Source organism: Pedobacter sp. Leaf176, from assembly GCF_001424305.1.
Classification (GTDB): Bacteria; Bacteroidota; Bacteroidia; order Sphingobacteriales; family Sphingobacteriaceae; genus Pedobacter.
In genome coordinates this window covers 1-115,343 of sequence record NZ_LMPD01000006.1, presented here as the reverse complement: position 1 = coordinate 115,343, position 115,343 = coordinate 1, and the positions used below count along the sequence as shown (strand labels likewise).

The 115,343-nt window shown below is 39.4% G+C and carries 100 protein-coding genes and 1 riboswitch (1 of these 101 running past the window's edge); of the genes, 29 read left to right on the top strand and 71 right to left on the bottom strand.

The genetic code is table 11. The annotated features are described in order from the left end of the window. The 5 genes from ASF92_RS16575 to ASF92_RS16555 all read right to left on the bottom strand — a co-directional run. Positions 1-705, bottom strand: partial view of a bestrophin family protein gene (locus ASF92_RS16575; protein WP_056095756.1) — the 5' portion only. Its footprint begins 156 nt before the window's first position; the window shows 705 of its 861 coding nt (coding positions 1-705); the start codon lies at positions 703-705; the stop codon falls past the left edge of the window. Between the two features lie 5 nt (positions 706-710). Then, a complete protein-coding gene (gene kynU / locus ASF92_RS16570) occupies positions 711-2,000 on the bottom strand; it encodes a kynureninase (protein WP_056095753.1) in 1,290 nt (429 codons plus the stop codon). A 65-nt stretch (positions 2,001-2,065) separates the two neighbouring features. Beyond that, positions 2,066-2,554, bottom strand: a complete 489-nt coding sequence (locus ASF92_RS16565; protein WP_056095750.1) for a pyridoxamine 5'-phosphate oxidase family protein — start codon at positions 2,552-2,554, stop codon at positions 2,066-2,068. A 52-nt stretch (positions 2,555-2,606) separates the two neighbouring features. Then, a complete protein-coding gene (locus ASF92_RS16560) occupies positions 2,607-3,212 on the bottom strand; it encodes a DNA-3-methyladenine glycosylase (protein ID WP_056095747.1) in 606 nt (201 codons plus the stop codon). 16 nt (positions 3,213-3,228) lie between these two features. Further along, positions 3,229-3,705, bottom strand: coding sequence for a GAF domain-containing protein (locus ASF92_RS16555; RefSeq protein ID WP_056095745.1), 477 nt, complete (start codon positions 3,703-3,705; stop codon positions 3,229-3,231). A gap of 228 nt (positions 3,706-3,933) precedes the next feature. On the opposite strand from ASF92_RS16555, the gene ASF92_RS16550 reads away from it, so the two are divergent. Together ASF92_RS16550 and ASF92_RS16545 are read left to right on the top strand one after the other, a co-directional pair. Then, positions 3,934-4,650 carry a DUF3291 domain-containing protein gene (locus ASF92_RS16550; RefSeq protein ID WP_231729847.1) on the top strand — a complete coding sequence of 239 codons (717 nt, stop codon included), beginning with the start codon at positions 3,934-3,936 and terminating at the stop codon, positions 4,648-4,650. 35 nt (positions 4,651-4,685) lie between these two features. After that, a complete protein-coding gene (locus tag ASF92_RS16545; protein ID WP_056095739.1) occupies positions 4,686-4,937 on the top strand; it encodes a hypothetical protein in 252 nt (83 codons plus the stop codon). 710 nt (positions 4,938-5,647) lie between these two features. Here ASF92_RS16545 and ASF92_RS16535 read toward each other — a convergent pair. From ASF92_RS16535 to ASF92_RS16505, 7 genes are all read right to left on the bottom strand, one after another. After that, positions 5,648-5,995 (bottom strand): Dabb family protein, encoded by a 348-nt coding sequence (locus ASF92_RS16535; RefSeq protein ID WP_056095735.1) that lies wholly within the window; start codon positions 5,993-5,995, stop codon positions 5,648-5,650. Between the two features lie 92 nt (positions 5,996-6,087). Beyond that, positions 6,088-6,585, bottom strand: coding sequence for a YMGG-like glycine zipper-containing protein (locus ASF92_RS16530; RefSeq protein ID WP_056095731.1), 498 nt, complete (start codon positions 6,583-6,585; stop codon positions 6,088-6,090). Between the two features lie 133 nt (positions 6,586-6,718). Continuing rightward, positions 6,719-7,441 carry a diphthine--ammonia ligase gene (locus ASF92_RS16525; protein ID WP_056095728.1) on the bottom strand — a complete coding sequence of 241 codons (723 nt, stop codon included), beginning with the start codon at positions 7,439-7,441 and terminating at the stop codon, positions 6,719-6,721. Then, positions 7,431-8,117, bottom strand: a complete 687-nt coding sequence (locus tag ASF92_RS16520; RefSeq protein WP_056095726.1) for a Sir2 family NAD-dependent protein deacetylase — start codon at positions 8,115-8,117, stop codon at positions 7,431-7,433. Before ASF92_RS16520 ends, ASF92_RS16525 begins: the two co-directional genes overlap by 11 nt. Positions 8,118-8,128: 11 nt before the next feature. After that, a complete protein-coding gene (locus ASF92_RS16515) occupies positions 8,129-9,061 on the bottom strand; it encodes an ABC transporter substrate-binding protein (RefSeq protein ID WP_056095723.1) in 933 nt (310 codons plus the stop codon). A gap of 143 nt (positions 9,062-9,204) precedes the next feature. Further along, positions 9,205-9,795 carry a DUF6580 family putative transport protein gene (locus ASF92_RS16510; RefSeq protein ID WP_056095720.1) on the bottom strand — a complete coding sequence of 197 codons (591 nt, stop codon included), beginning with the start codon at positions 9,793-9,795 and terminating at the stop codon, positions 9,205-9,207. A 118-nt stretch (positions 9,796-9,913) separates the two neighbouring features. Further along, positions 9,914-11,776: a TonB-dependent siderophore receptor gene (locus ASF92_RS16505; protein ID WP_056095717.1), complete on the bottom strand. Its 1,863-nt coding sequence runs from the start codon at positions 11,774-11,776 to the stop codon at positions 9,914-9,916. A gap of 96 nt (positions 11,777-11,872) precedes the next feature. Next, a riboswitch (cobalamin riboswitch) is annotated at positions 11,873-12,066 on the bottom strand. A 115-nt stretch (positions 12,067-12,181) separates the two neighbouring features. Between ASF92_RS16505 and ASF92_RS16500 the strand changes: the two genes are divergently transcribed. Continuing rightward, positions 12,182-13,432, top strand: a complete 1,251-nt coding sequence (locus tag ASF92_RS16500; protein WP_056095714.1) for a serine hydrolase — start codon at positions 12,182-12,184, stop codon at positions 13,430-13,432. A gap of 1,083 nt (positions 13,433-14,515) precedes the next feature. Here ASF92_RS16500 and rplT read toward each other — a convergent pair. The 9 genes from rplT to ASF92_RS16455 form a co-directional block, all read right to left on the bottom strand. Then, positions 14,516-14,860, bottom strand: coding sequence for a 50S ribosomal protein L20 (rplT, locus tag ASF92_RS16495; RefSeq protein WP_025144714.1), 345 nt, complete (start codon positions 14,858-14,860; stop codon positions 14,516-14,518). A 73-nt stretch (positions 14,861-14,933) separates the two neighbouring features. After that, positions 14,934-15,134: a 50S ribosomal protein L35 gene (rpmI, locus tag ASF92_RS16490; RefSeq protein WP_056095711.1), complete on the bottom strand. Its 201-nt coding sequence runs from the start codon at positions 15,132-15,134 to the stop codon at positions 14,934-14,936. Positions 15,135-15,163: 29 nt separating this feature from the next. Continuing rightward, positions 15,164-15,733, bottom strand: a complete 570-nt coding sequence (infC, locus tag ASF92_RS16485; protein ID WP_056095708.1) for a translation initiation factor IF-3 — start codon at positions 15,731-15,733, stop codon at positions 15,164-15,166. A gap of 23 nt (positions 15,734-15,756) precedes the next feature. Further along, the gene (thrS, locus tag ASF92_RS16480) at positions 15,757-17,682 is read right to left on the bottom strand and encodes a threonine--tRNA ligase (protein WP_056095705.1); all 1,926 of its coding nucleotides are present in this window, start codon (positions 17,680-17,682) and stop codon (positions 15,757-15,759) included. Between the two features lie 176 nt (positions 17,683-17,858). After that, a complete protein-coding gene (locus ASF92_RS16475) occupies positions 17,859-18,953 on the bottom strand; it encodes an acyltransferase (protein WP_056095703.1) in 1,095 nt (364 codons plus the stop codon). Positions 18,954-19,089: 136 nt separating this feature from the next. After that, a complete protein-coding gene (locus ASF92_RS16470; RefSeq protein WP_056095700.1) occupies positions 19,090-19,992 on the bottom strand; it encodes a hypothetical protein in 903 nt (300 codons plus the stop codon). Positions 19,993-20,298: 306 nt separating this feature from the next. Then, a complete protein-coding gene (locus ASF92_RS16465; protein WP_056095697.1) occupies positions 20,299-21,036 on the bottom strand; it encodes a (Fe-S)-binding protein in 738 nt (245 codons plus the stop codon). Positions 21,037-21,060: 24 nt separating this feature from the next. Beyond that, the gene (locus ASF92_RS16460) at positions 21,061-22,368 is read right to left on the bottom strand and encodes an MFS transporter (protein ID WP_056095695.1); all 1,308 of its coding nucleotides are present in this window, start codon (positions 22,366-22,368) and stop codon (positions 21,061-21,063) included. Between the two features lie 66 nt (positions 22,369-22,434). After that, on the bottom strand, positions 22,435-24,327 hold the full coding sequence (locus ASF92_RS16455) for an ATP-dependent DNA helicase RecQ (protein ID WP_056095692.1): 1,893 nt from the start codon (positions 24,325-24,327) through the stop codon (positions 22,435-22,437). Between the two features lie 111 nt (positions 24,328-24,438). Here ASF92_RS16455 and ASF92_RS16450 point away from each other — a divergent pair, with 111 nt between their 5' ends. Both ASF92_RS16450 and ASF92_RS16445 read left to right on the top strand, forming a co-directional pair. Next, complete coding sequence (locus ASF92_RS16450; RefSeq protein ID WP_056095687.1) at positions 24,439-25,407, top strand: YhcG family protein; 969 nt, start codon at positions 24,439-24,441, stop codon at positions 25,405-25,407. A gap of 15 nt (positions 25,408-25,422) precedes the next feature. Continuing rightward, a complete protein-coding gene (locus tag ASF92_RS16445) occupies positions 25,423-28,650 on the top strand; it encodes an amidohydrolase family protein (protein WP_056095685.1) in 3,228 nt (1,075 codons plus the stop codon). A gap of 222 nt (positions 28,651-28,872) precedes the next feature. Here the strand turns inward: ASF92_RS16445 and ASF92_RS16440 are convergent, their stop codons facing one another. Continuing rightward, positions 28,873-31,068, bottom strand: coding sequence for a radical SAM protein (locus ASF92_RS16440; protein ID WP_056097087.1), 2,196 nt, complete (start codon positions 31,066-31,068; stop codon positions 28,873-28,875). A 219-nt stretch (positions 31,069-31,287) separates the two neighbouring features. Between ASF92_RS16440 and topA the strand changes: the two genes are divergently transcribed. Beyond that, positions 31,288-33,849: a type I DNA topoisomerase gene (topA, locus tag ASF92_RS16435; RefSeq protein ID WP_056095682.1), complete on the top strand. Its 2,562-nt coding sequence runs from the start codon at positions 31,288-31,290 to the stop codon at positions 33,847-33,849. 152 nt (positions 33,850-34,001) lie between these two features. Further along, complete coding sequence (locus tag ASF92_RS16430; protein ID WP_056095678.1) at positions 34,002-34,406, top strand: hypothetical protein; 405 nt, start codon at positions 34,002-34,004, stop codon at positions 34,404-34,406. A gap of 146 nt (positions 34,407-34,552) precedes the next feature. On the opposite strand, the gene ASF92_RS16425 is transcribed toward ASF92_RS16430, so the two are convergent. From ASF92_RS16425 to ASF92_RS16410, 4 genes are all read right to left on the bottom strand, one after another. After that, on the bottom strand, positions 34,553-34,975 hold the full coding sequence (locus ASF92_RS16425; protein ID WP_056095675.1) for a nuclear transport factor 2 family protein: 423 nt from the start codon (positions 34,973-34,975) through the stop codon (positions 34,553-34,555). A 226-nt stretch (positions 34,976-35,201) separates the two neighbouring features. Next, on the bottom strand, positions 35,202-37,193 hold the full coding sequence (locus ASF92_RS16420) for an OmpA family protein (RefSeq protein ID WP_056095672.1): 1,992 nt from the start codon (positions 37,191-37,193) through the stop codon (positions 35,202-35,204). Between the two features lie 9 nt (positions 37,194-37,202). Continuing rightward, positions 37,203-38,201, bottom strand: a complete 999-nt coding sequence (locus tag ASF92_RS16415; RefSeq protein ID WP_056095669.1) for a PorP/SprF family type IX secretion system membrane protein — start codon at positions 38,199-38,201, stop codon at positions 37,203-37,205. A gap of 34 nt (positions 38,202-38,235) precedes the next feature. Continuing rightward, positions 38,236-47,550 (bottom strand): putative Ig domain-containing protein, encoded by a 9,315-nt coding sequence (locus tag ASF92_RS16410; RefSeq protein ID WP_082489596.1) that lies wholly within the window; start codon positions 47,548-47,550, stop codon positions 38,236-38,238. A 223-nt stretch (positions 47,551-47,773) separates the two neighbouring features. On the opposite strand from ASF92_RS16410, the gene ASF92_RS16405 reads away from it, so the two are divergent. Continuing rightward, positions 47,774-50,350 (top strand): hypothetical protein, encoded by a 2,577-nt coding sequence (locus ASF92_RS16405; protein WP_056095660.1) that lies wholly within the window; start codon positions 47,774-47,776, stop codon positions 50,348-50,350. A gap of 5 nt (positions 50,351-50,355) precedes the next feature. Here ASF92_RS16405 and ASF92_RS16400 read toward each other — a convergent pair whose 3' ends face one another. Continuing rightward, positions 50,356-50,556: a hypothetical protein gene (locus ASF92_RS16400; RefSeq protein WP_056095657.1), complete on the bottom strand. Its 201-nt coding sequence runs from the start codon at positions 50,554-50,556 to the stop codon at positions 50,356-50,358. 466 nt (positions 50,557-51,022) lie between these two features. Here ASF92_RS16400 and ASF92_RS16395 point away from each other — a divergent pair, with 466 nt between their 5' ends. Next, positions 51,023-51,664 carry a hypothetical protein gene (locus tag ASF92_RS16395; protein WP_056095655.1) on the top strand — a complete coding sequence of 214 codons (642 nt, stop codon included), beginning with the start codon at positions 51,023-51,025 and terminating at the stop codon, positions 51,662-51,664. Here the strand turns inward: ASF92_RS16395 and ASF92_RS16390 are convergent. Further along, positions 51,656-52,657, bottom strand: coding sequence for an LLM class flavin-dependent oxidoreductase (locus ASF92_RS16390; protein ID WP_056095652.1), 1,002 nt, complete (start codon positions 52,655-52,657; stop codon positions 51,656-51,658). The two genes, ASF92_RS16395 and ASF92_RS16390, sit on opposite strands and share 9 nt — an antisense overlap. A gap of 129 nt (positions 52,658-52,786) precedes the next feature. On the opposite strand from ASF92_RS16390, the gene ASF92_RS16385 reads away from it, so the two are divergent. After that, a complete protein-coding gene (locus ASF92_RS16385) occupies positions 52,787-53,506 on the top strand; it encodes a DUF481 domain-containing protein (protein WP_056095649.1) in 720 nt (239 codons plus the stop codon). A 9-nt stretch (positions 53,507-53,515) separates the two neighbouring features. On the opposite strand, the gene ASF92_RS16380 is transcribed toward ASF92_RS16385, so the two are convergent. The 4 genes from ASF92_RS16380 to ASF92_RS16365 all read right to left on the bottom strand — a co-directional run bounded on the left by ASF92_RS16380 (position 53,516) and on the right by ASF92_RS16365 (position 56,158). After that, positions 53,516-54,286 carry an SDR family NAD(P)-dependent oxidoreductase gene (locus tag ASF92_RS16380; RefSeq protein WP_056095646.1) on the bottom strand — a complete coding sequence of 257 codons (771 nt, stop codon included), beginning with the start codon at positions 54,284-54,286 and terminating at the stop codon, positions 53,516-53,518. 266 nt (positions 54,287-54,552) lie between these two features. Next, a complete protein-coding gene (locus ASF92_RS16375; protein WP_056095643.1) occupies positions 54,553-55,233 on the bottom strand; it encodes a hypothetical protein in 681 nt (226 codons plus the stop codon). Continuing rightward, the gene (locus ASF92_RS16370) at positions 55,226-55,540 is read right to left on the bottom strand and encodes a hypothetical protein (protein ID WP_056095640.1); all 315 of its coding nucleotides are present in this window, start codon (positions 55,538-55,540) and stop codon (positions 55,226-55,228) included. Before ASF92_RS16370 ends, ASF92_RS16375 begins: the two co-directional genes overlap by 8 nt. Positions 55,541-55,735: 195 nt before the next feature. Continuing rightward, a complete protein-coding gene (locus tag ASF92_RS16365) occupies positions 55,736-56,158 on the bottom strand; it encodes a DUF805 domain-containing protein (protein WP_082489595.1) in 423 nt (140 codons plus the stop codon). A gap of 193 nt (positions 56,159-56,351) precedes the next feature. Between ASF92_RS16365 and pxpB the strand changes: the two genes are divergently transcribed. Genes pxpB through ASF92_RS16340 form a run of 5 tightly spaced genes read left to right on the top strand, consistent with a single transcriptional unit; the run spans position 56,352 to position 62,604 of the window. Then, positions 56,352-57,077, top strand: a complete 726-nt coding sequence (pxpB, locus tag ASF92_RS16360; protein ID WP_056095637.1) for a 5-oxoprolinase subunit PxpB — start codon at positions 56,352-56,354, stop codon at positions 57,075-57,077. Then, entirely contained in the window at positions 57,074-58,066 is a 993-nt protein-coding gene (locus ASF92_RS16355; RefSeq protein ID WP_231729846.1) for a biotin-dependent carboxyltransferase family protein, read from the top strand. Before pxpB ends, ASF92_RS16355 begins: the two co-directional genes overlap by 4 nt. A 17-nt stretch (positions 58,067-58,083) precedes the next feature. Further along, positions 58,084-58,845, top strand: coding sequence for a LamB/YcsF family protein (locus ASF92_RS16350; protein WP_056095634.1), 762 nt, complete (start codon positions 58,084-58,086; stop codon positions 58,843-58,845). Continuing rightward, positions 58,842-60,023 carry an NRAMP family divalent metal transporter gene (locus tag ASF92_RS16345; protein ID WP_056095631.1) on the top strand — a complete coding sequence of 394 codons (1,182 nt, stop codon included), beginning with the start codon at positions 58,842-58,844 and terminating at the stop codon, positions 60,021-60,023. The genes ASF92_RS16350 and ASF92_RS16345 overlap by 4 nt, the downstream gene beginning before the upstream one ends. A gap of 16 nt (positions 60,024-60,039) precedes the next feature. Continuing rightward, positions 60,040-62,604: a M1 family aminopeptidase gene (locus ASF92_RS16340; RefSeq protein ID WP_056095629.1), complete on the top strand. Its 2,565-nt coding sequence runs from the start codon at positions 60,040-60,042 to the stop codon at positions 62,602-62,604. A gap of 2 nt (positions 62,605-62,606) precedes the next feature. Here ASF92_RS16340 and ASF92_RS16335 read toward each other — a convergent pair whose 3' ends face one another. Further along, positions 62,607-64,430 (bottom strand): M61 family metallopeptidase, encoded by a 1,824-nt coding sequence (locus ASF92_RS16335; RefSeq protein ID WP_056095626.1) that lies wholly within the window; start codon positions 64,428-64,430, stop codon positions 62,607-62,609. 554 nt (positions 64,431-64,984) lie between these two features. Further along, the gene (locus ASF92_RS21085; RefSeq protein WP_157263948.1) at positions 64,985-65,152 is read right to left on the bottom strand and encodes a hypothetical protein; all 168 of its coding nucleotides are present in this window, start codon (positions 65,150-65,152) and stop codon (positions 64,985-64,987) included. A 174-nt stretch (positions 65,153-65,326) separates the two neighbouring features. Here ASF92_RS21085 and ASF92_RS16330 point away from each other — a divergent pair, with 174 nt between their 5' ends. After that, positions 65,327-65,527 (top strand): hypothetical protein, encoded by a 201-nt coding sequence (locus ASF92_RS16330; RefSeq protein ID WP_056095623.1) that lies wholly within the window; start codon positions 65,327-65,329, stop codon positions 65,525-65,527. A 6-nt stretch (positions 65,528-65,533) separates the two neighbouring features. Here ASF92_RS16330 and ASF92_RS16325 read toward each other — a convergent pair whose 3' ends face one another. After that, positions 65,534-66,358, bottom strand: a complete 825-nt coding sequence (locus ASF92_RS16325) for an ion transporter (protein ID WP_056095620.1) — start codon at positions 66,356-66,358, stop codon at positions 65,534-65,536. A gap of 231 nt (positions 66,359-66,589) precedes the next feature. On the opposite strand from ASF92_RS16325, the gene ASF92_RS16320 reads away from it, so the two are divergent. Then, complete coding sequence (locus tag ASF92_RS16320) at positions 66,590-67,096, top strand: hypothetical protein (RefSeq protein WP_056095617.1); 507 nt, start codon at positions 66,590-66,592, stop codon at positions 67,094-67,096. Positions 67,097-67,709: 613 nt separating this feature from the next. On the opposite strand, the gene msrA is transcribed toward ASF92_RS16320, so the two are convergent. Then, positions 67,710-68,198 (bottom strand): peptide-methionine (S)-S-oxide reductase MsrA, encoded by a 489-nt coding sequence (gene msrA, locus ASF92_RS16315; protein ID WP_056095614.1) that lies wholly within the window; start codon positions 68,196-68,198, stop codon positions 67,710-67,712. A 227-nt stretch (positions 68,199-68,425) separates the two neighbouring features. Between msrA and ASF92_RS16310 the strand changes: the two genes are divergently transcribed. Next, positions 68,426-68,650, top strand: coding sequence for a hypothetical protein (locus tag ASF92_RS16310; protein ID WP_157263946.1), 225 nt, complete (start codon positions 68,426-68,428; stop codon positions 68,648-68,650). Positions 68,651-68,854: 204 nt separating this feature from the next. On the opposite strand, the gene ASF92_RS16305 is transcribed toward ASF92_RS16310, so the two are convergent. From ASF92_RS16305 to ASF92_RS16280, 6 genes are all read right to left on the bottom strand, one after another. Continuing rightward, complete coding sequence (locus tag ASF92_RS16305; protein WP_056095608.1) at positions 68,855-70,288, bottom strand: TolC family protein; 1,434 nt, start codon at positions 70,286-70,288, stop codon at positions 68,855-68,857. Next, on the bottom strand, positions 70,281-73,451 hold the full coding sequence (locus ASF92_RS16300) for an efflux RND transporter permease subunit (RefSeq protein WP_056095603.1): 3,171 nt from the start codon (positions 73,449-73,451) through the stop codon (positions 70,281-70,283). Before ASF92_RS16300 ends, ASF92_RS16305 begins: the two co-directional genes overlap by 8 nt. A 22-nt stretch (positions 73,452-73,473) precedes the next feature. Next, on the bottom strand, positions 73,474-74,556 hold the full coding sequence (locus tag ASF92_RS16295; protein WP_056095599.1) for an efflux RND transporter periplasmic adaptor subunit: 1,083 nt from the start codon (positions 74,554-74,556) through the stop codon (positions 73,474-73,476). A gap of 248 nt (positions 74,557-74,804) precedes the next feature. Further along, on the bottom strand, positions 74,805-75,194 hold the full coding sequence (locus ASF92_RS16290; protein ID WP_056095594.1) for a LytTR family DNA-binding domain-containing protein: 390 nt from the start codon (positions 75,192-75,194) through the stop codon (positions 74,805-74,807). Positions 75,195-75,219: 25 nt separating this feature from the next. Continuing rightward, positions 75,220-75,624 carry a response regulator gene (locus tag ASF92_RS16285; RefSeq protein ID WP_056095591.1) on the bottom strand — a complete coding sequence of 135 codons (405 nt, stop codon included), beginning with the start codon at positions 75,622-75,624 and terminating at the stop codon, positions 75,220-75,222. 4 nt (positions 75,625-75,628) lie between these two features. Further along, positions 75,629-79,009 carry a PAS domain S-box protein gene (locus tag ASF92_RS16280; protein ID WP_056095588.1) on the bottom strand — a complete coding sequence of 1,127 codons (3,381 nt, stop codon included), beginning with the start codon at positions 79,007-79,009 and terminating at the stop codon, positions 75,629-75,631. Between the two features lie 572 nt (positions 79,010-79,581). Here ASF92_RS16280 and ASF92_RS16275 point away from each other — a divergent pair. Then, positions 79,582-80,136 carry a hypothetical protein gene (locus tag ASF92_RS16275; RefSeq protein ID WP_056095583.1) on the top strand — a complete coding sequence of 185 codons (555 nt, stop codon included), beginning with the start codon at positions 79,582-79,584 and terminating at the stop codon, positions 80,134-80,136. 124 nt (positions 80,137-80,260) lie between these two features. Here the strand turns inward: ASF92_RS16275 and tatA are convergent, their stop codons facing one another. Further along, positions 80,261-80,449, bottom strand: coding sequence for a twin-arginine translocase TatA/TatE family subunit (tatA, locus tag ASF92_RS16270; protein ID WP_056095581.1), 189 nt, complete (start codon positions 80,447-80,449; stop codon positions 80,261-80,263). Positions 80,450-80,719: 270 nt separating this feature from the next. Here tatA and ASF92_RS16265 point away from each other — a divergent pair, with 270 nt between their 5' ends. Both ASF92_RS16265 and ASF92_RS16260 read left to right on the top strand, forming a co-directional pair. Then, positions 80,720-81,250, top strand: coding sequence for a DinB family protein (locus tag ASF92_RS16265; protein WP_056095578.1), 531 nt, complete (start codon positions 80,720-80,722; stop codon positions 81,248-81,250). Positions 81,251-81,398: 148 nt separating this feature from the next. Continuing rightward, a complete protein-coding gene (locus tag ASF92_RS16260; RefSeq protein ID WP_056095573.1) occupies positions 81,399-81,902 on the top strand; it encodes a GNAT family N-acetyltransferase in 504 nt (167 codons plus the stop codon). Positions 81,903-82,050: 148 nt separating this feature from the next. Here the strand turns inward: ASF92_RS16260 and ASF92_RS16255 are convergent, their stop codons facing one another. Next, entirely contained in the window at positions 82,051-82,257 is a 207-nt protein-coding gene (locus tag ASF92_RS16255) for a hypothetical protein (protein WP_157263944.1), read from the bottom strand. Positions 82,258-82,508: 251 nt separating this feature from the next. Between ASF92_RS16255 and ASF92_RS16250 the strand changes: the two genes are divergently transcribed. The 3 genes from ASF92_RS16250 to ASF92_RS16245 all read left to right on the top strand — a co-directional run bounded on the left by ASF92_RS16250 (position 82,509) and on the right by ASF92_RS16245 (position 84,492). Next, positions 82,509-83,012, top strand: a complete 504-nt coding sequence (locus tag ASF92_RS16250) for a 2'-5' RNA ligase family protein (RefSeq protein ID WP_056095568.1) — start codon at positions 82,509-82,511, stop codon at positions 83,010-83,012. Next, positions 82,949-83,161: a DUF2256 domain-containing protein gene (locus ASF92_RS21625; RefSeq protein WP_369817108.1), complete on the top strand. Its 213-nt coding sequence runs from the start codon at positions 82,949-82,951 to the stop codon at positions 83,159-83,161. Before ASF92_RS16250 ends, ASF92_RS21625 begins: the two co-directional genes overlap by 64 nt. Positions 83,162-83,304: 143 nt before the next feature. Continuing rightward, positions 83,305-84,492 (top strand): DUF1624 domain-containing protein, encoded by a 1,188-nt coding sequence (locus tag ASF92_RS16245; RefSeq protein WP_056095565.1) that lies wholly within the window; start codon positions 83,305-83,307, stop codon positions 84,490-84,492. Between the two features lie 277 nt (positions 84,493-84,769). Here ASF92_RS16245 and ASF92_RS16240 read toward each other — a convergent pair whose 3' ends face one another. From ASF92_RS16240 to ASF92_RS16230, 3 genes are all read right to left on the bottom strand, one after another. Continuing rightward, positions 84,770-86,281, bottom strand: coding sequence for a choice-of-anchor I family protein (locus ASF92_RS16240; protein ID WP_056097080.1), 1,512 nt, complete (start codon positions 86,279-86,281; stop codon positions 84,770-84,772). A gap of 364 nt (positions 86,282-86,645) precedes the next feature. Continuing rightward, positions 86,646-86,834, bottom strand: a complete 189-nt coding sequence (locus tag ASF92_RS16235) for a cold-shock protein (RefSeq protein WP_056095562.1) — start codon at positions 86,832-86,834, stop codon at positions 86,646-86,648. Positions 86,835-86,955: 121 nt separating this feature from the next. Continuing rightward, positions 86,956-87,717, bottom strand: coding sequence for a DUF72 domain-containing protein (locus ASF92_RS16230; protein WP_056095560.1), 762 nt, complete (start codon positions 87,715-87,717; stop codon positions 86,956-86,958). Positions 87,718-87,936: 219 nt separating this feature from the next. Between ASF92_RS16230 and ASF92_RS16225 the strand changes: the two genes are divergently transcribed. Beyond that, positions 87,937-88,956: an SDR family oxidoreductase gene (locus tag ASF92_RS16225; protein WP_231729845.1), complete on the top strand. Its 1,020-nt coding sequence runs from the start codon at positions 87,937-87,939 to the stop codon at positions 88,954-88,956. Positions 88,957-89,013: 57 nt separating this feature from the next. Here ASF92_RS16225 and ASF92_RS16220 read toward each other — a convergent pair whose 3' ends face one another. Next, complete coding sequence (locus ASF92_RS16220; protein ID WP_056095556.1) at positions 89,014-89,202, bottom strand: hypothetical protein; 189 nt, start codon at positions 89,200-89,202, stop codon at positions 89,014-89,016. Between the two features lie 28 nt (positions 89,203-89,230). On the opposite strand from ASF92_RS16220, the gene ASF92_RS16215 reads away from it, so the two are divergent. Next, positions 89,231-89,425 (top strand): hypothetical protein, encoded by a 195-nt coding sequence (locus ASF92_RS16215; protein WP_056095553.1) that lies wholly within the window; start codon positions 89,231-89,233, stop codon positions 89,423-89,425. 105 nt (positions 89,426-89,530) lie between these two features. Continuing rightward, positions 89,531-89,758: a LuxR C-terminal-related transcriptional regulator gene (locus tag ASF92_RS21620; protein ID WP_056095552.1), complete on the top strand. Its 228-nt coding sequence runs from the start codon at positions 89,531-89,533 to the stop codon at positions 89,756-89,758. Here the strand turns inward: ASF92_RS21620 and ASF92_RS21265 are convergent. The 5 genes from ASF92_RS21265 to ASF92_RS16190 all read right to left on the bottom strand — a co-directional run bounded on the left by ASF92_RS21265 (position 89,755) and on the right by ASF92_RS16190 (position 94,918). Next, positions 89,755-89,910: a hypothetical protein gene (locus ASF92_RS21265; RefSeq protein WP_197413315.1), complete on the bottom strand. Its 156-nt coding sequence runs from the start codon at positions 89,908-89,910 to the stop codon at positions 89,755-89,757. The two genes, ASF92_RS21620 and ASF92_RS21265, sit on opposite strands and share 4 nt — an antisense overlap. A 221-nt stretch (positions 89,911-90,131) precedes the next feature. Beyond that, complete coding sequence (locus ASF92_RS16205) at positions 90,132-91,448, bottom strand: PfkB family carbohydrate kinase (protein ID WP_056095549.1); 1,317 nt, start codon at positions 91,446-91,448, stop codon at positions 90,132-90,134. Next, a complete protein-coding gene (locus tag ASF92_RS16200) occupies positions 91,417-92,025 on the bottom strand; it encodes an HAD-IIIA family hydrolase (RefSeq protein ID WP_056095547.1) in 609 nt (202 codons plus the stop codon). Before ASF92_RS16200 ends, ASF92_RS16205 begins: the two co-directional genes overlap by 32 nt. Beyond that, positions 92,015-93,937, bottom strand: a complete 1,923-nt coding sequence (locus ASF92_RS21260) for a glycosyltransferase (protein WP_056095544.1) — start codon at positions 93,935-93,937, stop codon at positions 92,015-92,017. Before ASF92_RS21260 ends, ASF92_RS16200 begins: the two co-directional genes overlap by 11 nt. 114 nt (positions 93,938-94,051) lie before the next feature. Then, complete coding sequence (locus ASF92_RS16190) at positions 94,052-94,918, bottom strand: glycosyltransferase family 1 protein (RefSeq protein WP_231729844.1); 867 nt, start codon at positions 94,916-94,918, stop codon at positions 94,052-94,054. A gap of 350 nt (positions 94,919-95,268) precedes the next feature. On the opposite strand from ASF92_RS16190, the gene ASF92_RS16185 reads away from it, so the two are divergent. Continuing rightward, positions 95,269-95,772: a hypothetical protein gene (locus tag ASF92_RS16185; protein ID WP_056095541.1), complete on the top strand. Its 504-nt coding sequence runs from the start codon at positions 95,269-95,271 to the stop codon at positions 95,770-95,772. Between the two features lie 1,058 nt (positions 95,773-96,830). On the opposite strand, the gene ASF92_RS16180 is transcribed toward ASF92_RS16185, so the two are convergent. The 13 genes from ASF92_RS16180 to ASF92_RS21070 form a co-directional block, all read right to left on the bottom strand. Then, positions 96,831-97,118: a hypothetical protein gene (locus ASF92_RS16180; RefSeq protein ID WP_056095538.1), complete on the bottom strand. Its 288-nt coding sequence runs from the start codon at positions 97,116-97,118 to the stop codon at positions 96,831-96,833. A gap of 5 nt (positions 97,119-97,123) precedes the next feature. Continuing rightward, entirely contained in the window at positions 97,124-99,148 is a 2,025-nt protein-coding gene (locus ASF92_RS16175; protein WP_056095535.1) for an RHS repeat domain-containing protein, read from the bottom strand. Between the two features lie 225 nt (positions 99,149-99,373). Beyond that, a complete protein-coding gene (locus ASF92_RS16170) occupies positions 99,374-99,853 on the bottom strand; it encodes a hypothetical protein (RefSeq protein ID WP_056095532.1) in 480 nt (159 codons plus the stop codon). Positions 99,854-99,990: 137 nt separating this feature from the next. Continuing rightward, complete coding sequence (locus tag ASF92_RS21075) at positions 99,991-100,161, bottom strand: hypothetical protein (RefSeq protein WP_157263940.1); 171 nt, start codon at positions 100,159-100,161, stop codon at positions 99,991-99,993. A 98-nt stretch (positions 100,162-100,259) separates the two neighbouring features. Then, a complete protein-coding gene (locus ASF92_RS16165) occupies positions 100,260-100,553 on the bottom strand; it encodes a DUF416 family protein (protein ID WP_056095530.1) in 294 nt (97 codons plus the stop codon). Positions 100,554-100,655: 102 nt separating this feature from the next. After that, positions 100,656-101,117, bottom strand: coding sequence for a hypothetical protein (locus ASF92_RS16160; protein WP_056095527.1), 462 nt, complete (start codon positions 101,115-101,117; stop codon positions 100,656-100,658). An 8-nt stretch (positions 101,118-101,125) separates the two neighbouring features. Next, positions 101,126-104,557 (bottom strand): DUF6443 domain-containing protein, encoded by a 3,432-nt coding sequence (locus tag ASF92_RS16155; RefSeq protein WP_056095524.1) that lies wholly within the window; start codon positions 104,555-104,557, stop codon positions 101,126-101,128. Between the two features lies 1 nt (position 104,558). After that, positions 104,559-108,503 carry a DUF5977 domain-containing protein gene (locus tag ASF92_RS16150; RefSeq protein WP_056095521.1) on the bottom strand — a complete coding sequence of 1,315 codons (3,945 nt, stop codon included), beginning with the start codon at positions 108,501-108,503 and terminating at the stop codon, positions 104,559-104,561. A 61-nt stretch (positions 108,504-108,564) separates the two neighbouring features. Beyond that, the gene (locus ASF92_RS16145) at positions 108,565-109,542 is read right to left on the bottom strand and encodes a hypothetical protein (protein WP_056095517.1); all 978 of its coding nucleotides are present in this window, start codon (positions 109,540-109,542) and stop codon (positions 108,565-108,567) included. 137 nt (positions 109,543-109,679) lie between these two features. Then, positions 109,680-110,156: a hypothetical protein gene (locus ASF92_RS16140; protein ID WP_056095515.1), complete on the bottom strand. Its 477-nt coding sequence runs from the start codon at positions 110,154-110,156 to the stop codon at positions 109,680-109,682. Positions 110,157-110,158: 2 nt separating this feature from the next. Further along, a complete protein-coding gene (locus tag ASF92_RS16135; RefSeq protein WP_056095512.1) occupies positions 110,159-110,341 on the bottom strand; it encodes a hypothetical protein in 183 nt (60 codons plus the stop codon). A 13-nt stretch (positions 110,342-110,354) separates the two neighbouring features. After that, positions 110,355-111,032, bottom strand: a complete 678-nt coding sequence (locus tag ASF92_RS16130; protein WP_056095508.1) for a hypothetical protein — start codon at positions 111,030-111,032, stop codon at positions 110,355-110,357. Positions 111,033-111,351: 319 nt separating this feature from the next. Continuing rightward, complete coding sequence (locus tag ASF92_RS21070; protein WP_157263938.1) at positions 111,352-111,495, bottom strand: hypothetical protein; 144 nt, start codon at positions 111,493-111,495, stop codon at positions 111,352-111,354. Between the two features lie 77 nt (positions 111,496-111,572). Here ASF92_RS21070 and ASF92_RS16125 point away from each other — a divergent pair, with 77 nt between their 5' ends. Then, complete coding sequence (locus ASF92_RS16125) at positions 111,573-111,818, top strand: hypothetical protein (protein ID WP_056095504.1); 246 nt, start codon at positions 111,573-111,575, stop codon at positions 111,816-111,818. A 212-nt stretch (positions 111,819-112,030) separates the two neighbouring features. Here the strand turns inward: ASF92_RS16125 and ASF92_RS16120 are convergent, their stop codons facing one another. The 5 genes from ASF92_RS16120 to ASF92_RS16100 all read right to left on the bottom strand — a co-directional run bounded on the left by ASF92_RS16120 (position 112,031) and on the right by ASF92_RS16100 (position 115,296). Next, the gene (locus ASF92_RS16120) at positions 112,031-112,417 is read right to left on the bottom strand and encodes a hypothetical protein (protein WP_056095501.1); all 387 of its coding nucleotides are present in this window, start codon (positions 112,415-112,417) and stop codon (positions 112,031-112,033) included. A 4-nt stretch (positions 112,418-112,421) separates the two neighbouring features. Continuing rightward, a complete protein-coding gene (locus tag ASF92_RS16115; protein WP_056095498.1) occupies positions 112,422-113,588 on the bottom strand; it encodes an RHS repeat domain-containing protein in 1,167 nt (388 codons plus the stop codon). Further along, positions 113,585-113,890, bottom strand: coding sequence for a hypothetical protein (locus tag ASF92_RS21065; protein WP_157263936.1), 306 nt, complete (start codon positions 113,888-113,890; stop codon positions 113,585-113,587). Before ASF92_RS21065 ends, ASF92_RS16115 begins: the two co-directional genes overlap by 4 nt. Positions 113,891-114,118: 228 nt before the next feature. After that, positions 114,119-114,367, bottom strand: coding sequence for a hypothetical protein (locus tag ASF92_RS16105; protein ID WP_056095492.1), 249 nt, complete (start codon positions 114,365-114,367; stop codon positions 114,119-114,121). Continuing rightward, the gene (locus tag ASF92_RS16100; protein WP_255353152.1) at positions 114,367-115,296 is read right to left on the bottom strand and encodes an RHS repeat-associated core domain-containing protein; all 930 of its coding nucleotides are present in this window, start codon (positions 115,294-115,296) and stop codon (positions 114,367-114,369) included. The genes ASF92_RS16105 and ASF92_RS16100 overlap by 1 nt, the downstream gene beginning before the upstream one ends. Positions 115,297-115,343: the final 47 nt, after the last annotated feature.

Below are 115,343 nucleotides of genomic sequence, written 5' to 3'. Positions count from 1 at the left end.
AAAATAACCCAAACTGAAAACCCATCCTATTGGAATGGTAAGTACATAAACGAAAAGAAATTTCTTAATAAAGACACTGTAAGAAAACGGAATTGGTGTGTTCTTAATTCTTTCACAGCCACCGCAAATGTCCGTAAACTGGTTTACATCGTTCGTTAAAATGATGAGTTGCTCATTTGAAATCAGTCCTTTAGACGTGAGGGCATATAACCTTGTGATCATGCTGCTTGCAATCTGATTCGGTATGTGTTTTCCGGCTTCCACCTCGATTAAAAAACTATTTTTTCCGAAGTAAAGCTTTTCACGTAAATGTTCTTTTAACGCAAATGCGTATTTTGGAATGCCATATTCAAAGAAACGCACATCTTCTTCTGGCAGGTTCAAGGCCTTTATTTTCATTGCAAAGTTGCGTGACACATTTGTGAGTGCACCTAAGAGTTTACGCCCATCCCACCACCGGTCATAAGATGTATTTGTTCTGAAAACCAGGAGCATAGAAATCACAAAGCCGAGCAGGCTATGCATTAAACCGATGTTGGTAACATAATCACTTTTGGAAAGTTTGAAAACATTAAGCTCTAAAAATGCGACAATACCGGAATAAATCGAAACACTGATCATCAACGGCCATAACTTCCTAAATGTATCCGCTTTATGAACGTTGAATATAAACGTGAACCAATCTTTGGGGTTGTAATTAATCATTAAGTTTAATTTAAAATGTTTTTGCTCAGCGCCAGCAATATTTGGCCGGTTTGGTAAATATCCTCGAATGAATTGTAAAGCGGTATGGGACACAACCGAATTACGTCAGGTTCGCGCCAATCGCCGAGCACATGTTTCTTGACTAAGCCATCGAAAATCCGCTTTCCTTTTTCTTTAGCAATAATGGATAATTGTGCGCCTCGATTTATACTATCGCTTGGCGTAATGATTTTATACTGCTCGAATCCTAAATCTACATTAACTTGTTTTACAATGAATTCAAGATAATTAGTTAAAGCAATACTTTTATTTCTTAACGGATCGATGAAACCCGCTTTTTCAAAAATTTGAAGTGAGGCATGATACAATGCCATTGGCATAACCTGTGTACAGCTTACCTGCCATCCGTCTGCTCCAGGCTCGGGAACAAATCCCTTTTCCATTTTAAAACGGTTGTTTTCCTGGTAACCCCACCAGCCAGCAAATCGGTTCAGGTTTTTATTATCAAAATGCTTTTGATGAACAAATATACCGCTTATCCCTCCTGGGCCAGAGTTTTGATACTTATAGGAACACCAGCAGGCAAAATCAACTTCCCAATCATGAAGTCTAACAGGCACATTTCCGGCAGCGTGTGCCAAATCCCAGCCTACAATTGCACCAATTGAATGGCCAGCTTTGGTTATTTTCTCCATATCGTACCACTGTCCGGTATAGTAATTAATACCACCGAAAAGTACCAAGGCAATCTCATCGGCATTTTCTGCGATTTTAGCAATTATATCATCTGTATGGAGTAGTTCTTCGCCTTCACGGGGAAAAACCTCTATAATCGATTCATTTGGGTCGAACCCATGAAACCTAACCTGGCTTTCAATTGCGTATTGGTCGGACGGAAAAGCCCCGCCTTCCATGAGGATTTTAAAGCGTTTATTTGTTGGCTGATAAAAACTGACCATGAGTAAGTGGAGGTTGACCGTTAGAGTATTCATCGGGCAAACCTCTGCCGGCAAAGCACCAACAATAGGCGCCATCAATTTCTTAAGTTCTTTATGGTAGTACATCCAAGGCGCCTGTCCATCGAACCAGCCCTCAACTGCATAATTAGCCCAGTTATCCAACTGGCCTTCCAGAGCCGACTTTGCAGCTTTAGGTTGCAAACCTAAAGAATTGCCACACAGGTATATAAATTCTTTATCATTATGCTTAGGAAACAAGAATTGACTTCTGAATTCCTTCAGTTTATCGGCCGCATCCTGCGCCTTTGCAAAGGCCAGATTATTTTCTAAATTCATAGCCCCAATATTACAAAAAAGCAGGTATTGTTTCCAATCCTGCTTTCAAAGAAGTTATTCTTTAATTAGAACTTCATGGTATCATGTTTACCTATATCAGGTGTATCACCTGTTACCACGGCTTTTAATATACTGAAAAGCACCACTATCTTGGATGAGGATGAATCCCAATACTCCGCTTCTTCAGGTGTAACCTTGATTAAAATCAGTCTTGGATCTTCAACGCCATCAGGAAACCAGGCTTTAACAAAAGGAGAAAAATAAGCTTCCTTCCTAACTTTATCGTCAACGAGTTCTGCTTTTCCCTTGACCGTTAGATAGGTATTCTTTGAAGGTTCGCTATAAGCCAGAAGTACATTGCCATCTCTGGAAATTTCTTTTGACTTTAGTGAATATTCATTGGTATAAAACCAAATGCTGCCATCATCTTCTATTTTAGCGGTACCCATTGGCCTGCTCCCGAATTCTTCATCTGCAGAAAAGGTAGTGAACATACAGGTACGAACACTTTCTGCCATCTCTTTTAAAATTGCGATATTTTTTTCGTTTTTCATTTTCTTACGTATTTGAATGAAAAACAGGATTTCAATGGAAATGTTTGGGTTCTTAAACCTTATTCGGTTTGCTGACGTATTTATTGCCTTTTACAAAAAAACGCCATGGCAATAAGGCATGCTCCTTCGCATAAGCGATTCCAACACGGGGCCCTGCCGCAATTTCTTCATCCCGGTAACGGATTTGATGGTCCTCTATCCATATTTCATCCCCTGATAAATCTTTTGCGTTAAAATCCCGGTTGATACCTAGTGCTTTTGCAGCAGAGCCGGGACCTGAAGATATTGCAGGTTTTGAGACAAGCATCCCTCTGCGCTCCTCAATTATCTCTTTACCCAATAAAGGTTCAACAGCCCTAACCAGCACCGCATGTGGATCACCTGCTTTTGAACTTACGACATTAAAGAGATGATGCATTCCATAACAGAGATAAACATAGGCCAGGCCGCCCGATGCATACATCGTTTCCGTACGATTCGTTCTTCGACCGCCATAGGCGTGAGAAGCCTTATCTTCAACTCCGAAGTAGGCTTCTGTTTCTACAATTATACCGGCGGAAATTATGCCGTCTATGTTAGTATAAAGTACCTTGCCCAGCAGGTCTTTTGCCAGCGCTACGGCATCTTCATTCAGATAATAATCGACAGGTAATTTCAATCGCTTATATAATGTTTTATTTTAACAAAAATGATATAACCTGTTCTAAATTAAATTGATCTGTTTCATCAAAATGATTTAGAAACTCACTATCCACATCAAGCACACCTATCACCTCACCGTTTTTGATCAAGGGTAATACGATTTCAGATTTAGATGCAGTTGCACAGGCTATATGCCCCGGAAATTCATCGACATCCGGAACAATTAATGTTTTCACTTGTGCCCAGGATGAACCACAAACTCCCTTACCTTTTCTAATCCGGGTACAGGCTACCGGTCCCTGGAATGGCCCTAATACAAGATCATCATTCTTCACCAAGTAAAATCCAACCCAAAACCAGTTGAATTGTTCTTTTAGTGCAGCAGCAACATTAGCCATGTTTGCCACAAAATCTGTTTCACCGGATAGTAAAGCCTCTATCTGAGGTAGTAAGGATTTATACTGTTCTGCTTTAGTCGCAGTACGGTTTATCATTAAGTCTTCTGCCATAATTGACCAGGATTAAAAGATTTTAAGATTAATAGGATTATAATTTAATAAATTAAAAGCATAAACCATTAAACAAGATTGGACGGATTTTAAGATTAATAGGATTATAGTAATACAAATCAATCTCTCCTTCACATCAACAAAGTTAAACAGGATTGTTGTAATTTAAAGTCTACAGAATTATAATTACAAAATTGTGAAAAGATAGTAAACGTAAAATCATTAGTTTTGACAACATTAACCCTATTGAGCATGATAGTCGCTTTAACCATAACAAAGTTTCGTACCCACAACATTTTATTTGCTTTTTTAGGAATGGCACTTTTGCGTGTACCCATGTGGCTGAATAAAAATTGCAGGTTCTGGAAATTAATGGGAAGTGGCAAGGATGCGCAAGTTGATTTAAAGCCTGATTTTAAGCACTGGGCAATCTTGACTACATGGGATGAAAAAGATAGTTGTGATGAATTCTACAAACATTCCTTCGTAATTAATTGGTTTAGGTTTTTTGCAATTGAAGAGTTTACCATATTACTTAAACCTTTATCATCTCATGGTTTATGGTCACGCATACAGCCGTTTAAATATAATAAAGATTATAGTGTCAAGAGCACAAGGGTAGCTGTTATAACCCGGGCAGCAATTAATTATGGAAAAGTAAAAGAATTCCGTAGTAACATAAAAAGGGCTGCAGAAGCCATGCGCAAGGCAGAAGGCTTCATACTATCTGCAGGTGTTGGTGAGAATCCCTTTTTTGACCAGGCAACATTTTCCATATGGGAAAGCCTGGATCACATGAAAAATTATGCCTATAAATCAGTTGACCATTCAGATGTTATTAAGCTTACCAGGGAACGCAAATGGTATTCAGAAGAGTTGTTTGCACGTTTCGAAATAATTGAGACCCAGGGAAGCCTTAATGGACAATCAGTTTATACCAATTAAAATTTTACTTAATCAACCAAGCCCGTAAATAGTACATGAGAGTTATCGCAGAACTTCCACATCCGGAATGCAAAATTTCCATCTTCTCTATGAACCAGAAGTACATCATTAAATTTGAACAAGGAACATTTGAACAAAGTTATAAACTTTCCGAATTGGACTTAAGCGGAGGGGGTGTTAATGATGTATTTGAAATCCTTGACGAAGAATTTATTACTACAGTTATTGAACGTTTTAAACTGATGCGCGGTGATTTTAACTTAGCCTATAAAAGGCATCAGTATTAGTATTTAATCTGAGTATTATTTTGATATACAGTAAGTTAAAGTATCATTCAGAATTTAATTTTGATTTTACAGCTGTTCAAGTTGCTAAAATTAGGCTTTATATAATACATTAATTAATATAAATTATGTTAACCAACTGATTTATAAATAATTAAATATATACACAAAATTATATTTCGCAGTCGATTTTTGCCAAATAAATGGGAGGTTTGGGATTCCAAAAACATTTTTAACTAAAATTGTCAATTGAAATGACCATATATAATTCGTGGCATTTAACTGCTATTATTGAAAGGCAATCCTTATTTGAATGAAGCGCAGCGCAATTGACAAATCTATGAAGCCAGCTATTTTATTAAAAGGATTTCTCCACTACGGTCGAAATGACGACTTTATGTATCTTCCTCTCGACGGAGCTCGCTATGCCGCCCCCTCTACTGAAGCGCAGCTGAACGGAGACATCTTTATAAATACTCTATCAAGTGTTAAGTTTAAAAGATTTTGCTTCGCTGAGCCTTCGGGTTCTCCGCTACAATCGAAACGACGAAGTATAAAACAAAAAAGTCGTAGCTTTTCACTATAACTGTTGCAGGGTAATCGTCATTTCAAATGAAGCGCAGCGTAACATAGAAATCTTTTAAGGCTAACTTTATTAAGATTTCTCCACTGCGGTCGAATAAGTATTAAATATTGCGAGCGATTATTAGCCTTTAACTTTTAACAGATGAAATCACGATATCGTGAACCACCACCCGATACCAGTTTTTAGAAAATTTCTCAACAGCATCTAAATGTGTTTTATCATCCTGGTAAGCGTTGTGGTCCTCAATACTATTAAAAGTAATGGTAAGCGCATAAGTGAAAGAATTATCTGTTACAGGACGAACCGGCGTATTTGCAGCCAATCCATAGTTCAACGTCTTAACGTACTTGATAGGCTTTAAGGCCTCAAAGAATTCTGTGAAACCTTCAATTTCGGCTTTCGTTAACTGGGGCTTTAACCAAAACATTACAAAATGTTGTACTTGTCCTTTATCTGCAGTTTTAATTTCTGTCATGGATTTTAAATTTATTTAAATATAGACTGATTTTTTGAGACACAAAAAAAGCGGTCATTAAAATGACCGCTTCTAATACGCTAATTAATATACTAGTTTTTCGGTTGTACGCGACCAGATTTTCTGTCTTCGCCTCTACCGATTAAGTAACCACCTCCAGCACCGGCTAAACCACCGATAATGGCACCACGACCTTTTTTCTTATCAATTAATGCGCCACCTACTGCACCTGCAGCGGCACCAATTACAGTACCTTTTGCTGCATCACTCCAACCCTGTTTTTTCGCAGTTGGTTGTGTACCTCCATATGAACTAGTGGTACTGCTACCTGAACTTGCGTAAGACCTTGACGACCTTGCACCTGCTCTTCTTGCAGCTGCTAATTCAGCTTGTCGTTGTGCTTCTTCAGCCTGTTCCTTTTTTACAAGTTCTGCTTTCTTAAAGCTGTCTAATCGTAAACTATCTTTAACCGCTTTTACGGCTAACTCTTTCTCTGCCTGTTGCTGTTTAAGTGCTGCCTCTTCTTTTGCTTTGTTGTTACAAGCAAACATTACTGAACTAAGTGCTAACACTACGAATATCTTTTTCATAACTTTTAATTTTTTCACTACTCTTTCTTAGCTACCTAACCTCACTAAGAATTTTCATTTGGGATGTATGATTTAGTTAATTACAGGTACTAAAGAAAAAATGATGCCAAAATGTTTTAGATATCTGAAAATATCAGAATAAATCAATGTACCAGAAGCCAGTCTCTATCTCTTTTCCGAAATTTGAGTTGTCTGTATCGCCTTCAATAGAAGGCTTTTTATAAGTCCTGAATACAGTCTCTCCCTGTTGGAACACAACTTTTACTTTAAAAACCGGACCTTCAAAAGCGAAAGTATGAAATTCTCCGTTTTCGCCACAAGGATCTATTTCAGCTGGCAATTCATTAATCAAATCATTATCAATAATTTTTCCACAGATGGATTTTAAGCTTTGTTGTGCGCAAACAATGATTGTTTTATAGTTCAGGTTAATAAATTCATCTATAAGTTGGCGCGTATCTTTTTTCCAGAGCGGAAAAATTGCTTTTAGACCAACTTCTTCAAGTTTATTTTCACGATAGGTCCTTAAGTCTTCAAGAAAGATATCACCAAAAATAGAATGTGTTATGCCTTCAGCCTTAAATTTTGCCAGATGCTGGCGCATAACTTCGTCGTAGGTATCCATGTCGGGCATTTCAGGAAGCCTGATTTGATACAATTCAATACCAATACTTTCAGCTTGTTTAATCAGCAGCGCCTCCCTTACACCATGCATTGAAACGCGATTGTATTTTTCTGTTACCGTTGTGACAAGGTATTTAATTTCTATAGAGGGATCTTCTAAAGCATAATGAAGCGCGAGGGTGCTGTCTTTACCTCCGCTCCAATTAAATATGCAACGCTTTCTAATGGCCATTTAACAGAATTTCTTTCAGTTCAGCAACACCATCTACTGCCCTTTTTTCTATGTTAATAGTATTTTTATAACGCCGAATGTCTGGTGTTTTAGGATCAATTATATACTTGGGGGTTGATGGTAGAACAAAATCAATCAATCCGGCTGCCGGATACACCGCTAATGAGGTCCCGATTAAGACAAAAACATCTGCTTTGCTGCAAATTTTTGATGCGACTTCGATCATGGGTACTGATTCTCCAAACCAAACAACATGAGGTCTTAATTGGGAGCCCAGCTCACAAAGCTCACCCATTTTAATTTCCGTTCCTTCAATTGGATAGGTTAAATCTGCTTTTATGTCGGATTGCGACTTTGTGATGACGCCGTGTAAGTGTGTAACCTTCGTAGAACCCGCCCGTTCGTGCAGGTCATCTATATTTTGTGTAATAATTTCAACATCAAAATACTTTTCAAGCTCAGCTAATATTTCATGCCCACGATTGGGTTTTGCTGCCAGAACCTGAGATCGACGTTCGTTGTAAAACTCTTGTACCAACATAGGATTTCTTTCCCAGGCTTCCGGGGTTGCTACGTCGTATACATTATAACCCTCCCAAAGACCATCAGAATCGCGAAATGTTTTTAAGCCACTTTCGGCACTAATCCCTGCTCCTGTTAAAACAACTAACTTCATAAAATTAAAAATTACACTGGTTGTAGAGATTGAGCGTAATTGATAAACTTCTTAGCAATATTTCCATCAGCTTTAAAAATTTCCGGGTGAAACATACAGGCTAAAGATTCAATGCCATCGATCAAAGTGCCCACGCTTGGTTGGGTAAACATATCAAAATCGGCCAGGTAAACCTGATTAGTTTTAACAGCTTCCAGGTTATCCCATCCATTTTTTGAAGTCAACAAGTTCATTTCTTCAATGCTTCTTTTTATGTCGAATCCGCAAGGTGCAATGACCAGAACTTCAGGATTGTATTTTAAGATCTTATCCCATTGGGTAACAATCGAATCCCCTGCCGGGTTAGATAGCATATCCACGCCACCAGCGGCAGCAATTTGAAATGGAATCCAATGGCCGCAATTGTAAACCGGCTCTATCCATTCCATGAGCATTACCCGTTTTAATGGTGCCTTATTAGCCCTGAGTGTATCAAGAATCGCATCTGATCTTTTTTGAATATTAGCCAAATAGTTTAGTGAAATCTCCTCCTTACCCATCGCTCGTGCAATGGTTATGGCACAATAATAAACATCATGAAGGTTATTTGGAGATAAAGGTACGAGTATTGGTTGCTTGCTCAGTTTCATAACGGCCGTTTCAGTACAAACAGTATCAATATTACACACTTCGCATAGGTCCTGGGTAAACACGATATCAGGCGAAATGCTTTCCAATAGAACATCATCAACCCAATACAAACTTTTACCCTGCGCTTTTGATGCTGAAAAAATCCTGTCGATTTCGACGCTGGAGTAATTTTTACCTTCCAGGATGCAGCGAACAATTTTAGGCATGTCTGCTGCTTCTTTTGGGCATTCGAAGGTTACGCCATATAGATATTCCTGCAGGCCCATGTCATAAATCATCTTGGTAGCGGCTGGCAAAAAGGAAACAACTTTCATGTATTGATTTTTTTAATGTCGTTCGGAATTTCAGTTAACTGCATAGACTACTGAACCAAATTCATAGCAACGACGGATTATAAGGATAAAAAAAATCCTCTTTTGAAAGGATTCAAAAGAGGATTTGTCGAAATATCGAACAATTAATTTTGCCCTGTTTGCAATTTTAGTGCCGGATACTTTGAAGTTAAAATTTCAAATGCACCGAAAAGTAAAGCACCATAAATTAAAGTTCCTTCAAGGAATCTTATCTCGAAAGGAATCGCTTTTTCTAAAACCAACCAGAATCCTGCGAGGTTCTGTGTATAAGCCGGGTTTTTAAACCAGATTGGAAAATCGGTTACAATCCAATGGATTAATACGATAACCAAGGTAGATGCTAAAAGATTTACAACGTTAATGTTTTTCAGCATTACTCTTCCTACCAAAACCATCAAAGCAAAGGCTAAATAAACCCAATACCAGCCTTCATATAAAAAGCCACTACTGTATTTGCTGAAAATGGTTGTCGATAAAACGAAATCACTTAAAAACAAGCTTAATAACGGAAATGAAAAAGCTTTTAAATTATCTTTAAAGTAAGCACCTCCAAATAAGGCAACTGCCCCTATTGATGAGAAATTAGCAAATTTCAGTTCATCGGAATTGAAGGTTACCAGCAAACGGAAACCCGTTATCACCAGTATCATTAACAACAAAACTAATGTGCGTGGATTAAATTTTAAGTGGGCCATTTTTTTTTAGTATCGAGTATTTAGTAGCAAGTATCAAGTTTTAGTATCAGGTATTTAGTATCAGGTATCAAGATTAAAATTGAACCCAAGCCATCACCTGATACAAAGTTAATTTTTCTTAGCGGATATTGAAAGTAACACCTGTATTAAAATTGAAACCTAAGCTGTTGTAGCCAATAATTTCACTGTATTTTTCGTTCAATATGTTTTTTGCATCAAAAAATACTTTAACTCGTTTATTAAGCAAAGCATATTCGGCATAAGCACCAAGCAATTTGTATGCTGGCAGCGTATCAACAGTGTAGGTGCTAAAATTTCCGTCGGTACGGTTCCCAAAATAACGGTAGTTTGCACTTACAAATAAATTATCGGTTGCCTGTAAACCAGCATTAAGTCCGAAGGTATGCTTCGGGCGGCGGAATAAGTAATCGGCAATTGCGTTATCGACAAAGTTGAATTCATTTCCTTCAACGTAAGCATAATAACCGTTAAAATTAAATTTACCCAATTTAACTGTTGGTTCTACTTCAAATCCTTTGGTTTTCTGGCTGATCTGATTTACATAACCTGCCGGATAGGCATAAATTATCGCATCAGTTAAATCACGTTTAAAACCAGCAACACGTAGAGAGACTTTATCATCAGCAAAACTGAAGTTAATACCCGCTTCATAATTCTGAGATTTTTCTGGTTTCAAATCTAAATTAGCACCAAACTGTCCGAAAAGCATGTTCAATGTAGGAATTTTAAATGCAGTAGAAACTGTACCGAAAAGCTTAATTTCTTTAATTATGTTAATGCTGGGTGTAACTGAATAAGTATAGTTCTCGCCATATTGTTCGTGTTTATTATAACGACCGCCCACTTCTAAATTAAATATGCTTAAATCATGCAAAAAGAGTGAACTGTATGCTGCAAAGATGTTGGCTTTTGGGTTTGAACCGGCAGCGGTTAACTTCATTACCCGGTTATCGATACCAACCAATAAATCTAATTTATCATTTAATTTTTGATTGTAAAATAGGTCGATAATATTCACTTTACCCTGGCTAAAGCTTGGAAAAGAGCTATGTGCATCATTAGATGTGTTTTCGTAACTGTAATTTAAGGTTACTTTTCCGGTTTCAAATTCGTATCTGGCATTTGTTCCGGCTGCAAAATTCTTCAAAATAGAGTAATTGCCAGCATCAGTGAAAGCACCACCATCGAAACTATAATTTCCGTAATAGTAGCGTACAAATGGATTTATGGACAAATGCTTGTCTAATTTAATTCCAAAGTTTGCGTTCAAGGCACCTGTTCTGAAACCATCTTTATCAAATTCTGTATTGTTTCCAACTGGATTTGCAGCTTCAGAAATTCCATTGGTTTTATTTTGTGTGTAGTTAACGTTATAAGTAAAACCTTCCACACCGCCGTTTAAACCAATCGTTCCCTTATAACTTTCATAACTCCCTGCACTTGCAACACCATAGATTGTATTGCCTTTAGGTCCGCCTTTTTTAGTGATGATGTTAATTACGCCGGCCACAGCATCAGAGCCGTAAATTGTTGACTGACCGCCTCTTAGAATTTCAATCCGGTCGATTTGGTCGATAGATAACAAACGTAAATCGAAAGCGCCACCATTTCCTGAAGGATCGTTCTGAACAATACCGTCAATTAGAACGACTGCGTATGCACTTCCTGCACCACGAAAAAATACCGATTTGTTCAAGCCCGGATTACTGCTGGAGCCGGCTACGATTATACCTGCTTGCTCGCTGATCAAATCAGGAAGTGATTTACCATGGCTTCTCTCTAAAACCTCGCTACTAATGATGGTAACTACCTTACCTGTTTGCGATTGTTTCTGATCATTCTTAGTTGCCGTAATTACAACATCTTTAAGCCTCAGACTGTCTTGCGCATTAGCCAGTTGGCTAACCGTTAATTGAGCAAACCCCAGGCCTGCTGCAATTAAAATTCTTTTTTTGTTCATTTGATTGTGAGTTTTGCCCACAGCCAACAGATTAGGAAAGGAAATGAAAATACGAAAACGTTTAGTACCTCAGTCCTAGCTTCAATCCCCGAAAGCTATGAAATTATTCGCTAAGGCAGGTCTTCTGACTTACTCCCGATGTTTTCTGCCTTCCCGTTTTTTGTTTAAACAGTGGCATTGAGATTGAAATATCGTTATGGAGCTTACAGCTGCGGGACAGTTGCAGAATTACACTGCATTCCCTTTTAATTCCGGTTGTAAAGCCGGAAACCAAAAGCGCTGCAAAAGTAGTTATTAAAGCTGAAACACCAAAGGTTAAAGTAAAAAGCTTTTCCGGATTATTTGAATTGAAAATAGCTTTTTGAAGATGAGTAATTTAAAGCTAAATTGGTATAAAATCCGAAAATGAAATTGTTATTTACAGCAGCACTTTTTGCAATGACCTTATCCGTAAATGCACAAAAAACCAATACGGTTTTTCTGAAAAAATTAATGGAATCAAAGCCAGAGCTATTTAATTCTGTGTTAACCCATCATGATAAAAACCAGATACAGATTTTATACACGCAGGTAAATCGTGATGCTAAAAACAAACCCACTTTCAAAAATTACAGTTACAACTTAGACCCGCATCATTATTTTTATCCGGCCAGTACCGTGAAACTTGCCGCTGTAATTTTTGCATTAGAGAAAGTAAACCGCTTAAAAAGTAGTGGACTAACATCAAAAAGCACGATGATAACCGATAGCGCTTTTAAAGGGCAAACAATGGTTAAGAAAGATACATCTGCGAAAAATGGTTTACCAACAATTGAACATTACATCAAAAAAATTTTGTTAACCAGTGATAACGATGCTTTTAACCGCCTGTTCGAATTTATTGGTCGGGCAGAAATAAATGAGAAACTTAAGAAGAACGGATTGAATGATAGCAGAATTTTAAACCGTTTAGCGATTGGTGATGCCGGTGAAACGGCCAAACACACCAATCCAATTCAGTTTTATAATGGGAATAAACTGGTTTATATTCAACCTGCCCAATATGATCCAAAAGCGTATAGACTTACTTTAACCAATACAATCATGGGTAAGGGTTATCTGGATAGTACAGATAAATTAGTGAATAAACCATTTAGTTTGGATACCAAAAATGCATTTGCAATTAATGATCAGCAAAAGTTGATGCAAAAATTGATGTTTCCAGATGCTTTTCATGCAAGTGAGCGATATGATTTAACTCCTGAAGATTATAATCTGATTTACACTTATATGAGTAAATATCCGACAGAAAGTGATTATCCAAGGTATGATTCAAAGGAATTCTGGCCAACTTACGCTAAAATGCTTTACTATGGTCGAGAACAAAATATCAATTTAGATGCGAACATTAGAATTTTCAACAAGTATGGAGACAGCTACGGTTACATTATCGACAATTCATATTTTGTAGATTTCAAAAATGGGATAGAATACTTTCTAACGGCGGTGGTTCACAGTAATGAGGATGGGATTTTTAATGATAATAAATACGAATACGAAACGGTCTGTTATCCATTTATGAAAAATCTTGGTCGGACAATTTATGAATTTGAATTATCGAGGAATAGAAAGCAAAAGCCCGACTTGAGTAAATTTAAGATGGACTATGGGAAATAGTTATTTATAAAATGATTTGTGAGGACACAAACCATGATTATATAGTTGGATATCGTCTAATGGTTTAATCGAAAGAAATTTATTAAGCCTGAATTATTAAAAACCGTTTAAAAGTTAAGGTTATTAAGATAAATGGAAATAGCTTAATCTTCTTAATGCCTTAACGATTAAAGACCATTTAGAAGTTAAGGTTACTAAGATATAAAAATGGAAATCTTAATCCTCTTAATGCCTAAATGGTTAAAAATCATTTAGAAATCACGTTATTAAATATACAAATGGAAATCTTAATCCTCTTAATGCCTTAATGGTTAAAAACCATTTAGAAGTTAAGGTTATTAAAGATATGCAAAATGGAAATCTTAATCCTCTTAATGCCTTAATGGTTAAAGACCATTTAGAAGTTAAGGTTAACTAAGATATGCAAAATGGAAATCTTAATCCTCTTAATGCCTTAATGGTTAAAAATCATTTAGAAGTCACGGTTATTAAACATACAAATGGAAATAGCTTAATCCTCTTAATGCCTTAATGGTTAAATACCATTTAGAAGTTAAGGTTTTTAAGATATGCAAAATGGAAATAGCTTAATCTTCTTAATGCCTTAACGATTAAGACCATTTAAAAGTTAAGGTTATTAAAGATATGCAAAATGGAAATCTTAATCCTCTTAATGCCTTAACGGTTAAAGACCATTTAGAAGTTAAGGTTACTAAGATATAAAAATGGAAATCTTAATCCTCTTAATGCCTTAATGGTTAAAAATCATTTAGAAGTCACGGTTATTATATATACAAATGGAAATAGCTTAATCCTCTTAATGCCTTAATGGTTAAAAATCATTTAGAAGTCACGGTTATTAAACATACGAATGGAAATAGCTAATCCTCTTAATGCCTTAATGGTTAAAAACCATTTAGAAGTTAAGGTTATTAAGATCTAAAAATGGGAATCTTAATCCTCTTAATGCTTTAATGGTTAAAAACCATTTAGAAGTTAAGGCTATTAAGATATATGTAAACAAAAAAGGTCACGATTAAAATCGTGACCTTTTAAAATATGATTATCGCTAAGCGAAAATTTCTATTTTACTGCATCAATTACAGCTTTGAAAGCTTCAGGGTGATTCATTGCTAAATCAGCTAATACTTTACGGTTTAAACCGATTTCTTTTGAAGCAAGTTTACCAATTAATTGAGAGTAAGAAATACCATGCTGACGGGCACCTGCATTAATACGCTGGATCCATAATCCGCGGAATTCTCTTTTCTTAACTTTACGGTCACGGTATGCATATTGCAAACCTTTTTCTACTGTGTTTTTAGCAACAGTATAAACCTTACTTCTTGCTCCCCAATAACCTTTTGCAAGGTTAAGGATTTTTTTTCTTCTTCTTCTCGAAGCGACTGCGTTTACCGAACGTGGCATGTTGTTGTTGTTTTTTGGTAAGCGGCGTCCTGTTTAAGGAACTTTAATGCCTGATACCTGGTGAATTAATGAATTACTTTCCGATACAAAGCATACGTTTAACGTTACCCATATCTGCATCTGTTACCATGCTTGCATTTCCAAGGGCACGTTTACGTTTAGTACTCATCTTTGTTAAGATGTGACTTTTGTATGCGTTGTTTCTTTTGATTTTACCTGTTCCAGTAAGCGAAAAACGCTTTTTAGCACTGGAATTGGTTTTCATTTTTGGCATAACCTTTTTTTTAATTTATAAACCTATTTTTATTTTTTTGCTACTTTAGGTGCAACGGTCAGAAACATACGTTTACCTTCCAACTTAGGCAATAACTCTACTTTCCCTACCTCTTCCAAAGCCTGGGCAAACTTTAACAATAAAATCTCACCCTGTTCTTTGTAAACAATTGCCCTACCTTTAAAATGCACATAAGCCCTAACTTTCTCACCGTTCTCCAAAAAGCTCACTGCATGTTTTAGTTTAAACTGGAAATCGTGATCATTTGTGTTAGGACCAAAACGAATCTCCTTAATTACAGTTTGTTTTGCATTCGATTTAATCTCCTTCTGCTTTTTCTTCTGCTCGTAAACAAACTTACTGTAATCAATAATTCTACAAACCGGAGGGACTGCATTCGGAGAAATTTCTACCAAATCCAATTCCAGTTCATCAGCAAGTGCCAAAGCTTTAGCCAGAGGATATATCCCCGGTTCAACATTATCGCCAGCCAAACGCACTTCAGGCGATTTAATGTACTGATTAATGTTATGTTCTGCTTCTTTTTTCTTAAAAGGCGGACGTGGTCCCCTGTTAAATCCTGGTCTTCCTAATGCCAAATTTGTATAAAATTAATTTTTATTTAAACTGTTATTTCTTTTAATAATAAGCCGCTGAACTCTTCCAGCGTCATCTCACCTAAATCTCCCTCACCATGTTTACGGATTGAAATTTTACCTTCAGCCATTTCTTTCTCACCAATGATGAGCATATAAGGGATTTTTTTAACCTCCGCATCGCGGATTTTGCGACCGATTTTCTCATCACGAAAGTCAATCAGCCCGCGAATATCGGAATTATTTAGTTCATCTAAAACTTTTTTTGCATAATCTTCATATTTTTCTGAGATAGGAAGAATTATGAATTGCTCCGGACTTAACCATAAAGGAAAATTCCCTGCACAATGTTCTATCAAAACAGCAACGAATCTTTCGAGTGAACCAAACGGTGCACGGTGAATCATTACCGGTCTGTGTTTTAAATTGTCGCTACCTGTATATTCCAACTCGAAACGCTCCGGTAAGTTATAATCTACCTGAATGGTACCCAACTGCCATCTCCTGCCTAAAGCGTCCTTAACCATAAAATCCAGCTTCGGCCCATAAAAGGCCGCTTCGCCATATTCTACAATCGTATTCAAACCTTTTTCTGCAGCTGCTTCAACAATTGCGCTTTCAGCTAACTTCCAGTTTTCATCAGAACCAATGTATTTCGACTTATTATCTGGATCTCTTAACGAAATCTGAGCGGTATAGTTTTCAAAACCTAAAGATTTAAATACATAAAGTACTAAATCAATTACTTTTTTGAACTCGTCCTTCACTTGTTCAGGCATACAGAATAAGTGCGCATCATCCTGAGTAAAGCCACGCACACGGGTTAAACCATGTAATTCGCCACTTTGCTCGTAGCGGTACACCGTACCAAATTCGGCAAAACGAACAGGTAAATCCTTGTAAGAACGCGGTTTAAATTTATACATTTCGCAGTGGTGAGGACAGTTCATCGGTTTTAAAAAGAACTCTTCTCCTTCTTGCGGGGTTTTTATTGGTTGAAATGAATCTTTACCATATTTATCCCAGTGACCGGAAGTAACATATAAATTTTTGTTTCCGATGTGTGGTGTAACGACTTGTTCGTAACCAGATTTTGATTGTGCTTTAGTCAAAAAGTTAACCAAACGTTCACGCAACGCAGTACCTTTTGGTAACCACATTGGCAAGCCTGCACCAACTTTTTCTGAGAACATGAACAGTTCAAGTTCTTTTCCAAGCTTTCTATGATCGCGTTTTTTAGCTTCTTCAATCATAGCAAGATACTCAGTAAGCTCGCTTGCCTTTGGAAAAGTTACGCCATAAATACGTGTTAACTGCTTTTTACTTTCATCACCACGCCAATAGGCGCCGGCAACATTCATCAGTTTTACGGCTTTAACAAAACCTGTATTTGGGATATGCGGACCACGACATAAATCAGTAAAAGCGCCCTGAGTATAGAAAGTAATTTTTCCATCCTCCAAACCGTCAATTAGATCAAGTTTGTACTCATCGCCTTTTTCGGTAAAATATTTTATTGCATCGGCTTTGCTTACGCTTTCACGGGTGAAAGTTTCTTTCTGCTTAGCCAGTTCAATCATTTTGGTTTCGATGGCTTTGAAATCATCAGACGAAAATTCTTTGTCGCCGAAGTCTACATCATAATAAAAACCGGTTTCAATTGCCGGACCAATACCAAATTTTGTACCCGGATAAAGCGATTCTAAAGCTTCGGCCATTAAATGGGCGGATGAATGCCAGAAAGTAGATTTACCTTCAGCATCGTTCCAGGTTAACAACTTAACTGACGAATCTGATTCAATGGGACGCGTTGAATCCCAAACCTGACCATTGACTTCGGCAGCTAAAACATTTCTTGCTAAACCTTCGGAAATTGACAATGCAATTTGATGGGCAGAAGTGCCCTTTTCGTACTGACGAACGGAGCCGTCAGGTAAAGTAATGTTAATCATCTACAACTATGATTTTACCCCTAATCCCCTAAAGGGGACTTTAAAGTAGTTTATAAAAATGGTTATTTCTAAATCACATACAAAGTGATTTTATTTTTGGCAAAGGTGCGGTTTTTCCTGCTTAAAAGCAAGTCTTTGCCGAAATGGATACATTGATTGTTATGGGCAATTTGAAATCAACTTTTCCGAGTCAGAAATCTATTTTTCAAATAATTACGAATTGGCGTATCCAAAAAGACCATTATCAGATAGGCAAGTCCAATTAATAAACAAACTGAAACTGGAATGATAATTTTCAGCAGGTCCATTTCGGGTTTAATAATTGCGACGTAAGTCAGGAATATCCAAATGAAAGGATAATGTGTCATGTACAACGGATAAGATATATCTCCAGAAAACTTACAAACGCCTTTAAAGTTCGGTTTCAACGTTGCTCCGGCACCCAGGGCCACAAGAACAGGGAAATAAATTAACACGATCAAAGGTTCTGTTAACCAATTATATTTGTCGTTAAAAGGAAGCAGGAATGCGAAGAGCAATAAAATGGAAACACCTGTAAAACCTAATCTATTTTTGATTATCCAGTTCGAACGATAGACGAGCATCCCCGCTAAAAAGGAATACAAAACCCTTGCACCCCCATCCCAAAAAGTCGGACCGCCCCAACCACCCATTAGATTAGTCGATTTGAACGCAACGTAACAAATAATTACGGCAGCAATTAAAGTTATGGTTTGCAATATTGTTCTGCTTAATCTATATAATACAAATATGTAAAATAGGTTTGCAGTGTATTCCCAAAAAAGTGACCAGGCAGGCGCATTCAGATTAAATAAATTAAAAAACCGTTCAGCCATTACCGGATATGGAACCAAAAAAGCAGAAGCGAGAAACAATAATATTGTTCTTGAAAACCCATAAACGGAATAAAAATCGCTGAAAGGATCGAAAAGGAAGGTTAATAAACCAAGAACGGAACCAATTAGAACCAGCGGATGTAACCTTATTAGCCTTAACTTTATGAAAGATAACATACCTATCTTTTCCACCCTGCTATCATAAGCGTAGGCAATTACAAATCCGGATAAGCAGAAGAAAAAATCGACAGCTAAATAACCATGAGCAATAAAATTTTTACTGTAATCGGTTATTGCAATCTCCATGAAGTGGTAAATCACTACGACTATGGCAGCGAGTCCCCTTAAGCCGTCCAGGATTTCAAAATGTTCTTTAGTCTTTAAAACTTCTTCTTTATTCAGTGGATGGGTCAAAACTTATCTGTTAGATTTTATTCAATAATAAAAAAATTAACCAGCACAATTGAATATGTCTCGATATTGTTAACAAAAACCATAAAAAAGCCCGTTCATTTACTGAACAGGCTTCAAATAAGTTGTATCTATCGAACTATCCGCCGATACCTCTAACAACGCCGCCGGCACCACCTGGTCTGCCATTGCCGTTACCTCTAAAACGTTTCATCATATTCTCCATTTTAATCTTGTATTCTGCTTCAGTAATCGGAGTCGCTTTTTTCGGAGCCGTAACATCTTTACTGCTTACATTTCTAAATTCGATACTTTTAGCGATTGTGCTATTACCTCTTCCTTCGATTGCTAAAACTGCACCTTCTGTCCACATGTTTGGATTTGGAGAAAAGTCAAAGCCCAAATCTTTAGTGTACCAAATGTGTGTTTCTTCGGTAACCTCTCTATCCATATCTAAAATTTTGATTGAACGTGTTGATTTTAAGATAACCTCATTACAGTTTAGACCCAAAATCTGCTTGGTTGCACTGGTTTTTACCACTTCTATTTTTGGTGGCGCAACTCTAGCTCTGGTTGTGTCAGTTTGATTTCTTCCCATCCCGCCAAAGGTGCTAATCGGACCACTCGTATTTAATTTCAATCCGCTTTGCATTACATAAGTCGTATCGTTAAGGTCGAAAACCTCTACAAGTTTCTTATCAGCAAATGAATAATAATACTCTCTGTTGCCACCTGCACCACCGAAACCTCTCATCATGCGGCCCATGCCACCGCCGCCACCGCCAGCGCCGTTACTGTCTTCCGCATCTTCTACAGGCATATAACTTGCATTAGTTGCGTTGAATAGTAATTCAAAGTTTGATTTACTGCTCGAAGGCATTCTTGCCGCCATTTGTTCCGGAATTTTCACACCACTCGCCGCCATCATTGCAGCAGGGTCAATGGTGGTTTCATACTGGATAGCTCCAGAGGTTTTCTTTTGCGCATCTGCTACTGATGCCAGAGATAATGCGCTTAATAAAGCGAAAACTATTTTTTTCATCCTAATTATATTTGTTTTAATGGTGATGAAGCCATCATGGTTGTGTTTTAAATTTAATATTGATAAACCATGATAATTTCATTTGTTTACAGGTTCAGCATTTTTATATCTGTCGTTCACTACAACGTTTATCTTTCATTGTAATAACCAACTTATAGATGCAATTGCACAAAAAAGGTTTAATAAAAATATCTTTACTAAAACGTGTATTTATTAATCGCGTGTTAAAGATGGTTTTATAGCATCTGAACCTAGTTTTTGCGGCAAATACAAATTCGATCGTAACTTATATTTTACATTAAATTTTTAGTATTCTGTACTTTCTAACCAGCCATTGCATAAAACATCGGCAATATGCATGGTTTTAATCGGAAGTTTATTTTTATCGATATAACCCTGTAGGTGTAACAGGCAGGATAAATCAGTTGAGATGATGTAATCGGCTTTTTGAGCTAAAGCGTGGTTAACTTTTTGTTCGGCCATTGCAGATGAAATGGAATCGAATTTCACGGCAAACGTACCGCCGAAACCACAGCACATATCGGTATCTTCCATTTCGAGCATTTCTAAGCCATGAACTTTTGATAGAAGCTGGCGTGGTTCATCTTTAATCTTACACTCACGAAGTGCACTGCAGGAGTCATGGTAAACAGCTTTGCCCTCGAGTTCAGCCCCGAAGTAATCTTTCTTTGCTACATTAACTAAGAAATCGGAAAGCTCCCAGATGTTCGATTGCAAATTGCGACATTTATTATGAACGATAGTGTTCGTGAATAAATCGTTAAAACCCCCTTTAACCATACCCACACATGATGCTGATGGCGCAACCACGTAAGTATTTTCGGTAAAATCGTTAAGAAACTTAGTGCCTACTTCTTTAGCTTCATCCCAATAACCGGCATTGTAAGCCGGCTGACCACAACATGTTTGTTTCGAGTTGTATTCTACTTTACATCCCGACTTTTCCAGTAACCTTAAGGTATTAAAAGCGGTTTCGGGATATAACTGGTCTACAAAACAGGGAACAAACAATTCTACTTTCATTAACAAATTCTTTAGCGTGCAAACTTACAATTTTGCGGTTTCATTGCGCTCGATTTTTTTCAGGTATGCTAGAAACACTAATCCCACTATAAAAAATGATGCCAAAGCGATAATGGATTGACGCATATTGTGTGTCAGGCCCTCAATAAATGCAAAACTAAACAGGCCAATTACAATGGCCAATTTTTCTGTGGCATCGTAAAAACTAAAAAAAGAAGCGGTATCCGTTGTATTTTCAGGAATGTGCTTTGAATAAGTAGAACGTGATAAGGATTGGATTCCACCCATGATTAAGCCTACAATGGCGGCTAAAGCGTAAAATTGATTTTCAGTAGTAATTGAATACCCATAAAAGCAGCAGCAGATCCAAATGACTACAACGATTATTAAAACGTTGACATTTCCCAATTTTTTGGCTAAAAGCGACATTAACCAGGCGCCAAGAATTGCGACCAACTGAATAATTAAAATTACAGCAATTAAACTGCCCGATTCCATTTTTAAAACTTTTGCACCAAAACCTGCTGCAGCAAGCATAATGGTTTGCACACCCATTGAATAGAAGAAGAAAGCAATTAAATAAGTTTTTAAAAACTTCATTTGTTTTAACTGATTCCAGACTTTAGCAAATTCGCCAAAACTGCTTTTGATGATTCCTTTATTCAGGTAGCTCGCGTTTGGCACATCTTTTGGTAACGCCTTAAAAGGAATCTGAGCGAATGAAAACCACCATATACCAACCAAGAGGAATGATATTTGAGCTGGTAATGATTTATCCTCAATGTCAAAAAGTTCTGGTTTTAAAACGAATACAAAACAGATTAACTGCAAAATTACACTACCTACATATCCGTAAGAAAAACCTTGTGCACTTACTTTATCCTGATTATCATGCGAAGCAATTATTGGCAGGTAAGCGTTATTAAACATTACACCTCCAACATAACCCATCGCAGCAAGGACAAAGCAAATAATACCAGCCTCTAAAGTTTCCAGTTTAAAGAAAAATAAACCCATACAAGCAAAAGAACCGACATAGGTAAATAATTTCATAAAGAATTTCTTTTTGCCCTTTGCATCCGCATAAGACGATATTATGGGCAACAAAATCACCATAACTAAGTAGGCGAAAGCTAGCGCATAATTAGAAAGAACGGTGTTTATAAACGTTCTGCCAAAAAAAGTGACTTCGTCTCCATGTGATTCTGTTGTTGTAATTGCAACATAATAAACAGGAAAAATGGTTGAGGTTATAACTAAATTATAGGCAGAATTTGCCCAATCGAAGAAAGCCCAGGAGCGTATGGTTTTCTTATTGTCTTTTTCTATCATTTATAACACTAAATATAGTATCTGGATTTGTTTGGAAATCTGAAATCGTAATTCGTAAACCTAAAATCAAATGTAGTATTTCTTACCGTCAGTTTTTATTTTGCCAGCATCTAATAATTCCCGGATGGCATCTATTCGTTCATTTTCAACGCCACTTTTTATGCCTGTAACCAAATCATCTAAACTCAAAGGTTGATGCTGAAGTAAGGAAAAAATTTCAAATTCAATTTCATCATTCATCTGCACCTCATTTTCAGCTCGTTTTTCTGCCAAACAAACATCACATACACCACATTTTACAGCTGCGTGTTCATCAAAATAATTCAGCAACTGAATGCTACGGCATTTGTTCGAAGTTGTATATTTAACAACGGCGTCTACCTGGTTTAGTAAAATTTCTTTCCTTTGTTCAAGGTGTTTTACATCCAGATCAAAGTGATCCATATCCACCCTCGCGCGAACGTATTGCAACTGTGGCTGGTCGGTTTGCTGAATGTAGGTCAGCATTTCGATAGACTGCAATTTGTTTAAAATAGCGACTACATCTTTGAATGAAATACCTAATTTTTTCGCTAAATCGGCTTCGTTAATTTTCACAAAACTATCGAATGCGCCGCCATACGACCGGAGTATGGTTTTTATAAGGCCATCATATGCTTTATTTTCGATTTGAAAACGGTAAACATCTTCATGACTAATAATAAACATCAGTCTTGATGGTAAAAAAACACTTTCAGACAATGTAATATAACCATCGTGTTCTAAATATTTTAATGCTGAAATTGTTTTTAGAACACCAATATTAAATCGCTTACAGAAATCAGCTATATCAAAAGTAAAAGTAAGCCCCTCGCCTGCCCCGAAAGCCAGCTGGAAGTAATTCCCCAAATAATGATACACTTTTCTGATTTCATCGGGAGACGGAAAACTATTGATGTAACGAGATTCCAGGTTTAGTACATCCGATTGATTTGCCAATAGAACGGCGTAACTTCTTTTTTCATCCCGGCCAGCCCTGCCGGCTTCCTGATAATAAGCTTCTAAGCTTTCGGGTAAATCCAAATGCACGACAAAGCGAACATCTGCTTTATCAATACCCATCCCAAAAGCATTCGTAGCCACCATGATACGTGTTTTATTCTGTTTCCAATCTTCTTGTTTTTGAAAACGAACATCCCGTTCAAGTCCGGCATGGTAAAAATCGGCTTTAATCTGATTGCGGTTAATAAAATTTGATACTTCAGCGGTTTCCCTACGATTACGAACATAAACCAATCCCGTCCCTTTTACATTCCTGCAAATCTCGATGAGCTTTTTATATTTATCTTCCTGTCCGAAAACCACATAACTTAAGTTATCTCTCGCAAAACTTTTAACAAAAACCTGAGGGTCTTTCATCTCCAGTTTCTCCAGAATGTCTTTTCTGACAAATTCGGTCGCGGTTGCAGTCAGCGCCAAAACCGGCACATCAGGAAGAATTTCCCTAAGTTTAGAAATCTGTAAATACGGTGGACGAAAATCGTAACCCCATTGAGAAATACAATGTGCCTCATCCACTGCGATTAGGTTGACATTCATGTAGGAAATTCTGACACGTACCAAATCAGAAAGCAACCGTTCTGGAGAAAGGTAAAGGAACTTAATTTTTCCATAGATGCAGTTATCCAGCAGGATATCGATTTCACGTTTGCCCATCCCTGCGTAAATCGCTATAGCCTCAATGCCTTTTGATTTCAGGTTTTCCACCTGATCCTTCATCAAGGCAATTAGTGGAGAAACCACTATGCAAATACCTTCCTTTGCCAAAGCCGGAACCTGAAAACAAATGGATTTACCACCCCCAGTTGGCAAAAGCGCAAGACTATCTTTTCCGTCTAAGACCGAGGTAATAATATCTTGCTGCAGGGGCCTGAAAGCCTGATGTCCCCAATATTTTTGTAAAATCTCTATTGCTGTCATAAATTGGCAGTATCAAAACTATACATTTATTCTAAAATCGTCATTCTTTATTGTGGAATTTGAAAAAATCATCTTCAAAAAGATTATTAACTTTGCTTTACAGGATATTTAATGTTAGAAACTCAATTTGCAGATATTGTCACTTTAATCAAAGATGCCAGAAGCAGGGCGTTAAAAACCGTAAATTCTGAACTCATTAATTTATACTGGAAAATCGGAGAATACATCCATACCAAGGTTAATAACGCAGGATGGGGACAATCGGTAGTAAAACAATTGGCTGAATTTTTATCAAAACAAGAACCAAACTTAAAAGGGTTCTCGGATAAAAATCTGTGGCGGATGAAGCAGTTTTATGAAAATTATAAGGATTTTCCAAAACTCTCACCACTGGTGAGAGAAATTAGTTGGTCGCATAATTTAGCTATTTTTTCTAGATGTAATACGATAGAAGAACAGGAGTTTTATTTAAGGCTTTCGAAAAAAGAGAATTATTCATTTAGAGAATTAGACCGTCAAATTTCTGCTAGTCTATTTGAAAGAACAATTATTGGAAATACAAAACTCTCAACAGTGTTGAGAGAAATGCATCAAGACATAGAAAGCAATTTTAAAGATAGCTATGTTTTCGAATTTTTAAATCTTCCTGAGGCTCATAATGAAAGCGATTTACAGAGAAGTTTGATTCTACAAATGAAAAATTTCATTCTCGAATTAGGAAAAGATTTTTTGTTTATCAATGAAGAATATAAAATACAAGTTGGAAATAGCGATTTCTATATTGATTTACTTTTTTATCATCGTGGTTTACAGTGTTTAGTTGCTTTTGAGTTAAAGGTGGATAAGTTTAAACCAGAACATTTGGGACAATTAAATTTTTACTTAGAGGCGTTAGATAGAGACGTTAAAAAAACGAATGAAAATCCAAGTATTGGAATCTTGCTTTGCAAAGATAAAGACAACGAAGTGGTGGAATATGCATTAAGCCGGAGCCTCTCTCCAACTTTAGTCTCAGAATATAAAACTCAACTACCCGATAAAAAGCTATTACAAAGAAAAATACACGAATTATTCAAATAACATCAACCTATATAAATGAAACAACTCTACTTGATATCTGCGTTTTCTCTTTTATTTCTTACTTCAAATGCCCAGGAAAAAAAATGGGATGTAGAAAAATTTCAGGGAATCACCAAAAACTTCACTTTAAATACCGATGAGGGCACCTGGATGAACCTCGATGTGAGTGGTGATGGCCAGGAAATCGTTTTTGATTTATTGGGTGACATCTATACCATGCCAATTGCAGGTGGTCAGGCGAAGTTGATTAGTGGTGGCATTGCTTACGATGTTCAGCCAAGGTTTAGTCCGAATGGAAAATACATATCCTACACCAGCGATAAAAGCGGGGGCGATAACATCTGGATTATGAATCGCGATGGTTCAGGCAAAAAACAGGTTACGAAAGAAACATTCAGGTTGTTGAATAATGCAACCTGGATGCCGAACAGCGAATATATAGTGGCTCGTAAACATTTTACAGCAGGGCGCTCTTTAGGTGCTGGTGAAATGTGGATGTACAGCATAAACGGCGGCGATGGGGTTCAACTAACCAAGCGCAAAAATGATCAACAAGATGCAGGAGAGCCTAATGTGTCGCCTGACGGCAAATATGTTTACTTCAGCGAGGATATTACTCCCGGTCCAAATTTCGAATACAGTAAGGATCCGAATGGAACGATATATGCTATTCGTCAGTTGGATTTGACCACAGGCAAAATAAATACGCTGATTAATGAACAAGGTGGTGCCTGCCGGCCACAGGTTTCGCCCGATGGAAATTTAATCGCTTTTGTAAAGCGTGTCCGATTGAAATCTACGCTGTATGTTCAGAATATTAAAACTGGTGAAGAATGGCCGGTAAATGAAGATTTGTCTCACGACCAACAGGAAACCTGGGCAATTTTCGGGGTTTACCCAAACTTTGCATGGACACCGGACAGCAAAAGTTTAGTGTTTTATGCAAAAGGAAAAATCAGAAAAACCGAAATCGGAAATCTAATTACATCAACCATTCCTTTCCAGGCCAATACAGTTCACACGGTTCAGCAAGCCTTACATTTCGAGCAACAAGTTTTCAGTAATGATTTTTCGGCAAAAATGCTGAGACAATTAACGACTTCACCCGATGAAAAAACAATCATTTTCAACGCTGCAGGTTTTCTGTACAAACAAGAATTGCCAAATGGCAAACCTGAAAGATTAACTAACGGTTTAGATTTCGAAGTCGATCCGGCTTTTAGTCCTGACGGAAAATTTGTGATTTATACGACCTGGAGCGATGAACTTCGTGGGGCAATAAAAAGAACGGATTTAAAATCAGGCAAAACGATTACGCTAAGTGATGAAAAAGGATTTTATTATTCGCCACAATATTCAACTAAAGGCGATAAAATTGTTTTCAGAAAAGGCAGTGGAAATGACGTATTGGGTTATAACTATGGCCGAGGAACGGGCATTTTTATAATGCCTGCAAATGGTGGTTCTAAAACTTTGGTATCTGAAAATGGAATAAAACCATCTTTCAATAACAATGATACCAGGATTTACTTCCAAAGCTATACTGATGGCAAAAAGGCGTTAAAAAGTATCGATTTAAGTGGTGCAAACGAAAGAACACATTTCACTTCCCAGTATGCAAACCAGTTTGTGGTTAGTCCTGATAATAAATGGCTGGCTTTCAATGAGCTTTTTAACGTATACATCACACCGATGATAAATGTGGGAACGGCTCAGGACGCGTCAGCCGGAAACCGGGCAATTCCGGTAACGAAAGTAACTACCGAGGGCGGAACTTATATGCAATGGAGTTTGGACAGCAAAAACCTGCATTGGACTTTGGGACCCAAATATTTTACTATCGACGTTAAAAATGCTTTCAATTTCGATGGAACCACACCCAAAACCCAGGCCAGTTCTATCGACATCAACCTCAGCTTGAAAAGTGACGTTCCGGTTGGAATTCTAGCCCTGAAAGGCGCGCGCATCATTTCAATGAAAGGCGATGAAGTTATAGAAAACGGTACGATTTTAACTGATGGCAATAAGATAACGGCGATTGGAACGGCTGATGCAGTGTCTATTCCAGCCAATGCAAAAGTGATTAATGTGAACGGCAAAACGATTATGCCGGGTATAGTGGATGTTCACGCACACCTGCGTACCAGTCCTGACGGAATTTCGCCACAGAGCGACTGGAGTTACCTGGCGAACTTGGCTTTCGGCGTAACCACAGCTCACGATCCTTCAAGCAACACCGAAATGGTATTCAGCCAGAGTGAGATGCTTAAAGCAGGCCGGATGGTTGGACCAAGGGTTTATTCAACAGGCTCGATTTTGTATGGTGCAGATGGCGATTTTAAAGTCGTAATAAATAGTTTAGACGATGCATTGGCGAATCTTAAACGCCTGAAAGCAGTTGGCGCATTTTCAGTAAAATCATACAATCAACCCAGAAGGGAACAGCGTCAACAAATTTTAGAGGCTGCCCGCCAATTGAAAATGGAAGTTGTACCAGAAGGCGGTTCTACCTTTTTCCATAACATGAATATGGTGGTTGATGGTCACACAGGCATTGAGCACAGCATTCCGGTTTTACCTGTTTATAAAGATGTAACCACGCTTTGGAATAATACTTCTGTGGGTTACACGCCTACTTTAATTGTGGCCTACGGCGGGCAGTGGGGTGAAAATTACTGGTACGACAGAACAAATGTTTGGGAGAACGAAAAGTTAATGACTTACACGCCACGTTCTATTATCGATGCAAGGGCGAGACGCAGAACCACTTCTGAATACAGTGATTACAACCACATCGACATTGCAAAAGCTACTAAAAAAATTGCTGATGGAGGTACAAAAGTAAATCTGGGAGCACACGGACAAATTCAGGGTCTAGGTGCACACTGGGAACTCTGGATGTTTGTTCAGGGTGGTTTTTCTCCGTTGCAAGCCATTAGAAATGCAACGTTGAATGGCGCCCATTATTTAGGAATGGATAAAGAAATTGGTTCGTTAGAAGTTGGAAAACTGGCTGACCTCGTAATTATGGACGCCAATCCATTAGATGACATCCGCAACTCTGAAAAAATTAAATATGTCATGATTAATGGCCGTCTATATGACAGCGCCACAATGAACGAGGTGGGAACAAGGGAAAAGCTTCGCAGAAAGCTTTGGTTTGAGGCGGCAAAAGGAAATGGTTATATGGTTCCGAATGGCGAATCAGAAACCTGGACATTTACGGTTCCACATTGCGATTGATATAGTACTTTCAAATAGTTTGCCATACAAGAAATGGCTGCCTGCGTTAGGCAGGTAGGAAGATTTAAGACTTTGAGCTTATATAACATTATGTTTCTTATATGATTTACGTTTTCGTCATTCTCGCGCATGCGGGAATCTTAATGCTTAGGTTATTTGCGTTCGCTTTTGGATTCCCGTTTTCACGGGAAAGACGACAGCTAAAAAACGAAATCGCAAAACTTACAAAACCAATAACCCAAATACCCTTAAAGTGTTCACAGTTTTCGAATACCAGAACAATTCGAAGTTTTCCATTTCTGCCTCAAAATCTGCTTTTACATCAGCGAAAGTGTAAACCTTTTCATTTGAAATATGAATTTTCTCTAAAATTGAAACCAACCATTCACCCTCATTCTTGTTGGTTTGAACGGTAAAACTTTCCCGCTTATCATGAAAGATTAATGAGGCCATTTCCCATGTATTGCCTTTTTTCGATTTCGTAAAATAGTCAGCCGATGGCTTTCCTCCTATCCAGACTACCTTGGCGGTTGGCTTGGTACTGAAATTATTATCATCATTCAATGCCCTTTCAATAAAATCAGCTTGAATTTTTGTTTTAGGAATTTTAAAATCGAACCAATCCTGTAGCTCGTAGTCGAAACAAATTCCATGCATAAAATTGAAAAGGGATTTCTTCAACCCATAGCTGAATTTATTATGGTCGATACCCGTTTTATCGATGTAGTTAATGTCGTTATTGGCAAAAGCACCGATGGTTTCCGTTTCCTTAACTACCCCAAATCTTTCGGGATACATCCCCACAGGACTATGAGCCGTCATGGCGAACTGGTGCCAGAAACCAGATTGCAAAACGCCGGCTTCGAACAGCTGGCGAACCATTTCCAGGCTATCTACTGTTTCCTGCACCGTTTGTGTTGGGTAACCATACATTAAATATGCATGAACCATTATTCCGGCGGCAGTAAAATTCCGTGTAACTTTTGCAACCTGTTCTACGGTAACCCCCTTATCAATCAGTTTTAATAACCTATCGGATGCCACTTCTAAACCACCCGAAACGGCAATACAACCCGAAGCTTTTAACAGCAAGCATAAATCAGCTGTAAAGCTTTTTTCAAAACGGATATTCGTCCACCAGGTTACAGCTAATTTTCTGCGGATAATTTCCAAAGCTACTTCCCGCATTAGAGCAGGCGGTGCAGCCTCATCTACAAAGTGAAAACCATTTTGCCCGGTTTTAGCATATAAATCCTCAATCCTATCTACAATTTGTTTCGCTTGAACTGGTTCGTAAACTTTGATGTAATCCAACGAGATGTCGCAAAAAGTACATTTACCCCAATAACAACCATGTGCCATTGTTAATTTATTCCAACGACCGTCGCTCCACATACGATGCATAGGGTTTACGATTTCGATAACCGAAATATACTTATCCAAAAGTAAGCCTGTATAATCAGGTGTGCCGACATCAGCTTGTTTATAATCTTTTCGGAAAGAATCATTTTTATAAATAACCTCGCCGTTTTCAAGCAAAAATGTACGTTTATACATTTGCAACTCTTTCGGTAAAGCCCCACTAATATTTTGAATAAGCAAATCAATTGGTAATTCACCGTCATCCAGGGTGATGAAATCGAAAAACTCAAAAACACGTTCATCTGAAAGTGAACGCAATTCGGTATTTGGAAAACCACCTCCCATGGAAATTTTAATTTGCGGATAATTGGTTTTTACCCACTGAGCACAACGAAATGCACTGTATAGATTCCCTGGAAAGGGAACTGAAATTAAAAATAATTTGGGTTGAATGGTTTCTATTTTTCCTTTTAAAACCGAAATTAAGATGTTGTCGATGTAAGTGGGTTTCTTAGTTAAAGCGTTATAAAGTTCATCAAATGAATTTGCACTTCTGCCTAAACGTTCAGCATATCTGCTAAAACCAAAGTTTTCATCAATGCATTCTACAATGTAATCTGAAATATCTTCCAGGTAAAGCGTGGCCAGATGTTTGGCTTTATCTTGTGTTCCCATTGCACCAAAAGCCCAATCCAACTCTTCCAATTGCGCAAATCGAGCGGCCTGCGGAAGAAAATCATCACCGCAAATCTGCAAAGCCAATGTCGGGTTTTTTCCTTGCAGGAATGAAATAACTGCATCAATCGTTTTGAGATATTCATCTTTTAGAGCCAGAATTCTCTTCGCATTATCGCTTTTGGATTTTTGGTTACCAACTATAAATAAATCATATAAACCTTTTTTAGAAAACAACTCTAAAATTACTTCAATGCCTAAATCAGCTTGGGATGAAGAAATATTTTTAGTGTTTAGAAAACCTTTTATATATGCTGTTGCCGGATACGGTGTATTCAGTTGGGTAAATGGTGGCGTAACGGCGAAGATTTCGGCTTTCAATGGAGGTGCTTTTACGCAAAAGTAGGAAATTTTAAGTTTTATCAATTAAAATCAACTATTGGCTTGAAACAAATGGCCTTTTAAACTAATTATAAACAGCCTGTATGGCCCGTTTGATGTTGCTGAGATCTTTAAAAATCTGATAAAAAACTGATAAAAATCCGCTCAGGTTTGGATTTATACTTTAATTATAGCTTTATTTGCACAAAAACCTGTTTCATGGCCAAAAACTTATTAATCGTCGAATCACCCGCAAAAGCTAAAACTATAGAAGGCTATTTAGGCAAAGATTTCCTTGTGAAATCGAGCTATGGTCACATCCGGGATTTAGCAAAAGGTGATATGGCAATTGATATTGCAAATGATTTTGCCCAGAAATACGAAGTGCCAGCCGATAAAAAAGCCCTGGTTGCTGAATTAAAGAAGCTTGCCAAAGACGCCGAAATGGTCTGGCTCGCATCCGATGAAGACCGCGAAGGAGAAGCCATTTCCTGGCATTTATTTGAAACTTTAGGTTTGAAAGTCGAAAAAACCAAACGCATTGTTTTTCACGAAATTACAAAACCAGCTATATTAAAAGCAATTGATAGCCCCCGTAGTATTGATTATAACCTGGTTAATGCGCAGCAGGCCCGTAGGGTTTTAGACCGTTTAGTGGGCTTTGAACTTTCACCCGTTTTATGGAAAAAAGTAAAGCCGTCACTTTCAGCCGGTCGCGTTCAATCGGTAGCGGTTCGGTTAATTGTTGATAGAGAGCGGGAAGTTCAAAATTTCCATGCCGCAGCGGCATTTAAAATTACTGCACAATTTTTAACCGGAAAAGGAAAGGAAACAGTTAAGGCTGAATTGCCACATCGTTTCGAAAGTGAAGCCGATGCAGAAAAGTATCTTCAGGATTGTGCTGAAGCTAAATTTGACATCACCAGTTTGGAAACAAAGCCAGCAAAGCGTAATCCGGCTGCGCCTTTTACCACTTCGACCTTACAACAGGAGGCATCCAGGAAATTGGGTTTTTCGGTTGCAAGAACCATGCAAGTGGCTCAAAGATTATATGAGGCGGGTAAGATTACCTACATGAGAACGGATTCAGTAAACTTATCTGAAACGGCTGTTAATGCTGCTTCTGCTGAAATTAAATCGGCTTACGGCGATAAATACCATCAACCCAGAGTTTACAAAACCAAATCTGCAGGTGCACAGGAAGCACACGAGGCCATCCGCCCTACTTATTTCGACAAGCATACCGTTGATGGTGACATCTCAGAAAAGCGTTTATATGAATTAATCTGGAAACGCGCTATCGCATCTCAAATGAGCGAAGCTTTATTTGAGAAAACAACTGCTCAAATTACGGCATCCACCAGAAAGGAGCATTTAGTAGCAGAAGGTGAAGTTTTGAAATTTGACGGCTTCTTAAAAGTTTATTTGGAATCTACGGATGATGAAGAAGGCGAAGAAAAAGAAGGCGGTTCAATCTTGCCTCCCTTAGCCAAAGGGCAGGAATTATTTTTAAAAGAAATGCAGGCGACAGAACGTTATTCCCGTCCGCCTGCCAGGTATACTGAAGCCAGCCTGGTTAAAAAATTAGAAGAGCTAGGAATCGGTCGCCCGTCTACTTATGCGCCTACCATTTCTACGGTTCAAAATCGTGGTTATGTGGTTAAAGAAGACAGGGACGGTAAACAGCGTAAATTTACAGCCATTATTTTAGCTGATGGTAAAGTAACTAAAGATACAAAATCTGAAATTACGGGTGCCGAGAAGCAGAAACTCTTCCCTACCGATATTGGTGAAGTGGTTAATGATTTCCTTGTTGAACACTTTAAAGGCATTGTAGATTTTAACTTTACAGCCAAAGTAGAAAAGGAATTTGATGAAATTGCGCAGGGTTTACAGGAGTGGACTAAAATGCTGCATTCTTTCTACAGTCCGTTTCATACTGAAGTGGAAACGACTTTGGAGACAGCCGAGCGCGCAACTGGCGAACGCTTGTTGGGCTTAGACCCTGCGACCGGCAAAAATGTTTATACTAAAGTAGGTAAGTTTGGACCGTTGGTACAAATTGGAGAGCTCGATGAGGAAGAAAAGCCACGTTATGCCAGTTTAATGCGCAGCCAATCTGTTGCGACCATAACTTTAGATGAAGCATTAGAGTTGTTCAAACTTCCGATGCAACTACCCGATTTTGAAGGTCAGGAAGTGATGGTTGGTGTCGGACGTTTTGGTCCTTATGTGAAATGGGGCGAGGCATTTATTTCATTACCTAAAAACGAAGAGCCACTTTCCGTTACGTACGAACGTGCGGTCCAGATAATCCAAGAGAAAATGGACGCTGACGCACCTATTGCTTATTACGAAGGCTTAGGCGTAACCAAAGGCAAAGGCCGTTTTGGTCCTTTCATCAAATGGAACGATTTGTTTATCAATATCCCAGCTAAAGGTTACGATTTTGATAATTTAACACAAGCAGATATTGAGACTCTAATCAGTAAGAAAGTCGAAAAAGAAGCAAACCGTTACATTAAAACCTGGGATGCAGAGAAAATTTCAATTGAAAATGGCCGTTGGGGACCATTCATCCGTTTTGGTAAACTGATGTTAAAATTAAGAAATAACGAGGCTACCAAGCAAAAATACACACCCGAAGAATTAGCCGATATTGATTTGGAAGTGGTTAAAAAAATGATCGTAGAGCAAGTGCCGAATGCTTTCGAAACAAAGAAAAAAGCACCGGTTAAGAAAAAAGTAACTGCGAGTAAGGCTGTAGCTAAAAAAAAATAGACCAGGATTAAATGATTTTAGGATGGCCAGGATAATTGAGTAAATTCCATATTATTAAAAATAACTTCTATATAAAGTCTAAGTGTAAATCGGTTGGTTGTTTTAAAACAGTTAACCGATTTAATCATTTTTAAACAGTTAAACATATTACGTTGAAAGTAGATTTACCAGAAAATACAGTTGAAGATATCGCAATGGCTGTTGTGCTGATGAGCGAAACTCCGGAGGTAAAAAACTGGACTGTTTATCTTGTTAACTTGAAAAATGAGCCGATTACAAATGTTTTAATCAGCTCAAAAGGCTATGGTGAAAAGGAAGGAAAACAAGTTAAAACTTCTGTTTTAAGGCATTTTATCGGCGATATGGAAGCAAATGATTTCAAAGGCGTTGAAGCCATTGACCCGGAAGTTTTCGGATTGACAAATGAATATTGGTTAAGTTATTACATTGGCTCAACCATCTATGATAAAAAATTCATTTTTCTTCCCGAAAGCATTATTGATACCAATCTGATAAAAATACCTCTGGTGAACAGACCTGGGGTGATGATAAAATAGAAGTTCATTAGTCATTAGTTCATTGGGATAATTTGTTTAAACACATTAAAATAAATAATGAACTAATTCTGTTTTGTTAGACAGAAATGTCAAGGTTAGGCATCACATACAAATGACTAATGAACCAATGATACAAGTGAACTAGCCTAAGGTACCTTAACCGCTTGTCTTCCCAAAAGCTTCCACCCTGATTTTTCTTTACTCCAAATTAGCAAAATATACAATTTCACATTTCCGGGAACATTTTTATCATTTGTTTTAGCACTTAAGGTATGACGAACGAGTGCTGTTTTGTTTTGAACAATTATAGTCTGCTCGGTTATATCAATATCGACAAAATCGGATTCACCAGATAATAGTGAATGAATGAATTCCTGTTTGTTTTGAACCTTTCCACTGGAATGTCCGTAACTCAAATTACTCAAAATCAATCGATCTAAGGCGGCACTATCAGGCTTAATCATCAGCTTAACAAGATTATTCACCGCGTTTCCTACGTCACTTTTTTGTGCAAAAGAAAAATTAGATAGCATAGTCAGGCTTAAAATAAATAGCAATTTCTTAATCATATCTGGTCTTTAATTGGATTGAATAGCGTAAACTTATCCAATCCAAGCTTAGGAACAAAATCATTCTGATAAAATTATGGGATGGTACGCTTTTCTATGTAAAAAAGTCTACAGTGGAATATTAATTAAAAGGTCTTTGATTAAAATGTCTTTACAATTCATAGCATAACAGATAAAAAAAGCAGGAGTAATACACTCCTGCCTCACTAATAACCAACATACTCGATTATTTTTTTGTTACCTTAAAAACGGTTCTCCGGTTTTTGACCCTTCCATCGGGATTATCCTTTCCGTTTTTAAATTGGTTAGGTGCCACGGGAATACTTTCACCATATCCTTTAAAAGTCATTCTATTCTGTGCAATATTTTTGCTGACCAGGAAATCCATGCAAGATTTAGCCCGTCTTTCAGATAAATCCAGATTGTATTGGTCTGTTCCAATGTTATCGGTATGAGAACCAAGTTCGATTTCCATTTCCGGGTTGTCATCCATGATGGTGACAAGGGCGTCGAGCACTTTTTTAGAAAGTTCAGTTAGCTCTGCACTGTTAAATTCATAATATACATTATCCAAAACGATCGGCACGTTAATTTTAAAGGAACTCATGCAGTAATCAACATGCATTAGGGTATCTGCTTTGGCGATTTCCTCGAAACTATAGGATTTATTTAAAGCAAAGTAATTTTCTTTGCTCATATGTAATTTCACAGGTTTTCGGGTATCCATTTTAAATTCGTACTTGCCTGAACCATTCGTTATAACGGAATGGTCTACGCCATCACCGGATATTCTCACCGAAACGCCATCTAATGGTTTTTTAGTTTTGCAATCACTGATGGTTCCTGAGATAGCAATATGTTCTCTCTCCACTTCAAAAATCTCCAGACAGCAGGCAGATTCTCGATCCGAACTAATGTAACCGCTGCTTCCATCCGTATTTATGGCGCTGAAATAAACATCGTCTTTAGATGAATTAAAAGGGTAGCCCAGGTTTTGTGGTGTTGTCCAATTGACTAAATCGCCCTCCGATTCGAAGAAGTCCATTCCACCTAAACCAATCCTTCCGTCTGTACTGAACATTAATTTTTTTGTAGTCACATTATAATATGGTGCGCGTTCATCGGCTTCTGTATTTATTTCCGGGCCAAGGTTTACCGCCTGGCCGAAAGAGCCATCACTCCGGATGGCCGCGAACCACAAATCATATTTGCCATAACCGCCAATTCTATCGGAAGAAAATAAAAGAAATTTCCCATCACTTGTAACATATGGCTGGGCGGAATTGAAATCTCTGCTGTTAACTTGCAAGCCCACGGATTGCGGTGCAGACCACTTATCACCCGTTTTCGAAGAATAATATATTGCATGTTGGCCGTTATCCTTCCATGCCGTAAAATAAGCTGTAGTGCCTGATGGATTAAAACTAACCGCAGCAAATTCCATGTCTTCTGGTAAGTCCATTTCAACCTTTTTTATGTCTATTTCGGTATCCCGCACAGCGGATCTTGTTTTATATAAACTATTTAAAAAAGGATTTGCCTTTGTAGAGATCTGCGTTTCTCCCTTTACATTTTTCACTATCTCTGGCTTTCCTGCCACTGAAACCGGCCTGGAAGAGGTGAAATAAAAATCATTCCCTTGTGTTGCAGGTGCATAATTTGAGCCCAATCCATTTACATCTGCTTGCATTTTTTTCACCTGAACCAACCTGGGAAATCGCATTTCTTTAATAGCGAATTTACAGGACAGGATTTCCCGGTTTGCGGCTTTAACCAGTTCGTCTGTTTTGTTTCTGGCGATGAATTGTTCGAAAGCATTAATGGCTTGTGGGAACTTTTTATTTGCCCTTAAGCTTTCTGCATAGTAAAACAAAGCTTTCTTATATTTAGGGTTACTAAAAGTGCTTGCAACTTCATAATATTTTTCCGCTTCCGAAAAATCCCGGTACATTCTGCTCGATTCTGCCAGGTTGTAGAGGGATCCCTCATAATCTTCGATAAGTCTTTCATCGCTTTTTTGCTTTTTATCTTTTCCGTAAGGCAAAACCAACTGCGTACTGTCGGAAGTTATTTTTAACGCCTTTTTATAAAATGTTGCAGCAGCATAATAATCTTTACTTTGAAAATAAGCATCGGCAACCTTCTTATAATTAACTACATACTGCGCATTTACAGTTATACTAAATGCTGTAAATACAAAAAGGATCAATTTTTTCATGAGGAATAATTATAAACGGGGACAGAAAAAGTTAGGACCAATGATGCCGTTGCGGCCAATCAGCGAGATGGATAATTCTAAACCCCCGCTGCTGTTTGATGCACGCCTCAATGTGGATGTGTTCACATCGTAACTTAAGCCGAAAACCATGTTTTTGAATTGCAGACCAACAAAGGCTATAGAGGCATCCTTTACCCGGTAATTGCCGCCAAATAATATATTGGATTGATTATTAACCATGAGCTGTGCGTAAGCGCCAATGGAAATCTCATTGGTATTTCCCTGATACATGATCAAAGCATTTGGAACGAGATCCACCATTTCTGAAGCCCTTACCCTCGCACCACCATGTGCCGTAAAGCGAATTGGTGTGCGTGTACTGTTATCGGAAAAACGCTCGGTCGGCCGGTTTAAATGTGCGGCACTTGCACCAAGAAATACGTTTACATTTTGATCCGGATTACCATCAAAATACATTATCCCCGCATTGATATCAGGTACAAACGAAGAAGTCGACGAAAAACTCTCCCCACTAGAGATGCCACCCTCGTAGCCTGTAACCGGGTTAAACTGATTTCCGAACCTACCTTGCGACAGGTCGAAACTACGGTTTACAAAACCCGCCTGCAAACCAAAACTCACGGTCTGTAAACCTATCTGGCCAAATCTTATCCGGTAAGAACCGGAGACTAAAGCTGTGAGGTAATTAAAATCAAGTTCTCCTGCATTCTGATTTAATATGGTGGCACCAAAAGCAAAATTTTTGGTAGGCGCTACATCAAAAGAGGCACCACCTGTTAAATAAGCATTTGAAATTGCGCCCCATTGCTGTTTAAAATTCACTGAAGCCCTATAGTCCCCATCAATAACACCTGTCAGGGCAGGATTTAACCATAAAGGATAAGCATAATACTGGGAGAAATGAGGATCTGTCTGTGCTTGTAAATTTAATGCTGAACCAATTAAGAGTACTGTGAAACCTATTTTAAAAAACGATGCAATTTTCATGGGTATATATTTATAGCTGTTATTCTTCGGTTAATTATCTAACTAAGGTTAATGTTCCTTTTTTCATCACCTTGGTTCCATCGTTTAATTGAACTTCGATTACGTACACATAAACGCCATTCGGCTGTGCAACGCCTTTATATGTTCCATCCCAACCATTTGTAGTTGAATTTACCTGGAAGATCAACTGCCCCCATTGTGTGTAAATATTCATGTTAACGGCAGCAATGGAATTTCCATAAATGAGGAAGATGTCATTCTTGCCGTCGTTATTAGGCGTAAATACGTTTGGAATGTAAATCTCGTTTCCTATTGGATTTTCTGCCTTTCCTGTTATAGCTGTCGAATTTGCGCTACTCTGGCAATTGCTTTGACCTATGGCTCTAACGAGAATTATAACTGCCTGGTCCGGTTTTAACCCGCCAACCAGATGGCTTGTAGACGTGGCTCCATTCGATGGTACCTGCCAACTTAATCCGTTATCAGTTGAAATTTCATATCCAACCGCCCCCTGAACAGCATTCCATGCGAATGTAACGCTGTTAGGCGTTGCGCCTTGTACCCTTACGACTGGCGCCGTTAGTACTGGTAAAACTGTAACCGTTACGGGCGTCCTGGTTTCGCTGCTGCAACCCGACGCATTTACACTTTCCACATAAAATACAGTGGTAGTGGTGAGGGACGGCGTGGTAAAGGTACTGCCTTGCGCCAGGACTGCGCCTCCGGAACTGGTGCTGTACCAATTGTAGGTTATGCTTGCCTCAGGCGAGTTAACGTTAAGAACGGTTGTATTTCCATAACAGATCGAGGCATTAACCGCGCTAACTGAAACCGGTGCTGTCGGTAATGGTAAAACCGCAATGTTCACAGGAATCCGGTTGCCCGAAGTACATGAACCAGATACTGCTTCCACGTAAAAAGTGGTATTGCCTGTTAGCGCAGGCGTTATGAATGTTTCACCTGTACCAGAAATGGTTCCACTGGTGGCAGTGGTGTACCAGTTATAGGTTACATTCGGCTGTGCATTAATTACCGTGAGCGCAGTACTTTTCCCTGAACAGACATTTATATTGTTACTCGCAACAACCGGTGCAATAGGCCGAGGATTTACTGCAACGGCGACCATTGTCCGTCCTGCGGAAGTTGAACAACCGCCTGTTCCAATGCTCTGAACATAGTAGTTAGTACCCGTTGTTAATACAGGTGTTGTAAACGAAGTTCCCGTAGTTAGCAAATCGCCGCCACTGGCTGCATTGTACCACTCATAGGATACACCCGCCTGAGGGTTTTGAATATTAAGCGTCGTGGCATTACCGGAACAAACCGATGTTCCATTTGTAGAAATGACAGGACTGGCAGGCGCCGCGCTTACAATAACCTGTATAACCCTGGCCGTAGAAGAAGTATTCTCACATTTATTATCACCTTTTACAGTAACATAATATGTTGTGTTTGCATTTAATCGGGCTGTTGTAAAAACAGGACCTTCAAATGAAATATTGGTTAAAGAAGCATCGCTATACCAGGTAAATACAGGATTGATTACCGTGCTCGAACTTGCTGTCAATACTGCTGATGAGCCGGCACACGTAGTCGTATTCCCTGTAATAATGATATCTGTTGTGGTGGCTAAAGGATTTACGTTGACCGTTACTATTTTCGCATCAGCAGCCGTATTTTCACATTTATTTGTTCCTCTAACAGTTACATAATAATTGGTTGTACTGGTTACAGAAACGTTATATGTAGGACCAGTAAAGACCGGAACTGTTAGCGAAGCATCGCTATACCAGGTAAATATAGGTTGAGTAACAGTTAAACTTGATGCCATCAAGCTTGCCGAATTACCCGAACAGATATTTGCGTTATTCAGCGCTATGTCTGCAGCAGTAGCGTAGTCTTTTACAACAACTGTTATTGCTTTTGCATCAGTGGGAGTGTTTGCACAGCTGTTATCTCCCCGAACGGTCACGTAGTAGGTGGTGGTAACGTTTAATGCAGGCGTTGTAAATGATGCCCCAACCTGCGCAACGCTGGTTAACGCCGCATCATTATACCAGGCAAATACTGGATTAGAGACTGTAGCTGAAGATGCCGAAAGATTAGCCGTTGAATTTTTGCAGACAACATTTAACCCGTTAACATTAATATCAGCAGCTGTAGCTAAGGTGTTAACATCTACCAATACTGCTTTTGCCGTACCTGCTGTATTTTCACATCGGCCGTCTCCCTGCACAGTAACATAATAAGTGGTTTGTGCTGATAGTGGCGGCGTGGAAAAAGTTGCACCTGTAAAAACTGAATTTGCTAAAGCAGCATCGCTGTACCATTTAAATACAGCGTTTTGCAGCGTAGAACTTGCTGTTAAGGTAGCTGATGAGCCAGCGCATATGGTGTTGTTCCCAGCAACGGTAATATCTGAAGCTACCGCTACAGGATTAATTGTAACGGATACGCTTGTTGCACGCCCTGGAAGATTCGGGCAAAGGTTATCTCCGCTAACAGTTACATAGTACATCGTGTTCGCCAATATCTGACCGGTAGTAAAAACCTGTCCCAAAAATACCTGATTGGTTAGCCCAGGATCACTAAACCATTTGTATATCGCATTAGTACCTGCATTAGTGCTGTTGGCTGTTAATGTTGTTGTGCCTGCATTACATAGATTTACGTTTCCGGAAATGGTAACATCAGATGCAATCGCATTTCTATTAACAACAATTGTAATTGGCGTTCTTGTCGCATTAGCGCAACCTGAACCCGAAGCAGCTTCCACGTAATAGGTATAACTTCCCGGGCTTAGATTTGCCGGAGTTGTAAAACTGCTGCTGTTACTGACCAGTAAGTTTCCTCCAGTCGAACTATCATACCAGTTGTAAACGAGACCCGCAAGGCTTTGAACAGTCAATGTAGCTGGCGAATTTAAGCAGGTAGATACGGGATTATTGTTCGATGGTGTTGGTGCCGTAGGTGGCGTCGAAATTGTCACTACAACTTTTACTGGCGCAGTTTCACAGCCAGTATTTCCCGTTGCAGTTACAAAAAAATCATAACTGCCTACTGCAAGAGACGGGTCAGTTAAAAAATTAGTACCAAATCCTTTATAAACATTTCCTTGATACCATTTATAGGTTGTATTTGGTTTAGGATTATTTATGCTTAGCACGGCAGATGAACCTGAACAAGTCGAAACGGTTGCTGAACTTACTTCTGGCGAAGTAAAAAGCCTTTGCGCGTAGTTAAAATTTATAGCGTTTAAAACCCCTGCTAAACCAGAGCTAAGCCTCAACTCTACCCCATCAAATTGTTTTGCCGGAATAAAAATTAGGGTGGCTTCACTACCTCCGCTAGCAATATCCAACTGAACTAATTCACTGTTCAGGGCTACACCGTCTGCATTGCTTGCTCCACCATTGAAGGTTGTAAGTGTCAGGTTTGAAAACACAGCTGCTGAAAGTACATTACCCGGTGATGAAATTTTAACTTTCAATGTGTCTCCAACGTTTGATAAACCGCCTGAAAATCCTAAACGTTGATAAACTGATGTATTTAAAAATCCGGCAGGTATAAATAAGGTTGACCCGGTATTAACATCATTATCTATGGCGGCAGTTGGATTAAACACACCTGCTCCTATATTTACACCATCTACACTTGCTGCTAAAGTCGTTGTAGCAATTCCACAACCCGCACTGCCTGGCGTTGCAGGAATTACAGTAACCACTACCGGAACGGGAATACTCGTACCGCAAGTATTCGATGATGCGGTAACGTAATAAGTGGTAGTCGCGGTTAAAGGTGGGGTTAAAAATGTTGTACCTGCGTTAACGCTTGTCGTCAAGTTAACGTCGCTGTACCAATTGATATCAGCACCGACAATTGATGATGTAGCAGTTAAAAACGCTTGAGATCCTGAAACAATTGTTAATGATGCAGGTGTAATAACCGGTGCATCTGGCACGGCGCCAGTGTTTACCGTGGCAGTTGCGCCTGCAGATGCAGTTCCGCAACTATTTACCGCCTGCACAGTATACGTTGTATTACCAAGTGGTGTTACTGTTAAGGTTGTACCATCCGGACCTGCGCTATTTCCATTAACATCATACCATTTGTAAGTAATACCATTGAGTGGATTTTTAACCTGTAAAATAATCGGAAGCCCAGCGCAGGCACTTACTGTAGCTGATAATAATTCAGGTGTTCCTGGTGCAGACTGAACCGTAACATCAACTTCAGTTCTGGGGCTTACACATCCCGAAGTAGAAACAATAGCTACAAAATATTTTGTATCAGCCGTCAGTGTTGGAGTTGCGAAAACCGGGCCATCAAATAATGCATTTTGCGCTGCATCAAACCATCTGTAAGTGACACCCGCAATAGGATTTAAAACAGACAAACTGCTGGATAAACCTGCGCAGCCAGAAACATTCGCCGCTGTAACCTGTGGAGCCAGCAGAGCCCGCTGAATATAATTAAGGTTTACAGAAGTTAATACGCCTGCAGTTCCAGAGTTAATACTTAATCGTGCGCCATCAAAGGCTACTGTCGGAATTATTGTTATCAGCGCCTGTGTATTGCCGCTCAATAGTTTTACATTAAGTAGCGCATTGTTTAATAAAGTTGCATCATTATTTGAATTTGCGCCATTATATGTTGTTATCGAAATGTTATCTAAAACACCAACTGAGGCTAGACTCTGAGGGAAAGAAACCAGCACTTTTAATGTATCGCCAACATTGGATAAGCTTCCGAAATACAAATTTTGATACACTGAAGCGCCTAAAGCGCCTGCCGGCATTACCAATGATGAAGCCGTTTGTGCATCATTATCCACGGCGAGACCTGCATTGATTACACCTGAAAATAAAGCAACTCCACTAATACCATTGGTTTGTGTGGCTGCAACTTCGCAAGGAATTGTTACAGGTGCTCCCACACCATTAACAGATATGGTAATTTGTACCCGGTTTGAAGATGCACATCCCAAAGCAGAAACTGATTCTACATAATAACTAGTGATGGCGTTTAACGGTGGCGTAACAAAAGTAGCGCCCGAGAAAACTGGCGTAGTCGCATTTTGCGCATCATACCAGTTGAATGTAACATTTGCATCAGCCGAGGTTGCTGTAAGTGTAACTGTTTGTCCGGAGTTTACGGTCGACGATGATGCTGTTACCGTCGGGATACCAGGAAGCGGATTTACAGTAATAGGTGCTGCTACTCTGGCGCTGCTTACACAATTTCCATTAACAGCTTCCAGATAATAAGTTGTATTTGCATTTAACGATGGCGAGGTAAAAGATGTTCCGCTAAATAAAGGCGTACCGTCTGTCGCAACTGCGTACCAGTTGTATGTAATTGCAGCATCCGGATTGGTAACGGATAAGGTTGCAGATGAACCGGCACACACATCGGCAATTGCTGCTAATACCGGCTGCTGAATCACTGGTGTAACGGTAACGATAACAGGAATTCTTACTGCATTTATGCAAGTCCCTTTTGCAACTTCAATATAATAAATTGTGGTTGCCGTTAGGCTTGGTGTTGTATAAGTTTCTCCGCTGGCTAATAAACTACCCCCTATTGCTGCATCAAACCATTTTAAATTCGTTCCACCATTTGCAGTCGCATTTAGTGTTGCGGAATTTCCTGAGCAGATGGTTTGCGAACCGCTTGTAATTGTAGGGTTTGGATATATGACTGTTGCACCATAAACATCCAAGCTGCTTACAGCTGAAACTAAACTACCAAAACGTAGTTCTACCCTATCAAAAGCCCCTGCAGCGGCGAGCGTTGCTGTGAATCTACTACCGCCTAAAAGCGAAAGTTTTAATGCGGACGAGCTTAATTGATAACTGCTAACAACAGCTGCCCCGTTCATCACGTTCACTGTAATATTATTCAACACTGATAAATCAAGTAACCCTGTTGGCAAGCCTAAATCCAAACGAATGCTATCAGTTGCAATACCAGCTGACGGGAAAATTAAGCGCTGATAGCCTGTAGAGCCGACGCCAACAGCAAGCGTAATTCTTGTAAAATTATCCGGATTGGCATCGGTGGAATTTCCCGGCCCTGTAATGCTGCACAAAAGACAAACACCCGTTATACCTGAATTCTGACTGTTAGCAACATTACAATTTGCGTTTCCTCCGCCGGTTATCACTGTAACAGTTACGGGAATCCTTATGTCACTTGCACAACCATTGGCATTTGTAGTTTCTACATAATATGTGGTTGTCGTACTTAACGGACCTGTTGAAAAATTAGTTCCGGTGGCAAGTTCTGTACCGCCTGATGCGGCCGCATACCATTTGATTGTATTTCCTGCATCGGCAGTTGCGGTGAGTGTCGTGCTTTGTCCGGAATTTACAACCTGGTTATTGGTTGTGATCACCGCAGGGTTAGCTGCAGGATTTACAGTAACTGTTACCGTCGTTCTTGTACTTACTGCCGTACCGGAAACTGCTTCAACGTAAAAGGTGGCATTTGAATTTATAACTGGTGTTACAAATACGCCTGTATTATTTGTTGCTAATGGTGCACTCCCGGTAGCTCCATACCAATTGTAAGTTACACCGGATTGCAAATTACTTATGTTTAAGGTAGCTGAACTGCCTTCACAAACAGCTACGGTGGCAACAACAGGCGGATTAACATTTACAACAATCGTATAATCCGAATTCACTTTGTTGTTGTTAATGTCAGTTCCCGTTACAGAAACTATATAAGTTCCTCCTTGTGTTGGTGTGCCTGTTATTTCACGGGTTGAAGTATTGAAGTTAAGTCCAGGAGGCAGGTTTGTTGCTACATAAGTGTAGGGAGGTGTTCCGCCTGATACGCCCGGCAGTGTTTGCGTCGGGTAAATATCGCCAACAATTCCGCTTTGCAAAGTTGTCGATGGAAGTGATAACACACCTGTCACGCTTAATGGATAGGTATTGGCAGCTGTTCTTCCCTGGCTATCAGTAACTGTAACTGAAATCGTGTAATTACCCGCCTGGGTTGGAGTTCCTGTGATTGCTCTGGTTATTGGGTCGAAGGATAATCCGGGAGGTACGCCAGTTGCAATATAAGTATAAGGGCCGACACCCCCGGTCGCAGCAGGTAAAATTTGAGTCGTGTAAGCAACGTCTGCATTCCCGGCTGGAAGTGTGGCTGAAGGTAACAATAATGGGTCAGTAACAACCAAAGTGTAGCTCGTACTTGTAGATTTTCCATCCGCATCCGTAACTGTAACCGGAATAACGAAAGTTCCGGCATTTGTGGGTGTTCCTGCGATTTCTCTTGTAGATGGATTAAAAGACAATCCCGAAGGAAGGCTAGTTGCTGAATAAACGTATGGACCAGCACCACCGGTCGCCGAAGGAATTATCTGCGGTGCATAAACCTGACCTGTAGTTCCATTTCCTAACGTCGCACCAGGTAGAACTAAAGGGTCAGTAATTTTTAGGGTGTAAACAGCGGTAACCGTATTTCCATTTACATCTGTTACAGTTACCGGAACGCTATAATTGCCAATTTGTGTTGGTGTTCCGGTAATCTCCCTGGTATTTGGATCGAAGGTTAACCCCGGAGGTAAATTTGTAGCTGTATACGCATATGGTCCGGTACCACCGGTGGCCGGAGGAATGGTATGAGCGGGATATGTTGTACCAGTAACGCCATTGGGTAGCGTGCCTGGTGTTAAAATCAAGGCATTTGTAACCGTTAGCGTATAAGAAGCTGTCGCTTTACAACCTTTACTATCGGTTGCGGTTATCGAAAATGTAAAATCACCTGTTGCTGTTGGTGTGCCAGATAGTACGCCCGTTGATGATAAACTTAAACCGGCCGGCAAAACACTTCCGCTTTCCAGTGTGTAATTGAAGCCGGGTGTGCCCCCTGTCGCCGCAATAATCTGTTTAGTATAAGAAAATCCGTTAGATGCATTTTGCAATGTTGTCGTATTAAATACGATTGCCGGATTTACGGTTACAGAAATTGGAACCCGAACCGATTCTTCAGCGCAGCCTAATCGCCTTGCCGCAACATAATACACTTTATTTGCCGTAAGTGCCGGAGTTGAGAAGGATTGATTAAAGGCTGTTGTTGCAAGCGCTGTGCCGCCTTCAACAACATCGTACCAGCGTAAATCATTTGTACCCGGCGTGGTAACAGTTAAAGCCGCAGGGGAATTATAACAGGTGAAAACTGCATTCGAAGCAGGAGCTGTAAATGTTGGTCTTCCTGCCGACCTTGTCAAGCCATAAATAAATATGGTTTGGGTTAAATTGACATTTAACAACGAGGATAACGTTACCCTAACCCTGTCAAACGGTACGCCTGGAGAAAAAGGAACAGTAACGGGTTGCCCTGAATTTAACAGCGCTAACAAATCCAAATTCAGCAAGTTGGATGCAGACCCAGAATAAACCTGATTGGGACCATTGAAAGCTGTGACAGTTAATCTGTTTAAAACGCCTGCTGTAAGTAGCGCTGAAGAGGTCCTGAATCGAAGGTTGAAGTCATCTCCCGCATTGGAAGGGGTACTAAAATAAAAATTCTGACTAATGGACCCCGCGACTCCAAGTGCACCTAAACTCAACTCAGAATAATTTGTTGTACTCGCATCAATAGCAAAATCCGGGTTCGTTACACCGGCCTTACCCAAACCTAATGCATCAACGGTTAAACCTGTTCCTTCATAATCCGTAGCAAAAGCAGGTGCGCAGGCATCAATTCCGCTGGTATAAAATGCATTGTAAACTTTAGTAGTATTTGTTGTGCCTAACAATAAAGCACTTGTTAAATCACGAACATAAACTCTATCATAATCTTGATTAGGCCTCAACGCAAAATAATAGAAGCCTTGAGCATCTCTAACTAACTTCAGGTTTTGGCTAGAAAATCCACCTGAACTTGAGCCACTTAAAACGGTTACTGCTGCTGCATTCCTTGCTCCGACCTCGATAACGTGATTACCCAATACTACACCGCCCACTACTCCGGAAAGTAAGCCTCCTAAATTACCGCCAAGCAATTGGTTTAATAGTGTTGGGTCAGCATCGATGCGAATAAAAGATGTTGTACCTGCCGGGATTGTAGCGGTGAATTTAAGCTCAAGTTCTCCTGTATATGCACCTAAACCTACAGCGACACCTCCTGACGATCTTACTGTTGCAAATGTGGTTTCACTTACTTGTAAGGCTCTTGAAGCATTATCAACATTAGACGTTACACCTAAAGAACTTGCATAAACTTTTGTTTGGCTATACGAATCTAATCTTAAAAGCGTTGTAATAATAACAGTAAAAAAAATAATTAAAATTTTCCTTAAAACGAACGAGGAGGTAGAGTTTTTCATCATATCAGGCGCAATTAGGGTTTAGTAGTTAAATCGGGATTTTAATTCCGGTGTGGGAATTTTCATCTGATTGTCAAATCTACGTCACCCGTGTCTAATGGGATTTAGCCATTGCCGTTCATTATCATACCCTCCGGTACGTTCATTTTGTTCATAGATGCATTGTTACTTAAATGATTTCCGCTATTGCTGAATTTTTGTGACATTAGCATTATCATCCTCTAATATGAATACAAACGAATTAATCGCTCAGCTTAAAAAATTCGTTCTTATAAAATCCGGCTTGCGCAACATCGACCCGGCAAATTGTAAGACGATTTCCGAATTTATATTCAAGGAAACTAAAAATTATATCAGCGAAACCACAGTTAAAAGATTTTTTGGATTCGCTCAAACGCATCATAAATTTTCCATATTCACGCTAAATAGTTTATCACAATACATTGGGTATCCGGACTGGGGATCATTTTGTAAAGAGAAAAGAAATCAGGATGAATATGTTGATGATGTATGGTCGGACCTTAAAATCAGGTGCCGTGCGATTACAGATGTCTCTTTAATTGCGAAAAAGAACAGCTCCGGCGTTCCCTTTGAAGCCACTGCAAACAGGAGCTTTTTGTATTCGGATTTCGATTACTTTTTAAAAAACAATTATCAATTCACCACAATAAGCGCACAGCCCGGGCAGGGAAAATCCATTCTGCTTGCCCATCTAGTAGAACATTTTTTCTACGGCGAAGACGCACTCTATAAAAAAGATATTGTTTTATTGATTAATTCAGGCGTAATTTATGAAGTTATCCAGAATGATTTATCCCTCAAAGACTGGTTCTATAAAGAATTTAAGTTTTCTGGGGTCAGCGAGCTGATTACCTATTTTAAGAAAAATACAAAGGAACTTAAGGGTCGTTTCGTATTAATCGTCGATGGGATTGACCAGTTTTTATCCAAAGATTCAAATCTTAAAATTTTAACAGATTTTCTGTATGGCATCGAAGAAAATGATTTTGTTAAAATTGTGTTTGGATTAAGGGTAAATAACTGGGTAAGTATTCAACCTACCATATCCGGTTCCGCATTTTTAACAAATTCCTGGTATAAAGGCTTGTTTTTCGACTACGATCAGAATACAAACGTACCTAATTTAAATAAAGACGAGATTTATTACACGCTTTCTCATATTGAGGGCAGGAAGATTAAAGATAACGATTTACACCACGGTTTGATTAAATATTTTCAAACCCCTTTCTGGCTGCAGGTTTATTATAAACTTAAGCAAGTAAACAATAGCATCAGGCTCGATAATTATTTGCTCTGCCTGGATTTAACTGATTATTTCCTGGAATCAAAAATTTTCATATCGAACAATAGCACGGAAAAAATATATTTACTTACAAAAATAACCAATGCAATTTCTAAAGGAAATCTGCATTACAGGGTATCTAAAGAGAGTATTCTTGAACCGATAAAAAATTACACCAGCGCTTACCATGAACTCATTTATTTAGGTATTCTCATCGAAGAGAAAAGGCTGACAACAGCCAAACCGACAGAGATTGTCCGATTTCTTAATAATGATATTTATACCTATTTTCTTTTTTTTCAACTCACAGAGCGGTATAATTTCAACCCCAGTGCCCCTTTCTTTGAAGCGATCTTAACAGAATATGCCGATCGGGCTGATTTGAGAAAGTTAATGTTGAGCTGGAGCGTTCGGTTCTGCATCAAAAGAAATGAAATACAGGCATTAAAAAATATTTTCAAATTACCTTTCAGCAATGAAGAGAAAAACGATGCATTCGATTTCATATGTGATGTTGCCCTGTCGGAGTTAGAAAAAACAGGTGCCCTTTTTAACGCCCAAACCATTAATATGCACTTTATAGATATTATGGCAACTGGGCGTATAATGAGCAAAAACTATAAAGAAACGATAAAAAAGATTTCCGAAAAGGTTTTTAACGAGGATATACAACTGATACTAAATGTTATGGAATGCAGTATTTGTGTGATCGGCCTTGACAGCATTGGTGTAGCAGAAAGCTTAAATATTCTGAAAAGAAATGTAAAAAAATTAGAAGATCTTTTCCCGATTAATCCTTACGATTTAATTTTGTTCCTTTCAAACCTTTTAAACAACAAAAAAAAGAAATCGAAACCGGTTGACGACAACATTTTTACACTTTGCAGGCAACTGGAGCAATCCCTGCCACAAAAAAATGAAACCCTTACCAGCGTAGAAATTATATGTTACCGGTTAATACTTGTGGTATTGTTCTCAAATAAAAATTACGAAGAATGCAATCGTTTTATATCCGCTATTTTAAAAAAATATCCTAAAATTTTTCATTTAAGATCTTCTGTATTTCCATGTTTCTTATTGATTATCACTGCTCAAACCTACATTAAGCTTAATCAGCATAAAAAAGCCCAGAGACTCATTCAGTATATAGACATATTAATCAAAAATGAGAATACATATCTTACACCTTACATCAGAGCAACCCACACTTTAGCTAAGGGAAATTTCCTTAATCACACCAAGAATTATGAAAAAGCCTTAAAAGAGGTAGAAAAAGGCTTAGCATTGTCGAATAAACATGAATTAAATACCATTGAAATTTCGCTTAGGCTTTTACAAATAAACACATTAAAGCATGCCGGTAATATCGAGGAAATTAACCGTTCAATAAAAGATCTGATCAATTTTCTAAAGTTACATAAGCTAAGTATGCCCGATTTTGTGAACATTAACGACCCTGATTTTGATCATATGTTTAACATTTTAAAACATTACAAATAACGCTACTAAACGCAACTACCATGTAACTGTATTCCCACGGCAACCAAACCTTCCGGTGATAACTCTATATCAAAACTTACCGGAACTCCTTTTAAATTTTCAAAAAAGTTTTTCTCTAACCTGAAATGAATTTCTTGTTCATTATCATCGGTAATTATTCCCGAACCGTCCTCATTTATTGAGGTAATGGTACCTTTCCTAAGCATAAATATTAATTATAAAAATATTGCAATAATATAAATTTTCGTACGCTTAAATTGTATAATAAATAATACAATTTACAACTATTTAGATTAATTTAACTTAATTAACAATATTTAACTATTTTAATAGCGGCAACTGGTGTTAATATAATTTAATATCAAATAAATAGCCATCAAATGCCGTATTCAATTGATTTTTGAGATATACGCAATCAAAAAATCATTCAACGGTTATCTCAAATCAATTGTTCTTAATTTCAAATGCGTTAATATGACATTGTTTTAACTCACCATTCAAACGTTATCTAGAAATCAAACTCAGTACGGAGTTAACTGATACCACGAAGCAACAAATTAAATGCCCATAAGTTTTGTTTTTGCGAACCAAAAGATATTTCAAGCGAAAAAACAGAATTCCAAAACCATGCGAACAAAAAAAGGTTTACCTAAATAACCAACCTGTTAAAGAATGAAAAATCGAATTATTCCAATTATAATTTTTGCATCGACATTTTTATTTGTTAATGCTAATGCCGGAAGTTATACAAGCAGCAACTTTAAATTGAATTTACAACAAGAAACGGATTCTGTTAAGGTTGTTTTATCATCTGTTTACACAACCAATATAAAACAACTGGAACTATCAGGATTAGCCATAAAAAAGGCCAGTGGAAAGGCAAAAAATATGGCTGAAAGCTTACGTGATTATTTTATAAAAAGTAATTTAAAGCTAAGAGACTTTGCTAAACAGAAAAAAATTACATTGCCTATGACTAAACCTCAGGGCGGAATGCGTCCTGACGGCCGTATCGATTCAGCTCCGGAGAACCTGAAAGATACCAGCAGAAATGAATCAGACACAGGCGAAGCAGGGAACACTGGAAAAAAAATGCAGCCAAACATTGAGCCCGACATTACCCAATCACTTTCAAACTTCTCAAAACTTAAAGGAACCGACTTTAACAAAGCTTATTTAAACCTGGTTGCTTCAGATCTTAGCCAGTTAACTTCCCTCTACGGCACCCTTTCGGGGTCAAATGATGCTGCGCTTAGCGCATTTGCTAATAATGAGATCAAGCAATTAACTCATTTTTCTGCCCGACTAAAATAACCCGGCAAAAATTTTATTGGAATTCAGTTTCGCATCCTGATCATATATATGGGAGGTACTCATAATTTCATTCACACCGTATTTCAATACAAATGCTTCTAAATTTAATTTGATGGTATTGGCGCTTCCTATAAAGGAATAATATAACATTTGTTCAACGGCTTCCTTTTCCATTTGATTCCAATGGTCATTAATATTTTCTACCGGAGGTTTTAGTTTGCTTCTTTTACCGGTTATAACGCCCAGAAACATCTGTTTAACAGAACTGGATAACACTTCTGCCCTCTCATCGGTATCTGCTGCAACTACATTAACGCATGCCATCACATAAGGTTCATTTAAATAGGCTGATGGCTTAAAGTTATTGCGATAAATTGAAATTGCCTGTTCAAAGTATGCAGGGGCAAAATGACTTGCGAAAGCGTATGGCAACCCTTTCTCCGCAGCTAACCTGGCACTATCGGTACTTGAACCTAAAATCCAGATTGGAATCTCAAGTCCTTCACCTGGTATTGAACGAACATTCGAAGCATGGTTATTTGCTGAAAATAATTGTTGAAGTTTAGCCACATCTCCCGGAAAGTTATGCGCCGCATTAAAATTCTCGCCTCTTATTGCCATTGCAGTTACCTGGTCAGTTCCCGGCGCACGTCCTAAACCTAAATCTATCCTGCCCGGATACAAAGATGCGAGCGTACCGAACTGCTCTGCAACAATTAAAGGGGAATGATTAGGAAGCATAATTCCGCCAGAGCCGACTCTGATGGTTTTAGTCGCACCTGCTATAAAACCTATCAAAACCGGTGGTGAAGAACTTGCAACACCGGCCATATTGTGGTGTTCTGCAAACCAATACCTCGTATAACCCAATTCATCAGCTTGCTGAGCTATTTTCAAACTGGTTTTAAAAGTATCTGCAGCGGTATAACCGTCTAAAACAGTAGCCAGATCGAGAACTGAATATGGTATATTTTTTAAAATGCTTTCGGACATAACAGAAATTTATAGAGCACAAAATTATCTTTTATAAATTCATTCGAAGGTTTTCTCAGAACAAATGACGGTTTAGAAACAGTTCATGTTTTAACAAACATCATCCTTATAAAATATGTTAAAAATAATATGAAGATATTTTTAAAAATTATTATCCTTTCTATTTTCTGCTTAAACGCAAACGCACAATTTACCGACACTACAAATTACCACATCGTTTTATCATCATCAGGCTCTATCAATCGAACGAATAGCGAAAGGGTCTATCTTTTGAATAACAACTTAAATTTTGGTATCAAAAAGAAAAGCATTGTTTTAAACAGCAGTACTTCATGGCTTTATGGCAAGCAAAACAATGCTTTAAGCAACAATGATTTTTCCACGACAGTGAATTTTAATCTGTACAAAACTTTCCCTCATTTTTATTATTGGGGTTTGGTTAATTATAACACCAGTTATTCACTTAAAATAAAAAACCAGTTGCTTTCTGGTGCCGGAATTGCCTATAATTTAATTGATAAGCCAAATGCCTATGTTAATTTAAGCAATGGTGTATTATTCGATAAAAGCAGCCTGTTGGAGCTTGAAGATTATAACACACTACGAAATTCGTTAAGGTTACAATACCATTTCTTAATTAATGATATTATAACAATTGATGGGAGCCACTTTTTACAAAATTCCTATTCCAGGAAGGGTGATTATATTATTAGATCGTCAACGACCCTAGGCTTAAAAATACGGAAATGGATCAGCCTGACTACGGCTTTAAATTATAATAAACTTAACATTACGCAGCGGGAAAATCTCAATTTAACTTATGGGCTAACCATTGATAAATATTTTTAAGCTAAAATATTATTGCTCTTCGTAATGGTAGGTTAAACCGCCATCAACAAAATAAGTAGAACCTGTAACATATGCGGCGTCATCAGATGCTAAAAAGGCAACAACACCTGCTACATCTTCAACTTTACCCATCCTCCCTATCGGGATGTTTTTAATTACTTTTTGCAATTGTTTTTTATCCGATAAAAGTTCCTGATTTATTGGCGTTGATATGGCCCCCGGCGCAACATTATTTACACGAATACCCAGTGGTGCAAGTTCTGTCGCCAGATTCCTGGTTAACATTTTTAATCCACCTTTGCTAACGCAATAAGCTGCAAAATGTGGAAATACAATTTCCTCATGCACTGAACTCATATTGACAACCACACCAGCACGTTTTTCCTTTTTACAGTATTTAGAAAATTCCTGGATTCCAAAAAAGATACCCTTCAGGTTCGTATCCATAACCGTATCGTAATCTTTCTCTTTAACTTCTAAAAAATCAGATTTAATTTCGAGTCCGGCATTATTAACTAAAATATCAAGCCCGCCAAAAGCAGTCACGGCTTCTTTAACGAGTCTGATGACGGCTTTGACATCACTGACATCAGCAGTTATAAACTTTGCTTTTCGCCCCATTTCTTCAATCTCCGCAATAAGCTTCTCACCTCTATCATCAAATTTGTGTCCGTTGAGGATAATGTCAGCACCTTCCCTTGCCAAACGAAGGGCACAAGCGGCACCAATTCCCTGGCTGCTGCCGGTTATTAAAGCGACTTTATTTTTAAACCTATCCATAAACCTGAGTTTATAGAATAAGCTAAAAATTGTTGGAAATGTTTTAATTTATTAGAATTGGCAGGAAAATTAAACGAAATTGTAATCAGCAGGGAAATCGCTTTTAACTTTTCTTTTACAATTCTGCCTCTTTCTGCACATGCCTAAGCATTATGTTTGCCACAGAAGCACGAAAAGACGAAAAAACTTTAATCTCCTCCGTGATTTCTGTGCTTCCGTGGCTAATTAATTTTTATAAATATTTTAAAAGCAATTCCCTGTTGTAATTATCCAAAACAAAGGAAACCTTCAATAAAAGTTTTGCGGCTAATCATTTCAAGGTAAGGATAATCACCCGAAATTTGTTTCCTTATTCTCATTCTATAAAGAAAATGACCGCCCAAATCTACTATGATTGGCGCCTTTGCGCAAAACCACACGGCATGAGGTTGTTTCCAGCAAAAATGATAAAAGTTTGAGGTCATGCTTAAGCCTTTAAGCTCCGGGTGCTGGAAATTCAAAACCTTTGGCGCAGCATCGCCATTCAAAATAGCTGCTTTGCGAACCATAGATAAATGGTCGCTGTTTCTAAATTCGTAACCATCTAAACTTGGGTTTTCAGGATCGGGCAGGTTCTTCAGAATTTTAAATCCTTTGAACTTTTTGCCATTGAGTATCCAAATCATTTTTGAATAAAAACCTTCCCGACTCTTCATTTCAGTAAGGCTAATCGGCGAATTCTGAAATTCTATTACCGTTCCGCAAGGTGTAAAAACATCTGCACGATGCAACTCCCCGGTGGTTTGGCAACAAAAACTTTTCTCCCGATAATCTAGGGGAAAAGCTTTTTTCCAGTTTCTGTGCCAGATACTTTCTTTGTAATATTTCTCCGGAAACCGAAGCTGTGGCAGATTTAGCGATGCTTCAGTTGAGCCTATGTCAATGATTTTTTCACCCCTATTATTCATTTCCCTTAAAAATGTTCACCACATTGGTTTTCCATTTTATGTAACCAAGATTACCACAAGTATAGGCAACGAAATTTTCAACTTCCTCAGGCACATCGTTTACAACACGAAAACGGATGGTATATTTAGGATTATAGCTTATGTAAATAACCAGGTCGTCTTTTGGTTGCCCTACAGATAACATCGCCTGCAAATGAATATCCTGTAATTCTGCTGCCGCCTGTTTTAAGCGTTCATTCATTATTTTGGAAAGCGAGATATCCGGAACAAAATCAGTTTCTGTAATAGCAAGTACCGTAACCGTCATAAATTATCTTCAATTAATCTTCGTAGCAAACAACAGTATCATTAATTAAACTACTGTTAGAACGGCAAAAATATACTAATATTTTTAGCAAGCAAATAATTGGAAAAGAATTTTCGTCGTTTAAAGTTAACTTACTGCTGATTAATGAAATAAATTTGTTTAAAAAGACTGGGCTTATAACTCTGAATTCGCAAATTATTTAATGCTTGCCGAATTATTATGCTCAATGTCATCTGGTTCTAACGTCAATAGCTGTGTTTCCTGTTCAATCATTTTTCCAGTCTTCACATCATAACCAAATGGATTATCGTAAACGTTGCCCTCTCCTTTGGGGTTGTCGCCGTAATCATTCTGACCATAGTCTCCTGTACCGAACATCATTACAAATCCATAAAACGGTATCAATTGCCACCAGCCTGATTTCCCTAAATCATGGCAACGTTTTGCCCCCTGAGATACCAGAAGATACAATGGTAACAGTAATATAATGCCTATCCAGTCTACACCTTTTTCATTAAAAATAAGGACAAAGAAATAGCAAATCATGTAAAGTAAGTAGGTGAGGCCAAATTCAGTACGACGAATTCGACCATAAAATGAGAAAGGATCTTTAAACATGAGCGACGTTTTTAAATGGTTCTCCTAAAACAAATTAAGGTATTTTTTTTTGCTTCTAAACACCCCAATTATTATAAATGTAAATATAGATTTGGATGAATCTAACATTTGAAAAGTTAATCAACAACAATTAAACATCGAAAAAAGAATTGAATTTTATATATTCAAAGTCTTAACTTAATATTAACCAGCCTTGTCGATTCCGCATACTGAACAAGAATTTAAGATTTATGCTTTGAATGAACAAGCTGTCACGCTTGTTTTCGGACATGAAATTCATGGAACTACAGCATCCAAAATCAGTAATTTCGGTCGTTTGCTGAACAGCAAACCCTTTATGGGCTTTACTAACAGCGTCCCTGCTTACACAACATTAAGTATTTTTTACGATGTACTGCGGGTAATGAAAAGTGATTTGCCTGGAGAAAATGGTTTTGATAAAGTTTCAAATTATTTAAAATCTCTCAAAAGCAACAATCAGAACGATGTTTCCGATGCCTCAAAGCTAATTACTTTGCCGGTTTATTATGGCGGGGAATACGGTCCGGATTTAGAAGAGGTATCAGGTATAACGAACTTTTCTATTGAAGAGCTTATCAATCTGCATTGCGCTGCCACTTATAAGGTTTACATGATTGGCTTTGTGCCGGGCTTCGCTTATTTAGGCGGAATGGATGAACGGCTGGCTTCGCCAAGAAAATTAAAACCCAGAGCAGCAGTTCCGGCAGGAAGTGTGGGCATCGCCGGAAAGCAAACAGGCGTTTATCCTTTGGAAACACCCGGTGGATGGCAGATTATCGGACAAACACCATTAAAAATGTTCGATGCAAACCGTCCACAGCCATCACTGTTGAAGGCGGGCGATGAAGTAAAATTCCAATCCCTTAGCTTGCAGGAATTTAATGACTTAAGGCGATGATGGAAATTAGCTTTTCAAAACCAGGCATACTAACTACCGTTCAGGATAATGGAAGGAAAAATTACCTGGATCAGGCTGTTCCCCTTTCCGGAACGCTCGACAATTTATCCGCCAGGATTGCAAATATTGCTATCGGAAACCATGAGGATGTTGCAAGCCTGGAATTTACTTATGCGGCGGCAGAATTCCGGGCCGAAACTGATATTTTGATCGCTTACGCCGGCGATGGTGCATTTTTAATAGCAAATGGCCTTAAACTCCCTTCAGAGCGGCCGGTGTTTCTCCCGGCAGGTACAATAATAAAACTGATTAATAATCCTGAAGGTGCAACAACTTATCTGTCCATAGCCGGTGGTTTTGATTTACCCGAGGCTCTGGAAAGTAAAAGCACCTATTTACTCGGTAATTTTGGGGGCTTAGATGGGAGAAGTTTAAAAACCGGCGACCGTTTATTCAATGCAGAAAATATCAGTTCCTTATCTCAAAGTATTATCAAAAGTTTAAAAGGCACGCAGATTTCCTGGCCCTCCTGGTACATTCCCCGCTCCTACTTCTTACCCGCTGACAGAAACACAATACGCATTTTCCCTGCCGAAGAATTTACATGGTTCAACAGCGATTCAATAATTAATTTTCTTTCGAAAGATTTTTCTGTTGGCTTAAATAGCAACCGTATGGGCATTCAAATTTCAGGGAATAAAATCTCCAGAAGAAAGCAAGATGAACTCTTAAGTACGGCGGTTTGCCCGGGCACAATCCAGGTTACCGGAGCTGGTGAAATGATTCTGCTGATGGCCGATTGCCAGACTACGGGAGGTTATCCGAGAATCGGACAGGTTGCAGCGGTCGATTTGCCCTTATGTGCACAGTTAAAGCCAAACGACAGCCTACGCTTTACCGAAATCAGCAGGGATGATGCAGAAATCCTGTATATTGCTCAAGAAAAAGAGTTAGAAAAGTTTAAACTCGCTATAGAAAGTAAATTTTAAAGCTAAAATCATTCTTCATGCAAAGTATCGACCTAAATTGTGACATGGGCGAAGCGTTTGGTAACTACCAGATGCCAAATGATGAAATTTTAATGGATTACATATCATCGGTAAATATAGCCTGCGGTTTCCATGCCGGCGACCCCAACGTTATGCAGCGAACAGTAAATCTGGCAATCAAAAAAGGTGTGGCTATCGGCGCACACCCTGGCCTACCCGATTTACAAGGATTCGGCCGTCGGAACATGAAGATAAGCCCGAACGAAGCGTATCAAATTACACTTTATCAAATTGGTTCCCTTTATGGCTTTGTTAAAGCTGCCGGCGGAAAACTCAATCATGTGAAACCGCATGGCGCTTTATACAATATGGCTGCATCCGATGCTTCATTGGCGAAAGCCATCGCCCAGGCAATTTTTGATTTCGATTCGACTTTAATACTGTATGCTTTAGCCAAAAGCGAAATGGTAAATACCGCTGAAAACTTAGGTTTAGTCTCAGCATCAGAGGTATTTGCAGACCGTACTTATCAGCCCAATGGTCAGCTTACACCGAGAACTGAAGAAAATGCAATGATTATCGATGAAAAACTAGCAATTGAACAAGTTTTATTGATGGTAAGAAACAAACAGGTTATTGCTACAGACAATCAAAAAATAGATCTGAAAGCAGAAACACTATGCCTGCATGGAGATGGCTTACATGCGGTAGAATTTGCAAAAGCAATTTCTGAAAAACTAAAATTTGAAGGCATATCAATTCGGGCACCAAGAAAATGAAGAAAAAATACAATTGGAGCGTCTTAATTGGTGCCGCATTTTTAATGGCTTCATCAGCCATCGGACCTGGTTTTTTAACTCAAACAGCGGTTTTTACAGAGCAATTAGGCGCCAGCTTCGCATTTGTAATTTTACTATCGATCTTACTCGATGCAATCGCCCAATTAAACATCTGGCGAATCATAGCGGTTGCTGATAAGCCAGCTCAGGACATTGCAAACAAGGTTTTTCCGGGTTTAGGCTATTTTCTTTCCTTCCTGGTTTTCTTAGGCGGATTGGCTTTTAACATAGGAAACATCGCCGGTGCCGGTTTGGGTTTAAATGTTTTATTTGGAATAAGCGTTGCGCAAGGTGCGGTGATCAGTGCAATTATAGCAATCGGTATATTTGTATATAAAGAAGCCGGAAAAGCAATGGATGCTTTCGCAAAAACCATGGGCATTCTAAAAATTTTTCTTGCTTTGTTTATTGCCTGGATTAGCAACCCGCCATTAGCAGAAGCAGCCATTCGCGCTGTCAATCCAACACAATTTAGTTTTACGGCCGTCCTTACAATTGTTGGCGGTACCGTTGGCGGTTATATTACCTTTTCGGGAGCACATCGTTTACTTGATGCCAGGCAGACCGGTATGGAGAACCTACCGGCAGTAAACAAAGGTGCCTTAAGTGCGATAGGTTTGGCGTCCATCATGCGCCTGCTGTTATTTATTGCCGCCCTGGGCGTCGTAAGTACTGGTGCACATTTGGACCCCGCTAACCCTGCAGCATCTGTATTTAAACTGGCAAGCGGTCAGTTTGGTTATAAGGTTTTCGGCGTTGTTATCTGGGCGGCAGGAATTTCATCCGTTGTGGGCTCTGCATATACCTCCGTTTCTTTTATTAAGAGTTTTCATCCGCTTATCCTAAAATATAACCGGGAAATAATCATCGCTTTTATTCTAATTTCCTGCTTAATATTTGTGCTGATTGGCAAACCCATAAAGGTTTTATTGGCTGTAGGCGCCATAAATGGCTTAATTTTACCAATAGCCTTGGGCGTCATGCTGGTAGCTGCCTATCGAACCAAAATCATTTCAAGCTATAAACAACCGCTTTGGCTAACCATTGCCGGCAGTGCCGTTGTTATAACGATGATTTGGATGGGCTACGGCACAATTATGCAAATGTTAAATCCTTAATTTTTTTGAATTAATAATGAAATCATCCATTAAATTCCTGTCATCATTACTGCTTATCAGTTCAGGTTTATTCGCCCAAACTGTTCATAATCCAGCCATAGAAACCGGTGTTTCCCTGTCATTGGCAAAGTCGCGCAAGGCGATGATTGATAACATTCAATACAAACTTCATTTCACCATACCGGCAGATAAAAGCACAGAGATTGTTGCCACTGAAGAAATCAGATTCGATTTAAAAGATGTACCATCCTTGCTTCAACTGGATTTTAAGCAAGATGCAAAGCACATTAAAACCATTGTCGTTAACGGCAAAACAAGCGACATTACGCTACGGCAAGAACATTTAATCATCGAAAAAAAATACCTGCAGAAATCTTCTAATAAAATTGACATTCAATTTATTGCTGGTAATGAATCGCTTAATAGAAACCCCGATTATTTGTATACTTTGTTCGTGCCAGACCATGCCCGAACGGTTTTTCCTTGTTTCGACCAACCCGATTTAAAAGCGCAGTTTCTTTTGAGTTTAACGGTACCCAAGGAATGGAAGGTACTTGCAAATGGTTCAAAAAAAGATTCGGTGTCGACAAATTTAAGCACAACATACCGTTTCGCTAAATCAGATAAATTACCAACCTATCTTTTTTCATTTGCTGCAGGCCGGTTTAGTACCTTAAAGCAAAACACCGGCAATCGTACTATGGAATTTCTTCACAGGGAAACGGATGCCAAAAAAATCAAACTGAGCGTAGATTCAGTGTTTATTGCACATAAAGAAGCAATTGAGTTTTTAGAAAACTGGACTAACATTCCCTTTCCGTTTCAAAAGGTTGGTTTCATTGCCATTCCCGATTTTCAGTTTGGTGGCATGGAACATCCGGGTGAAGTTCAATATAAATCATCATCCTTGTTTTTAGATGAAGGCGCTACCCGCGACCAGTTTATTTCACGCTCAAATCTTATATCTCATGAAACGGCACACATGTGGTTTGGAGATTTAGTCACCATGAAGTGGTTTAACGACGTTTGGATGAAGGAAGTTTTCGCAAACTTTATGGCGGATAAGGTAACAGAAAAACTAATGGGAAAGAACACCTTCGATCTTAAATTTCTTCAGGACCATTACCCTGCCGCATACGGTGTGGACAGAACAGCAGGCGCAAATCCCATTCGCCAGCAACTGGATAATTTGCAGGATGCAGGTTCCATGTATGGTAACATTATTTACCATAAAGCGCCGGTTATGATGCGGCAACTGGAGCAGCTCATGGGGAAGGACAACTTTCAGAAAGGCATTAGGGAATACCTGAAAAAATACGGTTATGGTAATGCCGACTGGAACGAACTCATTTCGATTCTAAGTAAATACAGCAAAATTGATTTATACGAATGGAATAAGGTTTGGGTGAATTTGCCTGGGCGTCCGGTTTTTGATTACCAGGTTAGCTACAATGGAAATAAAATTAGCAGCTTCAGCATTTCACAGCAGCCCGAAAGCGGAAATGCCAGAGTTTGGCCGCAAATATTCAGTGTGAAACTTTTTTATCCTGATCATAGCAAAACAATTTCTGTTAATATTAAAGGTACTTCTATCGATTTATTAGAAGCTAAAAATTTAGAGAAGCCTTCATTTATCCTGTTCAATGCAGATGGAGCAGGTTATGGATTGTTCCCTGAAGATAAAATGATGTTGGAAAATTTCGATAAGCTGGATAACCCACTAGAAAGGGCATCTGTATATATAAATGCTTATGAAAGTACGCTGGCAGGCAAATATTTAACGCCACCGCAACTCTTAAATTTTTTGATCAGAATTTTACCAGTTGAAAAAAATGAAATGAATTTGCGTTTGGTTACCGGCTACATCAATAACCTGTATTGGACTTTTACCAACCCGAAAAATCGTTTGGCGATGAGTACAATTCTCGAAAATGCACTATGGAAGGCCATGGAACAACAAACTGCATCGAATAACAAGAAAATCCTTTTTAACTCTTATCAAAATATTTACTTAAGCGACTCAGCTGCTAAAAACATTTATAAAATTTGGGAAACGCAAAAAGCTCCGGCAGGTGTAAAACTGATTGACGAAGATTACACCAGTTTAGCATTATCAATTGCCTTGAAATCGGATACGGCTAAAAGCGTCTTAAAACAGCAATTACAGCGAATTACAAACATCGACCGCAAAAACCGCCTGATTTTTTTAATGCCGGCACTTTCTCCGGTTCAGGCAGAAAGAGATGGTTTTTTCTACAGTTTAAAGGAACGTAAAAACAGGGCGAAAGAAGCCTTTGTAACCACCGCATTGGCTTACCTGCACCATCCGTTAAGGCAAAGTACATCTGTTAAATATTTACCCGAAAGCCTGCAGCTTTTAGAAGAAATACAGCAAACAGGCGATATATTTTTTCCTCAGTCCTGGCTATCGGCCATATTCGGAAGTTACCAAGCACCAGAAGCAAAAAAAATCGTAACTGATTTTTTAGATAAGCAACCCAATTACAATCCAAAACTAAAGGATAAAATTCTGCAGTCGACCGATAATTTATTCAGAGCGCAGGCCTTGTTAAAGGAATAAGTTTACTCCCTTAACCAGCTTTTTTGAATGGTCCTTTGTAGTGGACTTAGGTTGGGTTTACGTGTAATTTCGAAACTTGTGTCCCTTTTTGTACCTAAGATTACCGGAACCTGAACGGTTCCCTTTGAATTCAAAATCTCAAGTTTCACAAGGTCACCATCTTTATAATCTTTATTTATAGAATTGAGTAAGTCGACTGTTGCAGGTTTATCATTAATTTTCGAAATCACAGCATTTCTCCTTACCCCCTCAAGCCATGCAGGCGACATCCATTCCACATCATGCACGGTCAAAATTTTGTTTTGCATACTGGCTTTTACACCCAACCATCCGCCAGGCATTGGTTTTGGACTTACATCAATCGCCAATCCTGCATAATCAAAGTATTTAGTATAGTCTGGTGTAGTTAGGGTATAAACGTAGCTGAAAAACTCATCGAGTTTTGTTCCGGCAATGCCTTCACAAACAATTTTAAATTCAGCTTCCGTATAGCCTCTGTTAAGCTTTTTATAATAATCGAAGTATAACTTACGCATTACATCATCCAGGGTTTTTGCGTTTTTTGTTTCATGCCTGATTTTAAAATCGAGCATCATCGCTAAAATTGGCCCCTTCTCATAATATGAAATGGTTTTATTAACCTCCTCCTCTTTTCTACCGAAAGGGCCATCACTCCAGGTATCGTAGCTTGCCTGGCTAACGGTTTGAAAATACCTTCCAGGCGAGTTTTCATAAGATTGTATTGTATTGCTAAAATTTTTAAAAATGTCTTCGCTACTTTCCAATCCCGCCCACCTCAACAACATTTCATCGTAATAGGTGGTTACCCCTTCTGCAACCCATAACATATTTGTTTTACTGCCATTGTCATAATCAAAAGGCCCTAACTCAATTGGTCTGATTCGTTTAGCGTTGTAGTGATGAAAGTATTCGTGACCTAAAAAGCTTAAAACACTTCTCCTGCCATCGACTGTATTCAAGGCATCGCTTCCGGAAAAGGAAACCGCACTGGAATTGATGTGTTCGATACCACCGCGACCAGGGCCAATACCAATAAAGGTGTAGTTTTTAAAAGGAACATCACCAATTACCTTCACAGCAGCTTCAACAACTTTTTTCAAATCAGCGATGAAAGCTGCTTTATCAAAATCGCCCAGTTTATACCCGATAAAATAATGTGGAACACCCTTAACGGTGAAGCTTGGAAGTTCCTCCAGCTTGCCAATTAAAATCGGGCTGTCATATAACACATCAAAATCTTCCGCATAAAAGGTGAACGATTCATTGTTCATTTTCGTCAGGCCTGTAGCTACTCTATCCCATCCGGTGTAGGGTATTATCCGAACTGTAGCCGGTGTATTTATTTTATTAGCCACATGTAAAAACGTTCCGGGTGGTGCAATAAAACCGTGATCGGATGTCAAAAAATTTGTAGCCACAAAAGAACGGCTGGTCTTTACACCATAGCTAATTTTTAAGGCGCTGGAATTTGCATTATATACCCGCCAGGTATTGTGGTTCGCACGTTCCCATTTTACGCTTTTTCCTGTTAAATCCGTAACCTTTAAATCCATAACATCGCTGGCGTAATCCATAATCTGGTAGTATCCAGGCATCCAAACCGGAATTTTAAAATCCGTTTGCTTAGTTTCCAATCCGCTACAGTTTAGTTGTACCTGATATATTCCTGAAGCAGGATTTTCCATCGATACCGTAAAATCCATCTTTAAATTTGCTGCATTTGCTTGAGCAGCAGATAAGGCAAAAAAGAGTAAAAACGTTAGTCTGGAGAACAACGATTTTTGAAGGGATTTAAATATGCGCATGGTATAAACAGGTTTGATGGCAGTAATATTACAGAAACGATGTATTATTGCTGCAAACTAAACAAATATGGCATATATTCAAATTCCTTTTCATCAGCTTCATCAAAAGCCCTGGTACCCGCCCATAACGAATAGAAAATTTACCGCTTCTTTGCGCTTTAATGAGGCGCTCATTGCCTCGGCGTTCTTTTTCCCTGTCACCTGCTTCAGTAAAACAATAAGATGCAAGAAAAAAAGGAAATCTCCACGCTATGCTACATTGGTGAACCCGACGAAGCTGATAGAAAGTATTAATTGCAGTCGCTGAAGTGGAGGCCGCTGCCTATTGATTAACTGATTTTAGCTCAGGCGCTGGCAAGATTAAGATGAATAAATTGGAAATCGCTTAAGTATCAATGGCAAAAACAATCCGGATTATATACTGGCCACCTTTACATAGCAATGTTGCGACAAAAACAGCCCTTTTACAGGGCAATTTGCAGGAAAGGGCATCCGGGAAATTAATACCATTTAATTAAAACCAGTAAGCCATCATGGTAATCTGAATTAGGAAACTATTCAAATGAATCCGTTTCATTGTTCAGGTGCTCCAAAAGTCCTTTTAATAAATTTTCTCTTTCTTTTAAATCAGGTTGGTTTTCCTGGATTACCTGAAAATCGGTCTGCTCTTTTAAACGTTTTGACGGCTGGAAATAACTTGAAAAATCGAATGTGTTTATCATGTCTTTTAGTTTTCGTTCAAATAAAAGACAAGTAAGTTTAAATTTTGTTTTGCTTAAATTTTGTTACAACAGTTAAAATACGCTTTCTAATTTTTTTCAACTGAAAACGAAGTACTTACACTTTTTTTATTAGCACAGCTGATTAATGCTGGAGGAAGCCCTTAATTTTGCATCATGGCAAATCAAAACATCAGCAAATTATTGCAAAACAAAATAGAACTTCTTAAGGCAGAAGTAGAAAACGCAAAGGTTGAACTTCAAAAATGGCAAACCATAGAAGAAGAATACAATCAAAATCCCGAAAAATTCGAGTTGATGGCTACATTGCTTTTAGGCGAAAATGCCGACCAGAAAAAGGCAAGAAAGAAAGCTTAAACGGCTTTACCGGTAAAGCGAAGAACCGCAAAATTTACAGAACAAAGCATCCTGTTCATGTCCTTCCCGACCACAGGAAGGGCATGCTTCCGGGAGCTCCTTTTTCTGTTTCGCAGCCAATGCAATGTCATGGGTAATAATTCCAGTTGGAACCGCGATGATGGCGTAACCGATTAACATCACCACCGACGCCACAAACTTACCTATCGGGGTAACCGGCGAAATATCTCCATAACCTACTGTGGTAATGGTCACAATGGCCCAATAAATACTTTCAGGAATATTCGAGAAGCCGTTTTCCTTTTGCTCCACCAGGTACATAATTGAACCTAAAATAACGGTAAGCGTTAATACTGTTAGCAGAAATATACTTATTTTACGAACACTGCCCTTTAAAGCCGTAGTCAGGAAATTTATCTCGGTAAGGAAAGTTCCGAGTTTAAATATTCTGAAAACCCTTAATAAGCGCAATGCCCTAAACACCAACAAGGCCTGTGCACCGGGAATAAAAATGCTAAGGTAAGATGGTATGAGCGATATTAAATCGATTAAGCCTAAAAAACTAAAAACAAAGCGCCAGGGCTTCCTGATGCTAAATAATCGTAAAAAATATTCGACAGTAAAGAGTGCCGTAAAAACCCATTCCAGCGTATAAAACAAATCTCCGTAATGCTTATGAATGCTCAGCACGCTATCGAGCATAACAACGATGATACTCGCAAAAATTGCAAATAAGAGCGCTACATCAAATGCTTTACCGGCTTTTGTATTCGATTCGTAAATAATTTCGTGCAACCTGAATCGCCGCTGCTCTAGGTTTGATGTAGCCATTTTGAAACTTAGACTTTAGCACACAACAAACAGAATGGTGGTTTGTGTTTATTAGCAATTAAATTGGGCAAGTTAAATTAAAAATCTAATGCTATACCTAATCTCTATAAGGTTATAAATTTTTAGATTTGAATTCAATAATTTATAAATACAGCGGTTTTATATTTGTACGAGTTGAAAATTCGCACCAGCACGATTCAATGAATCGCAATCCGCTCATAACAACTAACTATGATTAAACTAATAACTTTACTGGCAGCAAGCATTATCTACCTAAATACCAATGCACAACAAACAGAATACCAGTTAGATTCGGTTATTACCGCACACCTGAATAAGAAATTAAAAAGCAAGTTATATCAACTAAAAGACTCAAATAATTTGTACAGCTTTGCTATCAAGATAGAGTTAACAAGGCTAAATAGTAAGGCTGTTAGAATAGATTCAATATCAACGAATGATAAAATAATGTCAAAGTTATTATTTGGCGATATTAATGAACTGAGGACAATTAATTGGAACTCATACTTAAGATCTGATAAGAAGCTAAAGATAGTTAAACCGGTTTCAATTCAGATTGGTCAAAAAACACATCATAATTTAACTACCAGTGATTTGTTTAATTTGAGCTGTAGATTGTTTTATATTGGCAGTCGGGGTTCAGACAAAATATCGGCTTTTAATACTATAATTCTTCCTCCATTTGTAACTTCTTTTGATCTCAAAATTTATGATTGATTTTTTTACTGTCGCATAAAACTTTTTTTGACTTCTAGTTCAGCTTGTTCAAATTAGATTACGGTAGTGGCGTTAGTGAAAAACGCCCTGGCTAGCGCGAGCTTGTAGCTCGTATCCAGATTAGCTTAAATTATATCAATTTCTGAGGGATATATTCAAAAAACTAAAACCAGCTAAATAAAATAAGCTTTCTTAAAGAAAGAGATTACAATTTTCTAAAATTGAACAATGGCTTTTTTATATTGGTATGAGTTAAAAACTCGCACCAGCGCTCACTTCTAAACTTAAACTCGTTTAATAAAAAAAGCCCGTTGCTTTTGCAATGGGCTAAATGGCGTGGGCTAAGGGTTTAAAAACAATGATTTAAGTCGTCGTTATATAAATCCCTGTAATCCACAATTTAAATAAGATTAACGAATAAAAATTGTATTAGTTACGCTTTTGAATTTCCTTAACACATTTTAAAAAAGGTCAAGAAAAAAGTCGGTTAATACGATAGACGATGCTACCTTCTATTACGCCTTTCCTGTGTCAAATGTATTTGATTGCATCGATAATTACAAATCTAATTTCCATTCCGTTTTTATAGGCATGGCATTTTAAATTTATAGGATTACAGGGTCCATTCCGGGCGCTCGTAATGACAGGTATAGCCATAAGGATTTTTCTGCAGGTAATCCTGGTGTTCTTCTTCTGCATTCCAGAAATCGCCTGCCGGTACCACTTCTGTTACAATTGTACCCGGCCACTTGCCCGAAGCTTCCATTTCCGAAATTAATGCGGTAGCGGTATCCCGTTGTTCCTCATTCAAATAAAAGATGGCAGAGCGGTATGATGCACCAACATCATTACCCTGGCGGTTTTTTGTTGTCGGGTTGTGTATCTGGAAGAAATATTCCAGTAACTTTCTATAGGACATTACCGAAGGGTCGAATGTGATTTCTATGCCTTCGGCATGTGTGCCGTGGTTTCTATAAGTTGCATTCGGAACATCACCACCAGTATAACCAACCACTGTTGAAATGATACCTGGTTGCTGGCGGAAAAGTTCTTCCACGCCCCAAAAACAACCGCCTGCAAGAGTGGCTTTTTCTGTATTCATATATTTTATTTTGAAAGATTAAAGTTAATCAGATTACACTTTTTAAAGGCAACGCTATTGTAAATTAATTTATAGGAGCCAGTATAAAATTATCCTATTATGCTACCTATTTTCCGGTGCGATTGTTTTTCAAAATAAATTAAAAAAAAATAAAGTAATTTTTGAATTCATTCGTCTACACCTGTAAATCTTCCCGCAATAACTATCGGAAGGCAAAAACCAAAAATATGATTTCTGTATTTAAAACGAATGTGCAATCTGAAGTTGAACTGCACAAATTGAAGCCAAACTTAAATTTGCCAGATGTGAACTGGAACATAGACCTGCATGACAGTGATAGGATTTTAAGAATAGATTCTCAGGAGAATGTGAACGAAATTATCATTTCACTTTTTAAAAAAATGGGTTTTAAGTGTACTGTGCTCGAAGTTTTTTATGCGCCACCGTTTTAACAACCTTGAGCTCTGAATTGATACAGAATTTTTCTCTTATAAAACTTGCACAATAAGTTTACGAACAATACCTTTGTTTCCGAGAGCGTTAATTTAGATAAATGGGCGTACGACTTAGGTTGTATGCTCATTTTTTTTGTTCTGAATTTCGGATAACAAAAAAGGACGGCCTTAGCCATCCTTTAAATTTTGAAAAAAACCTCACTAATTCCAACCACCACCCAATGCGTGGTAAATATTCACTACGGCATTCAGCTGTTGTTTTTTGGTTTCAATTAATTCTAATTTCGATTGTAAGGCATCTCTTTGCGTCATTAATACTTCGAAATAATCTGCCCTTGCCGATTTGAATAAATCATTAGAAATGTCTATCGATTGGGTAAGTGCTGAAACCTGTTTCGATTTTAAATCGTAACTTTTTTGAAGGTTGCTAATGTTCGATAACTGGTTGGCCACTTCGATATAACCGTTTAAAATCGTTTTCTCATAGTTAAAAACGGCTTGCAATTGTTTTGCGTTTGCTGTTAAATAGGCTGCTTTAATTGCATTACGATTAATCAGCGGTCCTGCTAAATCTCCAGCCAGTGAATAGGCTAAAGACTCTGGTGTTCTTAACAGGTAAGATGGATTAAATGCCTGGTAACCAATTGTAGCAGAAATGCCTAAAGAAGGATAAAATTGTGCCTTTGCCACTTTTACATCTAACCTGGCGGCTGCCAAATCGTATTCTGCCTGTTTTATATCCGGGCGGTTAGCCAGTAACTGCGATGGTAAACCAACCTGCACCCTTGGCGGAACCAGATCGGTAAAACTGGTTTTATCCCTTTGAATGGCTTGAGAATAGCGGCCTAACAAAAAGTTAATCTGATTCTCACTTTCTGTAATGTTTTGTTCAATATCGAATTCTAAACTTTTAGAATTCAATACCTCAGCTTCAAATTTTCTCACCGCCAGCTCCGTTACCCGTGTTGCCTGTTTTTGAATCTTCATCAATTCCAGCGCATTACTCTGCAAAGCAATAGTCTGTTTTACAATAGCCAGTTGATTATCGTAAGCCAGCAATTCGTAATAGGAATTGGCAACCTCGGCAACCAGATTGGTGATGACAAAATTCCTGCCTTCAACCGTAGACAGATAACGGCTTACAGCCGCTTTTTTCGAATTGCGTAGTTTGTGCCAGATGTCGGCCTCCCAATTGGCCTGCAAGCCGAAAGCGTAATCGGGTAAAACATCAGGCACTTCCCTCCCGGGTGTAATATCTGTAGAGGCATCACCCGCACCAGAACTGGTATAACGACCCACTTTTTCTAAGCCGGCACCTACCTTATAGCCAACACTTGGCAACAGTTCGCCTTTTCTGGCCTTGATTTCATTCTTAGCGATTTCGATTTCCTGCAAGGTTACATTCAGCTCCTGGTTGTTTTTCAAAGCGGTATCAATCAAACTAACCAGGTTGGGGTCGGTAAAAAACTGGCGCCATTGCACTTTACCTGTATTTGTGCTGTCCTGCGCGTTGCTAAAAGCCACAGGCACATTTTTATTTTCATTACGTTGGGCAAATTCAGGTACTTTACAAGCTGAATATGCGGCGCATATCATCGCCAAGCCCAGGTATTTATAAATATTATTTCTAAACATTATCTTCTATTTCTTCAGTTAAAGGATGTTCTTCTTCAATTTTAATCAGCTGATGTTTTGCCGCAATCGTTCCGAATATGTAGTACAAGCCGGGAATAATAATCACCCCGAAAATGGTTCCGAAAAGCATGCCACCAGCAGCAGCCGATCCAATCGTTCTGTTGCCTATTTTCCCGGGGCCGCTTGCAATCATCAATGGAATTAAACCTGCAATAAAAGCAAAGGAGGTCATTAAAATTGGCCGGAAACGTACGCTCGCGCCTTCCATAGCCGCTTTTAAAACGCTCGCCCCTTGCGCATGCCTTTGCGTAGCGAACTCTACAATTAACACCGCATTTTTACCCAGCAAACCGATGAGCATAACCATGGCAACCTGCGCATAAATGTTATTCTCCAAACCCAAAAGCTTTAAGAAAAGGAATGCACCGAAAATACCCACAGGTAAAGAAAGAATTACGGACAGTGGTAAAATGAAACTTTCATATTGTGCCGCCAGAACCAGGTAAACAAAGCCTAAGCAGATCAAAAAGATATAAATCGCCTCGTTTCCTCTCGAAACCTCATCTTTAGAAATACCCGCCCAATCGATACCGAAACCCCTGGGTAAAGTTTTCTTAGCGACTTCGGTAATTGCCGCGATCGCTTCTCCGGAGCTATAACCGGCAGCAGACTGTCCGCTGATTTCAGATGCATTATACATGTTATGCCTTGTTATTTCTGAAAGACCATATACTTTCTCCATCTTCATAAAGGCCGAGAAAGGAACCATTTCATCCTTATCATTTTTGACGGACAATTTCAGGATGTCTTCAGGCAGGGCCCGGTACTGCGGCAGGGCCTGTACCATAACTTTGTATTGTCTGTCATATTTTATGAAACTGGTTTCATAATTACTACCCACAAAGGTGGAAAGCGTATTCATGGCATTGTCAATCGTTACCCCTTTTTGCTGTGCGATGTCGTTATCTATGTTTAACATATATTGAGGAAAACTCGCACTGTAAAAGGTAAATACCGACGACAATTCTTTGCGCTTGTTGAGCTCGCGAACAAAATCGTTCGCAACAGTTTCCATCTTTTTATAGTCGCCACTACCAGCCTTATCTAATAAACGGAGTTCGAAACCGCCTGCGGCGCCATAACCAGGAACGGCCGGTGGCTGGAAAAATTCGATTGTAGCGCCGGGAATTGATTTTGATTTCTGTTCGAGTTCTTCGATAATTTCTACCGCAGAACTTTTGCGCTCGTCCCAATCCTTTAAGTTAATTAAACAGGTACCGGAGTTTGAGCCTGTACCTTCAGTTAAAATTTCATAACCCGCTAAGGATGATACCGATCTGACACCGTCAACGCCTTCGCACATCTTTTGTAGTTTCTCTGCAATCTGGTCGGTACGCTCTAATGTCGAACCCGGCGGCGTTTGAATAATGGCATAAACCATGCCCTGATCCTCATTTGGAATAAAGCCCGACGGCACAGTTCCACTCAATCCCCAGATGCCTAAACAGAATAAAATTAGTACACCAAACGTTACCAACCTGCGGCTGACCACTTTGGTTAGAACGCTTTCATATTTACCGGAAAGTTTAGCAAAACCCCTGTTAAAGCCATCGAGAAACTTATCTATAATTGTTTTCTTTTGAGCATGACCATGGTTGTTTTTCAACATGATGGCGCACAATGCCGGGGTGAGTGTTAGCGCGACAATACCCGAAAGAATAATGGCTGTGGCCATGGTGATGGAGAACTGGCGGTAGAAAATACCAACAGGTCCGGACATAAACGTTACCGGAATAAATACGGAAGCCATTAAGAACGTTATCGCGATAATCGCTCCGCTGATTTCCTTCATTGCTTCCTGGGTGGCCCGAAGGACCGACATTTTCCGGTCATGTTCCATCTTAGCGTGGACAGCCTCAATTACAACGATCGCATCATCTACAACAACACCAATTGCAAGAACCAACGCAAACAGCGTAATCAGGTTTAACGTTATCCCGAAGAACGACATAAATACAAACGTTCCGATTAGGGATACAGGAACGGCAATGGCCGGAATAACGGTCGAACGCCAGTCGCCCAGGAATAGAAATACAACCAAACCGACCAGGATAAAAGCTTCTACAAGGGTATGTATTACTTTTTCTATCGATGCATCGAGGAATTTCGAAACATCATAACTTACTTCGTAATCCAAACCTTTAGGAAAGGAACTGGCTTTAATCTCAGCCATTTTTGCTTTCACATCTTTAATAACCTGGCTTGCATTACTTCCATACGATTGCTTCAACACAATTGCAGCCGAAGCCTTTCCGTTTAATGTGGAATATAAATTATAAGCAGCCGCACTAAAATCAACATCGGCAACATCCTTTAAGCGCAGCATTTCGCCATTTGCGTTGGCCCTTAAAACAATATTCTCATAACCTTCTTTTGTATTAAAACGACCTGAATATTTTAAAACATATTCAAAAGCCTGTGATCGTTTCCCGGAACTTTCGCCTGTCTTTCCTGGCGAAGCTTCTAAACTTTGCTCATCGAGGGCTTTCATTACCTCATCAACAGAAATTTTGTATGCCTGCATGCGGTCGGGTTTTAACCAGATGCGCATGGCATAATCCCGGTCGCCAAGAATATCGGCAAAACCGACCCCATCAATCCTTTTCAATTCAGAAAGTAAATTGATATCGGCAAAGTTGTAGAGGAAATTTTGATTCATTTTGGGATCTTTACTATACAAATTGATGTACATCAACATGTTAGATTCCTCACGGGTGATTTTTACGCCCTCACGAACCACTAAAGGCGGCAATTTATTGGTTACCGCGGCCACACGGTTCTGCACATTCAGAGAGGCTTGGTTGGGATCAGTACCCAGGTTAAATACAACCTGAATGGACGCTTCACCGTCATTACCCGCATCCGATGCAATGTATTTCATTCCCGGTACACCGTTCAGGGCACGCTCGAGTGGAATTACGACTGATTTTATTAATAATTCGTTGTTCGCACCCGGATACTCGGCCGTAATGTTAACCTTGGGAGGAGAAATTGAGGGAAATTGTGTAACTGGCAGGTAGCTGATGGCCAGCACGCCTAAAAACACAATTACAAGCGATATAACGATAGAAAGGACTGGCCTTTGTATGAATTTGCTAAACATAAAATATGATGAAGGGTTTGGATTATTCTGTTTTCAATCTTAACTGTTTGATAACTTCCCGGGGGTTCTGGAATTTAAAAGCGATTTTGTCATCGTCTTTAACTTTTTGTACACCTTCAAGTAAGATTTTATCGCCTAAGGATAAGCCATCGCTAAGCACATATAAATCGGGCAACTCACTGGCAATCGTTATTGTTCTTGAATGAACTTTATTTTTACTGTCGACAACAAAAACGTAGGTTTTATCCTGGATATCATAAGTCGCTTTTTGCGGAATTACGATTGCACTTTTCAATGGTACAAGCATTTGGATTTTACCGGTTTCACCATTTCTAAGCAGGTTATCGGCATTGTTAAACCGGGCACGAAAAGCAATATTCCCGGTTTCATTATTGAATTCACTTTCGATAACCTCTACTTTACCCTTCGATTTCAAAAGTTCATTGTTTGCCAGTAACAAACTCACTTCCTGCTGTCCTTTCGCCTTTGCAGCACTTTGATAACTCAAATATTCTGGTTCAGAAACATTGAAATAGGCGAAAACCTGACTGTTATCCGACAGGCTGGTCAGCAGTGCACCCTCGTCTATCATGCTTCCCAACTTGAAAGGAATGCGATCGATTGTTCCATCGAAAGGTGCCCTGATTTCTGTAAAAGCCAGGTGCATTTTTGCCATCGCCGTTTCTGCATTCGCACCCTGCAATTTGGCTTTTGCCATTGCAAGTTCATTTTTAGAAACCACATTTTTATCTGTAAGTAATTTTGTGTTTTCCAATTCGATTTCTGCCGATTTTGTTTCTGCCTGTGCTTTCAACAATTCTGCCTGAAGCATTTTGGGCATAATCCTGAACAAGACCTGCCCGGCATGAACATGCTGGCCTTCATCTACATAAATATTCTGGAGGTAGCCTTTTTCTAAGGCGCGGATTTCGATGTTTCTTACAGATTTGATCTGCGAAACATAGGATTTGGTAAATGAAGTATCAATTTTTAGCGGGGATGTTACCGCATAAATAGCAACTTCTTCTTTTTCTTCTTTTTTCTCGGTACAACCTGTTACGTAAAGTAAAGCACACAGGCCAAGGAACATGACATTTCTCTTCATCTTTTTACTGATAGTTTATCTGATTTACAATTGTTAATCAAACAGCTAGCTAAATTTCAAAAGACCGACTGCAGCGGAGCAGAAGAGATACTTCAATAATCTAAGCCATTTGTTGATTAATTCTGATACGAAATAACCATAGAATTATGAAGTTATAATGAAGTTGAAACGAATGTGCTAAATGGATGTATCCGGGTTGCGATAAGTTGCGTATTTAATAGGCGCGTGCCAACAGGTATGGAATTGCTTTAATTGATTTTCATATTTCTTCCAGCAATCAGCTGATTTACAGTGTTAAGAACGGTTTCGAAATCAACAGGCTTAACTAAATAGGCCGCCCCAGTTTCAAAAGCTTTAACAGCAAATTTTTCGTGTGCGGTAACGAATACAATGTAGTTAACTTTATTTTTCAGCATCCTGGCAATATCAAGACCTGATACTTCCATGCCGATATCGATAAATAGAAAATCAACCATTTCAAGCTCCTGGAAAGCGGCAGTTGCCATTATAGGATCAGTAAAACTACCTATCAATTCGAGTTCACTGATATCAGAAACGATTTTTTCTAAAATTGAAACACTTAAACTGTTATCATCCAGTATAACGCAGCTATACTTTTGTTTATTTGAGGGGTTCATAAATAAAACGATTGACTTTAAATATTTAAACTAAAAATAAATTAATATTTTCAATTTCCCGTAACTTATCAATATGCTCTTCTTTTAATGGCTTACTGATAAAGGAGTGTATGTTCTGATAATTTTCCGCTTTAATTTTATCCCCTTCGTTTACAGAAGAGGTTACCATAACAACATGAACGTTGTCTTTAAAATCACTTTTCTCAATTGCGCAAAGCAAATCCCATCCATTTAATACCGGCATATTGATATCCAAAAACAGGAGAAACTTTTTCTGAGTTGCGCTGTTCTGCTGCATATAAATCAATGCATCCTGCGCTTCCGAAAAATAATGGCAGCTAACATGGGGCAATGCGAATTCAAGAACGACCTGATGAATCATAAGAATTATGGGATCATCATCAATAACCAAAATTTCTCTTTCTGTCATTAACTTACTTTGTCTTGTCAGACTTAATTGTTATATCCTTAATTATTTCATCAAGCTCCTGTGCCGAAACAGCTATCTGTTTGAGAATATCTGCCTGGGAAATGACCACTTGATTTTTGTTAGCAGATAATATATCTACCAGTCCCATAATCCGGGCTAGCGGGGCTCGAACAGCATGGGATTGTATCCAGGCAATTTCTTCAAGCTTTGCATTTTTTTCTTCTATCGCATTAATGTACAATAATTCTTTGGTAATATCAGAAGCAACGATAAGCTTTGCCTCTTTTCCTTTAAACAGCATCGGATTACTTCTGATGTCTATCCGTATTTCTGTGCCGTCCTTAGTTTTATGTTTGTAAATTCCACGGTTGTAAATTATTTTACCAGCTTTCGAGTCTTGAATTGTGCGTTCCAGAACTGGCAGTTCCTCTTCCGGTCGGATATCGCGAATAGTCATCGAAAGAAATTCTGCCCTGCTGTAGCCATAATGATTTATTGCAGCAAGATTTACATCGAGAAACCGCAGCGTATTTATATCATAAACCCACATCGGAAGCGGACTAAAATGAAAGAGTTCGCTGTAGCGTTTTTCAGATTCAGCTACCCTTCTTAAAACTTCCTTATTTAAAATCTCCGCCCGTTTACGTACATCGATGTCCTGGAAACTACCAAAGATGCGAATGCTCTTACCTTCCAGCATCTCCGCCTGCCCTATCGTTCTAACCCATTTATAATTGCCTTTGTACGTTTTGATTTCGAGTTCCTCATCCCATGGGGTGCCATGGTCTATACATTCCTGCACCTTTTGTTTGATGGTATCTCTACTCACACCCTCCTTGAAATTGTTCATTCCATCATCCAAATCAGGCACAAAATCAAGGCTTACTTCTCTTATTTCTTTAGTTACATCAGACCAATACACCGTTCTATCGGCTACATTTACTTCCCAGCTACCAATACGCGCCAAACTGTTTGTTTTTTGAAGCAAATCTGCCAGCGTTTTTTTCTCCGTGATGTCTTTTGCTACAGCGAATATAACACCATCTAACGACACCGCATTTGCTGTCCAGGAGAGCCATTTCACTTGTCCGGATTTGGTTACGTACCTGTTTTCAAAGTTCATCGGTTTACGGCCCTCGGTTAAAAGCTTTATCCTCCTCGCAGTGGCAAACCTGTCTTGAGGATGAACAAAGAACTTCACCGGTTTTTTAAGTAGCTCCGCTTCCGAATAGCCAAGAAGTTCTGCAGCGGCAGGATTAATCCGTTTAAAATAGCCCCTGTAATCAATTGTTGCCAGTATATCCGGTGCGAACTCAAAAACCTCACTTAACTCTTGTTCAATATGCTTTTTTTTGATTTTTCCGGCCAGAAATTCTGAAAAAACATCGGATAAGACAGCCATTCCTTCGAGGTTATGGTAGGATTTTACAGCAAGTACCAGGATACCGATTAACTTTTTATTGTATGATAAGGGCATTCCGTAAATCCGCTTTAAACCCATTTTAATGGCCGGAATCATCCTTTCATCAAAGACGGATTCTTCTGATAATTTCAGATCGTGAAGCACCATGTTTTCCCAAACTTTACCTACAAACCCTTCGCCTTTTTTAACTGTGGTGTAATGGGCGGTCTCTATGTAAAAATCTTCAGTTTGCTTATCTGCCTCACTTCTCGAAAAAAGTTTCAGATGACTTTCATTCCCATCCGGAAGCCATAACTCCGCATTTGAAAAATTGCAACACCGAATAATCTCTGCCAGTACCAGCGGAGCCACCTCCTTCATATCCGTAAAATGGTTAAATAACACACTTAACCCGGAAATTAATTTTTGCCTGATGGCTTCAGTTCTTTCTTCTGTAATGTCCCTCTGAACAGAAATCCAACGGTTAAAATTGCCATGACTGTCGGCAATTGGTGTTACAGACAAATTAAGCCAGAACTCCTCCCTATTTTTTTTATAATTTATAAGCGTTAATTCGCCGGGCAATCCTTTTAAAAGCGATTCAACTAATAATTTAACTTGTTGCTGATCCGTTCTCGGGCCTTCTAATATCCGGGGAGATTTACCAATGAGCTCGTCTAAACGATACCCCGTCATATTCAAAAAAGCATCGTTTACATAAATAAACTGGCTTATTGGAAATTTTGTTAAGTCGACAGACATAATCGCGACGGAATCTGTCGTATTGATTACCACAGACTCGAGCAGCTTTAACCTTTGCTCTTCTTGTATCTTATTGGTCACATCCTGCATAGCGCCAACCATGCGTATCGGTGCGCCATTTTTATCAAACAAAACCAAACCCTTATCGGCAACAAAAGCGTATTCACCATTCGCTTTTTTTAAGCGGTACTCACCAGACCAATTACATTGTTTATTTTTAAACAAAAGTTCTAAACTATTTTTAATAGCCGCTACATCTTCGGGATGAATTTTGAAATAAAAATTTTCTCCTGTAGTTTCCATTTCTGCGGCATCATAACCGAAAAGCTTTAAAAAACCCTCACCCCACAATAATGTGTCATTAACAACATCCCAATCCCATATTGCTTCAGAGGTGGCCATTGTTACATACTTAAACCTTTCGTTTGATAGAAGCACATCATTACGGGCATTTACCTGTTCCGTTACATCCCTGGAATTTGCGACAATACCTTTTATGGAAGGTTCATTTCGTAAATCACTTAATACGGTTTGCACCCAGCGCCAGCTTCCATCTTCATGCAGGAAACGGAATGGCTTTAGGGTTACACGACCCTTGCCTGCAATGTCTTTGAGCATATCTTGCGCTTCTCTAACATCGTCGGGATGAATAAATTCAAATGCATTTCTGCCAATATAATATTCTGGATGATAACCCAATAATGCAAAGGAGGTATTGCTTACATAACGATAATTACCGGCATCATCCAAAACGGCTATCATATCCAGACCATCCCGAACAAGGTAATTGAAGCTTTCCACATCAAGTTTAAGCTGGCCATGGGGAACATCTTTATTTGAGGAGACCGGACCCAGGTTTTTTATTGCCGGGATTAATCTTAAAGTAAAATACTGGCTAAGCTCATCCTGTTCTGCCAATAGCTCAATAGTTAAGGTGTATGTTTTCTTGAAAACCTCACTAAAAAAAGTCGTTACTGACACCTTCCCTGAAGCAGCTTGCTTTAAGCCGTTAAAAACCATCTCGTTGTTGCGGTCATCGCCAGTAAAGCCCGGGATTAAATTGCCGGGTATCTGCTCGAAAAATTCAGCTCTGCTAATTCCGGCCTCCTTGAGGTACGCATTAGTAACCTCTATTACGCCGTAATCTTTATCAACATGTTTGATCAGTATTTCCGCAAAAGAAGATTTACGAAAAATTTGCTGAAAAATGTCTTTAGGCATTTGGTCTTTAATTACAGTTTCATTTGTGGTTTATCAATTTAAATCAATATCAAAACACAACGGCTTATTAATATTACAAATAAATTACATGCATATATACAATATAATAATTATAACCGCGAAGATTATTTAAAGATTAAATCCCGATTAAAAAAGCGCATTTTAAAATACCCTGTCAACTAAGGATTTACAGGTAAATTCCTTATTCCTTTGATACATTTAATTTTGTTCATGTTTTTTCTCTAAAAATCATTCATTGTGTTCATTTAATATCAGCTTCATTTTTTCTCCAAAAAAAATGTATATCCGATAGTTATCTCAAAAAACGAATCCTGACAGCGAACAAAGTTGAACTGATGAACTATAAAGAAATGAAAAAGACATTAACGAAATTACCCGTCCTTATATTATATGCTCCTGTCAATATTGAGCTAAGGCACTTCTTAGAAACGCTGCCATTACTATAGTATAAAATAGACAGAAATTAGAATTTATGTAATATTTTTTTCACATTGGCTCACGTTAGCAATAATTAGGGTTAACTTGCGCAAACGCTAACCAATCTAATTACAATGAATAATTTTCTGTTAGGCTTTACCTTTTTGTGCTTGTGGCTTCCCACTCTAAAAATAAAAAATAACCCGCTCGAAAAATCCATTTCAATTGAACAGGATCTTTTTGAAAATCCTGTAAACATCAAAGCGAGTTGGCTGGGTTATTTACAATCTGCCAGAACCAAAAAATACATAAGCAATATACCAATGTTCCTTTACCGGAATAGGCCATCGGCTTATGCTAAAATAATCTGTATTCCTGCAAAACTTGATAACTGGAAGGCTAAGTTTAAGGGAAAAAGTATATCGCAAAAAACATCCATCACAAAAACGCTAAGCCAGGGTATTATAGGTCATGCATTTGACAAAAAGCAATTCGCTATTTATGCATTTTTCCAGCAGGGGAATGGATACAATGGTTCTGATAAAGGGAATAATACAAACCGATTTCCAGTTACCATTCACGTTTATAAAAATATTGGAAAAATTTGGAGCCCTGTTGTGAAGAGAACGGTGGGTAACCGGTTGGCCTACGAACAACTACAATATGATGTAGCTACGTTAGCATTATAAGGCGGGGATGTATAAAAACAGCCAGAACAGCACATTCCATTTTTTATTTTCCAAAAAATAAAGAGGCTGCCCAAGGTTATTTTTTCATCCCCGGCTTTATGTATTTAAAAAAGACTTAACAAAATCAAGGTTTTACAGGTTCCTTAGCAGGAAGCGGATCAGCATCAGTTTGGCCGTCTTTAAACTCTTTTATGCCTTTCCCAAGGCCTTTCATTAATTCTGGAATCTTTTTACCGCCAAATAACAGCAGTAAAGCTAAAGCCAATATAATCATTTCTGGTCCCCCTAAAAGGGCTGCGATTGTAGTAGTCATGTGGTTAAGGTTTATTTTTTCTGATCTGCATCTGCAAACTATTTATCATTTACGAAAAATAGAGCAAACTGGTTTTTCAGCAATAAATTAAAATATTCAGGACATGAATGGCGTGGCGCAGGCCATTAATTTTATACTGAATATCAAGGTTCCGCATCAGCATTCCTAACCCAGCGTGTTATTTGAATCTTCATAATTGCACCTGATTGATAAACGATATTACCGTTCTTGATTTGTCTCTTATATTTGTTATAATAAAGCAAAACAATCATGAAAAAATTAAAATTTTTATTAAGCCTTGTGGCTTTACTAATTACGTTTACAGCAGCCAATGCGCAGGAATCATTAAGCACTAAAATTGCAGAATGGGAAAGGGCAAAAACCTATACCAAAGAATATCTGGATATGATGCCCGAATCTGGCTACGCATTAAAACCAACGCCCGAAATGCGTTCCTTTGCCGAACAAATGTTACACCTTACGGATGCAAATTACGGTTTTACTGCAACTGCAACAGGTGAAAAAAGCCCTTTCGGATTAGGTGAAGCAGAGAAAATTCAGGATAAATCTAAAGCAAACGTAACAAAAGTTGTCATGGCAGGATACGACTATGTTATAGCGGCCCTACAAAAAATGACACCTAAGCAATTTGAAGAAAAGGTGAAATTCATGAACCGTTTCGAAATGACGAAGGATATGGTTTTCATAAAGAATTTTGAACATCAGACACATCATCGTGGCCAGGCAACAGTTTACCTTCGTTTAGCAGGTGTTAAACCCCCGCAAGAAAAATTATTTTAATTCATTATAAAGGCTATATCTTGGTGAGTTTATGCTACGGAACGAAGACAGACAATTCCGCTCAGTAGGATAATATGGTGCAGACCTATTTCCTGTTACGCCTCACTTAGCACAACTGTAATAAAGATATAGCCTGTTTCTTATACATATGATAATCAGATTGGCTAAACTGGAAGATGTGCCGCAAATTATGCAGCTTGTAAGGAAGGTTATTCCTTTAATGCACAACAGCGGGAATTTTCAATGGGGTAATGATTACCCTGGTTCTGAAGTGTTTATCCGTGACATTTCTTTATATCAGCTATGGCTTAGCGAGCTTGATAATAAAATAACCGGACTGGCTGCAATTACAACTGAACAGGATCCTGAATATATTGATGTAGGCTGGAATATTGAAGCTGAAGCAATTGTAACACACCGTTTGGCGGTCGACCCCGACTGCCAGCGTATGGGTATCGCCAATGCGCTCATGAGCCAGGCTGAATTAATTGCTAAAGCATCGGGAATAAAGATCTTACGTGTTGATACGAATAGTGAAAATACAGCAACAAATAGGCTTTTCCCGAAATTAGGCTATCAGTACAGCGGGGAAATTAGCTTCGCCAGGCGGCCCGGACTTCGTTTTTATTGTTACCAAAAATTATTGCCCTAAATTGTCAAACCTCGGGAAGCAAATTAAAGATAACAGGGCTAAAGCTTTTTTTTCGGATAAGATGAATCTGACTCGATGAACAGGTTCTTATACAGCTCCTTGTCTGCGAATGCTATAAGGAGCTAATGTTGTAAAGGTTTTAGAAAAATTAAGCACTGGTTATTAACGCTTCCACATCGTTAATGAGTTTCATTTTTCCGTAAATCCAGGTTTTGGGAGATGAAAAGTCTTCAATTATCTCATCCAGGTTTTTCTCGGATAGATTTGCAAATTTTTTCAACTCTTTAACTAAAACATAGGAGTCCATATCGCCGTAGCCTCTAAGCTGCTGAACTTTTTTTAAAAATGAACTCATTTGAACATTATTTTCGAGTATCTCCATATCACAAATATCGCAATATGTATAATTTATAATACCGTAAAAACACCCTATTTATTTTTTTTGTGAAACATTTTTGTTAGATAGTCTGAAACAACAACAGGTTCATTTTGTAAGCAGATAACTGCTCATATGGCGCAAGCTGTTCAATTACGGAAAAGAGTTATCAACACATTCAACATAATCAGTCATTTATTGTTGTTCATTTTTTATTTCCCTGATTAACAATGAAATCAGCACCGCTCATATTAACACTTCGGATTGACAAAGAAAAGCAGTTTTTTTTCAATCAACTACGCCTGCAGCACTTCCCTGCCTCAAGAAACGTGCTGCAAGCACACCTAACGCTATTTCATAAAATTCGCGATGAGGCCAATACCTACAAGGTGCTCCAGAATGTGGAGCACGAAATTTTTAAGCTGTCTGTCACCGGGCTCATGCACCTTGGAAATGGTGTTGCTTTCAAAATAGAATCTGAAGTGTTGTCTTCCTTACGCCTCAAACTTCGAAACGTTTTCGAAAACGTGCTCTCCGATCAGGATAAGCAAGGTTTCAGGCCACACATTACCATTCAGAATAAAGTAACTGCGGAAGCAGCAAGTCAGCTTTTTCAGGAAACTTCCAAAACATTTGAGGCTATGGAAATTGAAGCATATGGTCTCGATCTATGGCGGTATTTGAACGGACCATGGGCACACGTCGCATTTTATCCTTTCCAGGCCCAAAACTAAATCTTCGAATGCACCCGATGAAAAGCAAATACGAACTTCCGACAAAAATATGCCCGGTATGCCGGCTACCGTTCAGTTGGCGCAAAAAATGGAAAAGGGATTGGGCTAACGTGGTGTATTGCAGTAAGCGTTGTGCCTCAAACAAATAACTCCCATTTACTATTAAAAATGACTCAATATTTCTTTTATTTGTATCTTTAAACTTACGGTTTTGTTAAAAGACCTTAAACTAAACTTGCTGCCGGTAAATACCCGGATATAACCAAATAGATAATCTATAAATCCCTGATTAATGACCGCTGAACAAACGCTTTTGTCTAAACGCATACTGGCCATCGATATTTTAAGAGGTTTGGTCATGATCATCATGGCCCTGGATCATACGCGGGATTTCTTCCATAAAGACGCTATGACGGGTGACCCGCTCAATCCGGAAACTACAAGCGCCTTCTTATTTTTTACCCGATGGATTACCCATTTTTGCGCCCCTACTTTCGTGTTTCTTTCTGGTTTGTCAGCCTATCTTTCTGCTCAGAACAAGAGCGCTCAGAAATCGAGTGTTTTTTTGTTCAAAAGAGGATTGTGGCTGGTATTTGTTGAAATTGTAATCATCACCTTCGGACTCACATTCAATCCATTTTTTAACTTTATTATTCTCCAGGTTATTTGGGCAATTGGCTGGAGTATGATCCTCCTGGCTATTTTTAGTCGCATTTCCTATAAATTGGTTCTGGTTACCGGATTACTGGTGGTAATTGGCCATAATATCTTTGATCTATTGCCAACGCCACAGAATGAGGTGTCCGGTATATTGATGAAAGTATTTTTCACTGCATCAGGAACCGTTATTCCACTACCAAACAACCATTTTATAGGGGTATTTTACGCTATTTTACCCTGGACAGGCATTATGTTCCTGGGTTATGCTTCCGGAAAATGGTTTACAAAAGACTTCAGTATTTTAAAACGGAACAGAAATTTAAAGAACTTCGGTGCACTGTCTTTGCTTGTTTTCGTGGCCCTCCGGTTGCTCCGTATATATGGAGATCCTGCTCCCTGGAAGGAGTACCACGATTTTTCCAAAAACTTATTGTCTTTTCTGAACGTAAGCAAATACCCGCCATCTTTGGCATACACTTCCCTCACCTTAGGTTTTGCGCTCCTGTTTTTAGCCATTGCTAAAAATGCAAAAAACAAGCTTAGCACAATTCTTTCCGTTTACGGGCGTGTACCATTTTTTTATTATGTGATACACTTTTATTTACTTCACATCATCCTCATTGCACTTTTCTTCCTGGAAGGAAATACCACTAAAGAAATTATCCAAATCCCCTTTCTTTTCAGGCCGGTAAAATTTGGCTATGATTTGTGGCTTGTCTATGGCATCTGGATATCGGTTATTGCCTCGCTTTACTATCCATGCAAATGGTTTAATAAATATAAGGCTACACATAACAACTGGTGGCTGAGTTATCTGTAGACCCATGTTTTAGCAATAGCGTTTTACCTTAACTGACAGTTTTGAGCAAATGGCCTAAGGCCACATTAAATAAGCAAGCTGTATCAAAAAGATTCACAATGGCGCATTTATACAATTAATATTTCGATACGTCGTCGTTCCCAATCCAAGAGTTGTCGGGTTCATTGCCAAGCGCCATTAGATTCTAACCTTAAGCGAATTTATTTTGATACAGCCTGCTTTTAAAAAATGTTAAATGATAAACTCCTCCTCTAGGAAGTCATTAAAATGCGGTAAACTACAATTTATTTGGCTGAAAAAACTTAACCGTTCCATCGCCTTCGCTCGAAACCACGACTAAACTTCTGCCGTTCGGGCTATCTTTCGGTTTAACAAACAATACGCCTTCAGGTGCATCTCCTGTAGCAAACAACTGAACAAATTTAGGTGCTGCAGGTGTCGTTACATCGTAAACAGCAATCATATCAACCCGTTCTAAACCGATAAAAGCAAGTGTTCTTCCGTTAACTTCGGCTACCGTTACGCCTTCAACTTCTACGCCTTTATTATCCGATCGCTCATCATCATATTTACCTGCGTCAATAACATGCTGTTCTAAATCCTTACCAATGTTTGCAACCAACGCGCCGGTGCTAGCATTCAGAATACTAAGGCTTCGGCCACCCGTCGCATATAATTCATCATAATCTCCATCACCATCTGCATCACCATAAGCTTTTGTTACCGTTAACCGGCCTAAATTTGCATCAAGCTGCAAGGTTGCCGCAGCAGGGAATTTTGTTGGATCGAGCTTTAAACTTTTAACCCTGGCTTCTTCATCATAACCTTTCCAGGCCCTGGTATCGCCTTCATTTGCCAGCGCGATGTAAGCTGAACCACCGGTTGTAAAATAGGAAATTGCATCTGGAAGGTAAAAAGCCTTAAGCGGCCAGTTTGCCAGCGCAATTTTGCCATCTTTATCACTTACATCGAAAGGATTTTCAGCAAGATTGATGTCTCTTGTACCAAGCGGGTTAATTTTAGTAATCGTGCCGCTTACAACATCTATTTCTGCAACACCATTGTTTTCCTGAAGGGTTACATAAGCTTTTTTCGAATCTGCACTTACGGCAATGTATTCCGGCTCTATATCCTGCGCAAAAGTCGCTTTCGGGCCATATATTCTAAATCCTCCTGCCAGCAGACTCGCTTTCTGCGATTCAAAGCCCGAAAAATCCAGCGTTTTTACACTATAATTATCTTTTACATTTATAATCGATACCGTTCCTTTAGGATCTACCGTATAGTCATCATTTGGTTCTCCCTCATTGGCCGAAAGAATGTAATTGCCATCCGGACTAAAGGTAACCATATCGGGCATTGCCCCCACTGTAATTTTCTTAACCTCTTCTAAAGTCGATGTTTTTAAAACCACAACCGCACCATTCCCCTGCTTATCCGCTCCATCTAAAGCGATTGCCAACAAGCCATTGCTTACTGCAACACTGTTTATACCTGCATTTGCCGGAAAATTCAGTGTATTGGATTTTGAAACATTTGGGTAATTACTTAAGTCGACAACTTCCACTTTAGCGCCCCCTTCATTGCTCACCACAAATAGTTTCTTTGTCAAGGGGTCGTAGGCAGAAATTTCTGCAGAAGTTTCACCGCCAAGGTCAATTGTTGCGACTTCCTTAAAACTCGAAATATCTTCTGTTATTGAAGACGTATCTTCATCAGCTATTTTTTTACAAGAGGTGGTTATCACCGTTGCCATCAATATGGCAAAAAAAAGTTTATTGCAGTTCATGTTTATTATCTGAGCCGCAAAAATAATGGCATAAATTTCAGTTATCAGCATCAACTTATTATCAATTCATTAACAAATTATTAAATCAATCGCATAAATCATTAGCCGGTAAAATGAATTATTATAGGGATGAACCAAAGAATGGTGCCAGCAGAAATGGAATTCACAAAGCCAGATGGAATTGCGCAATGAGATGTGGCGCAGCTGGTTTTTTTAATGAAATGGAGGAAGCAATATAAAAAAATATCGTCATCCCCGATAATCGGAAATCTTATACAATGAAAATGCTTAGGAAAACCGAATATATTGAGAATGACGATAGCAAAGGAGGTAATGTCTTTACCAGAACAAATACGCAGGCGTATTAAACAACCCTTACTTTTACTGCATTTAATCCTTTTTTACCTTCCTGCACTTCATACTCTACCCTATCGTTCTGATCAATTTCATCGATAAGACCCGATGCATGAACGAAAATTTCGCTGCCGCTATCTTCTGTAATGAAACCAAATCCTTTTTCTGAATTAAAAAATTTTACTGTACCGTTTTTCATGTTGATATTATTTTTATTTTTTTGTTAAAAATATATTTAAAAATTTAAGCATCAAATTTATTTGTCAAATCTTTTTAAAAAATCAGACTGGAAACCAATGGTTTCACCAGATTCAAAATGACTATTCTGAGCTGACATACATCCTTAAAGTTTCCAGGTTATTTATGGCCGCACCCATGGTATTGTTGAAATAAGCGTAAACCGTTTTGCCTTCATGCATCCAGTCTTTTATATAGCTGGCATACTCTGCAAGGAATGCTTCATCATAACTGCCCCGGTAACTTCCATTTGGCCCATGAAACCGCAGGTAGACCCAATCTGTACCGGTATCACGATAACCTGAGCCATAGCCGCCCTTATCATGGATGACCAGGCTACAAGAATGTGTCTCCAACACCTCATAAACCTGCTCATCATACCACTCGGCATGTCTGAATTCTATTGAAATTTTCCAGTTCTTATGCGGGTCTTTTAAACGTATAGCGCTTAACAGTTCTTCCAGCTTTGGCAAATTGCGCAGTTTAAAGCTTGCCGGAAACTGGATTAATAAACAACCAGATTTACCCTCAACCTGGTTAATGCTGTCCATAAACTTATCCAAATCCAATGGATTATAATTCAGTTCCTTTATGTGTGTAACTTCTTTATAAAGCTTAAAGGTAAAGCGAAAAGCTTCCGGCACATCCATTGCCCATTTCCTTACCGTGGCAGCCAGGGGTATTTTGTAAAATGAACTGTTTATTTCAATTGAAGAAAATAACGAAGCATAGAAGTTTAGCCTGCTCTTGTCCTGAAAAGCCAATGGATAAAATGACTTATTGGCTACAGGCAACAGTAAACCGCTGGTACCGGTAAAATACTTTTCGTCGGAAAGGATATCCATAAATAATTTTAATCAATTGGGCGCTGTTATATTTATTTATTACAACATGATAAATTAATTATTGTTCAACCCGGTAGGAAAAATGCGTAGCCTGGCTTATCAACCTATGTATCCGAATCATGAACAACCTTCAGGCTTACTTAAGCATTCAACAATAAATAATCTTTTTTCAATATTCTGAAAACTAAAAAAAAACCGCCTGTGTTATAAAATTACCTAATGGAAAATATTATGACAAATGAGAACAAAATGAGCAGGCGAAGGGCGTTAAGCGGCCTTGGCGTTGCGATGGCTACAGTGGCGGCTGCGCCCGTATTGGCCGGAGCTGCTTTGCCCGAACAAACAGGCTTTGCTCCGGTAGATTTACAAGACCCGACTACAAAATACCCTAAACCACCCTTTACACACCAGAACCAGCCCTGGCCGGCACTGGCCAGTAAAATGGTACCGAGGCCCGACCATGGTGAAGAAACCTACAAAGGCTCTGGCCGTTTGGCTGGCAGAAAGGCATTAATAACCGGCGGCGATTCGGGTATGGGCCGGGCCGCGGCCATTGCTTATGCCAGAGAAGGTGCCGATGTGGCCATTAACTACCTGCCACAGGAAGAGCCTGATGCCCGGGAAGTGGTGGCGCTGATTAAAAAAGCAGGACAAAAAGCCGTGGCCATACCAGGCGACCTCCGCGAAGAAAGCTTTTGTAAAAAACTGGTAGACGAGGCGGCAAAACAACTCGGCGGCCTTGATATCGTAGTGAGCAATGCCGCCCGGCAGCAAAGCCATCCATCCATACTCGATATTTCGTCCGATCAGTTCGACTGGACCATAAAAACCAATATCTATGCCCCTTTCTGGATAATTAAAGCGGCACTTCCCTATTTAAAACCAGGCTCCAGCATCATCGGTACTACCTCGGTACAGGCAACCGATCCTTCGCCCGATTTATATGATTATGCTCAAACCAAAGCAGCTACTACCAATTTCTTAAAATCGCTGGCGAAACAATTAGGCCCAAAAGGGATTCGTGTAAATGGTGTGGCACCCGGACCGATATGGACACCCCTGCAAATGGGTGGCGGTTCAACGCCTGAAAAACTAAGAGAATTTGGAAAAGATACGCCGCTAGGAAGACCAGGGCAACCAGCCGAGCTGGCTTCAATTTATGTGCAGCTGGCCGCAAACGATGCCAGTTATTCTACCGGCCAGATTTATGGCGCCGCCGGCGGCAGCGGCCAACCCTAAAATAAAGAAGAGTCCTCAGTTTCCTGAGGACTCTTCTTTATACAATTAATATCACATTTAGTCCGGATTCCCTGCAGCGTTTCCAGCCAAATCACCAGAAACATCTTCCTCTTCATCACTTTCACCTGTTAATCCATCCTGCACACTATTGTCTTCGTGCTTTTGCTCGTCTACCGGTTTGCTACCTTGGCCACCCTCTTGGTTTTCATTTTCCTGATCCTTTGGATCGATGCTGTTGTTTTCCATATTTATTAGATTTTATTAGAAAAACAGCATGTTCCACAAATTGGTTTTGAAATATATGATAACCAATTCTGTTACCCTGCATTCTGTAGGATTAATTGATTATAATAAAATTGATGATATCGAAGCGCTGTTAAGCGAAACTAAAAAAATTATCGATGCGATAACTGAGTTGGTCCTCTGCCATGCATGGAATAGCAACTACTTTCGTGGCAGAGCTTCATAATGTCGTGACTAAGCGTTTCGGATGCATAAAGATTTTCAAACCTCTTAATGCAACTGATTAATATTATATAGCTTGCTAAACTCATTATAAATCATAACTTTAAGGATGATTTATAAATCAAAATTTCCATTACTTATCTTCAAATTTAATGTTCAGGAAATATTGGTATTGAATTTAATTTCTGAGGGGTTAACAAATCAGCAAATTGGAGATAAAATTTTTAAAAGCAGACGCACGATCGATGGAGTTCGAGTAATGTTGTTGTCGAAAAGCGGCACCAAAAATACCGCTGCACTAATAGCGTTCGGTTTTAGGTCTGGGATATTGGTTTAATTTGCCATCTCAACTAAACTTACCCAGGCTGGTGCGAGCTTGTAGCTCGTATCCAAATCATACCAATTTCTAACAATTCTTTTCTTTAATGTTTTCAAATCCCAAACTAAAATTACCGAATCTTGACCTCCCGTATAACTACTGCTTTTCAAATACGTTAAGTACGATTTAGAACAGGTATTTTGTCAAACATGGAAAGCTGTACCTTGGCTGCATCTAAGTTTAGTAAAAATGACGAATGCAACACCTAATCTTAATTACCTCTTACAAAAGGATTCGAACTTATATTTCTCCTATAATTTAGAAGAAGAAAAATTCCAATACCAAAACCCGGCGTTGAAAGATTTTTTAAAACCCGAACAAAGCACCAGCATTAAACAGCTGGTTTAATCGATTTAATTAAATCAACCGGCGTATCATCTCCGGCTTTTCCAAAGGAAACAATGTAATCTATGCAATTCAGTTCGGCGAGTACATCCATCCGATCGCTTAAACTATTAATCGGTCTGGTTGACCCCTTTAACCTTCTGATGCTGTCGTCATTGTTTAGCCCTACCACCAATACATCACCCTGCTCTTTGCTGCCCCGGAGGTAACTCACGTGCCCGCTGTGCAGTATGTCGAAACAACCATTTGTAAACACAATTCTTTTGCCCTGACTTTTTAGTTTTTTGCAAAGTTCCTGTAGCTCCGCCTTACTGAAAAGTTTTTTACACCCCGAAATTTCCTGTTCAAGATCCTTTAACCCGCAAACTGACGTATGCGGCTGTTTAACAACGTAATGTGCTGCCGCAATGGCGAGATTTGCAATGATTGCTAAACTGGCGTTTGCGCTGAGCGATAACATCGCTGCCGCTAAAAAAGTATCGCCGGCACCGCTAACTTCCGGGTGCTGTACTTTAGGAACGGCTTTATGGAATTTATATGTCCCTTTTTCAAAAAGATAAATGCCATTTGCATCAGCGGTCAGAATAATTAAATCCGCAGCGGTTTTTTCATATAGTGTTTTACCTAGTTTTTTTAGTCCGGTTAAGGGCAGGATGGTTTCCCGCTGCAAACCTAACAAGTTCATCGCCTCAACATAATTGGGCTTAACGATATCAGGTTTAAGCAAACGATACCGGTTATAATTCTTCGCATCGAGCGCAATTATTTTATCGTAGTTTACGTTCAGTTCAGCGATTCTATCAATCAGGTTTTGACCAATAATGCCTTTAGCGTAGTCGGCAATAAATATCGCATCGCTTTCTGGAAACAATCTTTCCAATTGCCTCTTTAATGAATTTTCTGCATCAGTATCCAGCGGATTTGTTGAACCTTCATCGAAACGAACCATTAACTGGCTGCCCGAACTTACCCTGGTTTTATAAAGGGTTTTCCTGCGTTTCGATTTTACAATAAAATCTGTTTTCAGTCCGGCTTCCTTAAGCAGACGAAAAGCCAGTTCAGCAGGCTCATCATTCCCGCAAACACTTAAAAAGGAAACATCAGCGCCCATTGCTTTCAGGTTGGCAGCCACATTGGCGGCACCGCCAAGGCAATACTTTTTTTCAGAAACATCAACTACCGGAACAGTAGCTTCAGGCGCGATGCGGTTGCAGGTTCCCTGCAGGTAGGCATCTACAATAAGTTCGCCGATAACAATGACTTTCTTTGATTTAAATCGGTTGAGTATATCTTTTTCTGACATGGTTTTGTTCTTGTGTCGTTTGGTGAATGAATGATACTGCTTCCAGGAAATCTCTGGCTATAAAATCTGGTGTTCTAAAAGGCTCACCGGCCCTGTCCCACTCCGCTTCATTTCCGTTATCAATCAGGACAGACCTGCATCCGGCAGTTTTACCGGCTTCGACATCATTTAAAATATCGCCTATCATCCAGGATTTTGATAAATCCAGTTGATGTCCGGCAGCCGCCTGTAGCAATAGGCCTGGTTTCGGTTTACGGCAATTGCAGGCAAGCGTATAGGAACTTATCACGCCATGAACATCGTGCGGGCAAAAATAATAGCCACTAATGTGTATGTAATGGCGACCAAATAATTCCAGCATATAATCCATTAAACGGTTAATTTCTTCTATCCCGAAGAAACCCTTCGCCACACCGGCCTGGTTTGAAATTATAAACAAGCTGAAGTGCTGCTGAAGTTCATATAAACCTTCCAATACCCCGGGGTTTAGCGTAGTTAAACCGGGATTAACGTTGTAAGGAATATCGGGAATCAGGGTTCCGTCTTTATCTAAAAAAATGGCCGCTTTAGCTTCCATAATTACCAATTAAGCTGCCGTTGGCTGCGAAATCTGTATTCAGGTTTGTTTTTACGGCCAGCTGCCTTTCTTTTGCCGACGTTTTATTGGTATAAAGCACGTTAAACAGGCGGTTTTCGATAATTGTACACAACAGGTGAACCAAGTGCAGGTGTACTTCCTGAATTCTTTGTGTGCTATCTGATGGTACAATTAAATTGATGTGGCCATATTCAGCGGCTTTACCTCCGTCTTTGCCGAGCATGGTGATGCACTGGAGACCTTTCTTCCTGGCCATTTGCATGGCCTTGATGGTGTTTGGCGAATTGCCGCTGGTGCTCAGACATAATAAAATGTCGCCCTCATTCCCGAAAGCCTGAACCTGCCTTGCAAAAACATCATCATAACCAAAATCGTTGGCCCAGGCAGTTATTATGGTGGTATCGCTGTTTAGTGAAATTGCCGGAAGCCCTTTACGGTGTGGGATTTCGAAGCGGCCGACCAGTTCTGCAACAAAATGCTGGCTTTCTGCGGCACTGCCGCCATTTCCGCAAACCAGAATTTTATTTCCCGCCTTCAGGGTGGCCGCCATTTTGCAACCTGCTGCAGAAACCAGGCTGGCTAATTCCTGAGCTGCTTTTTGAAAAGTAAATGCAGCTTCTTCGAAAGCCGAACCAATCATATTTAATTCCTGCGATTGTATGGCAAACTTTCTTTCTCTAATCGAATTGTAGCATTTAGCCATTTCTTCTGCTACTTTTTCCCAGGTAAAATAATGATTTACATGTTCAATAGCCTTTTGGCTCATTTCGGATAAAAGGCCGGGATTAGATAGCAATTCATTTAATTTATCGGCCAGTTCAGCCGGCTTTTTTGGGTCAACCAGGTAGCCGGTTTTACCGTCAACAACCGTATGTTTTATGCCGCCAACCCTCGAACCAATTACGGGTGTGCCGCAAGCCATCGATTCCAATGGTGTAATTCCGAATGGCTCATACCATGGAGTAGTTACAAAAACATCAGCAGCACTGTAAAAATGGCTCAGCTCCTCCCTGTTTTTCCTGCCTGCAAAATAGACTTTGTCCGAAATACCCAGTTTTGCCGTAAGCTGGTTCAGTCTTTTATATTCCGCGTCTTCTTCCAGCGCGGTATCAGGCCCACCCACTATAACAAGCCGTTTAGGCGAACGGTGATCCAGGGCTGCAAATGCTTCAACGAGGTTGTCAATCCCCTTTCGCATCACCATCCTGCCCAGCTGGAGTACTAAGCTTTCATTGCTGTCGAAACCAAGCAAAGCCCTGCTTTCCGCTTTCGAAACCGGATAAAACTGGCTGGGGTTAAAGCCGCATGGAATGGAAACAATCTTTTCAGGTGCTGCCTGGTAATACTCAATAAGGTCGGATTTATCCTGCGGGCATTCTGCAATAATCTTATCGGCATTCTTTACTATCTGGCGCTCCATGTCAATTCTTTCCTTCGGGAATTTGTCCATATCGCCCTGGTGAAGTGCACGAATATGTCCGAGTGCATGAAAAGTGATTACAAAAGGGAGGTCGAGCCGTTCTTTCAATTCCATAGCCACCAGGCCCGACATAAAAAAGTTGGCGTGAATAAGTTCGTAACTCAGCTTATTAAGCCGTATAAATTTTTCCATTTCCTGCCTGAATGAAGGCATATAAGGGGTGAGTTCTTCTTTGGCAATAACCCTCGCCGGCCCGGCTGTAACCAATATAACCCTTACACCAGGCGCAAATGGATGCACTTCTGCATCGCCTGCATGGTCTCTCCGGGTAAAAATATCCACTAAATAGCCTTGTTTAGCCAGTTGAAGGGCTAATTCGGCAACATATACATTTTGCCCGCCGTTATCGGCGCCGCCCAGTAAGGCCAGCGGCGATGCATGTTCACTTATAAATGCGATACTATGTTTCATGTTCAAATGGTTTGAAGCCTGTTTACATTTGAAATCACCTCTGTAAAAAGAGATTTCCATTCATGGGTAAACCGGTTGATGTTAAATTCCCGGCTGGCATAATAATGGGCGTTTTCACCTAATTCCTTTGCCAGTACCGGCTTTTCGAGCAGTTCCAGCATAAAACCAACCAGAGCTGAAATATCGTTGGAAACAAAGCCTGTGTACCTGTTTTTTATTTTTACTGCCATTTCGGTTGTTGCCATTCCAACTATGGGTCATGCCAAGCATCATGGCTTCGCAAACGGCAAGGCCCATACTGGTGTAACGGATTGGATTAAAGAAAAAACGGTATCGCGCCAGAAATCCGGGGAGTTGAGGATGAAACACTTCTCCAATTCCGTAAGCTTCGGTACCCATACCTACCAGGTCGAGGGGCACCTGCTCGCGAACCTGTTCAAAAATATCATAGCCAAGCATCCGGCCGCGTTCGGGTAAATTGTTTATAACTACAATACCTTTGGCCATATCACCTTTATACGATATCGGCCGGGGCAATACGCCGTGTTCAATAACCCTGGTTTTTAAACCCCTGCAGTCCCACATTGACGCGTTAAAGTGCGTTACGTGAACCACCGTAATGTCTTCATCATTTACAGGATGCCTGCAGTTGGTAGGATGCCCCCAGGGGGGATCGTGTTCCAGGTAAATTCTCGGCAGCGTGCGCTGTGCCTCGGATAACACCTCGTACTGGTCTGTTAAATAATTCTCATCGGTTTGAAAAAGAATGACGTCAAAATCTAAATTTCTTACTTCAGCCGCATGCACTTCAATTACATTCGGTCCGAAAGGAAAGGTGTTCCCCCGCCCCGTATAACCAGCCGAGCGTTCATCGTTATAAGGTATGTAAATATCGTAATCACCCTGTGAAAGATAGAGCAGGTAACTGCCGTGAATGTGCCAGGTAAATACACGCAAGCGTCCGGTTGATAAATTATTCATTCAATTGTTTTTATTTAAGGTTACAGACAAACAACTCCATGGGAAACGCTTTTGTTCGATGGGCAAATACGGCTTCTCAGGCGTAATTAATACTTGTTCGTTTCCCCGTATTTTGTCTTTTTAAATAAAAAACCATCCCATAAAAACGGGTATGCCGTAACTTATGGCATCAAGCGGCAATAACAGTCGGAAGTTGTTCCGCATCGCTATTTAAAAAAATTTCAGGTCCGCAAAACCAATCCGCTTTATAAATGGTTTTGTAAAAGGGTGTTTAAAAAGCTGTTCAATTAAATAGGCTATCGGGGCAGCCAAGAATTTTTTACCATTCCGGATAATCTAATCCTGTTTCAATGAACCAAATCAAGTTTGCTTTTACGATTTTATTACTTCTATCCCTAACGGCCTGCAAAAAAGACCAAAATGAGTACCGGATGGTCAACAAAGATTTTATAACACCGGTTTATTATGAACAGGTTTACCAACAGGCCTTAATTAAAACCCTTGCCGCGATACCAGGAGAAGTAGCCATAAATGCTTTCGCTCTGAAAAGGCAGCAACTAACAGAAAGCTATTTAGCAGAGCTTGCTGCCCTGTCTAGTTCGGAAGACTGGCCCATGGCAGGCAGTTTACCTGATGATAAAATTCAAAAACTCGCAGAAGTGAACAGACCAATCCCTGAAAATAAAGCAAAACTTATCGAACTTTTAAAAATCTCCGATCAGGATATGATCGGATTCCATGTAAAAGCAACATGTTCGGTGGGTTTGAGAGATAAGGCCCTGCGCGACTGGAGCAATGATAAGCTTAAAATTTTGCTGAACAATCTGAATGAAACTCAAACTATAAAACCCTAGCTCAACTTGTTATTTTTCACCTCTTGCCGTCGCATACTAGATGAATTGCTCAGACAACGCTTCAGCGAAGGCGCCAAGATTTACCCAGCTCGCTAAACTACATTACCGTACCTATGTTGCTATTAACCCTGGTTAATTAAAGTTGAACGCTTATAGGCAAGGTGATTCAGGGCTACCTCGTTCTGATTATTTATCTGCTCAAAAGTTGCCAACTTCCTACCCGCATGGTCGTATTCGTACCTGGTCGCGATGGTTGTATTTCCTGCCGTTGTATGGTGAACCCTCGAACTGTAAACCAGTTCGCCAATAAAACTATAAGTATTACTAACTTCGTCATAGTTAGCGTTATTAACGCTCCCTGCGAGGTATTAAAAATTTAGTAACAAATAAAAAGTAATGCCCTGTTTTACACAAAGCGCTACTGTTATTTTGGTCTTAGCGAGACGCTAAGACGGGTGGGATTTTGCCATGAAAGTTACATTTGGTCTTAGCGAGACGCTAAGACTAGATGGGTTGGATTACCCCATTGAGCCATTAAATCTAGACTCCTCAAAATCGAACTACTGCAGAAATAACAAAGCCCCAGTAGTTTTAAACTCTGGGATTGTTATGTAACTTACATTTTTGTCTTAGCGAGACGCTAAGACTAGATGGGGGGATAACAACAGACACCTGGAAATTCTCCAGGCCCTGGCCGCCGGCACCGACCCCGTAACAGGGGAAATATTCCCTGCCGATAGCCCATACAACCAGCCCCAAATCATAAGGGCATTATTCTTCGCCGTTAATCAACTCGAAGCACCCGCCCAAAAAGGCAACCAGGGTTTAGCATGGAATGAACAAGAAAATAAGCTGCTGGCGGAACGCTTTAACGAAGGCATGAAGATTACCCAACTCGCCAAACTCCATTCACGTACTTATGGAGCAATCAAAGCAAGGCTAATTAAACTCCAACTCCTACAGAAATAACAAAGCCCAACAGTTTTTAAACTGCCGGGCTTTCGCTTTAATTTATTTTCACACACCTCAGACGTGCGTTAGCGAAGTGGGTATGATGGCTAATTAAATATTATTTCCCTTACCTCACCTTCTCCAAAAGGTAAGGCTCCTTCTCCAAAGGTAAATTTAGAGCCAACATCAAATTTTTCTCCCAAAAACTCTCGATGCAGAAAAGCTATTTCTACAATTCCCTCTTCACCAGGGCAGAAATCTATATTTTCCTTCAAAGTAATTTGGCCGGATGTTTTCATATCTGGTGTAAAATTAAATAAGGGTCTATAACCACTTTTAAATGGAGTTTTACGCTCAGTTTTATACAATTTAATTTTGGCTAATATCTTTATCATCGTTATTAAAAAATAGGACTATAGTTTAAAGCAGTTCCTCGTAGTAAACTTAAATTCTTTGCTGCTATATCTATAGCATTCATTCCATCAGCAGTAAATTTGTACGCACCATTTAGTATACTATTTGGAACTCTTACTTTCATTATTGTATTCGGAATACCATCAAGACCGAAATTATATTTCCCAAATTGAACTGCTTCTTTCAATGTAGGAGCAAAAAGTTTAGACTCATATCCACCTTCCAAAACTCTAAAACCAAAATTAGCAACATCATCTGCTTCAGCGGCTGAAACAGCCCTAAAAATTGTACTGAAGCCTCCTCCTGACTCTGCCAAGCCTGCTAAAAAACTAGCATTTCTTCCAGCCTGTCCGGCAAGATATGCAGCACCAATTTCTCCACCTGCAATCCCGCCACTTGCTAGACCTGCCACCAATTCACCCGTAACTTCTGCTGTTTTAAGAGCAGTTTGCATTGATCCTAAAGCTGCCTGAAAATCGCTAAATCTAGATCCAACTGGTGTTTTATCACTCATGTCTGATCCGGTGTAATGCCAGGTTTTATTTGCACTTAGGGTAATATCATAACCGCCTTTAGTCTCATAACGAACATTTCTTCCTAAATAAGTTTCACCAGCTTTCGTCGTAGACCGTGATGTTGCATTATTGTCCCAATAAGGTTTGTTATTACCATCCATAACCCAATCTGTTGGGTTATTACCACCAAAAGAGGAACTTGTGTTACTTAAGTAATTTCGATAGGCTTCGCCCCCTATTGTCTCTATCCCGAACATCCCATCAGGATCAATGAAACGCATCGGATTGTTAAAGGCATAGGCATAAGGATTGGTCTTTCTGTCCATTTCAGCCAAAGGATCTACAACATTCCACCTTCCAATAACCGGGTCGTAAAAACGGGCTCCGTAATCATACTGTTCACCCAACTCATCCTGTACTTCTTTCCCATTATACAAATATTTATTATCTGTATTTACAGGAGATACTGACCTTTTCTTCCCAAAAGCATAATAGTCATCCGACTGTAGCCTTCTTACTGCTCCATTGTAAATATCGAAAGTATAACGCACATTTCCAAGGTGATCACTTAAGTTATATCTGTATGTATAAGTACCGCCATTGTTTTGTGCCAACCCTTCTTCGGTATGGATAATATCAATAGTATTGCCGTTGTATTCTATTCCATTTACATATTGTCTTACAGTATTATTGTAATTCTTCGTAAGCTTTTGTCCGGCTGCATTGTAGGTATAAGTCACCGAAGTACCCGATTTGTTCGCGGTAGCTGGCAAGTTCATATAATTGTAAGTTAAGGTCATACCAATGCGCCCATCGATCAACGCATTACCGTTTGCATCGTATTGATATGTACCCGTTAAATTATTGATTGAATTCAGCCTGTTTCCGGTATAATTATAAGCATTCGCTCCGGTGTTATCCCGGTTCAGACTTGTCAGGTTACCCATCACATCGTAAGTGAGCACTTCGCTCATAGAAATACCTGTACTGTTTGCACTCGTTAAGCGGTTTAGTTTATCATAACGATAGTTATAAGTATTTGGTAAGTTTCCACTTGCTCCCCATAGCTGATTGGCGATATTGCCATTATATTGCGGGCTAATATTTACAGCGTCATTGTATCTCAGTTCCATACTGAACTCATTGCTGCTGCTGTTTTTCAGCCAACTCCGTTCGTTATAAGCAAAATCGGTACTTTGTATTTCGTTATGCAACGTCTTGTTTTTCAACTGACCCAGTTCGTTATAGGCAAGGTGATTCAGGGTTACCTCGTCCTGGTTATTTATCTGCTCAAAAGTTGCCAGCTTCCTACCCGAATGGTCGTATTCGTACCTGGTCGCGATGGTGGTATTTCCTGCCGTTGTATGGTGAACCCTCGAACTGTAAACCAGTTCGCCTATAAAACTATAAGTATTACTAACTTCATCATAATTAGCGTTATTAATGCTGCCGGTCAGGTAAGTAAGAAATCTAGTAACAAATAAAAACAGTAACACCCTGTTTTACACAAAGCGTTACTGTTTATTTGGTCTTGGCAAGACGCTAAGACTAGTGGGGGGCCCAGAAGGTATTGCCGGTCAGGTAAGTAAGAAATCTAGTAACAAATAAAAACAGTAATGCTTCATTTTACACAAAGCATTACTGTTTATTTTGGTCTTAGCGAGATGCTAAGACCAGTGGGGTTTCTAGCACAAGGAACACTTGTGCTAGAACTATTGAACTTACAATCTTGGACTAGAGGGGGGGCTATTAAAATTGTTATATATAGAAACCTTCATTAATCTAATTGAATTTTCCTCATAAAAATCCAATAATAATTCTTCCGAGGTTCTTTCAATCATAATGGAAATGAGTCCAGCTGGTTCATCATCAAATTTAAAATTGAAATTAAATTCATGAAGCCCCTGAATTTTTGCAGCTCCACATTCTAGGGAATGTTCGATGAATGTAAACGCGGGCTCATTAAATCCAAGTATATGATCTGTAACGAGTTTATGAAAGTATCGTTTATCATTAAATGGAATAATTTTTTCAAAATATAATTTTGCTCTTCCTCCGGAAATAATCTTATCAACGTCTTCTAAAGATAAAAGATCCTTTTCAGTGATTTTTATATTAAGAATTTTGTCAAATATATTAAGATATTCAGACAAATATTGTCTTCCATAAATCCTTCGCCGCTTTTGATCAGGTGTTTCCATTAATAATTGACTTTTGTCTTACCATTTTTTAATTGTGGTCTTCCATATGTATTTTTTGTTGGTTGCCCAAATTGATCCAATTTTACCTTTCCAACTTCCCAGTGAGCTTGTCCTGGATAGCTAATATCCTTGGTCTATTAGTGAACTGACTTTTTTCCCGGGGCATACCAGCTCTCTATAGTGTCGTAAGTATTTTCCCTACCAGAACTATTTGCCGATTGAGAAGATGGTTGCTGGCTTGTTGGAATACCAGCATAACGCATCTTCTGTCTTCTTGCTGCCCTAGAAGAAGATGCATTTAGTCCCATTGTTTCTTTTACATTCAACAACTCTTTCTTGTAAGACGACCGCTTTCCTCTTCCTCAGTCAATTGCCTCAATACCCTGAACAGTCCTTCAGTATTTGACTAGCTACACTGTTTTGAGGAGCATGATGAGCGAGACGCTAAGACGAGTGGGGGCATTTTTTCCAATACCTTAACCTCAATATCAGATTTGGTAAATTGGTTAATATATATTTCCTCAATAATTTTTTCAAGATCAGATACATTACCCCAATTTTCAAGTTCAGAAAAAAGTTTGTATGCGGGAAGTAATTTCTCACAATTTAAATTACAAAAAATACGACGATGTTGTCTTGATAATTTTGAAACATATTCATTGATATGTTGCGCATAATTACTAATATTATTTTTCATCATTTCTTAACACATTCATTATATGGATTGAAGCTGAAAATGACAATAATGCCGATTTATTACGCCACACGCTGTAAATCCAATTACCTGATTTGTAAGGAAATTCTAAGACTTTGAGTCAACCGATAATTCATTATATTTTTTAAATTGACTAGAATTGTCTATAATGCTTTTTATGATTTCAAAATTTAGTATAACTAATTCTAGATTCTCATCTAGCATTGTAAAACCATTTAGAATAAAGAATTCAATTATTTCAATTAAGATAAAACTGTAATTACTTCTAAAATCAATTCTCAGAGAGACAGATTTAATTCTTTTAAAATCAACATATACTTCTATATTGTTTGAATTTTCATTTCCATACAATTCAATATTTGAGTGCCATGAATCTTCCCTAGGAAGTATTTTACTTAACTCATAAAATACAGACTTATCATAAAGCTTAAAATCCCAAAACGGAGCATCATCGAAACCATACTCTGAATTCTTGAATTTGTCTTCCCAAACAAACATATTAGTTTCTTCCTTTGGGATTACGATAAATGAATAATGCCACAATGCCATAACCTACTTTATTTTTTTACATATTTCCAATATCCAGGGTTTTTACCATCAAGCATAAAATCATTTGCGCTCTTATAACCTGCAAAAGGTAATGAAACTTCTTTTACTTTTACATTTTTTATTCCTAATTTTTGAGCGATAAAATACCGATGGTTTCCTCCAACTATAAATTTTTGACCTTTATGCTCGACGTATTCAATAGCATTAGTAATTCCATTTATTTTTATATCCTCTACAAGGGTTTGCATTTGGCTTTTAGATCGCGTTATAAAATGAGTAGGATTTAAGTCTGCTAATTCTGCAGTTACTGTTGTTTCCGAGGTTTCCAACAATTTACTAGTTCTGTTGCCAAAAGTAATCGCAGTATTTTCCCAAGGATTAATATACTGACCAGTTGCAAATTCTATACCTATTTCTTGATGGGCTTGTGCCCACATTGTATATGTATAACCGTTAATACCTTCTTGATCATAAATATCCAATGCTCTACCAGCTGCCATTACGGCGTTACCCGCAAACATTCTGTAGAACCAGTTCCCTTGTAAAACCTGTCTTGCTGCCTGCTCACCACTATTCTGCTTTTTCTTCGGCTCATCCTCATCTGATCCCTGATTTTCAAGAGCACTCTTAGCAGTAATCATATCCGACCAAGCTTGTCCTCCAATCACCTCCATACCAAACATTCCGTCAGGATCAATGAAACGCATCGGATTGTTAAATGCATAAGCATAAGGATTTGTCTTCCTATCTTTCTCCGCCAACGGATCCACTACATTCCACCTACCTACTACCGGGTCATAAAACCTCGCCCCATAATCATATTGCCCTAACTCATCCTGCAACTCCTTACCGTTATAAAGATATTTATTATTTCCGAATTGTGGATTTTTTCTAAGTCCGAATGCGTAGTAGTCGTCTCTTTGTAACACTTCTACTTGCTGGTTAGCCGGGTTTTTATAAAAACTAACCCTGTTGTTGCCTAAATGGTCAGCGACGTTATATTCATAACTGAAATTACCACCGCCCTGGTTTCTGGCGATGCCTTCTTCGGTTTGTACAAAATCTATGCTCCCGTCTGTTTTATATTGAATACCATCAATATAGTTTATCGTAACAGCTCCATTTATTTTTCTTAGTTTGCTTCCTGCCGCATCGTAAACATAAGTCAGATTTGCACCATTGCTTACCTGACTGGGCAGGTTCAGGTAATTATAACTGAAATTAAAACCCGTCCGGCCATCAGTTGTTGCATTACCGTTCGCATCGTAAACATATCCAATGGTTACATTTTCCGCATAATATAACTGGTTACCATTATAATGGTATAAATTCGCAGTGCCTCCGTCTCTGCTTAACGTACGGATATTCCCCATCACATCATAGGTAATATTTTCGCTCATGGAAATGCCTGTACTGTTTGCGCCTGTCAAACGGTTCAGTTTATCATAACTATAAGTCATGTATATATTGGACGCCAATGGATTATTGTTTGCTGACCAGTACTGTTTACCGATGTTGCCGTTATACTGCCCGCTTCCATTTTCATGGTAATCCAATTGCATGCTAAACAGATTATTTATACTGCTTTTCAGCCAGCCCCTTTCATTATAGGCAAAATCTGTTGTGTGAAGGAAAGCGTTTCCATCCAGGCTATGCAGCGATTTGTTTTTCAATTCTCCAATTTCATCATAATCCAGCTTGGCGATAACCACTTCCTCTTTAGCATTAATTTGTTCCATCACCGCTTTTTTACGCCCTGCATGGTCGTATTCATAACGGGTAGCTATCGTGGTATTTCCAGCCGTTGTATGGTGAACCCTCGAACTGTAAACCAGTTCGCCTATAAAACTATAAGTATTACTAACTTCGTCATAATTAGCGTTATTAATGCTTCCGGCGAGGTAATGCTGGCTGTAGGTTTTTAAAACCTTACTTTCCTCATCATACAGGTTCACACTCAAAAGCACATCACTGGTCCCGATTACCTTTACCTTGGTTCCCGTTAACAAACCTTTTGTCCGGGCTGCAGACACTTCTGTAATGCCATTTGGTGTCCAAAGGTTGCCCGGAAAAGCATAATCATCATAATAATTGACGGTTTGCACATTGGTATTATTCTGCGGAAAAGCATTGTTACTATAATCGCTACCAGAGGAGCGAACTTCCCATTTAGACCCCTGGTTGTTAACCGTTGTCTGTAATGCCAAAAGTGAACTGCCGTCTGTATACAAACCAGATATAATAGCCCTTCCCTGTACATCATATTTGGTGAACAACCACTGACCGTTATTTTTCTGAACTTCATCCTGGCTTAATACCACCTGGTTAAGCGTGTTGTACACCATCGATTCCCAGCCCTTACCAGGTATTTTCTTTTCAGTTACCCGTTTGCGATCATCGTAACGATAAGCGTAAATGAAATTATTAAAAGCCGCATCGGTTTCATTAAAAGCCGTTAAACTTAAAGGACTAACATGGATGGCCGGCGGCAGTACATACCTTAAGTTGTCATAATCATCATATACATAATAAGTCGATAAGGTTTCTGTTGTCGTAAACTGTCTTTTCAGCACCACGCGGCCTTCAAAATCTTTAAATTCTTCGGTTTTCCCGGCATTACCATCCGAAAGCAGGTAATTTTCGTCGGTTGTGGTGGTTTTAACCAGGCTTCCGGCGAGGTAATTTGCACTGGTACTGGCGCCGCTGCCCAATGGCACCCAAATGGCTACTTCCCCACTGGTATTGGTGCCGTAATGCATTTTTTTCGTATGCCCGGTGTTCGTGTTGCCCGCGATTTGCGGCTGCCAGGCTTCGCCCGGTGCACCAATTTCCATTGCCCGGTTAAGCGGACTGGCTTCCAGCAGTGATTTACTGTAGGGATAAGCGGTATTTTTTATGCCTGCCGAGTTGTAAAAAGCTTGCTGCCCGCCTTGCAACGCATTGGCGCGGTAATTCCCATTGCTACCCGATTCTGTATAAGGCTGGTACTTCAGCGTTTCGCGACCCAGCTGATCATACACCACCGGCTGAATCAAATCCTTATGAGCCGGACTCGCCTGTACATTAATGGTTTGCAAAGGCCTGCCGAGTCCATCAAAATACTGGATAACCTGACTTTCCTCGCAGGCATTGCGTGCCGTAGCCAGGTTAGCGGCATTTACCCCCGGCATTTTAAATGTCCTGGCGAGTACATAATTCTGGTTTGCCGTGGGTGTGTACGAAAGGGCAAAGCAATCCTGGAAAGAAATGCCGGTAAATACGCGCAAACTGCTGCCCGATGGCACGTAAAAACCATCGGTTAAGGTTACACTGCCCGGTGCAAACAATTGTGATTGCCCGTTATAGCTATTGTAGGTAACGTGTTGTTGCGCCAATAGGGCGTTGTAGCTGCTAATTAAGATGGCTACAAAAACAACTATTTTATAAATACGGTTTTTCATATTAATCTATCGAATCAAAGCGTTGAACACTTAACTGGTAGCTTCCTCCTGCCAGGTTGAGGTTACTCATTAAAAAGGTATTTACCCCATTGGCGTTAAATACCTTGCCGATACCAGAAAAAGCCGGGTTAAGCAACTGGATTACGCCCCAGCCATAATTAGGAGCTGAATTGCTGTAAACGGCACCATAGGTAATCAATTCGAACGTATAGGTACCCGGCGCAAGGGTAATACCGGCGCCTAACTGGCTTTCAGAAAAACTATACACCACTGCGCCTGCTGAATTTTTAACATTCAGCGTGGTCACCCCGCCTGAGCGCTGCGAATTGGTATTTATGTTCGTATCGTTTGTATAGCTTACGCTTGCATTCCCGGTTAAACAACTGCCCTGCGTGTCGGCATTTGCCTGTCCGTTTGCTGCAATATCGGCCTGCGCCTGGTTGTCGGCATCGGCCTGGCTGATGGTTGAACTGTAAGAACCTGCATTAACCGTATATAAAACCGAACTGCCTGTACCAGAACTGCAGCTTTTGTTGAAACTCTGCGTAAAAGTGGCATTGTAGTACGTATTTGAAGCCGATGGATTAACCAGATGGTAACTAAAGTTTTTCAGGATGTTTGTATTCTGATCTTTAATGTTCAGCAAACGCCTGAATTCATCATATTCATAAAAACTGGTTTCCCCCTTTTCATCAATCGTACCGCTTAATCCTTCTACCACATCATAGGCTGAACTTTTAAATAAGGCATCTTTCGGGTAAACCGCTACATCATCAATCGCATCGCCATCGCTCAGCAAAATACCTGTGCTGTAATCCTGTACTTTGTATTTCCATTTACCAGTTTCCAGGTAAAAATAAGCAACCAGGTAAGTGCGGCCATTTGGTGGCGACCAGTTTACCTGGAAATCGCCCGCATAAGAACGGATGCCGGTATGGCCGCCCGCAGCGCCCAGGTTTTCTTCAAAATTTTCAAAATAAAATTCATCTGCGTTGGCATTTTTACATTCTGCAACAGGCAGTAAATTGCGGTAGCCATATTTATAACTGATTTTCATCCCGCCGGTCTGCGATTGCGTAAGCAACTTACCATCGGCGGCATAGGCATTGTAACTAATCAGCTCATTGGCATTGCCTGAGCCTACCTTCAGCTTAGCGGATACCGGTTCGGTTACCCCGGCACTCCAGTTGCCATAATCTGTTGTAAGCTGCTGGGTTAAGCTACTATTTACATATGCTGTTTTCACTACGGGGATGGTTATCCGGTTGGCATTTATAAGCGACTGGTAAGCCGCAGCACCGGTTTCTGCAAGCATCTCCTGGGCATATTTTAATTCCGTTTTACCCGATTTCCCGTCACTGCGGTTAGTCCAAATCTCGTTTGGCTGCAAATGTGTGGTGTTGTTATAGACTTCAATAGTATGATTTTGATATGGATTATTTCCTTCGGTATCATACTGGGTAGTTGATGTGGAATCCGCATACGTCCAGGTGGCTACATGGGCAAACATGGCGACATCAAAAGGTGCGAAACTGTATTCGTTTGGCGTACTGTACACCTGTGGGTTCTGCCACGATTTTTTAACCACATAATTATCAAGCTCCTGCAGCAACCTGGTATCGGCTACGTAGTGTTTTTTGGTTTCTTTAACAATTTTATAAATATAACCGTTCACCCCGCTTCCGTTAACCAGGAAATCTTTAGTCTGGTCTTCCAGGCCCGTTGCAAAGCCGTAATTAGATAAAGGTACCCCTTGCATGGCACGACCTCTTACCAATAATGGATTACTGCCCTTTCCGCCAATATAATGGTGTGCGGTACCGCCATTGGCCCAGCTTTCATCTTTCAGTTCAATCACATCGGTATAATAAATATGGCCTCCGGAACTGTAATACAAAGGATTTACCGGGTTAGAATAAGCAATTTTATAACTGCACTGCGCAATACTTCCATCATTGCAGGGTTTTCCGTCAACTAAATCCGCATAATACCTTCTGCTGTCTGGCAGTTCCCTCAATACACCGGAAGAAAGCGCCTGGCTACCCAATCCCGCATAAACCAATCGTTTACGAAGGGTTGCACCGGTATTCGGGATGGAAATGTTCCGCAGCACCCGAACACCACCAGCCTGGTAATTCTGGGCAATGCCCGCACCCTGGCTCTGGTAACTAAAATTTATCGAACCCTGCGCTGCCGCACCATAGGAAGTCCATACAACGGTATAAGTTCCGGCCGATAAAGTTTGTACAGTAGAATAACTCTGCCCGATGGCCAGCTGCTGGGTGTAAATTACATTGTTCGATTCATTACGAAGTTGCAGGATGGAATGCTGGTGAATCTGATCGTTTACACCTGTTCCACTATACTGGCAGGATAAATCAAAAGGTACGTTTTGCGCCTGCGATAGGGTAAAAGAAGTGGTATAGCTCACGCCCGTTGAAGTACCCGTTCCCGTGGTAAACTGGCTCACCGAAGTTCGGGGTACATTGGCGTTCCTGGTTTCAAATACCGTGTTGGCTTCATATTCCAGACTGTCTTTACCACCCGTTGGATAACTGATGCTACTCAGTAAACCCATATAAGCGTAAGCGGCATCCGGATTCCGATCGGCAAGAGTAGAAAACAAGGCCGATTCATTGGGTTCTGTACTGGTGGGCACCAGGTGTTGGTTGTTCTTACCATTAAAATAACCCCAGTAATCCTGTGCAAAGGCAAGCCTGCTGGCCAAACCGTTCATGTTATAATAGTTCAGGTTATGTATTTGTGGGTTCGCTGCCGCAGGTTTCCTGATAACCTGTTGTAAAAATGGTCTTTGTGCAAGCGAAGTAATATTGTACTGCGGGTTATAATAACTCGTGTTATTGCTGTTTACATAAGCCAGTGTATAATTATCATACAACGTAAGTGCGGTGGTATCTGTAATTCCTTTTTTATAGAAATTTATAGCCGTCGTTAGCGAATCGCCTGCGATATCCGTTCTGCCACCATAGAGGAAAACGGCTTTTGTAAACCTGGAATTAATGCTTTTAAGGATAACACCTTCACTGCGCAGGTTACTTGCACAAACCTGGCTTTCATTTCTGGACGGACAATTTCCACCCGGACAAGCGGCTGTGGATAAAGTTCCCGACGGCGTACGAATCAGCGTTTCAGATACATCGGCCAGGTAATCGAATGTACAAGGCGTATAGGTAAACCAGATGTATTCGCCATGTATACCGGAAATGCTTTTCAAATACCAGGCGGTAGGGATGAAACTATCATATACTTTGCCGCAGGTTGACCCTATAGGCACAGTTTTGCTTTTCTCGGTCGCACCGGTACCACCGAAGTAATATTTTGTTCCAGATGGATCGGTAATGCGGATACTCCAGTCTGCAGAAAATTCATTATTAAAATTGGTTTCGATTTTTAATGGCGAAGCACTAAGCTGGATAACTTTACTTTTTTGCGAGGGTTTCAGGTAAAACTTACCTGAATAACCATTAAAATCGAAACTGAAAATATCAGCCTGTGTATCATACAAATCTCTGGAGGCACTATCCAGGTAATTATAATTTTCGGTATTCACGCTGCCCGAGTTTAAACCAGCAGGCGGCGTAAGCCAATGCGTGCTTTCATCTGGCTTGCCAAATACCGTTCTGGAGATGACGCCGCCGGAGTTCATGGCCCAGCCCATTCCAGCCCTTGAAGCAATTTGGTTTACCTTAATGCCGTTACCTGAATTATACATCAGGCCAACCGGAACGGAAACAGCGCCATGGCTCACTTCACCGATGGGAATGCTGGCACTAGCCGAACCCGACGATAAGGAGATAGGCAAACCACTGTATTTGGTCAGCTCAAAGGCATTTGGCGCCGGCGGCAATACCGCTGTGAGGCTTGGTGTATTAATGGATTGCGTCTGTCCGGATGCACCCGATGACCAGAGTAAACCTGATGTCATCGCAGCCAAAATTAGTCGCCGTAAATAGGATTTCGATATCATTTAGTTTAGTTATTAGGGTTTATTGCTTCAATATTTTTTCAACTTCAGCGAGTCGTTTTAATAGGTCTATGTTTATCAAATCGATTTTTTGATTTGCCTCTGCCAATTGAATAAGTTTTTTCTGCGTATCAGTCAGGGCCTTATCCTTGTCTATTAAATGCAGCGTCAGTTCCTCTATCTTTTTTTGCTGTAGCTTAACCATTTCACCCAATGCAATACCGCTTGCTTGTACTTCTTTCGCCGAGGGCATCTCCGGCAAATGTTTATTCGCTTTGATATAGGCATCCAACTCCTGTAATCCTAAAATCTYATAATCCTGGTCAAAGACGTAATCMGGCCAGTTGGTGGTTTCTACCTTAATTTCTTTGGCTCTTATATTGCCGTTTACGGCGAGTTTTTCTGAAGGTGTTGTAACGCCAATTCCTAAATTGCCATTAATAAAATTATATCCGGCACCACCAAAAAAAGCTGTACCACTGGAGTTTAGGCCATTCCGGTTTACATAAGAATCTGCAGTAGTTTTAAAAGTTCTTGCAGGTCCGTTTATTTCCTGAAACGGAAGAGGGTTCTGCACGCCATCGTATACCAACGCGCTTACATTTAAAGGGCTGTTAATGTAGTATGTTAAACCACCACCCTTTAGCCAAATAATTATATTCTTGCTGTTATTTTCATGGGTTCCATCTACCCAGCCCGCAATTAGTAAGGGCGAAGAGGTATTCCGCAGGTTAACATCAATAAATGCAGAGAGGTGTCCCCAGTTATTGGTATGGTATTTAAAATCGGCCATAACGGTTCCACTCCACATCTGGTTCATATGTATATTAGAACGTCCGATAGACAGTTCCGTCGGCATGTGTTGGTCCCAACCCGGATCTGAAAGTGTTACCGGGTAAAATTTATCCCCATCCCCACCAACAGTAATTGAAGTATTAATTTGTGCGTAACTTTGCTGATAAATCCAGGCAAATAAAAAAATAAAAAACAGCTTTCTCATTGGAATTTATTTTAGACTGGTTTTGAGTTTTTGGTTTCCTTTGACTATTTGATGAACAAGCTGTTTCATGGAGATGAAGTCCTTTCTAAGCACAACAATTTCTTTGTCTTTCTCAATCAAATGAACAGTAAGTTCCTCTATCTTTTTTTGCTGTAGCTTAACCATTTCACCCAATGCAATACCGCTTGCTTGTACTTCTTTCGCCGAGGGCATTTCCGGCAAATGTTTATTCGCTTGATGGTTTCTACCTTAATTTCCTTTGCACGAATGGTCCCATTTACAGCAAGTTTTTCATTAGGTCTTAGAACGCCTATTCCAACATTACCGTTATCCATTAAGGTAAACCGGTTACTGCAAAGTCCGTTTCCGCAACTCAAATTGTCATAAGCCCAGAATTGCAGGCTATTACCATATATGCCTGACATATTGTATATCTTCCAGGCACTAGCAGCGCCATCTGCCGTTTTCGCAGGATTTAAAATATTGACGGTACCGCCGATATCTGTATCAGTGATAGAACTTGTTAAAGCCTGAGCAAAAAGACTTATACTGATTAGCAAAAGAAAAACAGATAAGGCTATTTTTCTAAGTGCTATAAAAGATTGAGTTTGCATAATTATTTTTTAAAATTTAACTTATTCATTGACGCCTTAAGCTGCCTTATTTCTAAACTTTGCTTATTCAGGAGTTTGTTTTGTTCAATCAGATAAAGGGTAAGTTCTTCTATCTTTTTTTGCTGTAGCTTAACCATTTCACCCAATGCAATACCGCTTGCTTGTACTTCTTTCGCCGAGGGCATTTCCGGCAAATGTTTATTCGCAGTTTGTGGTTTCTACCTTAATTTCATGAGCTCTGATTTTCCCATTGACAGAAAGCTTCTCCCTGGCGATGGTTGTGCCTATTCCAACATTCCCACCTGTGGGGCTAATGAGTAAATCACCACCCCAACTGGTGAGGTCATGACTGTGGGTACCTATAATTACGCGCCCTCCGAATCCGGTGCCTATAACCAACCGATCTGAACTGTTATCTGAGCCACCAAAATCGGAAGCAATCCAACCATTAGTGAGGCTTGGATCCAAGCCGGTGTTAAAAGAATTAAAAGAGCTTCGGCTGTTAGGTTTAAAAACTGCATTCCCTACCCTCAGCCTGTCTGAACGCAGGTTACCGTTTACCTCCAGTTTCTCTGAAGGACTAAACGTACCAATGCCTACATTCCCTCCTTGTGGGTTGATATAAGTAGGCCCCTGATTATAGTGATTGATGTAAGTTGCAAATCCGGGTTTTGCATCCAGGTGGAGGTTGCCATTAGTCGTTGCTACAAAAGCGAAATTGGTTGCCTGGCCATTCCCTCCAATTTGCAAGTATTCATTCCAGGTTGAGTTCGGTCCATATAGATGGTATTGGTCTGTTGGAATACTAATGGCCTGGGCAGCAGCTTTGAAGCAAAAGCCCAGGATTAATAGAGACAATAACGATAACTTATTCATAATTATGCATTTTTAGAATTTGCTTTCCTGTACAAGTAATTTTAATCTTCTAAGCAGAATTTTATTCGTTTCACCAAGTACAGCGTTGTTTTTTATCTCTTTCGCCGAAGGCATTTCCGAAAAATGTTTATCCAGTCTGATAAGCGTAAAAATATTATAAGCACTGCGATTTGCTTATCCGAATGTATTGGGAAGGCCGATAATTATGAAATCTTTTTGACGATCGATCGGTATCGCGTGACGAACGATCGTTTTCGCGTGACGAACGAAATCCGGAACATTTAAAATCTTAAAATTATCTAACTATTCAGGCCCGGTTTCAATGCAGTATTCCTGATAATTCCAGCTTCATGGTTAGCTTTTCATCCGGTTCAATACCTTGCTTTTTACCCCGTTTGATTTCAAATCCGGACGTCCTGCCGATGCCATTCGTTTTACTTATGGAATCCAGTAGTCTGGCCATTTGGGGCTAGTTCCCCTTAAAATGATAATACCCTTTTAAAATAGGAAGCTTGGTTAGCGTGGTATCCGTTCGGGGAGTTGGCTCAGGGGAAAAGCCCATACAACCAGCCCGAAATCATCAGGGCGCTATTCTTCGCCATAAACCAACTCGAAGCCCTAGCCGAAAAAGGTAACCAGGGTTTACCATGGGGTGAAGAAGAAGATAAATTGCTTGCAGAATGCTTTCGCAATGGCACTAAGATTACAGAACTCTCCAAACTCCATTCTCGGACCTACGGAGCAATCAAAGCCAGGCTAATTAAACTTGGGTTACTACAGAAATAACAAAGCCCAACTTTTTTAAACTGCCGGGCTTTATTATCTAAGTTACATTTTAATCTTATCGAGACGTTAAGACCAGAAAAGCTAATATAGAAATCTCAAAGCCCAACATTGCTGCTAGGCTTTGGACATTATATTGATATGATCCAAACGCTCGCAACTTTCTAGATTTAATTTATATAATTTTTCTTTAAGCTTTTGGTCTTAGCGAGACGCTAAGACCAGTTAGGGGATTGACCAGTCTGAGCTAGATAATTAATATATTCGTCTTGGATCATACTTTCTGAGACAAACTTCTCAATAGATGCGCCATATTGTTTTACAGAAAAATCTATAGCATCTTCGATTGAAGGAAAAGAATTGACAATACCAAATGGAAAATCAGGATCCAATAAAGAAAACTCATAAATATCCACAAAATCTTTACCCCCTTCGTCAAAACACTCAATGTAACCTACGGTATATTCTATAGGTGATTCTTTTTCAATTCTAATCCATTTAAGGACTACATAACCATCTTTAACTTCATGGCCTAGCCATTGTTCTATTCCTTTTCCTAATCTTAGATTAGCTTTTAATTGATCAATGCTTAAATATTTCATAACACTACTTATTTCCCATTTCTTTACCTCTCATGTACCAATGCAATTGAGAATCTTCTATTCTCATTTTCATAGTCACCCCTTGATTAAATTTATTTGGATGTGGAACGTATGATGGGTGTCCTGGTTTTACCTCATGTATTGCCGACCCAGGCATTTGATCAGCATGATGAAGCTCCAAAGGCATTTCTTTACCTGCTTTATTTGTTCTTGGTGAAAAATCCAATGGTCCCTTCCCTTCTTGCGCCCTCGCCAAATCTCTTTTTGTATAAGGCCCATGCTGTCTCATTGGTTCTACCTCTGGACCAAATCCAGTCCCTTCAGAAACCCTGCCTCTTCCAGCACCACCTGCTCCATCAATTGCTTCCATACCTTGCACGACAGCTACGGCAGCTAATCCTGCTTTACCCAAAGTTATTTTTTCTCCCGAAAAAAACAGGTTATCAAGTGCATTTATACCGAGACCTGTAGCTATATCAGAAGAAAAATCTAGCATAAATCCGCTAAAGGTACGTTTTTGCGATTCTGAAGCATTTCTGATGTATCCTGCCTGGTCTCCTTTTGTATTATATTCGGGTCGACTTATTTTATACTTCGGTTTAGGACCAGGCCCTTCTTCGGCATACATTCCATCAACATCTATGAACCTAACTGGATTATCAACAGCATAGCTATATGTGCTAAACCTTCTTGACACTTCCGACATAGGGTCAATCGTGCTGAAACGCCCCACTACCGGGTAATAGAACCTTGCGCCGTAATCATACTGATCGCCTAACTCATCCTGTACTTCCTTGCCATTATACAAATGTTTATTATCAGTACTAACAGGCGAAACTGACCTTCTTTTCCCAAAGGCATAGTAGTCATCCGACTGTAGCCTTCTTACTGCTCCGTTGTAAATATCGAAAGTATAACGCACATTTCCTAGATGGTCACTTAACTTATACCTGTATGTATAAGTACCGCCATTGTTCTGCGCCAACCCTTCCTCCGTATGGATAACATCGATCGTATTGTCATTATATTCTATTCCGTTAATGTAATTTCGGATACTGCCATTACTGTTTTTAGCCAGTTTTTTTCCAGTTGCATCATAAGTATAACTTAAACTTGTTCCGGGCTTATTTGCTGTTACCGGCAGGTTCAGGTAATTGTAGGTTAAACTCATGCCGTTTCTACCATCGGTCGTTGCGTTGCCATTTGCATCGTAACCAAGGTATTGGTAACCGTTTCTGCATAATGCAACTGGTTGCCAAAGTAATGGTAAAAGTTCGCAGTCCCTCCATCTCGGGCAAGGGTCTTAATGTTACCCATTTCATCGTAGGTAGTAAAGCTTATGCAGGATACCAACAGACACCTCGAAATTCTGCAAGCCCAGGCCGCCGGCACCGATCCTATAACAGGTGAGGTATTCCCCGCCGATAGCCCGTACAACCAGCCCGAAATCATCAGGGCGCTATTCTTCGCCATAAACCAACTCGAAGCCCTCGCCGAAAAAGGCAACCAGGGCTTAGCATGGGTGAAGAAGATGAATTGCTTGCAGAACGCTTTGGTAATGGCACCAAGATTACCCAGCTTGCCAAACTACATTCTCGCACCTACGGAGCCATTAAAGCCAGGCTAATTAAACTCAAACTCCTACAGAAATAACATAGCCCAGCAATTTTTAAAACTGCTGGGCTTTGTAACTTAAAGTATCTAACGTAATTTATGCTTAACCTTTTTTATTGCGATAATTAATAAATAACAAACTGTTGCCCAAAAAATAGCATTAAGAGGCAAAGACCATAATGAATCAATCCCACCAAAAGGCTTACTGAAGAAAAAGACATAAACCTTTTCGAATATATTTCTTTTTGCTCCCCACGTTGAAAAGTACATCGCAGTTGTAGCGAATGCCACAACATATACCACAACAAATATTAGGTAATAAGCTATAATTCTCATCAGTTTTTTACTCCTTTATCCTTTAACCATTGCACTATTACATCTATTAATTTATTTGCTTCTTTACCAGGGCGAGCTGCATCAAAATGATGAGCGTCATTTCCTTCAACAGCACCTTGCCTAGCTCCGTTTAAGAAATCATAAACATCCTGTGGATTGCTCAATGCATCGCCTTTTAGGTCATACCTCAATATATTTTTGATATTTTTATTCCCTGATAGTTCTTTGTATAAATCTGAATTGTCACCTACTGGGCTACCAATCAATATAAGGTTATCTATTACCTGACCTGAATTGGCTAATTTCAATGCAACTTGTGCCTGCAACACACTGCCATAAGAATAGCCTGCGAGATTAAACTGCTCCCCCTCTTTTAATGGACTTTTCTTTAAATCCTCTTGATAGGCAGCTACCGTTTTATTAATGGTTTCATTTTGGACAGGTCTAGTTTCTCCAGTTGAACCGACAAACCTACCGCCACCAACACTAGCAATAACATTTTCATGTCCAGAATTTCTATATTGAGCTGTAAAATTTACATCTGCCCATTTTCCATTCGACATATTAACCCTGCGAAAATCACTTATCCCGTGGCTTCTAAATGAGTTTCCCCATCGCTGAATATAATTCCATCCATCTTGGTCGTTATTTGCTCCACCAATAAAATAAACTCTTTTTCCATCAGGGTCAACAGCAACTGTTGGTCTGTTCAGAACATAAGCATACGGACTGTGCCTTTCATACTTTTCTGCTTCCTTATCCACAACGTTCCACCTCCCTATTATTGGGTCATAGAACCTTGCCCCGTAATCGTACTGCCCTAGCTCCTCCTGCAACTCCTTGCCATTATAAAGGTACTTATTTGTATTTGAATTTGGCGAATTCATCTTTCTTAAACCAAAAGCATAGTAGTCATCCCTTTGAGAAATTCGCGAAGCTTTGATGAAAGATAACTTTAATATTTATCGATTTGCAG

What these genes read in the sequence shown, in the direction of transcription:
- tatA (WP_056095581.1), bottom strand. Translation starts at nt 80,449, where the DNA reads ATGACTACTACAATCGCAGCCCTTTTAGGGGGACCAGAAATGATTATA.
- ASF92_RS16250 (WP_056095568.1), top strand. Translation starts at nt 82,509, where the DNA reads ATGAAATCAGCACCGCTCATATTAACACTTCGGATTGACAAAGAAAAG.
- ASF92_RS21620 (WP_056095552.1), top strand. Translation starts at nt 89,531, where the DNA reads ATGATTTATAAATCAAAATTTCCATTACTTATCTTCAAATTTAATGTT.
- ASF92_RS16520 (WP_056095726.1), bottom strand. Translation starts at nt 8,117, where the DNA reads ATGAAGTTAGTTGTTTTAACAGGAGCAGGGATTAGTGCCGAAAGTGGC.
- ASF92_RS16105 (WP_056095492.1), bottom strand. Translation starts at nt 114,367, where the DNA reads ATGAGAATTATAGCTTATTACCTAATATTTGTTGTGGTATATGTTGTG.
- ASF92_RS16515 (WP_056095723.1), bottom strand. Translation starts at nt 9,061, where the DNA reads ATGAAAGTTGTTTCCTTTTTGCCAGCCGCTACCAAGATGATTTATGAC.
- ASF92_RS16545 (WP_056095739.1), top strand. Translation starts at nt 4,686, where the DNA reads ATGAGAGTTATCGCAGAACTTCCACATCCGGAATGCAAAATTTCCATC.
- ASF92_RS16340 (WP_056095629.1), top strand. Translation starts at nt 60,040, where the DNA reads ATGAAATCATCCATTAAATTCCTGTCATCATTACTGCTTATCAGTTCA.
- ASF92_RS21070 (WP_157263938.1), bottom strand. Translation starts at nt 111,495, where the DNA reads ATGGCCAGACTACTGGATTCCATAAGTAAAACGAATGGCATCGGCAGG.
- ASF92_RS16290 (WP_056095594.1), bottom strand. Translation starts at nt 75,194, where the DNA reads ATGAACCCCTCAAATAAACAAAAGTATAGCTGCGTTATACTGGATGAT.
- ASF92_RS16375 (WP_056095643.1), bottom strand. Translation starts at nt 55,233, where the DNA reads ATGAATAATAGGGGTGAAAAAATCATTGACATAGGCTCAACTGAAGCA.
- ASF92_RS16235 (WP_056095562.1), bottom strand. Translation starts at nt 86,834, where the DNA reads ATGAAAAACGGTACAGTAAAATTTTTTAATTCAGAAAAAGGATTTGGT.
- ASF92_RS16200 (WP_056095547.1), bottom strand. Translation starts at nt 92,025, where the DNA reads ATGGAAGCTAAAGCGGCCATTTTTTTAGATAAAGACGGAACCCTGATT.
- ASF92_RS16455 (WP_056095692.1), bottom strand. Translation starts at nt 24,327, where the DNA reads ATGACAGCAATAGAGATTTTACAAAAATATTGGGGACATCAGGCTTTC.
- ASF92_RS16120 (WP_056095501.1), bottom strand. Translation starts at nt 112,417, where the DNA reads ATGAAATATTTAAGCATTGATCAATTAAAAGCTAATCTAAGATTAGGA.
- ASF92_RS16420 (WP_056095672.1), bottom strand. Translation starts at nt 37,193, where the DNA reads ATGAAAAAATTGATCCTTTTTGTATTTACAGCATTTAGTATAACTGTA.
- ASF92_RS16410 (WP_082489596.1), bottom strand. Translation starts at nt 47,550, where the DNA reads ATGATGAAAAACTCTACCTCCTCGTTCGTTTTAAGGAAAATTTTAATT.
- ASF92_RS16185 (WP_056095541.1), top strand. Translation starts at nt 95,269, where the DNA reads ATGAACCAAATCAAGTTTGCTTTTACGATTTTATTACTTCTATCCCTA.
- ASF92_RS16150 (WP_056095521.1), bottom strand. Translation starts at nt 108,503, where the DNA reads ATGACATCAGGTTTACTCTGGTCATCGGGTGCATCCGGACAGACGCAA.
- ASF92_RS16115 (WP_056095498.1), bottom strand. Translation starts at nt 113,588, where the DNA reads ATGAGTTTAACCTACAATTACCTGAACCTGCCGGTAACAGCAAATAAG.
- ASF92_RS16380 (WP_056095646.1), bottom strand. Translation starts at nt 54,286, where the DNA reads ATGGATAGGTTTAAAAATAAAGTCGCTTTAATAACCGGCAGCAGCCAG.
- ASF92_RS16470 (WP_056095700.1), bottom strand. Translation starts at nt 19,992, where the DNA reads ATGAAAAAAATAGTTTTCGCTTTATTAAGCGCATTATCTCTGGCATCA.
- ASF92_RS16300 (WP_056095603.1), bottom strand. Translation starts at nt 73,451, where the DNA reads ATGTTTAGCAAATTCATACAAAGGCCAGTCCTTTCTATCGTTATATCG.
- ASF92_RS21075 (WP_157263940.1), bottom strand. Translation starts at nt 100,161, where the DNA reads ATGGGACTAAATGCATCTTCTTCTAGGGCAGCAAGAAGACAGAAGATG.
- ASF92_RS16445 (WP_056095685.1), top strand. Translation starts at nt 25,423, where the DNA reads ATGAAACAACTCTACTTGATATCTGCGTTTTCTCTTTTATTTCTTACT.
- kynU (WP_056095753.1), bottom strand. Translation starts at nt 2,000, where the DNA reads ATGAATTTAGAAAATAATCTGGCCTTTGCAAAGGCGCAGGATGCGGCC.
- msrA (WP_056095614.1), bottom strand. Translation starts at nt 68,198, where the DNA reads ATGAATACAGAAAAAGCCACTCTTGCAGGCGGTTGTTTTTGGGGCGTG.
- ASF92_RS16565 (WP_056095750.1), bottom strand. Translation starts at nt 2,554, where the DNA reads ATGAAAAACGAAAAAAATATCGCAATTTTAAAAGAGATGGCAGAAAGT.
- ASF92_RS16260 (WP_056095573.1), top strand. Translation starts at nt 81,399, where the DNA reads ATGATAATCAGATTGGCTAAACTGGAAGATGTGCCGCAAATTATGCAG.
- ASF92_RS21260 (WP_056095544.1), bottom strand. Translation starts at nt 93,937, where the DNA reads ATGAAACATAGTATCGCATTTATAAGTGAACATGCATCGCCGCTGGCC.
- ASF92_RS16280 (WP_056095588.1), bottom strand. Translation starts at nt 79,009, where the DNA reads ATGCCTAAAGACATTTTTCAGCAAATTTTTCGTAAATCTTCTTTTGCG.
- ASF92_RS16135 (WP_056095512.1), bottom strand. Translation starts at nt 110,341, where the DNA reads ATGCCCTCGGCGAAAGAAGTACAAGCAAGCGGTATTGCATTGGGTGAA.
- ASF92_RS16215 (WP_056095553.1), top strand. Translation starts at nt 89,231, where the DNA reads ATGTTCCACAAATTGGTTTTGAAATATATGATAACCAATTCTGTTACC.
- ASF92_RS16205 (WP_056095549.1), bottom strand. Translation starts at nt 91,448, where the DNA reads ATGTCAGAAAAAGATATACTCAACCGATTTAAATCAAAGAAAGTCATT.
- ASF92_RS16395 (WP_056095655.1), top strand. Translation starts at nt 51,023, where the DNA reads ATGAAAAATCGAATTATTCCAATTATAATTTTTGCATCGACATTTTTA.
- ASF92_RS16400 (WP_056095657.1), bottom strand. Translation starts at nt 50,556, where the DNA reads ATGCTTAGGAAAGGTACCATTACCTCAATAAATGAGGACGGTTCGGGA.
- ASF92_RS16310 (WP_157263946.1), top strand. Translation starts at nt 68,426, where the DNA reads ATGATTTCTGTATTTAAAACGAATGTGCAATCTGAAGTTGAACTGCAC.
- ASF92_RS16465 (WP_056095697.1), bottom strand. Translation starts at nt 21,036, where the DNA reads ATGAAAGTAGAATTGTTTGTTCCCTGTTTTGTAGACCAGTTATATCCC.
- topA (WP_056095682.1), top strand. Translation starts at nt 31,288, where the DNA reads ATGGCCAAAAACTTATTAATCGTCGAATCACCCGCAAAAGCTAAAACT.
- ASF92_RS16460 (WP_056095695.1), bottom strand. Translation starts at nt 22,368, where the DNA reads ATGATAGAAAAAGACAATAAGAAAACCATACGCTCCTGGGCTTTCTTC.
- ASF92_RS16345 (WP_056095631.1), top strand. Translation starts at nt 58,842, where the DNA reads ATGAAGAAAAAATACAATTGGAGCGTCTTAATTGGTGCCGCATTTTTA.
- ASF92_RS16370 (WP_056095640.1), bottom strand. Translation starts at nt 55,540, where the DNA reads ATGACGGTTACGGTACTTGCTATTACAGAAACTGATTTTGTTCCGGAT.
- ASF92_RS16160 (WP_056095527.1), bottom strand. Translation starts at nt 101,117, where the DNA reads ATGGCATTGTGGCATTATTCATTTATCGTAATCCCAAAGGAAGAAACT.
- ASF92_RS16305 (WP_056095608.1), bottom strand. Translation starts at nt 70,288, where the DNA reads ATGTTTAGAAATAATATTTATAAATACCTGGGCTTGGCGATGATATGC.
- ASF92_RS16165 (WP_056095530.1), bottom strand. Translation starts at nt 100,553, where the DNA reads ATGATGAAAAATAATATTAGTAATTATGCGCAACATATCAATGAATAT.
- ASF92_RS16365 (WP_082489595.1), bottom strand. Translation starts at nt 56,158, where the DNA reads ATGTTTAAAGATCCTTTCTCATTTTATGGTCGAATTCGTCGTACTGAA.
- ASF92_RS16405 (WP_056095660.1), top strand. Translation starts at nt 47,774, where the DNA reads ATGAATACAAACGAATTAATCGCTCAGCTTAAAAAATTCGTTCTTATA.
- ASF92_RS16295 (WP_056095599.1), bottom strand. Translation starts at nt 74,556, where the DNA reads ATGAAGAGAAATGTCATGTTCCTTGGCCTGTGTGCTTTACTTTACGTA.
- ASF92_RS16320 (WP_056095617.1), top strand. Translation starts at nt 66,590, where the DNA reads ATGATTAAACTAATAACTTTACTGGCAGCAAGCATTATCTACCTAAAT.
- ASF92_RS16130 (WP_056095508.1), bottom strand. Translation starts at nt 111,032, where the DNA reads ATGAATAAGTTATCGTTATTGTCTCTATTAATCCTGGGCTTTTGCTTC.
- ASF92_RS16230 (WP_056095560.1), bottom strand. Translation starts at nt 87,717, where the DNA reads ATGGATATCCTTTCCGACGAAAAGTATTTTACCGGTACCAGCGGTTTA.
- ASF92_RS16505 (WP_056095717.1), bottom strand. Translation starts at nt 11,776, where the DNA reads ATGAACAAAAAAAGAATTTTAATTGCAGCAGGCCTGGGGTTTGCTCAA.
- ASF92_RS16390 (WP_056095652.1), bottom strand. Translation starts at nt 52,657, where the DNA reads ATGTCCGAAAGCATTTTAAAAAATATACCATATTCAGTTCTCGATCTG.
- ASF92_RS16355 (WP_231729846.1), top strand. Translation starts at nt 57,074, where the DNA reads ATGATGGAAATTAGCTTTTCAAAACCAGGCATACTAACTACCGTTCAG.
- ASF92_RS16525 (WP_056095728.1), bottom strand. Translation starts at nt 7,441, where the DNA reads ATGGCCATTAGAAAGCGTTGCATATTTAATTGGAGCGGAGGTAAAGAC.
- rplT (WP_025144714.1), bottom strand. Translation starts at nt 14,860, where the DNA reads ATGCCACGTTCGGTAAACGCAGTCGCTTCGAGAAGAAGAAGAAAAAAA.
- ASF92_RS16220 (WP_056095556.1), bottom strand. Translation starts at nt 89,202, where the DNA reads ATGGAAAACAACAGCATCGATCCAAAGGATCAGGAAAATGAAAACCAA.
- ASF92_RS16350 (WP_056095634.1), top strand. Translation starts at nt 58,084, where the DNA reads ATGCAAAGTATCGACCTAAATTGTGACATGGGCGAAGCGTTTGGTAAC.
- ASF92_RS16425 (WP_056095675.1), bottom strand. Translation starts at nt 34,975, where the DNA reads ATGATTAAGAAATTGCTATTTATTTTAAGCCTGACTATGCTATCTAAT.
- ASF92_RS16225 (WP_231729845.1), top strand. Translation starts at nt 87,937, where the DNA reads ATGGAAAATATTATGACAAATGAGAACAAAATGAGCAGGCGAAGGGCG.
- ASF92_RS16530 (WP_056095731.1), bottom strand. Translation starts at nt 6,585, where the DNA reads ATGAAAAAGATATTCGTAGTGTTAGCACTTAGTTCAGTAATGTTTGCT.
- ASF92_RS16140 (WP_056095515.1), bottom strand. Translation starts at nt 110,156, where the DNA reads ATGCAAACTCAATCTTTTATAGCACTTAGAAAAATAGCCTTATCTGTT.
- ASF92_RS21625 (WP_369817108.1), top strand. Translation starts at nt 82,949, where the DNA reads ATGGCGGTATTTGAACGGACCATGGGCACACGTCGCATTTTATCCTTT.
- ASF92_RS16275 (WP_056095583.1), top strand. Translation starts at nt 79,582, where the DNA reads ATGAATAATTTTCTGTTAGGCTTTACCTTTTTGTGCTTGTGGCTTCCC.
- ASF92_RS16325 (WP_056095620.1), bottom strand. Translation starts at nt 66,358, where the DNA reads ATGGCTACATCAAACCTAGAGCAGCGGCGATTCAGGTTGCACGAAATT.
- ASF92_RS16535 (WP_056095735.1), bottom strand. Translation starts at nt 5,995, where the DNA reads ATGACAGAAATTAAAACTGCAGATAAAGGACAAGTACAACATTTTGTA.
- thrS (WP_056095705.1), bottom strand. Translation starts at nt 17,682, where the DNA reads ATGATTAACATTACTTTACCTGACGGCTCCGTTCGTCAGTACGAAAAG.
- ASF92_RS16510 (WP_056095720.1), bottom strand. Translation starts at nt 9,795, where the DNA reads ATGGCCCACTTAAAATTTAATCCACGCACATTAGTTTTGTTGTTAATG.
- rpmI (WP_056095711.1), bottom strand. Translation starts at nt 15,134, where the DNA reads ATGCCAAAAATGAAAACCAATTCCAGTGCTAAAAAGCGTTTTTCGCTT.
- ASF92_RS21065 (WP_157263936.1), bottom strand. Translation starts at nt 113,890, where the DNA reads ATGGCGAAGAATAGCGCCCTGATGATTTCGGGCTGGTTGTACGGGCTA.
- ASF92_RS16190 (WP_231729844.1), bottom strand. Translation starts at nt 94,918, where the DNA reads ATGAATAATTTATCAACCGGACGCTTGCGTGTATTTACCTGGCACATT.
- ASF92_RS16335 (WP_056095626.1), bottom strand. Translation starts at nt 64,430, where the DNA reads ATGCGCATATTTAAATCCCTTCAAAAATCGTTGTTCTCCAGACTAACG.
- ASF92_RS16265 (WP_056095578.1), top strand. Translation starts at nt 80,720, where the DNA reads ATGAAAAAATTAAAATTTTTATTAAGCCTTGTGGCTTTACTAATTACG.
- ASF92_RS16330 (WP_056095623.1), top strand. Translation starts at nt 65,327, where the DNA reads ATGGCAAATCAAAACATCAGCAAATTATTGCAAAACAAAATAGAACTT.
- ASF92_RS16555 (WP_056095745.1), bottom strand. Translation starts at nt 3,705, where the DNA reads ATGGCAGAAGACTTAATGATAAACCGTACTGCGACTAAAGCAGAACAG.
- ASF92_RS16385 (WP_056095649.1), top strand. Translation starts at nt 52,787, where the DNA reads ATGAAGATATTTTTAAAAATTATTATCCTTTCTATTTTCTGCTTAAAC.
- ASF92_RS16180 (WP_056095538.1), bottom strand. Translation starts at nt 97,118, where the DNA reads ATGATAAAGATATTAGCCAAAATTAAATTGTATAAAACTGAGCGTAAA.
- ASF92_RS16500 (WP_056095714.1), top strand. Translation starts at nt 12,182, where the DNA reads ATGAAATTGTTATTTACAGCAGCACTTTTTGCAATGACCTTATCCGTA.
- ASF92_RS16240 (WP_056097080.1), bottom strand. Translation starts at nt 86,281, where the DNA reads ATGAACTGCAATAAACTTTTTTTTGCCATATTGATGGCAACGGTGATA.
- ASF92_RS16415 (WP_056095669.1), bottom strand. Translation starts at nt 38,201, where the DNA reads ATGAAAATTGCATCGTTTTTTAAAATAGGTTTCACAGTACTCTTAATT.
- ASF92_RS21085 (WP_157263948.1), bottom strand. Translation starts at nt 65,152, where the DNA reads ATGATAAACACATTCGATTTTTCAAGTTATTTCCAGCCGTCAAAACGT.
- ASF92_RS16245 (WP_056095565.1), top strand. Translation starts at nt 83,305, where the DNA reads ATGACCGCTGAACAAACGCTTTTGTCTAAACGCATACTGGCCATCGAT.
- ASF92_RS16450 (WP_056095687.1), top strand. Translation starts at nt 24,439, where the DNA reads ATGTTAGAAACTCAATTTGCAGATATTGTCACTTTAATCAAAGATGCC.
- ASF92_RS16285 (WP_056095591.1), bottom strand. Translation starts at nt 75,624, where the DNA reads ATGACAGAAAGAGAAATTTTGGTTATTGATGATGATCCCATAATTCTT.
- ASF92_RS16255 (WP_157263944.1), bottom strand. Translation starts at nt 82,257, where the DNA reads ATGAGTTCATTTTTAAAAAAAGTTCAGCAGCTTAGAGGCTACGGCGAT.
- ASF92_RS16170 (WP_056095532.1), bottom strand. Translation starts at nt 99,853, where the DNA reads ATGGAAACACCTGATCAAAAGCGGCGAAGGATTTATGGAAGACAATAT.
- ASF92_RS16155 (WP_056095524.1), bottom strand. Translation starts at nt 104,557, where the DNA reads ATGAAAAACCGTATTTATAAAATAGTTGTTTTTGTAGCCATCTTAATT.